This is a genomic window from Plantactinospora sp. B5E13, assembly GCF_039871775.1.
In the GTDB taxonomy this organism is placed as follows: Bacteria; Actinomycetota; Actinomycetes; order Mycobacteriales; family Micromonosporaceae; genus Plantactinospora.
On the sequence record NZ_JBDPLT010000026.1, the window covers coordinates 1 to 102243 of the forward strand.

Below are 102243 nucleotides of genomic sequence, written 5' to 3' on the forward strand. Positions count from 1 at the left end.
CCCACCCAGGACCACCGGCGAAAATTCTCGTAGCGTGGCGCCATGACCGCCTCTGCTCTCGGCGCCTACCTACGCAGCGTCCGCTCCCGGGTAACCCCGGAGCAGGTGAGCCTCCCCGCCGTCGGCCAGCGTCGGGTCAGCGGACTGCGGCGGGAGGAAATCTCCCTGCTCGCCGGGGTCAGCGTCGACTACTACATCCGGCTGGAGCAGGGGCGCGAGCGCAATCCCTCACCCCAGGTCGTCAATGCCCTCGCCACCGCGCTGGGGCTCGACGAGGACGGCCGCGGCCACCTGTTCCGGCTGGCCGGCCTGAGCCCGCAGCGTAATTCCGGTCCGGTCGAGCAGGTCGATCCCGGGCTCCTGCAACTCATGGATATGTGGCCGGACAATCCGGCACTGGTGCTGGGGCGTGCGTACGACGTTCTCGCCGGCAACAGCCTCGGGAGAGCACTCTTCGGCGGATTTCCGACGTCGCGCAACCTCGCGGAGATCGTCTTCTGCGATCCCGATGCCGTCACCTTCTACGCGGACTGGTCCACTGCTGCCGCCAACACCGTGGCTGGTCTGCGACTGGCGCTCGGTTCCTGGCCGGGCGACCCGCGCCTCACCCAGGTCTGCGAGGGACTGCTCGCGCGCAGCGCCCGCTTCCGGACCCTCTGGCGACAGAACGACGTTCGTGGCAAGCAGCTCGAAAGGAAGACGTTTCGCCACCCCGAGGTGGGCCCGATGACGCTGCGCATGCAGGCCTTCGACGTCCGGGCGACCCCGGGCCAGCAGCTGGTCGTCTACCACGCCGAGCCCGGCTCGGCGAGCGCCGAGGCGCTGCGCCTGCTGGCTACCCTTGTCGCCACCCGCGCTCGCGCCGACAGGCAGATGTGACGGCCCCGCTGCGGCAAAAGCCCGGTACACCGGCGAGGACGTCAGATCGTCGGGACGGTGAGACGAGCCGTGTTCCCCGACCGGGCGGCGCGCGCCGTGCGTCCCTCCGGGGCAGCCGTACGACAAGGTTGTCCCCGAGGCGGTAGAGCGCGTTGACGGTGCCGGCGGTCGGCACCGGTCGCAGCCGCAGCCCCGCCCACTGTGGAAACTGTCCGGCGACCAGCCGCGCGACAAGGTAGGTGTGCACCTCCGGCGATGCCAGCAGTTCGACGAACGCCGGCCGGTCCCGGGCCTCGGACCCACGGAGTACGAGCCGCTCGGTCCGGATCGGCTCCGGGGGCCAGGCAACCGGTCCGAGGTCAGTCATGTCGGTCAGCCAAGCAGCAGACTCGGCAACGATCAAGACGTACGGACCGACCGACCAACGCCGAGCCATGTCATACGGCACCGTGCCGGTATTCGGCGACGATCTCGTTGATGGTGTACCGCGCCTCGGCGGCGAACCGTGGGTTGGTGTCCCGGTAGTACGGCAGGGCGATCAGCGAGATCGCGAGCGCCCGGCCCCGGGCCCGCGCCCACGTGGCGTCGTCGACGTCGACCGCCGACCGGAAGTCGTCGCGTACCCCGTCGGGGAGCAGGTTCCAGGCGACGATCAGGTCGCAGGCGGGATCACCCACCCCTACCGTGGCGAAGTCGATGACGCCGCCGAGCCGGCCATCCACCGTGGTCAGCAGGTTGCCGGGCATCAGGTCCGCGTGGACCCAGGTGGGCGGACCGGTCCAGGCGGGTGCGGCCAGGGCCGCCTCCCACACCGCGCCGGCCGCGTACGCGTCGATCGTCCCGGCCAGCTCCGCGAGGGCCTTCCTGACGTGCGGGTCCTGGCCGGTCAACGGCCCACCCCGGTACGCCTTCGGCCCGTCCGGGATGTCCACCTCGCGGAACGCCTGGACGAACTCCGCGAGCCCGGCGGCCAGGCCGGTCGGGTCGACGAGTCGGCCGGGGACCGGGTTCGTGCCGGCCAGCCAGTCGAGGACGAGCCAGGGCCACGGGTACTCGTCGGTCGGCTGGCCGGTCGCGACCGGGGTGGGGATGGCGACCGGCAGGTGCGGGGCCAGCCGGCGCAGCCAGTCACGTTCGGTCAGGTCGGGGTCCGCGCCCCAGGCGACCCGGGGCAGCCGTACGACAAGATTGTCGCCGAGGCGGTAGAGCGCGTTGACGGTGCCGGCGGTCGGCACGGGCCACAGCGGCAGCTCCGCCCACTGCGGAAACTGCCCGGCGACCAGCCGCGCGACAAGGTCCTGACCGACGTCGATCTCGTCGGGGTGCATCGTCATGCCGGCCTCGGAGGCGGCTGGGCGCTGGCGGCCCGGAGCCGCGCGTCGAGCGCGTCAAGATCGGGTACGAACCAGACGTGGCCGCCAGAGTTCGACTCCTGCACCAGGGCACGCAGCGCCGAACTGTCGGCGAGGTGTCGGGAGATGTCGCCGACCACCACCAGCCGCAGCCGGTAGTTGACGAACTTCTGCATGACCTCGCCGGCGAACCGGGTACCGAGTGAGAAGAACTGCTCGTCGAGACGCTCGGTCGGAACCGCCACCACCTCGGCGCCGAGGAACGCCGCGCCGATCAGGTCCAGCGCGTCCTGTTCGGTGGCGACCGGCGGCCCGGCCGGGTCGCAGACCAGCACCTGGACCCCGGCCCGTTCCTGGATCACGTCAGGCACCGCCGGCCTCCCCGCCGCCGGTCTCCCCGGCGAGGTCGGACGGGCGGTTGTCGCCGGCAAGCAGCCCGTTGTCGCCGGCAAGCACCGACTCGACCAGCCGCAGCAGATCGGCGGTGTCGGCGGCACCGCCGAGTATCACGATTTTCATCCGGTTCCGTTCCTCGTCGTGCACGGTCTGGACGCGCAGCGGGTGGGCCGGGTCGGCGGCGGTGTTCGCCGTCGCCAGGACGAACGTGCCCAGCCGGTCGGCGGCGGCCCGGTCGACACCGTCGACCTGCACGATGCTCGACACCTCGACCGGTGAGCGCCCGGCGGGTGGCACCGACCCCGACCCCGGCCCGCCGGTCAGCGCGTCGAGATCCGTACGGTTGATCCGGTACTGCTTGCCGATCCGTACCGCCCGGAGCCGGCCGGTGCGGATGTAGCCGCGCACGGTGCGGACGTGCAGGCCGAGCCGCTCCGCCACCTGTTCCACCGAGTACATTTCATTACTCATCGTTCCCTAATCTACCCCCGTCGGGGGCTTATAGGGAAACATGCGGTAGCAGTGGCCGTCCACTGGATATCCGGTGGCGCGCCCCCGGGTCGGCGATCCATGATCACGTAATCGTCGGCCTGCCCCAGAGCCTGTCGCGGAATTGGTGGCGTGGGCTGGGTGGGTTGTGGGTGGGGGCCGGCGCTGGGCGCCGGCCCGCACCTGTTGGTGGTTGGTCAGGTGGTGGCGGTGCGGCTGTGGAGGCGTAGGAGGTTGGTGACGGCGGCGGCGAGGTGGAGTTCGGCGGTGGCGGCGGTTAGTCCACGGCGGGCGAGGCGGCGTAGTCCCCGGCGGTCTTTGAGGTGGGCGTTGACGGGTTCCACGGTGCTTCCGCGTTTGCGGTAGAGGTTTCTGCCTTCGGTGGTGGTGTGTCGCCAGGCCATGTGGTCGCGGGCGGGGGCGTGGGGTGGTGGTTGTTCGGGTGGGGCGGTGCCGGCGGGGCGACGGCGGGTGCTTTGGGCGATGAGCCGGTCGGGGCCGGGGGTGGTGAGGTTGGCGTCGCTGTTGTAGCCGGCGTCGAAGAGCAGGGTGCCGATGGTCAGTGTGGGCTGGTTGGTTTCGTCGCGTAGCAGGTTCACGGCGGTTTCGGTCTTGGTGATCATCGTGGTGGCCTGTGCGACGTCGTTGGTGTCCTGGGTGAGGTGCACGGCCAGGATGAGATGGTCGGCGGTCACCGCGAGTTGGGCGTTGTAGGCGGGAATGAACCCGCCGTCGTGGCGGGGCATGAGCCGACAGTCAGGATCGGTTCGGTTGACTTTCATGGTGTTGTCGGTGATCGCGGCGGTCTTCTCGTTCAGGCGTGCGGTGGCGCGTTGGACACTCGCGACGGCGGCGCGGACGTGGGCGTGTTGATCGACCGGGACGGGACGGGTGCCGGGCAACGCCCGCCCGTTGGCGGCGAGTTCCTTATCGCGGGCCTGCCGTGCCTGGTTCGTGGCGGTGATCTGGGCGGTGGTGCGGGCCAGCCGGTCCTGGGCCTTGGCCAGCCGGGCTCGGGCTTTGTCGAGCACCGGCTGCGAGGCGCTATGTTGCCGGCGGGCGAGGTCGTCGCAGAGTGCGACCGTGCGGTTCAACCGGCGGGCCGCCGACGTGCGTGCCTTCGCCCGGTCGGGGTCGGGATCAACAGCCGCGTCGGCGAGCAACCTGTTGATCGTCGCGGCCCGCTGTTGCGGATCACGCAGGTCCGGGGGCAGATCGTTCCCATTGTCCGGCCCCTGATGTTCGTCTTCGACGGTGTCATCGGCCTCCGCCTGGGCCAACAGTCGACGCACCATGCTCCGTAGTGCTTCGCCGTCGCAGGTCGCGTTCCTCGACGCGTTCGCCACGAGTTTCGTCCCGTCGATCGCGATATGGGCCAGCCCGCCCATCCCCGCTCGTCCGCACAACATCAGGACCTGCGTGAACAGGGTCTCGAACGCCGCCTCGTGGTCCTTGCGGAACCGGGCGATCGTGGCGTGGTCCGGCCGGGCCAGTCCGGAGATCACCATGAACGCGATGTCTTCCCGGCACCGACGTTCGACCTGCCGTGACGAGGTCACCCCACCCGCATACGCCCAGATCAACAACGCCAACAGCATCCGTGGGTCATACGGCGCCTGCCCTGCCCCACCCAGCCTGGCCCGGGAGGTGAACACCGTCGTGTCCATCGACGCGACCGCGTCGATCACGAACCACACCTGATGATCAGCCGGCAACCAGTCCAACAGACTCGGGGGCAGCAGAAACTGCTGCCCCCGATCCACCACCTTGAACCCCTTAGCCACCTATCAAGTATCAACAAAGATCACTTACCGGGACAGAAGCCACGCCAACCGATTCTGCGACAGGCTCCCCAGCCGGCCACGCCTTACGTGATCAACCAACCCGCAGGCCGCCCGAGCCACGGCGGCACGCCGGCAACCCGTCGTCCAGCACCCGTCGCCCAGCAGAGGAAACACATGATCGTCGTCTCGGCGGCCGCCGGCGCACTCGGCCGGCTGGTCATCGCCCAGTTCCTGACCCGTCTGCCGGCCGACCAGGTCGTCGCCGCCGTACGCGACCCGGCCCGGCACACCGATCTGGCCGCGCTCGGCGTCGACGTACGACACGGCGACTACGACAACCCGGCGAGCCTGGAATCCGCGTTCCGGGGGACGGAACGGCTACTACTGATCTCGTCACCCGAACTTGCCCCGGACCGCCGTACCCGGCAGCATCTCGCCGCGGTCGACGCCGCGGTGACAGTTGGCGTACAGGCCATCGCGTACACCAGTTTCCTCGGCGCGGATCGCGGTGGCGAGGGTCTGAACGCGCCCCACCACGCCACCGAGCGGGCGATCGTCGACAGCGGGATCGGGTACGCCATGCTGCGGCACCCGTTCTACACCGAGGGATTCGTCAACCCGGGTCTCCGCGATGCGGTCGAGTCCGGCACCCTGGTCGGCGGCACCGGCGGCCGTGGCCTCAATACCGCACTCCGGACGGATCTCGCCGAGGCCGCCGTGAACGTCCTGACCGACGACACGTACCTGGGTCGCGGCTATGACCTGACCGGGCCGCTGTGGACGTATCCGCAGCTCGCCGAGACCTTGACCGAGGTCACCGGATCACCGGTCGAACACCGGGAGGCGGCCGAAGGGATCCCGGGACCGTTGGGCTTCCTGATGGGCCTGGCCCGCTCCGGCATGCTGGAGCGGCAGACCGACGACCTGCACCGCCTGCTCGGGCGCCCACCGAGGAGCCTTCGGCAGGCCGTCGAGTACGCACTCGGTCAGGAATAGGCAGGCACCGCCTCGGGGCGGGTCAGTCGGAAACGACGGTACGAACGAAGGCACCCCAGGCCCGGGGCTCGAAGGTGAGCGCCGGACCGGTCGGGTCCTTGCTGTCCCGCACCCCGACGATCCCCGGCAGGTTGTCCGCCACCTCGACACAGTTGCCGCTCGACCCGTTGCTGCGGCTGCTCTTGCGCCAGACCGCTCCGGTCAGCTCCATCTCTCCGCCACCTCTGCTATCAGCTTGGTCGACTGGTGGTGCGGCTACGAACGCCCGTGCTCGCTCAGGCGGAAACGACGGTACGAACGAAGGCACGCCAGGCCCGAGGCTCGAAGGTGAGCGCCGGACCGGTCGGGTCCTTGCTGTCCCGCACCCCGACGATCCCCGGCAGGTTGTCCGCCACCTCGACACAGTCTCCGCTGTGCCCATTGCTACGCGTACTCTTCCGCCAGGTCGCCCCGGTCAGCTCCATCTCTCCGCCACCTCCAATATCAACTGCATCGACTGCTTGTGCGGTAGCGCCTCGGTTCGGATCAACTCCCACGCCTTGACCATCGACGTTATCTCCGTAGGGTCGTGCACCACCATGCCCTCGAGGTAGTTGTCGAGGTAGGCAAGGTTTTCGTCACCTGGCAGCGTGGCTATGACAAAAGGCCCGGTCAGGCCGGCGTAGGCGCCGACCTCGGTTGGTACGACCTGCACCCAGACGTTTGGCATCTCCGCCGCCACCGTCGCCAGGTGTAGCAGCTGGTCATGCATCACCTTCGGCCCACCGACCGGCCGGTGCAGCGCACCTTCATCCAACACCACCATCATCTGCGGCGGCTTCGCACGACTGAGGATGGACTTGCGCTCCATCCTGCCGGCAACCCGCTCGGCCACCTCGTCGGCGCTGAGCACTCTGGCGCTTGCGAAGATGGCATGGGCGTACGCCTCGGTCTGCAACAGTCCCGGGATGATGGCGTTTTCAAACCACCGAAGCGCCTCGGCCTTCTGCTCGATTTCGATCCGCTCGCGTAACCAGCCGGGGTCGCCGTCGAGTTTGAGTCGGATCACCATGCGTTCGAAGAGGCCGCCGGTCTTCAGCGCCACGTCGGCGCCCCGGACGTATTCGAGGCTCAGCGACCGGGTGCCGTTCTCCACCGCGCTGACCTGCGACGCGCAGAAGCCTATGCCCCGACCGAACGCCTCCTGGGTCATCTCCGCCAACAGTCTCGCCCGGCGAATCTCGTCGACGATAAAGGCGATCAAGGAATTCTGGGCCACGGTCACCATCTGCTCCTCCTCCACACCAAAAAGATCAACTCCACAGCCCGCCACAGATCGCCACACGACCCATTCCAGATCCGACAACTCCGCGACGAACGCACCAAACATCTATCGCAACTGATGGCGCTTGTCCAGAGTGGAAGTCAGCGGAACCGCTCGGGGTGTGAATAGGACGGGCGGAACCGCGCGGGGCCGTCCCGGAGAACCCCTTCCCCCCTTTCCCCGGGGCGGCCCCGCGTCCACCACGAAGCAGATCTCGGGCGGAAGGAGGGCGGCGACATGGCACGTCGTACCCGGGAAGGGGTGACCTGGTGGCCACGGCATCGCCGGGACTGGCGGCGCTGGTGGCGGTACTGCCGATGTGGGCTGCGGTGGCGTTGTCCGGACCTCGTCGGGACCACGCCGATGCCGTTCCCGCCCACCGCTGCGGACCAACCGGCGATCGGCCGGGTGAGAATGCCGAATGCGCTGCGCGCGTTTCCCACGCCCTGGCCGAGAAATGAACGCCCGTGGTGGAATTCTCCCTCCGGAATGCATCAGATCGGCCGTGCCGGCCGGCTGACTCCCGCACAGGCCCACCGGGCCCGGGGCACCGGATGAACAACGGCGGCAAGTCACCCGGACCGCCGCCCCCACCGCACATTCCGGTACGGCCGATCTGGCTCTGCCGGGCCTGCGCCACCGACTGGCCCTGCCTGGCCGCGCGGACCCTGCTGCCGCTCGACTACTACGCCGACCCGTTGAGTCTCTTCGTCTACCTCGGCGCCGCACTGCAGGCCGCGACCGAGGACCTCTACCGACTCAACCCTGATCCTGGCCCGGACCCGAAGCTGCTGCACGCCCGGTTCCTCGCCTGGGTCAACCCACGCCTGCTCATCACCCGCGCCCGCCTCGGGGCCGACCTCGGCGGCAACCGTCGTCGGTCCCGGGGCGGGCACCCCCCAAGGTGACCCGGTGGAACATCGACCGGAACCACGTCGACACGTCACGCCTCTACCCGGCATGACAACCCGACGTGAGCTGCTGCGACTGGTCGGCGCGACAGCCGGCGCCGGCGCGGTACTGACCATCACCGGCTGCCGACGTACGGCCGGCGAGCAGGGCACCGCCGGCACCAACTCAGCCACCGGCGACGTGCTCGTGGTCGAGACGGCCGGCGGCGCGCTGGCCGCCGTCGACGCCGCGACCGGGAAACTGCTGGTCACGCCCGCCCCGGGGGTGCTCAGCGGGGACAACCGGCGACTCGTCCGGGCCGACCGTGCGGCGGCCGGCGCGATCACCCGGCTGACCAGTCACCGGCTGCCGGACGGGGCGGTGGTCAGCGGCGGCAGCGTGACCGGTGACCTTGCCGTCCGGGTCACCTCGTCGGACGGTGGGCTGGTCGCGCTCGCCACCGACGCCGGGCCGGGACACGACCCGTACCGGCCGGGACCCCGGGAGCGGACCACGATCGTGGTCATGGACAGTGCCGGCCAACGGCACCGACTGGAGCTGCCCGGCAACCTGGAACCGGAGGCGTTCGACGACACCGGCAGCGCGCTGTTCGTTCTCGACTACCTGCCGCCGACCGCACCGGACCGCTACCGGGTCCGGCTGGTCGACCTCGCCTCGGGCGAACTCCAACCGCTGGTCACCCGGACCAAGTCGGTGATACCGCCGGGCGCCGAGGAGGAGATGCGCGGCGAGGGGCGGCAGGCCGTGTACGACCAGCGACGGCGGCGACTCTTCACCCTCTACACGCACCAGCCGGAGCACGTACACACCCGGGACCGGGTCGCCGGGGCGCGGCGGGACGGTCCGCACGTGCACGCCTTCGTGCACACGCTGAGCCTCACCGAACGGTGGGCGTACTGCGTCGACCTGCCGGCGCCGTTCGGCGAGCGGCCCGGCCCCGGGCACACGATCACCGCCGATCCGGGCAACGGCACCCTCTACGTGGTGGACGCCGGCAGCGGCACGATGGCGGTGATCAACGCGGACGAGCTTGTGGTCAGCCGGACCGTCCGGTTCGAGCCGCCGACCGGTGTCAGCGCCTCCACCACCGCCTTCGCCACCTTCGCCGGGCCGAAGATCCTGCTGGTCGCGGCCGGTCGCGAGGTGGTCGCGGTGCCGGCCCTGGCCGGCGAGGGCACGGTCGGTCGGTGGTCCGTCCCGGCCGAGGTACGCGGACTCGCCCACTCCGCCGACGGCTCCGTGGTGTACGTCGGCCAGCCCGACGCCCTGCTCGTCGCCGACCCGGACACCGGTGCGGTACGGCGGCGGATCGACGTACCCGGGTTGACGGGTCTGCGGCGGGCGGTGACCGACGGCTGACGACGGCGACCGGGGCGTGGGTGGCGGCGGGTCGCTAACCTGCCGGGCATGCCGGAGACACTGCCACTCGTCGATGTCGACCGGGCGCACTGGACCGAGCCGGGCGCACCCCGTCCGGTCCGAACCACGCTGTGGCGACCGGCCCGCACCGACCCGGCCCCGCTGGTGCTCTTCTCGCATGGCACCGGCGGGGCGGCGCAGGAGTTCGGCTGGCTCGCCGAGGCGTTGACCAGGGCCGGGTACGCCGTCGCCGGAGTCGACCACCACGGCAACACCGCGTCCGAGCCGTACGTGGCGTTGGGGTTCAGCTTCGTCTGGGAGCGGCCTCGGGACTTCACCATCGTGCTCGACGCGCTCGCCGACGACCCCGGGATCGACCTGACCCGGGTCGGCGCGGCCGGCTACTCGCTCGGTGGCTACACGGTGGCGGGACTGGTCGGTGCCCGGATCTCGCCACGTCGCTACCGCCGGCTCCTGGACGAGCCCGACCAGACAGCGCTGCCGGAGTACCCCAACCTGATCCAGGAGATCCGGCGGCACGATCCGGCCCTGGCGTACGCGGTCAGCATGTCGGCCTGCGGGGTGGACGTCGCCGACGACCGGGTCCGATGTGCGTTCCAACTGGCACCGGTGCTGGGGATGGTCTGCGACCCGGCCAGCCTCGGCCGGATCAGCGTGCCCGTGCACAGCCTCTGGGGCGAGGATGACGACCAGGCGCCCGGCGCGACGGGCGCGCTGGTCTACCGCGAGCACATCCCGGGTGCCACCGCGCGGGCGCTGCCGGCGACCGGTCACTACGACTTCGCGCTGCGGGCCGAGACCCGGGCCGAGGTGGTCCGGGAGGCGCTCGCCTTCTTCGGTCGCGTCCTGCCGGCCTGACCAACCCGATCGCCTGAGCGCCTGAGCGCCTGACCACCTGCCCTCTGGTGCGCCGGAGCGGCTGCCGGCCGGAATGCCTGCCGGCCTGCCGGAAGTCTTCCGGAACTCTCGGTTGGCACCCGGTTGCCCGTGCGCGGTCCGGGCCGTGTCGCCCGCCCGACCGTGCTGCCACCTGCCCCCGCCGCCGTCACCACGCCAGCCGGGCGACGACCGGATTCTCACGACCGTGAGCAGCCTGGACGCAGTCCTGTCCAGCACCCCAATAGATCGATCGCCATCTACTCTTGCTCGCTGATTTGTTTCAAGCGATACTACGAAATATTTCAATGCGATCACGGAGCCCGGTCATGTGTGGTCGACGAGGCGAACCGTCCGCACCACCCTCCCGACGCCGCCGCCTGCCGTGATCACCCCACCACCGCCGCCACCGGTGGCCCACCGTCCCGTCCTCTCCGAGGAGTCCAGATGTCCCAACCACCCCGATTCGTGAGACGCCTGGCCGTCACGCTCGCGACCTCTGCCCTGGCCGTCGCCAGCGGTGTCGTGGCCCTGACCGTCGGCGCTCCGGCGCAGCCCGCCGCCGCGGCCGCGTGCAACGGCTACGTGGCCCTGACCTACGACGACGGCCCGAACCCGGGCACCACCACCGCCCTGCTCAACGCGCTGCGGTCAGCCGGCGCCCGGGCCACCTTCTTCAACATGGGCCAGCGGGTGCAGCAGAACGCCGCACTGGCCCGGGCCCAGCGGGATGCCGGCATGTGGGTCGAAAACCACAGCTGGTCACACCCGCACATGACCCAGCTCAGCCAGCAGCAGATGGCCTCGGAGATCAGCCAGACCCAGCAGGCCATCCAGCAGGCCACCGGCGTCACCCCGAGACTGTTCCGGCCCCCGTACGGCGAGACCAACGCCACCCTGCGCTCGGTCCAGGCCCAGTACGGCCTCACCGAGGTGCTCTGGTCGGTGGACTCCCAGGACTGGAACGGCGCCAGCACCGCCCAGATCGTGCAGGCGGCGAACAACCTGCAGGACGGCGGCGTCATCCTGATGCACGACGGCTACCAGAGCACGATCAACGCGGTGTCGCAGATCGTGGCAAACCTGAGCAACCGGAACCTCTGCCCCGGCATGATCTCGCCGACCACCGGTCGGGCCGTGGCGCCGGACGGCGGCCCGAACAACCCGCCGACCACCCCGCCGGGCAACCCGCCCACCACGCCGCCCGGTAACCCGCCGACCACCCCGCCCGCCGGCAACGCCGGCTGCACGGCCAGCTACCGCACCATCGGCAGCTGGGGCGGCGGATTCCAGGCCGAGGTGACGATCACCAACAGCGGCAACTCCACGCTGAACGGTTGGACCGTCCGGTGGACCTGGCCCGGCGGCCAGACCATCAGCAACCTCTGGAACGGCCAACTGAGCCAGAGCGGCAGCTCGGTGACGGTCCGCAACGTCGGACACAACGGCACCGTGCAACCCCGGCAGAGCACCTCGTTCGGGTTCGTCGGCGGCGGCAGCTCGGCCACCCCGTCGGTCACCTGCAGCAGCCCCTGACCTGCCATCCGAAAACAGCGAACCAGGTACGCCAGAGGCCCGGGGCGACGTACGCCCGGGCCTCTGGCCGCAGGTGCTCGGGTCCCCGGCTCCACCCATCGAGGCAAATCTCCGCCTCGATTTGCGTTTCTCGGTTCACATACTGCCTCAAGGTATAGCTCGAGCTATAGTTACCCCATGCCTCACGTCCCCGCCCGCCGCTGGGCGATCAGGACGACCAGCGATGTCCGCGACTGGTTGCGGTCGCTCCGCCAGACTGATCCAGCAACGTACCGGTCTGTCAACGTGGCGATCGACATGCTCGCTGACACTGGTCCGGGGCTGGGGCGTCCGTTGGTCGACACGCTCAGAGGTTCGAACATCAGCAATCTCAAGGAGCTGCGGCCGAGATCCGGGCGGGACGTCGCTATCCGGATTCTGTTCGTCTTCGATCCCTGGTCGCAGGCGGTGCTGTTGGTGGCCGGCAACAAGGCCGGAGACTGGTCGCAATGGTACAAGGAGGCGGTCCCGGTCGCCGAGATCGCGTACGAAGGCTGGCTCGCCTTCGAAAGGAAGCGGAGGGAGGGCTGATGAGCGACTTCCATGATTGGGACGACATCCGTGCCGAGTTGCACGACGGGAACGACAACGCGCTCGAAATGGAGCGCGCCCGCACCGAGGCATGGATCAGCGCGTTCCACCTAGCGGAGGAGCGTAAGCGTCTCGGGCTCACTCAGCGGCAGGTGGCCGAGCTGATGGGAATCACGCCCGGCCGGGTCAGTCAGATCGAAAACGGCGATCTGGAGGCCAACGAGGTCGCGACCCTAAGCCGGTACGCACGAGCGCTGGGTGCCCGGATGCGGATCATCTTCGACTACGGCAGCGACCTCCGGCAAATCGCCTAACCCTCCGCCGGGACGGTGAGCCAAGCTCCCGATTTGCTCAACGGCAGCGACAGTGGGGCGGCGGCAGTACGGCCACCGGTCACCTGCAGCAGCCCCTGACCCCACTGCCGAAGGCAGCGAACCAGGTACGCCAGAGGCCCGGCGTTTCCCGCGCCGGGCCTCTGGCGCTGGCCCCCAACCCGGCCGATCCGACCGCCGTAGCTCGCCGAGGTGGCGACACGGCGGTCACCGGAAGAGCGGCGGACGTCCTGGCAGCGGCCGATACTCCGTCATTGGCCGATCTTGTCCAGCTCGGCGATGTCGTCCGCAGAAAGCGACAGTCCCGCGCCGGCGACGTTCTCGCGCAGGTGGTCCGTGGACGAGGTCCCGGGAATCAGCAGAATGTTCGGCGACCGCCGCAGCAGCCAGGCCAGGGCGACGGCCATCGGCGTCGCGGACAACCGGGCGGCCACCGAGGACAAGATCGAGGACTGCAGCGGGCTGAAGCCGCCGAGTGGGAAGAACGGCACGTAGGCGATGTCCTGTTCGGCGAGCGCGTCGATCAGGTTGTCGTCCCGGCGGTGCGCGAGGTTGTACATGTTCTGCACACAGACGATCGGCGCGATCGCCTGCGCCTCGACGACCTGCTCCGGCGTGGCGTTGCTCAGACCGAGGTGCCGGATCAGGCCCTGTTGCTGGAGTTCGACGAGCGTCTCGAAGGCCTCGGCGAGCGAGCCGGGCTGCGGCCCCTTGGCATTGCCGAGCCGGAGGTTGACCAGGTCGAGCACCTCAAGGCCGAGGTTCTCCAGGTTGGCGTGGACGGCGTGGCGCAGACTCTCCGGGTCACGGGCCGGAGGCCAGCCGCCCTGCTGGTCGCGGATCGCACCGACCTTGGTCGCGATGTGCAGCGAGTCGGGGTACGGGTGCAACCCCGCCCGGATCAGCCGGTTGGTGACGTGCGGCCCGTAGGCGTCGGCGGTGTCGATGTGGGTGATGCCGAGTTGGACGGCTTCGCGGAGGACGGCGAGGGCACCGTCGTGGTCGGCGGGTGGCCCCATGACCGACGGGCCGGCGAGCTGCATGGCGCCGTAACCGAACCGGGTGACCGTCAGGTCTCCCAGTGTCCAGGTGCCGCCGGGCAGGGATATGGATGACATGCGCGTACCTCTGGCTTTCGAAGGGAGGCCAGGCGGTTCTGTTGCCTGGCAGGTGCCTGTTCCCACTATGGGGAGGTAACTTCCCATCAGGAAGTAGGCACCTCAAAGTGCGTAACCCACCCGGCGGTTGGAGCAGCGGATCGATGGCGACGACAAGAGCGGCGCAGCAGATAGCCCAGGCCAAGGCGGAGTACGACGCCTTCCTGACGACATGTCCCAGTCACAAACTGGTCGAGCGGATCTCCGGAAAGTGGGTCGTGCTGATCCTGGCCGCACTGGGCAGCGGCCCCGACTGCGCCGGTGACCCCCGACCGATGCGCTACTCCGAGCTGTCGCGTCTGCTGGCCGGCGTCAGCCAGAAAATGCTCACCCAGACGCTGCGTTCCCTGGAACGCGACGGGCTGATCAGCCGCACCGTGATACCGACCGTGCCGGTCACGGTCTCCTACGAGCTGACCGATCTGGGCCTGTCGCTGTTCCGGACGATGCGCGGCCTGAAGCAGTGGGCCCAGACGCACATGGACGAGGTCTTCGCCCACCGCACCATGTCCCTCACCCGCTCGGCCAGGTCAGGGGGCCAGCAAGCTTTCCCGCGCTCTGCCTGAGGGTGATCTCCCACAGACTGATCGGGGCAAGGAAGATGTCCGGGGCGTGGCGCAGCCGATCGAGGAACTCGTCGCCGAGAGTCGCATCGCCCGTGATGGCCCACGGCACGACATGAGTGTCCAGCAGAAGGGTCATGCGCCAATGCCGAAGTCCCGGTCAGCCGGCCACGCCGCCCGGCTGGTCGCCCTTCACCACGGGGGCCCGGACCAGGTTGCCCCACTCGGTCCACGAGCCGTCGTAGTTGCGGACCCGGGGGTAGCCGAGCAGGTGGCGCAGCACGAACCAGGTGTGGCTCGACCGCTCGCCGATCCGGCAGTACGCGATCACGTCGTCGTCCGGCGAGAGGCCGAGCTGGTCGGCGTAGATCGCCTTCAGCTCCTCGGGGCTCTTGAACGTGCCGTCGTCGTTCGCCGCCGACTTCCACGGCTTGTTCACCGCACCCGGGATGTGGCCGCCGCGCAGCGCGCCCTCCTGCGGGTACGCCTCCATGTGGGTCAGCTCGCCGGTGTACTCGGCCGGAGACCGGACGTCGACCAGCGGCCGGGCCGCCGAGATGTGCGCCAGCACCTGGTCCCGGTACGCCCGGATCGGCGCGTCGTCCCGGACCGGTACCGGATAGTCGGCCGGGGCCCGCTCGGTCCGCTCCCGGGTCAGCTCCCGCCCCTCGGCGACCCACTTCTGCCGGCCGCCGTCGAGCAGCCGTACGTCGGCGTGGCCGAAAAGGGTGAAGACCCAGAGCGCGTACGCGGCCCACCAGTTGAAGTTGTCGCCGTAGAAGACGATCGTGTCGTCCCGGCCGATCCCCTTCGCCGCGCACAGCTTGGCGAACGCCGTCGCGTCGAGGTAGTCCCGGGTCACCTGGTCGTTCAGCTCCAGATGCCAGTCGACCTTGATCGCGCCCGGGATGTGTCCGGTCTCGTAGAGCAGCACGTCCTCGTCACACTCGACCACCACCAGGCCGTCCGTGCCCAGGTGCTCGGCCAGCCACTCGGTGGTGACCAGGCGCTGCGGGTCGGCGTAGCCCGAAAGGCTCGGTGCGGGATCGCTCGGCATCGGCATGATCCCCACGGTACGCCGGGCCGCGCCCGGAGAAGGTCGGCTCGGTCGGTTAGCGTCACCACATGGTGGAGCCGATCCGGGGCGAGATCTTCCGGCGCGAGGACTGGTACGGCGAGGAACTCACCGACCGGGCGTACGTCGACTGCGAGTTCCACGACGTCGACCTGACCGAGTCGGTCAGCCGGCAGGTCAGCTTCACGAACTGCACCTTCGGCAACGTCCGGTTCAACGCCTCCCGGCACACCGACTCGGCGTTCCTGCGCTGCACGTTCCGCCGCTGCAACCTCTTCGAGGCCGAGTTCACCGGCTGCAAACTGGTCGGCAGCGTCTTCGACCAGTGCGACCTGCGCCCGCTGACGGTGCTCGGCGGCGACTGGTCGTTCGTCGGGCTGTCCGGCGCCGACCTGCGCGGCGTCACCGTACGCGGGGTACGGATGCGCGAGGCGGACCTGGCCGGGGCGAACCTGACCGAGGCGGTACTGGCCGACACCGACCTCTCCGGCGCGGTCTTCCGGGGCACCCGGCTGGTCCGCTGCGACCTGCGTGGCAGTGATCTCAGCACGCTCGACCCGACCGCCGTCGACCGCGCCGGCGCGATCATCGACGCCGAGCAGGCGATGGTGCTCGCCCAGACCCTCGGCTTCGACGTCCAGGTCTGAGGAGGGGCCCACCGACACGGCTCGGCCCGCCGGTCCGGGCCGGAGCGGCGGGCCGAGTGTGCCGTCAGATCAGCTTGTCGTGGTGGCGACGAAGATGGTGTACCGCGCCGGCTGCGACTCGGTGCCGTCGGCCTGGATGCTCACCACCGAGAGCGTGAAAGGGCCGGTCCTGGTCGGAGTCCAGGTCACCGACGCCTGGCCGAGGGCGTCGGCGTCGACCGTCGTCGCGGATTGGCTGGTCACCGTGTAGCGGTACTGCACCACTCCTGGCATCCGGGGGGTGAACGTGAAGATCCCGGGAACACCCACCCCGCCGGACGGACTGCCCGACGGGTAGTCGGTCGACGTGACGAACGGCTCGTTGGGGACCCGGAAGCTCGCCGTACGGGTTACTTCCAGCCCGGTGTCGGTCCGGCTGGTGACCGTCAGGGTCCGCTGGCCGCCCCGGTTGTCGACGAGGCTGACGGTGGCGACCCCGTCCGGCCCGGCCGGCACGGTCTGTGGCTCGTCCCCGTCGAGGTGGTAGTGGTACTCCACCACGCCCGGCATCCCGGGCCGGAACGTGAACGGCGTGACCAGGCCCACCTCGGTCAGCTGACCCTCGATGACCGGCGCGTTGTCGTTGACCCGGAAGTAGTGGTTCACGCTGCCGGACCGGTTCCCGGCGGCATCCACGCTGTAGACGGTGAGCCAGTTCGGGCCGGCACTCTGCGGCGTGATGGTGACCGTGGCGGTGCCACCCGGCTCGTCCGCCGCGACGTACTCGGGAAGGGCACTCTTCAACCCGTAGTAGAAGCCGACGACGTCCGCGACTCCGTTGGCGCCGAAGGTGAACTCACCCGGGATGCCGATGCCGCCGTACCAGCCGTCGTCGTCCGGATAGTCGGCGGAGACAACCGTCGGCGGCTGCGCCGGGGCCTCGTTGTCCTTCGTGAAGTAGCAGGTCTGGCTCCAGTCGCTGGTCGCACCCGCCGCGTCCGTGGCGCGGACCGCCCAGCCGTACGTCCGGTCGTGCCCGAGTTCCGCGGCCGGGAGTGCGAGCCACTGGTTGCCGAAGCCGGCCTGCCGTTCGATCCGGGCCTGCGGCTCGTCGACCGGCCACACCGCGAACGTCGGGTCCACCCACTCGTTCGCGTCCGGGTCGCTGAACGTCGCGGAGAGCGTCACGGTCCCGGCCGGCAACGTGACGTAGGGTTCGACGCTGTCGCACGGCCCGCCCGGGAAGGTGTTCAGGTCCTTCGGTACGTCGGGTGGGCTGTTGGATTCGACGCCGATCCGGACGCTGTCGAGCCAGCGGCCCTGGGCGGGATCGCCTTCCAGTTCGGCCGGCAGTCGCAGGGCCAGGGTGAGCGTGCTGCGCCCCTCGGCGAGTGCCTGACGCAGGCCGTCCGCGACGTCCCAGCTGACGTTGTACGGCGGGCAGACCCCGCTGATCGAGCGGGTTTCGAGTCCGAGCAGCGCGATGTCGGCCGGGGGTCGCTTCCAGTTCGAGCGGGTGGAGCGGTCCTCGGTCCGCCACACCTCGATCGGCGGTCGCTGCGCGCAGTCGACCGCGCGGCCCTCGCGAGCCCACAGGGTCGCGGCACTGATGGTCGCGGACCGGTACCGCGAGATGTCGAAGGTGTAGTACGAACGGCTGGTGTGCTTCCGCCCCCGCTCGTCCAGCGAGCTACCGACCGGGCCGGCCCCGGTACCGTCCACGTAGATCTTGCTGGGCCGGTGGCTGTCGGTGTAGGCCCAGGTGATCGGCGCGTCCGCCCGGTATCCGGCCGAGGCGGTCTGACCGGCTACCGCGAGCAGGCCGGCGGAGAGCATCAGTGTCGTCGCACCGGCCAGCAGACGGCCGCCTGTTCGTCTTATGTGGACAGAGTTGGAGCGCAGCGCCATACGGTGTCGTCCTCCGCGAGTTGATCCCGGACTTGGGAGCCGAAAGCATATCGACGTAGTGCGACACCGCGCGTACATTTTGTTGACCTCTGGAAACGGACGGCCTCAGCCGCCCGTTTCCGTTAGTGGATCGAGCGGTCGTCGGTCCACGGCAGGTCGGTGAACGGGGCCAGTTCCGGACGCTTCGCGGTGATCGTGTCCCCGGACGACTTCCCGGTCAGCCGTCGCTTGATCCACGGCGCCAGGTGCTGACCGGCCCACCGCAGGTCCGCACCCCGCGCGGCCAGCCACGGCGCCGGTGCCGACTCGGGCGGTACGACCAGCCACCGTTCGTCCGCGGGTAGGCCGAGGGCGTCGAGCACCCGGGCCGCCACCCGACGGTGTCCGGCGGCGGAGAGGTGCAGCCGGTCCTCGCTCCACAGTGCCGGATGCCGGAAGACGTCGTCGGCGAAGAGGTCGACCAGCATCGCGCCGTGGCGGTGCGCGGTCTCGCCGACGGCCTGGTTGAGCACCGCCGCCCGGGGGCCGACGATGCGCTGCCCGGGGAGCCGGCCGCTCAGGTCGGCGAACCGGAACAGCAGTACGTCGGCGCCGCTGGCCCGCAGCTCGCCGACCACCCGGTCGAAGCGTTCGACCAACGGCGCCGGGTCGAAGTTGCGGCGCAGTACGTCGTTGCCCCCGGCGGCGAAACTGACCAGGTCGGGTCGCATCGCCAGGGCGGCGGGCACCTGCTCGTCGACGACGTTGCCGAACAACCGGCCCCGGATCGCCAGGTTGGCGTACCCGAAGTCCGGGCCGGCGCTCGCGGCCAGGGTGGCAGCGACCAGGTCAGCCCAGCCCCGATAGCCGTCGCCGGTCGGATACCGGTCGTCGAGTCCCTCGGTGAAGCTGTCGCCCACCGCCACGAAGCTGCGCCAGCGCATCCCGCGCCCCCCTCGCCCTACTCCCCAAAGACCGTCGGCCAGTCTGACAGTCGCACCTACCCACGGGTAGGCCCTGCGGTCGAAGGTGACCGGCGAGACATTCCGTGGGCTGCGGCTCCGATCCGACACCGCCGACAAACCTGGGTGCCCGTTGACCGGAGCGGTACTACGCTGCCCGAATGCTGCTACGGATGTCCACCCTGTTCCTGCGTACGCTGCGCGAGGATCCGGCCGACGCCGAGGTGCCGAGTCACCGGCTCCTGGTCCGGGCCGGGTACGTCCGCCGCGCCGCTCCGGGCGGATACACCTGGCTGCCGCTGGGTCGACTGGTGCTGGACCGGGTCTCCCAGGTGGTCCGGGAGGAGATGCTGGCCATCGGGAGCCAGGAGGTGCTCTTCCCGGCCCTGCTGCCCCGGGAACCGTACGAGACGACCGGCCGGTGGACCGAGTACGGCGACGACATCTTCAGGCTGCGGGACCGGCGCGGGGTGGACTACCTGCTCGCTCCCACCCACGAGGAGATGTTCACCCTGCTGGTCCGGGACACCTACTCCTCGTACCGGGACTTCCCGGTGTCGCTGTTCCAGATCCAGACGAAGTTCCGGGACGAGGCGCGGCCCCGGGCCGGGCTGCTGCGGGGACGCGAGTTCCTGATGAAGGACTCGTACTCGTTCGACGTGGACCAGGCCGGGATGCGGGCCGCGTACGACCGGCACCGCGCCGCCTACCAGCGGATCTTCGACCGGCTCGGGCTGGACTACACGATCGTGTCGGCGACCTCGGGGGCGATGGGTGGTTCCGCCTCGGAGGAGTTCCTCGCCGCGAGTCCGGCGGGCGAGGACACCTTCGTCGGCTGCACCTCCTGCGGTTACGCCGCCAACACCGAGGCGGTGACCACCCCGGCCCCGCCCGCCGGTGACGTCCACGCGCACCCGCCGGCGCAGACCCATGACACGCCGGACACCCCGACCATCGAGTCGCTGGTGGCGCTGGCGAACGCCCGCCGGCTCGGCGGCCGGAGCGACTGGACGGCGGCCGACACCCTGAAGAACGTCGTCGTCTCGGTACGCCGTCCCGGCGTCGCGGAACCGGAGCTGCTGGTCATCGGTGTGCCCGGGGACCGGGAGGTGGACCTGCGGCGGCTCGACGCGGTACTCAGCCCGGCCACCGCCACCCTCTACGACTGGAACACCCCGGCGGCCGACCCGGACTCGGACACCGACACCCGATCGGCACCGGCCGCTCCCGAGCTGGTCCGGGGTTACATCGGTCCGCAGCTGCTCCACAAGCTCGGCATCCGTTATCTCGTCGACCCCCGGGTCGTACCCGGCACCTCCTGGTTGACCGGGGCGAACGAGCCGGGCCGGCACGCCGTCAACGTGGTCTGTGGGCGTGACTTCGTCCCGGACGGCACGGTCGAGGCCGCCGAGGTCCGGGCCGGGGACCCGTGTCCGGCGTGCCGGCCGGGGGCGTTGACCATGCGGCGGGGCATCGAGATCGGGCACGTCTTCCAGCTCGGTCGCCGTTACACCGACGCGTTCCGGGTCGACGTACTCGGGTCGGACGGCAAGCCGGTCCGGTTGACCATGGGCTCGTACGGCATCGGCGTCTCCCGGGCGGTGGCGGCGATCGCCGAGCAGCACCACGACGAGCGGGGGCTGGTCTGGCCGGCGGCGGTCGCGCCGTGCGACGTACACCTGGTCGCGGCTGGCAAGGGCCCGCAGGCGGAGGCGGCGGTGGAGCTCGGCGGGCAGCTCGTCGCCCGGGGTCTGCGGGTGCTGGTCGACGACCGCGCCCAGGTCTCGGCCGGGGTCAAGTTCGCCGACGCCGAGCTGATCGGTATCCCGCGCACCGTCGTGGTCGGCCGCCGCTGGACCGACGGGTACGTCGAACTGCGCGACCGGGCCACCGGCGAACGTGTCGAGCTGACCGTGCCGGAGCTGGTGGAACGGCTCGCTGCGCCGAGCTCGCACCAGCCGGCGAGCTGAATTGCCACGAATACCATCAAGGCAGCGTAAGCGGCATTTCATCCTGATGATCGTCAATGTGAGCGGACCACGACCGGTGCCTGCGCCGGGTTATAGTCAGCGGTCCCCCTACTTGATCATCAATGAGGTGAACCATGTCCACGGACCAGATCGGCGGCCCGTCGGGGAAACCCCCGACGGGCGACGCCGCAGGTTCGACGACCAGTCCGCCGGCCGAAGCCGAAGCGGAAACACCAGCCGGAGCAGAAACACCGGCCGGCCCGGAGACCGCAGCCGGAGCGGAGACCGCAGCCGGCCCGGAGACGCCAGCCACTGAGGCGGCGACCGCAGCCGGCCCGGAGACGCCAGCCACTGAGGCGGCGACCGCAGCCGACGCCGCGCCGGACGTGGCCACCATCCCGGACGGCACCCCGGCCACCATCCCGGACGGCGTCCCGCCCGCCGATCCGGACGACCTCGCGCAGCCCGGTGGACCGGCCGACCGGCCGAAGAAGAAGTGGCCGCTGGCAGCCCGCGTCGCGATCGCCGTGCTCAGCGCACTTGTCACGCTGGCCCTGATCAACGGCGGCAAGTCCGTGCTGCGGTCCCTCGTCGACAAGGACCACATCAACAACGTGGCAGCCGGCGACTGCCTCCGGGAGTCCCGCACCGACCGGAACTCGCCGTACCGGATCGTCGGCTGTGACGACGCCGCAGCCACCCACAAGGCGCTCGCGGTCGTGGACGGCAGCGGCGACTCCTGCATCCATGTCGCCGGCGCCACCCGCTCGGTCACCAACCGCGCCGGAAACGTCTGCCTCGGGCCGAAGGACGTCGACCCGGCCAAGGCGGTCAACGTGGCGAAGGAGGGCGACTGCCTCGGCCAGAACGGCGACGAGGCGCAGCGGGTCGACTGCTCCGGGGCGGACGCCGAATACACCGTGCTGAAGCGGATCGTCGGTGTCCCGGCGGCCGATACCAAGACGGCGTGTGACGACGTACCGGGTGCGGTCGGCACCTACTCCTGGGACTGGGAGTCCGAACTGACCGCCAACATCCTGCCGGGTGTTGTCGACGTCCTGCTCTGCCTCGGCGAGCGGTAGCCAGCCACCATCGGCGGGACTACCGCCGGAGGGTCTGGTAGAAGCGCTGGCACTCGGCGTAGTCGGGCAGCAGGCCGGCGTCGCGCAGGTCCGCCAGGGTCGGGGCGTCCGCGTCCCGGGTGGAGAGGATCGGCGTGACGTCGTCCGGCCAGGTCAGCGCCAGTTCCGGATCGTGGACGCTGACCACCCGCTCCCGGGTCGGGGCGTACCGGGCCGAGCAGAGGTAGTTGACGACGCTGTCCTCCTCGATCGCGATGAACGCGTGGCCCAATCCCTCCGACAGGTAGACGGCACGGTGGTCGACGGTGTCCAGGCGGGTCACCTCGTGCCGGCCGAAGGTCGGTGAGCCGACCCGCAGGTCGACCACCACGTCCAGCACCGCGCCGCGCGGACAGGAGACGTACTTGGCCTGCCCGACCGGTACGTCTGCCCAGTGCACCCCCCGGATCACACCTCGCCGGGAGACGCTCTGGTTGACCTGCGCGACGGTCAGCTCGAAGCCGAGCGCGTCGGCGAAGACCGCCGCGTCGTAGCAGATCTGGAGACTTCCCCGCTCGTCCGGGAACGACTGTGGCAGGAACTCCCACGCACCGGGAATGGACAGCTCGGTGGCCTTCACACGCACCTCTTGAGAGTCACGGGGGTGGTCTCCGGCATGTCGGGGTAACCGCACGATACCTGCTGGACAACGCAGAGTGGCCGGTCGGAAAGCTGACTGGTGTCAGGCTGTCAACAAGCGGGTACCGGGTGGTATCGGGAAGAGCCGGGGTGGACCCCGGGTGGTTCGGAGGCGACGGTGGCTGAGGTCAAGGTCCGCGACGTGATGACCAGAGAGGTGATCTACCTGCCCGCGGCGACCCCGCTGGACGAGGCGGCCAGCGCGATGCGGGACGCCGACATCGGGGACGTGGTGGTGACCGAAGGGCCGACCCTGCTCGGCATGGTCACCGACCGGGACATCGTGGTCCGGGCGGTGGCCGAGGGACGGGATGCCCGGCAGACCACTCTCGGCTCGATCGCCACCCGGGAGATCGTGATGATCGAGCAGAGTTCCAGCGCCGCCGACGCCGCCGCCCTGATGCGGGAACGTTCCGTACGCCGGATCCTGGTCTGTGACAGCGACCGCGAACTCGTCGGCATCGTCTCCCTCGGCGACCTGGCGATGCGCCTCGACCCCGCATCGTCGCTCAGCGACATCAGCGAGGCCAGCCCCACAGCCTGACCCCGGTCACCTCGGTAGCCTGGGGGCATGTCGTCGCAGTCCACGCCCGAGTCGATGCCCCCGAAACTGGCCGAGATCGTGGCGGAGTTCGCCACCGCTCCCCGGGACGTGGTGCTGGAGATGCTGCTGGAGTTCTCCGACGCGGTGCCGCCGCTGCCCGCGCACCTGGCCGACCGGGCCGGCATGGAGCAGGTGCCGGAGTGTCAGACCGCGTTTTTCCTCCGTGCCGAGGTGGCCGTCGACCGGACCGTCACCACCTGGTTCGACTGCCCGCCGGAGGCTCCGACGACCCGGGCCTTCGCCGGCATCCTGGCCGAGGGGCTGGCCGGGGCGAGCGCCGACCAGGTACTGGCCGTACCGGACGACCTCTACCAGCGGATGGGGCTCGCCCAGGCGATCAGCCCACTGCGGGTACGCGGCGGCAACGCCATCCTGGCCCGGTTGAAGCGGCAGGTACGGGAACAGATCGACTGACCGTCGGGTTGTGCCGTTCCGTGGAGATCGAGATCTACGCGGACGTGGTCTGCCCCTGGTGTTACATCGGTACGCGTCGGTTGACCGAGGCGCTGGAGTCGTTCGACGGCGAGGTCAGTGTCCGGTACCGGCCGTTCCAGCTTGATCCGTCCCCGGTGCCCGAGCCCCGGCCGACGCTGGCGATGCTGGCCGAGAAGTTCGGCGGGCCGGACCGGGCCCGGCAGATCACCGAGCACACCGCGTCGGTGGCCGCCGGCGCCGGCCTGGAGCTGCGCTTCGACCGCGCGGTGACGGCCAACACGTTCGACGCGCACCGCCTCGTCTGGTTCGCGCAACAGCGCGCCGACTCCGCCGCCGCCCAGGGCGCCGGCTCGGTCGAACCGCAGGCCGGCCCGGCCGAGCTGCTGGAGGCGCTCTACCGGGCACACTTCGTCGACGGGGTCGACGTCGGATCGCGGGCGGCGCTGGCCGGGGTCGCCGCGGGTGTCGGGCTTGACGAGACCGAGGTACGTCGGTTCCTCGACTCGGCCGAGGGCGCCACCGAGGTGCGGGCCGCCCTGCGGGAGGCGCACGAACTGGGGGTGACCAGCGTGCCGATGTTCGTCCTCGCCGGCAGGTACGCCGTCGCCGGCGCCCAGGAGCCGGAGACCCTGCTCGCCGCCCTGCAGGAGGTACGACGCCGCGAGGCCGGCTCCTGACGTCGTCCGGGTCGCCGCCTGTCACGGGCGGCACCGGGTCCGGCGACGTTTCACGTGCAACAGTATCGACATTCATCGACACCTACGTCCGGCGGACGGTGGTCACGTCACCGCGGCGGCCGTCCGTTCGACCTCGGCGAGCATCAACCGCAGCGAGAGGCTGTGCCGGTGTGCGGGCAGCCGTTCCATCGCCTGCCGGGCGTAGCCGAGCCCGCCGGCCGCGTCCCCGGCGGCGGCCATCATCAGGCCCCGGTGCAGCTCGATGTGGGTGGCGAAGCGCGGCAGACTGGCCGGCCGGGTCCGGTCGGCGGCCTCCTGCGCGGCCAGCGCCCCCGGGTGCCCGAGCCGGGACAGCAGCATCGACTCGAAGGTGTGGAACCGCCACTGCGGCACGGCGAAGTCGGAGATCTGCTCGTCGCTGCCGACCGTGTCGAAGACCCGACGGGCGTCGTCCATCGTGGACCGGGCGGTGCCGGAGTCACCCCGGCATGCGGCGACGTGCGCCTGCGCGGTCAGCGCGTTGAGCCGGCCCAGGGTCGGCCGCTCGGAGAGCGCGACCGCCTGCCCGGCGAGCCGGGTCGCGACCGACAGGTGCGTTCCCTCGTACGCCAGGGCGAGGGCGGCCCGGCCGCGTACCCAGACCCGGGTGGCCAGGTCACCGGAGCGGTCCGCGGCGAGCGCCGCCATCTCGTACGACCGGATGGCGCCCCGGTTGCCGTCGTTGTTCGGCAGGGTCTTGCCGTGCACGGTCATCAGTCGGGCGGCCACCGCCCACAGGTGCGGGTTGTCCAGTTCCTGTTGCAGTACGACCAGGTCGGCGGCGAGTCTGCCCTGCAGTTCGGCCGCACCGAGCGACATGTAGTCCTGGCCGTAAGCCTCGGCCCGGGCCACCCAGTCGTCGACTCCGCGCCGGGGTCCCATCGCGGCGGCGAAGCCGTGCTGGACCAGCTCGGCGACGGCGGAGGGGACCACCACGGCCGCGACGAGCACCAGGGCGTTCCTACGCTGCACGCTGTCTCCCAACACGCGCTCGTAGGCCAGCACGAGATCGGGGGTGGCCGGCCGTTTACCCAGCTCGACGTTGCAGAGGTGGCTCTTGCTGTAGTTGGTCCTGGCCGCCATCTGGGTGAGCGTGACCTCGGCGTCCGTACGGGCCATCCTCAGCCTTGCCCCGACGTGATCCATCGTCTACCGCCTGTGCGCTCTGGAAAACACCTGAAAACCGCGCCTACTATCGGTAGTGCTTTGGTTACGGGAATGTGGTGATGTGGATCGCTTCCGCTCGATGTGGTGCCGGTCAATGTTCTACCGCGTCCCGATGGCAGAACGTAAGTGGACGGTCACCGTTAATCCACACCGGGCGGTCAGCTCCGCAGCTGGCGGGCACGATGTGCCACGACGTCCTCGGGCCTTCGGCGTCGGAGTGTCGTCGTGTCCGCCGCCCCTCGGGGCGCACCCCCCGACGCCCTTCCCCCGGGTCGGGTCGCGTCCCACCGGGTGCGGCGGCCGTGCCGGCGGCCGCCGCACCCCTCGTACCGTCCGACCTGGACCGCGCACACCGCCCGATGCCCCGGACCGGCCCGCCCGCTAGGTCACCGGCCGACCGCCGGGCCGCACCACCGGATCACGCACCGCCGAGCCCGCAGCCGAAATTCGCACAGCCGGATCACGCACCGCCGGACCCGCCAGCCGCACCGCCGGACCCGCCAGCCGCACGGCCCGACCCCGCAGCCGGACCGGTCTGTCCGGCCCGGCCTCCGCCGGCCCACGCGGCACCGACGGATGTGGTAGACATCGACATCCGTACCACGGACAGATCGGCGGGAGCGGTCCGGGCCCGGCCTGACGGGACGGAACGGAGAGTGGCGGATGAGCGATACGACGCTGTGCCTGCCGTGCACACTCGCCCTGCGCCCGCCGGTGACCGAGGCGCCGCACGGCTGCCCCGGTCGGCTGCAGATCGTCTCCGGCACCGGCCAGGTCAGGGTGTTGCGCTGCGGATGTCCGGTGTGCTGGCCGGAACGCTCCGCCGACCGGTCACCCGACGGGTCGGGCCAACCCCTCGACGACCTCGGCGCCGGGTAGCAGGGCCAGCGCGGGGCCGGGTAGCACGACCTTGCTGTGTCGGACCCCGGAGCCGACGACCACGTACGGAGTGTCGACCACCCGCGCGTCGACCAGGACCGGCCAGGTATCCGGCAGCCCGATCGGGGTGATCCCGCCGTACTCCATGCCGGTCAGCTCGACCGCGTCGGCCATCGGCGCGAAACTCGCCTTGCGGACGTCGAGATGCCGGCGTACCACGCCGTTGACGTCGGCCCGGGTGGTGGCGAGCACCAGACAGGCGGCGTACCGGATCGCGCCCTCCCGCTTGCCGGCCACCACCACGCAGTTCGCCGAGACGTCGAGCCCGACGTCGTACGCCGCGCAGAAGGCGGCGGTGTCGGCGAGGGTGGCGTCGATCGGCGCGACCAGCACCTGGTCGACCGGCACCGACGCGTCGGCGGGCCACCGGCCGAGGGCGGCGGTCACCGGCGCGGCGAGCAGGTCGGCCCGGCTCGCGGCCGGTTCCGTCTTCAGCGTTCCCAGCACGTCCGCCATCTTCGCACCGGCGGGGCCGACCGCCGGAAGGCGGTCAGCTGCCGGCCAGGAACGCGTTGTCCGGTACGAGGGTCCGGGCGATCAGCCGGTCCCGCTCCGGAGCCTGCTCGGCACGGATCCGCCGCAGCTCCATATCCTCGAGGGCGTGCCGGACGGCGACCCGGATCACGCCGTACAGGAAGACAAAACCGCAGACGTACATGACCGCCGCTATCGCCAGAAAGACCATGTCCGCAGGGTAGGCAGCAACCAATCAGGAAAAAGTCTCATCTCTGGTCCGGTCGCCCGGTCGGGTGCCCCGGCGACGACGTCGACCGGCAGCGTCGTACCCGGATCCGGCCGGGTCACACGGTCCGGCCGGTCACCGCGGTGGCCAACCCTCCGCCCGGCCCGCGCCGCCCTCGCGCTCCCGCAGCACCGCGGCGAAGACCTGGGCCAGCTCCGCCGCGTCCTCGCCGGCGTGATGGGTGTGCGGCAGCCCGGTCAGACCCAGCGCGTTCTTGATCTTCCCCTTGTGCGTCCTCGACCACTCGGCACCGGTCAACCCCATCCAGTACGAGCGCAGATCCACGCCCGAGCCGGTCGCCCCGAACGGGCTGTGGCCGACGAACCGGACGAAGTACCAGTGCACGAACATGCCGTCCCAGACCGCCGGGGCGGCCAGGAAAACCGGCCGACCGATCCTGCGCAGCCGGTTCACCCACCCGGCCGCGGCGGACATCGCCGCCTCGGCGGGCGGGGCCTCCCGGAGCAGCCGGTCCCGGTCCAGCCCGGAGACGGCCAGCGCGGCCGGCACGAACTCGTCGGAGATCGGCCGCAGCTCGGTGTAGAAGGTCAGCTCCGGCCGGCCGGCGACCGCCATGCCGAGCGACAGCATGCTGTACGGACCGGGGATCGGTCCGTCCGCCTCGACGTCGACCGCGACGTACAACTCGGGAAGATCAGCCATGCCGACCAGCCTGCGACGGGACACCGTCCCGGTCCACCGGGTTTCCGCCGCCGCAGCATCGAAAACCCACCGACCCGGACGTGACCGGTCGGCACGGACGTGACCGGGAGTACCTCAACATTGGTTCGGGTACTGGATAGGCTGGCCGGGTGCCCGAACTGCCGTACACCCTGACCGTCGGCCAGGTGTCCCAGCGCAGCGGGGTGGCCGTGTCGGCCCTGCACTTCTACGAGGCCAAGGGCCTGATCACCAGCACCCGGACCAGCGGGAACCAGCGCCGCTACAGCCGGGACATCCTGCGCCGGGTGGCGTTCATCCGGTTCGCCCAGCGGGTCGGGGTGCCACTGTCCGAGATCCGTACCGCCCTGGCCAGCCTGCCCGAACAGCGCACCCCGAACCGGGAGGACTGGGCGCGGCTCTCCTCGAACTGGCGCAGCCAGCTCGACGCCCGGATCACCGCCCTGCGACGGCTCCGCGACAACCTCTCCGACTGCATCGGCTGCGGCTGCCTGTCGCTGGACCGCTGCGTGCTCTCCAACCCGCAGGACATGCTGGCGGCGTCCGGGCCCGGCCCCCGCCGACTGCTCGCCGGCCTGCCGACGGGCGACGACAAGCCGACCGGGCCTGACCCCCACGCCGTCCGACCGGACCGGTTCAACCCGAGCGGTCCGGCCCGACCGGTCCAACCCGAGCGGACCGACAGCGAGCCGGACAGGCGGACCGGACGGGACCGATCGGAGGCATAACCGCCCTCCGGCCGGGTAGGCAGCGCCGACCAGAGCTCCGGGAGGGTGACTATGGGCTACCCGAGTACGGCCGGCCACCGTAGCCGCGACGCGTGGCGGAGGAGCACGCCAACCACCGGCGTCGACCGATGACACCGCCCGGGCTGCGACTGCCCGGCATCACCCTCGCCGGGGCCCTGACCCCCGGCGCCGTACCGGGCCTGGTCGCCAACGTCTCCCGTACCGCCGAGCACGTGGTGTCCCGGGCGGCCCGCGCCGCCGGGCTGACCCGCCGGGGAGTATGGTCCCGACCCGGCCGGCACCACATCGAGGTACACGGGGTCGCCCAGCCCGGTGCCGATTTGCTCGTCGCCCGGATCGAGGCGGCGTTGCAGGACCTTCCCGGGGTGCGTTGGGCCCGGGTCAACGCGCCGTCCGGCCGGGTGGTGGTGGCGGTCGGTCCGCCGGAACCCCGGCTGCGGGACCTGATCACGACGATCGCCGCCGTGGAACGCAGCGACGGGTCGGCGCTCGACCCCGACTGCCCGGAACCACATCCGCCCGAGGAGGGGCCGCGGAGCCGGCGTGCGGTGACCCGGCTCGCGGCCGACGCGGCCGGCCTCGGCCTGTCGGCGGCGGTCCGGATCATGCCGTTCACCCGGGCGCCTGCCGAACTCGCCGGCCTGGTCCGGGCGATCGACCTGCATCCGAGACTACGCTCGCTGGCCTCCCGGGGACTGCGCGGCGACCACCGGGCCGAGTCGTGGCTGCCGCTGGCCACCGTGTTCGCCCAGGGCCTGACCGGCGGCTGGGCGGGCATCGTCCTCGACGGCGCGCAGCGGATCGTCCAGTGGGGCGAGGCCCGGGCCCAGCTGGCCGCCTGGGAAAAGGCCGAACCGCTGCTCTCCGGAAGCCCCGAACGGGCCGCCGCGCCACCGCCGTACGACGAACGACCGGTGCCGAAGCCGGACGGCCCGATCGAGCGGTACCTGGCCCGGGTGCTGGAGGCGGGGACCGTCGCCGGTGCCGCCGTACTCGGACTGGCCGGCCGGAAACGGGCCGCCGCGCTGGCCCTGTCCAGCATTCCCAGCGCCGCGGTCAGCGGCCGGGAGGCGTTCGCGGCCCGACTCGGCTGGCTGCTCGCCCGGCGCGGTGTGATCGCCATGGACCGCAGCGTGCTGCGGGAACTCGAACGGCTGGACACCCTGGTCCTGGACGCGGCCGCGCTCCGCTCCGAACGGGGTGCGCTCACCGACCTCGTCCCACTCGACGGCCACGATCCGGAGGAGGTGGCGGTCCGGGCCTTCGCCCTGTTCGACCCGGAGACGCCGACGGCGCAGCGGTCCGCCGCGGGCTGGACGCTCCGCCCGCTCGACGACCTGCCACCACCCGCCGCCAACCCCGACGTCGACCGGCTGCGTGGTGACACCGACGGGACCCTGCTCGGGCTGACCCACGACGGCACGCTCGCCGCCGTGGTCCGGGTGGCCGCAGAACCCGCACCCGGCATCGACGCGCTGCCGGCCGCCGGCCGCCGGGCCGGCCTGCGGCTGCTGGTCGCCGGCACCGAAGCCGACCGGGACCGGTACGGCTTCGCCGACGGACTGCTGCCCGGCGGCCCGGAACTCGCCACCTCGATCCGGTCACTGCAACGGGACCACGCGATGGTGGCCCTGGTCTCCGCCGACCCCCGGGCACTGGCCGCCGCCGACTGCGGCCTCGGGGTGTGGCACCCCGACAATTCGCCCCCGTGGGGCGCCCACCTGCTGGTCGGCACCGACCTGACGGTCGCCGCGCTGGTGGTCGAGGCCGCCGGACTGGCGCGTACGGTGGCCCGACAGAGCATCGCGCTGGCCGGCGGCGGCTCCGCACTCGGCGCGATCGCCGCGTTCACCTCCGCCCCGGCACAGCTGCCGAACCGGTCGATGATGGCGGTCAACGCCGCCGCCGGACTCGCCCTCGGACACGGGGTCTGGCGGGCCGGCCGGCTGCCGCACCGGCGTACCAGCACCTCGGCACCACCGACCCCGTGGCACCTGATGCCGGTCGAGACGGTGCTGAACCGGCTCGACGCCGACCGGGCGGGGCTGACCACCGACCAGGTCCAGGGCCGCCGGCGCGGTACGACCACCGGTGGGACCGACACCCTGGACCTGCCCCGGGCCTTTGTCGACGAACTCGCGAACCCGCTCACCCCGGTGCTCGCCGGCGGTGCCGCCCTCTCCGCCGCGGTCGGCTCACTTGCCGACGCCGCGCTGGTCGGCGGGGTGATCGGGCTGACCGCGCTGATCGGCGCCGGGCACCGGGTCTCCACCGAACGCTCGCTGGCCGAACTCCTCTCCCGTTCGGCGGTGACCGCCCGGGTCCACCGGGACGGCACCGAACGGGTGGTCGCCGCCGACGAGCTCGTCCCCGGCGACATCGTCGCGGTCGAGCCGGGAGACGCCATCCCGGCCGACTGCCGGGTGATCGAGGCCGACGGTCTGGAGACCGACGAGTCGTCGCTGACCGGTGAATCGCTGCCGGTGTCGAAGACCAGCCAACCGGTGGTCGCCGCCGACGTCGCCGAACGACGCTCGATGATCTACGAGGGGACCACGGTGGCGGCCGGACGCGGGCTGGCCGTGGTGGTGGCCACCGGAGCCGAGACCGAGGTCGGCCGGGGCATGGCACTGGCCGGCGAGGAGGCCCCGACCAGCGGGGTCGAGGCCCGGCTCGGCCGGCTCACCAGGATGTCCGTACCGCTCGCCGCCAGCTCGGCGGTCGCGGTCGCCGGGGCGGGGCTGCTGCGCGGCGTACCGCTGGTGCAGTCGGCCGGTACCGCCGCGAACCTCGCGGTCGCCTCCGTACCGGAGGGGTTGCCGTTCCTGGTCAGCGCCGCGCAGCTGGCGGCGGCCCGGCGGCTCGCCGAGCACGGCGCGCTGGTCCGCAACCCGCGCACGATCGAGGCACTCGGCCGGGTCGACGTGCTCTGCTTCGACAAGACCGGCACCCTCACCGAGGGGCAGCTGCTGCTCGCCGGGGTCGGCGACGGCGACCGGTACGCCGAGGTCGACCAGCTCGACCGGCGACTGCGCCCGGTCCTGGCCGCGGCACTGCGCGCCACCCCGGCGGCGGACCGGCCGGAGGAGGTCAGCCAGCAGACCGACCGGGCGGTGCTGACCGGTGCCCGCAAGGCCGGGGTCGGCACCGGCACCCGGACCCACCCCTGGCACCAGACCCACGCGCTGCCGTTCGAGCCGTCCCGGGGCTACCACGCCACCGTCGGCCAGCACCGGGGCGGATACCTGCTCAGCGTGAAGGGGGCGCCGGAGACGATCCTGCCGCGCTGCACCCGTCGCCACGGCGCGCACGGCGACCGGCCGCTCGACGAGGCGGGCTGCCGGGACCTGCGGGAGACCCTGGACCGGCACGCCGGGGCCGGTCAGCGGGTGCTGGCGGTGGCCGAACGGACCCTGCCCGGCGAGACCGTCACCGAGGACGACGTCACGGAGTTGACCTTCGTCGGCTTCCTCACCCTGGCCGACGGGGTACGGGAGAGCGCGGCGCCGGCGGTCCGCCGGATCCGGCAGGCCGGGGTGCACACCATCATGATCACCGGAGACCATCCGGCGACCGCGGCGGCGATCGCCGCGACGATCAGCCCGGACGGCGGCGACCAGCGGGTGGTCACCGCAGCCGAGCTGGACCGGCTCGACGACAACGCCCTCGCCGACCGGCTGGCCCGCACGGACGTGGTCGCCCGGTGCACCCCGACCCACAAGGTACGGATCATCCGGGCGCTGCAGAAGTGCGGCCGTACGGTGGCGATGACCGGGGACGGCGCCAACGACGCACCCGCGATCCGGCTCGCCGACGTCGGGATCGCGCTCGGCCGGCGCGGCACCCCGGCCGCCCGGGCCGCCGCCGACCTGGTGGTCACCGACGACCGGCTGGAGACCATCATCGCGACCCTGGTCGAGGGGCGGGCGATGTGGTCCTCGGTCCGGCACGCGTTGAGCATCCTGGTCGGCGGCAACCTCGGCGAGATCGCCTTCAGCGTGCTCACCGCCGCACTGACCGGCCGGTCGGCGCTGAACGGCCGACAGATGCTGCTGGTCAACCTGCTCACCGACCTGGCCCCGGCGATGGCGATCGCGGTCCGGCCCCCCGAGCAGCACCGGATGTACGGGCTGTTGACGGAGGGCCCGGAGACCTCGCTCGGTGCCACCCTCAGCCGGGAGATCGCGCTGCGCGCCGGCACCACCGCGCTCGGCGCCACCACCGGCTGGACGTTGGCCCGCTACACCGGCAGCCGGCGCCGGGCCGGCACGATCGCGTTGGCTGCCCTGGTCGGCACCCAGCTCGGTCAGACCCTGTTGGACGGTGGCCTGAGTCCGAGCGTGCTGGCCTCGACCGTCGGCTCGCTGGCGGCGCTCGCGGCCGTGGTGCAGACCCCGGGGGTGAGCCAGTTCTTCGGCTGCACCCCGCTCGGGCCGGTCGGCTGGGGCATCGCCGCCGGCAGTGCGGTCAGCGCCACCCTCGCCAACACCGCGATCGGCCGGCTGGTCACCCCGTCCCCGGACGGCGGCACGGCGACCGGGGACCCGGCGGGCCAGTCCGACGACTGAGCCCACCGGGTCCGCCCACCCGCCCTGCGGTCAGACACCCCGGGGCAACACCTGGTCCACCACCACACTCCGGTCCGGCAGCTCGGTGACCCGGGCGTACGCCCCGGTCGCCTCGTAGTACCGCAGCACCAGCACCGCGCGTTGCCGCCGGGTGAGCCGGGCCAGGGCGTGCTCCAGCACGACCTGCCGGACCACGCCGTCGGCGCCGTCCCGCGTCGGCTGGCCCTCGGGTACGCCTTCGAACGGCTGCACCACCTGGCGGCGCCAGCGCCGCCAGGAGAGGATCCGCTCGTTGTACATCACCCGGCGGACGTACGCCTCCGGGTCGCCCGCCGCCGAGACCTGACGCCACCGCGCGGCGACCTTGACCAGCGCCGCCTGCAGCAGGTCCTCGGCGGCGTGGTGCCGACCGGTCAGCAGGTAGGCCACCCGGGACAGTCGGGGCAGTCTCGCCTCGACGAACTCCCGGAAGCTGACGTCGTCATCCACGTTTCCTCCCGCCGCGATTCCGTTGCCAGGTACATGCCGGGAGGGGGTCGCGGGTTGGAAGCCGGGGCGGAGAATGCCGGCGGCACGCGCCGCCGTCCCGGGTGTCCCGGTACGGCTACGCCGCATCGGCGGAGAAAGTTGCACCAGGTGACAGAGTCCACAATGACACTCCCATATCTGACTGTTTCTATTAATTGCCCTCCCAGATCAGTACTGTCATCGATGCGTGTCGGTGGCGGGGGTCACCGACGTTGCACAACGGAGGGAGACACATGCGTCGACCTGTCGCAGCCCTGGCCACCGGAATCCTGGTGGCCGCGGTACTGACACCGACCAGCGCACAGGCTCAACCGGCGACCGCTGACGAGAACGGTCCGCCCGACTGGGCGGCGGCGGCGATCGTCCGGTCCGGGGGGATCTCCACGACGAAGTCGTCCGACACCGCCCGGCGACCCGCCGGGCCCAACCCGTTCCTCGCCCTGCTGCCGGACCCCGGCGCCGCCGACCACGCCGCGTGGCGGGACTACCTGAAGGCGAAGAGCGAACAGCGCGCCACGCAGTTGGAAAAGCAGCGGGCACAGCAGCGGGCCGCGGCGGCGAATCCACTGCTCGCCGACGAGAACGAACCGGCCGGGATCCGGGGCGGCAACGACAGCCCGGCCACCGCCCAGCGGATCGCCGGCTTCGGCACCGGCAAGAAGGACAACAACCGACTCCGGATCCTCGGCCAGCTCTCCCCGGAGCAGCTCGATCCGGAGGAGATCGCACCGACGCCGGAGGACGACGGCGCGATCCCGCTGGCCGGCGAGACCGGTTTCGGCGAGACCGCCGACGCGGTCACCGTATCGGCGCAGATCGGCGACGGCCCGCACGGCAGCGCCGGCACCGGCACCGGCGACTTCGACTGGTACGAACTGACCGGCACCGCCGGCGACACCGCCACCTTCGACATCAACACGCCGACCGGTGACCTGGACTCGGTGCTGATCCTCGCCTCCGCCGACGGCGAGGCGCTGGCGTTCAACGACGACAGCGACGGGCTCGACAGCCAGCTGCGGTACACCTTCACCGAGGACGGCACCTACTACCTGCTGGTGACCGGATTCCCGGCCCTGCCCGCCGATCCGTTCGACCCGGCCAGCGGCGACGGTGCCGGCACGGAAGGGCCGTACACCCTGACCATGGACACCGCCGAGCAGGACGTGGACTTCTTCGCCGTACAGCTGCGGGTCGGCGACGTCGTCGGTGCCTCGGTCGAGGGGCAGGCCGCGCAGGTCACCGTCTACGACCCGCAGCGGCGTGAGGTACACGGCTCGGGCCAGGACGCGAGCGGCATCTACCCGCCGACCAGCCCGCTGCCCGGTGGCGGTAACGCGGTCACCGAGCATGTCGCGGACGTGGCGGGATGGCACTACGTCGGAGTCAGCGCCGGCAGCGGCAGGTACGACATCACCGTCGAGGCGTACCGGCCGGGGCTGGAGGGGCAGCGGCCGCGACAGACGATCTTCCTCGACTTCGACGGTGCCCGGCTCAACACCGCCATCTTCGGCGGTCCCGGGGTCCGCACGCTCAGCCCGCTGCAGGCCTTCCTCGGCCGGTGGGGCCTGACCAACGACGACGAGGACGCGCTGATCGACGCGATCATCGCGACGGTACGGGAGAACCTGCACCACGACATGGTCGACAGCGGGCTGAACCCGAAGTACGACCTGCGGATCCTGAACAGCCGGGACCATGCCGACCCGTTCGGCCAGGCAAACGTCAGCCGGATCATCGTCGGCGGCACGATCGAGGAGTCCGGCATTCCGACCATCGGTATCGCCCAGTACATCGACCCGGGCAACTTCGGCACCGAGGACTCGGCGCTGGTGCTGCTCGACGTGCTGAGCGAGCCGGCCGGGCCGGACACGTCGCTGAACACGTACCTGACCGGGGAGAGCGACCGGATCGCCTTCGTCGGCCGGGCGGTCGGCAACGTCACCGCCCACGAGGCCGGCCACTACCTGGGTGACTGGCACGTCGACCAGTTCAACGACCAGCCGAACATCATGGACCAGGGCGGCAACTTCCCGGTCATGTTCGCCGTCGGCCCGGACGGTGTCGGCGGCACCGCCGACGACCCGGACGTCGACTTCGGCGAGGACGTCCTCAACCCGGGTGAGGGTTTCACCGGCGTCGAGGACACCCTGAGCCGGATCGCCCTCACCGTCACGCGCTAACCACCGACCGTCATCGTCGCCCATCGGTGACCTGACCTCACGGCCGGATCTCCGGCCCTGACCCGGGAGCCCGGGCCGCCCGCCGCAGCGCGGGACGGTCCGGGCTCCCGGCGCAATCCGGCCCCCAAGGCTCACCCCGGGGTGACCGGGATCGCTGACCGGATCGGTCCGGATCCGGGCACGATGGTGCCTGACCGCAGGCGACCCGGACGGGACAGGATCGGTGACATGCAGCGAGCCCTCGTCGTCATCGACGTACAGGAATCCTTCCGGCAGCGCCCGAACTGGGCGGCCACCTCGAACCCGGAGATCGTCAAGCAGGTACGGCGGCTGACCGAAGCGTTCCGGGCCGGCGACGACTTGGTGATCTGGGTACTGCACACCGAACCCGGCACCGACGACGTCTTCGACCCGGCGCTCGGCTTCGTCCGACTGATGGACGGGCTCGACCCGGCACCCGGCGAACCGGTACTGCACAAGACCTCGCACAACGCGTTCACCACCACGAACCTGCAGCAACTGCTGACCAGCGCAGGCATCCGCGAGCTGGCGATCTGCGGGATCCGGACCGAGCAGTGCGTCGAGACCACCACCCGGCTCGCCGCCGACCTCGGCTACCAGGTGACGTTCGTGACCGATGCCACCGCGACCACCCCGATCGAGCACCGGGACGCCCCGCCCGGCCGACCGCTGGCCGAGATCCTCGCCGACCCGCGCACCCTCGGCGTCGACGAGATCATCGCCCGCACCGAGTACGCCCTCGCCGGCCGGTTCGCCACCATCCGTACCGTGGCGGAGCTGGTCGCCGGGTGACCGTCGTCGTCTTCCTGCTCGCCGCCCGGCTGCACCTGCTCGACCTGGCCGGGCCGGCGCAGACCTTCTCCACCGCGGCCGACTTCGGTGCGGACTACACGCTGCACTACGTGGGCGAGCAGGAGGAGATCGGTACGGCACAGGGCGTACCGCTGCGGGCCCGGGTCGACTGGCCCGAACTCGGCCGCGACGACCTGGTCGTGGTCCCCGGCTGTCGTACCTCCGGGCGGCCGTGGTCGCCCTCGTTCGGCACCGAGACACTGGAGCGGCTGGCCCGGCACCACGACCGGGGCGGCACGGTCGCCAGCGTCTGCTCCGGCGCGTTCGCGCTGGCCGACGCCGGACTGCTCGCCGGCCGCCGCTGCACCACCCACCACGACCTGCAGGAACGGCTGGCCCGCCGACATCCGTCCGCCACGGTCGTCCGCGACGTACTCTACGTCGAGGACCAGCGGGTGATCACGTCGGCCGGCATCGCCAGCGGCATCGACCTCAGCCTGCACCTGCTCGCGGTCCGGCACGGTCCCGGCTTCGCCGCCCGGGTGGCCCGGGAGATGGTGGTCTACGCCCGCCGCAACGGCGACGAGCGGCAGGCCAGCGCGATGCTGCGGCACCGGGGTCACCTCAGTGACGTGGTGCACCGGGTGCAGGACGTCATCGACGCCCGGTACGCCGACCGGCTCTCCCTGGCCGAACTCGCCGCCTCCGGTGGGGTCAGCCAACGGACCCTCACCCGGCTCTTCGCCGACGCGGTCGGGCTGACCCCACTGCGCTACCAGCAACTGCTCCGGGTCGAACGCGCCGAACACCTGATCGGCCACGGCACGACCGTCGAGTCGGCCGCCCGTGCGGTCGGCTTCACCGACGCCCGGATGCTGCGCCGGCTCCGCGCCCGTACCACCGCCGGGTAACCGGCGGGCGGCGGGCGACCACCGGGGTCCGGCGACGGTTACCGGAATCACCCGGCCGCACCCGCTCGGTACGCCCCGCCGAGCGGTATTTTCCGGACGAGGACGTCGATCGGGATGGGGAGTGCTGATGCGGTACGTACGGCTGGGCGGTTCGGGGCTGGAAGTGTCAGGCGTGGTCGTCGGCTGCATGAGCTTCGGCGAACCCTCCCGGGGCCCCCACCCGTGGTCGTTGCCCCTCGACGACGCCCGCCCCCTGGTCCGGCAGGCGATCGAGGCCGGGATCACCACCTTCGACACCGCGAACGTCTACTCGGACGGCACCAGCGAGGAGATCACCGGCAAACTGCTCGGCGAGTTCGCCAAGCGGGACGAGGTGGTGATCGCGACCAAGGTGCACGGGCGGATGGGGCCGGGTCCGAAGGGGGCCGGGCTGTCCCGGGCCGCGATCCTCACCCAGGTCGACGCCAGCCTGCGCCGGCTCGGCACCGACTACATCGACCTCTACCAGATCCACCGGTACGACCCGAACGTGCCGATCGAGGAGACGATGGAGGCGCTGCACGACGTGGTCCGGGCCGGCAAGGTCCGGTACATCGGCGCCTCCTCGATGTGGACCTGGCAGTTCGTCCAGGCCCAGTACGTCGCCGACCTGAACGGCTGGACCCGGTTCGTCTCGATGCAGAACCAGTACAACCTGATCATGCGCGAGGAGGAGCGGGAGATGCTCCCGTTCTGTCTCGACCAGGGCGTCGGGGTGCTGCCGTGGAGCCCGTTGGCCCGGGGCCGGCTCACCCGGGACTGGGACGCCACCACCCGGCGCAGCGAGACGGACCAGTTCGGCGGCCGGCTGTACCGGCAGGCCGAGGAGTCCGACCGGCGGATCGTCGAGACCGTCGCCACGATCGCCGCCGAACGTGGTGTCTCCCGGGCCCAGGTCGCGCTCGCCTGGCTGTTCCACCAGGCGCCGGTCACCGCCCCGATCGTCGGCGCGACGAAGCCGGAACATCTCGCCGACGCCGTCGCCGCGGTCGACCTCCGGCTCGACGAGACGGAACTGCACCGCCTCGAGGAGCACTACGTCCCGCGCAACCCCGAAGGCTTCTGAGCTGTCAGGAAGGGGCCCTTGTTATCGCTACGCCGCTGCGGCGTCGGACCACGTCCGGCGCGGACCAGCCGTCGGGCAGCGACGGGTACCGTGATCAGGTGCTGTCTCCCGGAGTCGTACTCAACGACCGTTACCTGCTGAACGACCGGGTGGCGACAGGTGGCATGGGCGAGGTCTGGTCGGCCACCGACACGCTGCTCAGACGTAGGGTCGCGGTCAAGGTCCTGCTGCCGGCGCTGATCTCCGACACCGAGTTCATCACCCGGTTCCGTACCGAGGCGCGGCTGATGGCCGCGCTGCGCCATCCCGGGATCGTCCAGGTCTACGACTACGGCGAGAACGCGCCGGTCGACGGCGGGCACGGGGTCGACTACCTGGTGATGGAGTACCTCGACGGTGTGCCGCTGTCGAAGCGAATCAAGGCGGCGGGCCGACTCGGCGTCGCGGAGACCCTCTCCGTGGTGGCACAGGCGGCCCAGGCCCTGCACGTCGCCCACCAGGCCAGCATCGTCCACCGGGACGTCAAGCCGAGCAACCTGCTGGTCCAGTCGGACGGCAGCATCGTACTGGTCGACTTCGGCGTGGCCCGGTCGGCGAACATCACCGGCATCACCGGCAGCAACGTCGTCCTCGGCACCGCCCACTACATGGCGCCGGAACAGATCTCCGGCCGCCCCGTCTCACCGGCGACCGACATCTACGCGCTCGGCGCGCTCGCGTACTGCTGCCTGACCGGTCGGCCACCGTTCATCGGCACGAACCCGCTGCACGTGGTGAGCCAGCACCTGCAGGATCCGCCGCCGGCGCTGCCGCCGGACGTCCCGGCCCCGGTCGCCGCGCTCGTCACCCACGCCCTGGCCAAGGATCCGGCCCACCGCTACCCGAGCGCCGCCGCCTTCGCCGAGGCCGCCCGTGCCCTGCTGGCCGCGCCCCCGGGTACGGTCGCCGCCTCGGTGAACGGCATGCCGGCCGGCGGCCACCCGGGATTGGCCGCCGGCGCCGCCGGGCATCACCCGACCCCGCCGCCGTACGGAGCAGCCGCCCCCTCGCCGTACGGTCCCCCGTACGACACCGGGGCGGCGCGGCCGACGAGCGCGCCGCCCACAGTGCCGGACCAGCACTGGAACGCCGCGCCGACGACCGGGGACGACACCCGACGTCGCCGCAACCGGGTCCTCGCCGCGGTGGCCGGCGCCCTGGCCGTGGTACTGGTCGGGTTGGGCGCCGTACTCGTGTTCCGGCCGACCGACGACAAGCCGTCCGCGACCGACCTGCTGGCCCGGGTCGGCGGCGGACCCTCGGCCAGCGCCACCCCGTCCGGCGAGGGCCTCGAACCGGCGGCCCGGACCACCAGCCGACCGGAACGGTCGACCGGAACGCCCGGCGGTACGACCGCCACCCCGACGCCCTCCCGCCCAGGCGGGTCCACACCGACCGGCGCCGCACGACCGACCCCGACCCGGACCACTCCGGCCGTGCAGAACCCGTACACCGCGACCGAAGCCTGCGGCAGCGGCTACCAGGTGATCGACTCGGCGACCCTGACCGGACCGGACGGCGGTGTCCGGGGACGGGTGTACCTGCTGTACAACTCCGGCAACGGCTACAACTGCGCGGTGACCCTGAAGACCACCTCGGTCGGCAGCAAGACGCCGGTGGCGACGTACCTGGAGGTCCAGGGTCGGGCCAGGAGCACCGACAGCGGCTCGTTCGACTACTACGCCGGCCCGGTACGCGCCAAGGCGTCCGGTGTCTGCGTGAGGTGGGGCGGTTCGGCCGCCGGGGTCAGCTACAACAGCCCGTTCGAACACTGCGACTGACCACCGGAGACGGCATCGACCGTCGGGTGGACCCGAGCGGCCGATGCCCCGGCCTGACGTACGGCTCTACTGTGGTCGATGCCGACGGGGGGAGCATTATGTCGACGGGGGCGTACGACGTGATCGTCGTCGGGTGCCGGGTGGCCGGCGCGGCGACCGCGCTGCTGCTCGCCCGACAGGGCGTACGGGTGCTGGCGGTGGACCGCGCCCGGTTTCCGAGCGACACCCTGTCGTCGCACCAGCTTCAGGTACCCGGCGTCGCCCGGTTGCGCCGTTGGGGGCTGCTCGACCAACTGGTGGCGGCCGGTACCCCACCGGCCCGGGACGTCCGGTTCGACCCTGGACACGTGGTGCTGACCGGTCGTTATCCGCACCTCGACGGGGTGGATGCCCTCTACAGTCCACGTCGGACACTGCTCGACCGGATCCTGGTGGACGCGGCACGGGCGGCCGGGGCAGAGGTACGGGAGAACGTCGACGTCGACGAACTGGTCTGGGAACGGGACCGGGTGGTCGGGATCCGGGGGCGGCAGCGTGGTGGTGTACCCGTGCGGGCGTCGGCCCGGCTCGTGGTCGGCGCCGACGGCAAACACTCGCGGGTCGCGGCGGCGGTCGGGGCGCCGGTCGACCGGTCGTGTCCGGCGTCGACCTTCGCCTGCTACACCTACTGGTCCGGGGTGCCGATGGCCGGCGGTGAGCTGTACCAACGGCCCGGCCGGACGGTCGCGGCGTTCCCCACCAACGACAACCTGACCGTGGTGTACGTCGCCGGGCCGGTCGCCGACTTCGCCGCGTTCCGGTCCGACGTCGAGGGCCACTACCTGCGGACCCTCGACACCTGCGGTGATCTCGGCGCCCGGGTACGCGCCGGTGTCCGGGCCGAGCGGTTCCGCAGCACACCGGACGTGCCGAGCATGATCCGGACCCCGTACGGGCCGGGTTGGGCGCTGGTCGGGGACGCCGGGCTGGTCATGGACCCGATCACCGGGCAGGGCATCGGCAACGCGTTCCGGGACGCCGAGTTCCTGGTCGAGGCGATCGTCGACGGGCTGGACGGCGGCGGTGGCCTGGACGCCGCACTGGCCGGCTACCGGGCCCGGCGGGACACCGCCGCCCGCCCGATGTACAACCTCACCGTCGAACTCGCCGCGTTCCGGCCGACCGGTACGGCGGAACGGCTCCTCTTCTCCGCACTGCAGGGCCGGCAGGCCGGCATCGACCAGTTCCTCGCGGTGCTGGCCGGAACGCTGCCGATGGACCGGTTCCGCTCACCCCGTAACCTGCTGCGTCTGCTCGGCGGCCGCGACCTGGCCAGGATCGCCGCCGCCGAACTGCGCGGCCGACTGTCGCCGCCGCGGTCAGCCGGCCGGCGTCGCGGCTCGGTTGAACCGGCGGGCGAGGTGGGCGCAGGCGTCGGTCAGTTCGTCGGGGCTGACGACCTCAACGTCGGCGTCGAACCGGTCGATCGCGGCGGCGAGGCCGAGCCATGACCATGATCCGGGCGTGAGCTGGCAGCGGTCGGAGCCGACCTGCTCGACGAGGTTGTCGCGAGTGTGGCGGCCACGGTGGCGGCGGGCAGGTCGAGGATCACGGTGCCTGGCAGGGCCAACCACCGGAGCCGCCGACGGAGCCACGGAAGGTGCCGATGACGGAGTCGGGGCCCCGTCACCTCCGGGCAGGTCCCATGGCGTGAAGCGGGGCCCGTTGCGGGTACGCGGGATGATCCGGTCGGCGCGGTAGCGCCAGGATCGCTGGTAGTCCGCTACCACTGGTCGCAGGCACGCCCTGGATCAAATCGAAACGCAGTAGTATCCGAGCGACCGCCAACGGTAATGTCGGCCGCTGGTGTTCGCTGGGACGCGATGGGAGTCGGTCTTGCCGGACTGGCGTGACTTTGTGGGCAGCGCGCTGGATTTCTGGATCAACGCCGAGGGCGGACCTGGGCGGATCGGCAAACCTCTTCGGATCGGCCGCGCGCGCCCAACAAAACCGGGGTGGTACTCGGTGGATCTGCGCGGTTCGCGGTTCACCGGCATCGACCAGGTGGAGTCGCTTCGGTTGGCCGGCCCCGCAGGTCCCGAGGCTGGGCCGTCCTACGCCGTGTTGGAGGCTGCGCAGGATGGTGAGGTGGTTCGGTTCCGGGCTCCCGAGTTCGTCGACCTGGACGAGCCACAGCTCTGGCAAAGCAGGCAGCCGCCCACGCACCTGCTTGTCAAGCTCAAGGAGGGCATCTCCGGGCTCGACGACGCCGGCCTGGCGCATGACCTCGCCGCCGGGCGGCTTGCTCCGGCGCCGGGCAACCCGCAGCACGTCAACGGCTTCACACCAGCGCAAAACGCCGCCTACTCGGCGTGTCTCGGCTGCGGCGTACACCTGGTGTGGGGGTCCGCCCGGAACCGGCAAGACCCGGGTGCTCACCGAGGCGATCGACACGCTGGTACGCGACGGGAAGCGGGTGCTGCTGGTCTCCGCGACCAACATCGCCGTCGACAACGCGCTTCTCGGCGCGGTGAAGAGTCAACGGCACCGGCGCGGCGAGCTGCTGCGGGTCGGCCCGCCCCACCATCCCGATGTGCTCGCACATCCCGACGTCTGCCTGCCAGTCCTGGTCGGTGAGCGGCTGGAGTCCGTGGCACGGGAACGTGACCGCATCGAGCAGCACCTGATGCGCATCCGCACAGAGCGCGAGGAACTGGCCCGGCTTGAGAGTGCGCTGGCCGGCTTCGACGTGGACGCCTATCACGTCGCAAGGCGTGCCATGACCACCTCCGCCTCCGTACCTCGGCTGGCAGCCGAGGCATCGCAGGCACGTGAGGCACTTCGGCACGCGCAGACCCAGATGGCGGACGCCAACAGGCATCGTGCCACTGCCGAACGGAGCTTGCAGGCGCTCGAACCAGCTCGCCAGGCGTACCAAGAGATCGATCGCCTGCACCAGGACCTGATCGAACTGCAGGCGGCCGCCGACGGACAGGCCACCCAGGCACTCCGCGCCGGTCACGCGGCGGACCTCATAGACACCGAGATCCAAAACCTCACCGGTACGCGTCGGTTCCCGCAACTCAGGAATCGCGGACGGTTGAAGAAACTGGCCGCCGATCAGAAGCAGGCCCAGGCGAGGGCTGACAAAGCCCGCCTGCGGGCGCGTGAGGCAAAGGAACTCGTCGAGCGACAACGGCGGCAGACGGAAGAACGCGTCCGGCAACTGACCGACTCAGCAGGCTGCAGTCGTTCGCACCTTCGGCAGGCGGAGATGGCGCTGCATGAGGCGCAGCAGAAGTTGGAACGGCTGGCCTCCGTCGTCGGTACGGCCGAGACCACGCTCGACGAGTCGCAGCAGCGCCTACTCGCCGCAGAGGCCGCGGCGCCGACCGAGGCACAACGCACGCTTGTCGACGACGCGGACCTGCGCGGGCTAGTCACCCTCGATACTCAGGCGCGTGTACTACGTGCCCGTGTCAGCGCCTCCGAGGGTGAATGGGGGCGGCTAGAACAGCAGTACACAAAGGTGCAGGACCAGTACACGCGGCTGAGCCGAGACGCCGAAGGAGAGATCATCGCCAGCGCCCGGCTGGTCGCCACCACGCTCGCCCGGCTACGGACCAGCAAGCCGCTCATGGACGGGCCGTACGACGTCGTGCTAGTCGACGAGGTCGGCGCCGCCAACCTCCCTGAGGTACTACTCGCCGTGTCCCGTGCCTCGCGGACCGCAGTCCTTTTCGGCGACTTCATGCAGCTCGGCGCGGTCCTCGACAATAAGGAGGTCAGTAGGACGGACCGGTTGGACGTGCAGAAGTGGTTGATCCCGGATGTGTTCGCACACTGCGGGATTGCCTCGGCAGATGATGCGGATCGGCATCCTGGTTGCACCATGCTGAACGTCCAGCATCGTTTCGGGCCAGAGATCATGGGACTGGCAAACGCGGTCGCCTACGACGGTCGTCTCGAGCCGGGCGAGTCCATCCGGCCGCATACCGAGAACGATCCAGAGATCGTGCTCATCGATGTCGACGGGCTCGGCGACATAGCGCGGGTCCGGGCCGACGGGCGATTCAAGGGGTGGTGGCCAGCCGGGGCGCTGCTCGCCCGGGTGTTGGCCGACTACCACCAAGCGCGAGGCGAACGCACCGGCATCGTCGCGCCGTACGGCCTTCAGGTCGAGGCGACCCTGGAGGCGCTACGGGATCACGAGACCGGAACATCCATGGTGACCGAGGTCGGCACCGCTCACCGATTCCAGGGACGAGAGTTCCCGATCGTCATTTTCGACATGGTCGAAGACGAGTACGACAGCCGCTGGATGGCCGAGGCCAGCCGCACCAAGGACACCTTCCGACGCGAAGGCATCCGGCTGTTCAACGTTGCCATCACCCGCACCCAGCACCGGCTCTACCTCATCGGAAGCCGGAAGAGGATCGAGTCCGCACAACCCGAGACACCGTTCGGGCACATCGCCGACCTCATCCGGCAGCAGCGGGCCCGGGTTGTCCGCGCCAACCGGCTGGTCACCCCCACAACGGCGCCCGACGACGATCTCGCCCGGCTGTCTGGAACCTTCACAGGGGAACTCGCCGAACTGCTGTCCCAGCATGTTCGCGTCGCGGACATTCACGACGAACGAACATTCTACGACGTTTTCGCCGACCATCTCGCGTCCGCACGGCGCTCCATCTGGCTGTGGGCGCCGTGGACCACCACACGCGTCAAATCTGTCCTGCCGATGCTACGCGACGCCGTCGACCGCGGTGTCCACGTCACCCTGTTCGTCCGCGATCCCGGGGACAAAGTGCAGCGCGAACCGAAGCACCAGCAGTTCCTGGCCGACCTCCGATCGGTCCTGCAAACCGTCGTCGAGGTCAACGTCATGCACCAGAAGATCGTGGTCATCGACGAGCGGACGGTACTGCTGGGCAGCCTGAATGTGCTCTCGCAGCGCTGGACGCGCGAGGTGATGGTCACGATGCACGGCGCAAACTTCGCCCGGAAGTTGCTCGAGCACGAACACGCCAAGGAGTTCTCTCGCCAGCCGCCCTGCGGCGCGTGCGGCCTCGACAGGGTCGACCTTCGCCGGCGGCAGAACGGGACGTGGTACTGGCGATGCTACGCGGACAAGTGCCCAAAGCGATCCGCGACCGGTCGCAACGGGTGGACGCAGGACATCGTCCTTGGCGCGATGCCAGGGTCCCAGAACAGTGGTTCGCGCCGGCCACAACGACCTGACAAGCCTAACAGCGCAGGCCAGGCCTGGTAAACCTAGGTCGACACGTCGCCAGCTGCGCTGCGGTTCGCCATCCTGCGCCGGGCCCGCATGCGGATCGGGTGGCCCGCATCGGCCTCCGGCGTCGCCGACCGCATCTGGGTACGCATTTCGGGTGGAGCCGAGGGGACTCGAACCCCTAACCCCTGCCTTGCAAAGGCAGTGCTCTGCCAGTTGAGCTACGGCCCCTCAGGTGGCCGAGGGCCACCGACGGCGATGGTGGTCCAGCGAAAGATTATCGCAGGTCCGGTGCGGTGGTCGCCTCGTGCCAGAGGGCGCGCTCGTCGTTCGAGTCCTTGACCTTCTTGATCACGAGCGCTGCGACGCCGACCACGCCGACCACGAGCAGAAGCTTCTTCCACATGGACTTATCCTCACGCTCGACACATGTCGGACGGTGTGAAGTGGGGCTAGATGGAATCGAACCATCGACCTCAGAGTTATCAGCTCTGCGCTCTAACCGACTGAGCTATAGCCCCCTGCGCGCCGAGCAAGGTTACCGTACCGCCGGCACGAACCCCAACTCGGGGGTCGGCGACCCGTGGACGGCGGGAAACCGCCCCTCGGCCCGACCGGCCGACCCTGACGCTACCCGAACGACAAACGCCGGGGCCACCGCATAACGGCGCCCCGGCGCTGCCGGACGATCCGCCGGCCCAACAGGTCAGTCGCGCTCGGCGAGGGTGAGCTCGATGCCGCCGACCAGATCCGCACAGACGTTGTAGATGAACGCTCCCAGGGTGGCCAACGCGGTGAAGAGCACCACGTTCACCAGACCGATCAGACCCGAGGTGAGGATGACGCCCTTGGCGGTGATCCGGAACGCGCTCTCGTTCGAGCCACCACTCGCGGCCAGCATGTCGGTGAGGGTGCCGTTCACGCTGTCGAAGACCCCCATCGCGTCGAGCGCGAGGTAGAGGACCGAGGTCGCCACGATCACCACGATGAAAAGCACCAGCGAGACCGCGAACGAGAACTTCATCACCGACCAGGGGTCGATGCGCTTCAGGTTCAGCCGGGCCCGACGGGGACCACGGGCGGCGGCGGAGCTGACCGTCGTGCGCGCGGCCCGGACGGCCTCGGTGACCCGGGCCGCACCGACCGCCCCGGCACCACCCGGCGTCGTCCCGGCCCCGGGAACCGTGCCGGGGGCCGTGCTGCCGGCGCCGGTACGCGCCGTCGAACCGCCGAGACCGAACCGCGACGTACCCGGCTGCGTCGTGCTGCCGCCCGCCCGGCCCGTCGCGAAGGTCGGCTGGGAGCCGGTGATCGGCTGGGTGGTCTCCGCGCCGGCACCGGCCGGGGCGGTCGACCTGTCCCCCCGGAGCGGGATGCGCTCGGTACGGATCTCCGAGCCCGGCTGCTCCAGCCGGGTCGTCGCCTCGTCCGTCCGGCTCGACCGGTCGGCCTTGTCGCCCCCGGCCGGAGACGACTTCGCCGACGGGGTCTTCGACGTGGTGGTCTTCCCGGCAGGGGAGGTGGTGGCACCGGTACCGGCCGTACTCAGCGGCGATGTGGCCTCGCTCTCCCCGTCGGCACGGGCCGACGGGGAGCTGGCGTCCCCCGGAAGCTGGTCGGGCGGCGGCGGCATGCCCGGCGCCCGGGTGAACTTGGGGGACGGCGCGTCAGGGGAGACGGCCGCCCGGCCGACAACGGCGCGCCCGGACGGCGCGCCGCCGCCGGAGGCGGTCTCCTCGTCGACCGGGTTGGTCGAGGCCCCCGCCGCCCCCGACTTCGCCTGTGTCTCCGTCATGAACTAGTCCTGTTCGTCAGGCTCGTCGGCATTGCGAGCAATCGCCACAATAGTCACGCCGTCTGGTAGGTCCATCAGTTTGACCCCCATTGTGTTCCGATCACGCGTTCGGCGTACAGGCTTCACTGGAGTCCGGATCACGCCGCCGTTGCTGGTGATGGCGAACAGCTCGTCGTCCGGGCTGATGACGACCGCACCGACCAACCCGCCGCGACGCTCGGTGATCTTTGCGGTCAGCACCCCTTTACCTCCCCTACCCTGCACGGGGTATTCCTCGATCGGGGTGCGTTTCGCGTACCCCCCGTCCGTCGCCACGAGGACATCCAGGTCCATGCCCTCGCGGACCACCTCCATCGCCAGCAGGACGTCGTCGTCGGTGAACCGCATCCCGATCACCCCCGACGTCGCCCGGCCCATCGGCCGGAGCGCCTCGTCCGTGGCGTTGAACCGAATCGCCTGTGCTTTCTTCGACACCAGCAGGAGGTCGTCCCCGGGCCCCGCCAGCGCCGCACCGACCAGCTCGTCCTCGTCGCGCAGGTTGATCGCGATGATGCCGCCGGAACGGTTGGAATCGAACTCCTCCAACCTGGTCTTCTTCACCAGCCCGTTCTTGGTGGCCAGTACCAGGTACGGCGCGACCTGGTAGTCCGGAATCTCGATGACCTGGGCAATCTGCTCGTCAGGCTGGAACGCGAGCAGATTGGCCACGTGCTGACCCTTCGCCACCCTACTGGCCTCCGGCAACTCGTACGCCTTGGCCCGGTAGACCCGACCCTTGTTGGTGAAGAAGAGCATCCAACTGTGGGTCGAGCAGACGAAGAAGTGGCTGACGATATCGTCCTGGCGCAGCGAGGCCCCGCTGACCCCCTTGCCGCCCCGACGCTGGGAACGATAGAGGTCGACCTTGGTCCGCTTCGCGTACCCGGTCCGGGTGATGGTGACGACCACGTCCTCGCGGGCGATGAGGTCCTCCATCGAGACCTCGCCCTCGAACGGCACGATCTTGGTACGCCGGTCGTCGCCCCACTTGGCCACGATCTCGCCGAGCTCCTCGGAAACGATCTTCCGCTGCCGCTCCGGCTTGGCCAGGATGTCCTTGAGGTCGGCGATCTCCACCTCGATCTTGGCCAGCTCGTCGATGATCTTCTGGCGCTCCAGCGCGGCGAGCCGCCGCAGCTGCATGTCCAGGATCGCGGTCGCCTGCACCTCGTCGATGTCCAGCAGCTGGATCAGACCCTGCCGGGCCTCCTCCACCGTGGGCGAACGACGGATCAGGGCGATCACCTCGTCGAGGGCGTCCAGCGCCTTGACCAGACCCCGCAGGATGTGCGCCCGCTCCTCGGCCTTGCGCAGCCGGTACGCGGTCCGCCGCCGGATCACGTCGACCTGGTGCTCGACGTAGTAGCGGATGAACTGGGCGAGGTTCAGCGTCCGCGGCACCCCGTCGACCAGCGCCAGCATGTTGGCGCCGAACGTCTCCTGCAGCTGGGTGTGCTTGTAGAGGTTGTTCAGCACCACCTTCGCGACCGCGTCGCGCTTGAGCACCAGCACGATCCGCATGCCGGTACGCCCCGACGACTCGTCCCGGATGTCGGCGATCCCGGCGAGCTTGCCCTCCTTGATCAGCTCGGCGATCCGCTCGGCGAGGTTGTCCGGGTTGACCTGGTACGGCAGCTCGGTGACGACCAGGCTGGTCCGCCCCCGGTTGTCCTCCTCGACCTCCACCACGGCACGCATCCGGATCGAACCGCGCCCGGTCCGGTACGCGTCCTGGATGGCGGCGGTCCCGACGATCAGGCCGTACGTCGGGAAGTCCGGTCCCTTGACGATCTCGATCAGCGCGTCGAGGGTGGTCGCCTCGTCCGCCTCCGGGTTCTCCAGGCACCACTGCACCGCGGCGGCGATCTCCCGCAGGTTGTGCGGCGGGATCTTGGTCGCCATCCCGACCGCGATGCCCTCGGAGCCGTTCACCAGCAGGTTCGGGATCCGGGACGGCAGGATCGTCGGCTCCTTGGCCCGGCCGTCGTAGTTGTCCTGGAAGTCGACGGTGTCCTCGTCGATGTCCCGGAGCATCTCCATCGCCAGCGGGTCGAGCTTGCACTCTGTGTTGTGGCTGACGAAGCCGTCGCTGACGAACGAGTGGTCGTCGGTGTCCACCCGCAGGCTGTAGACCGCCTGTACCCCGGCGTCGGTGACCTCAGCCACCTCGGCGTAGTAGAAACGACCGTCGACGAGCGGCTCGACGACGTCCAGCACCTCGCGCTCGGTGATCCGGGCGGCGATCTCGTCCCGGTCCCGCTCCCAACGCTCGATCCGGTCGACGTTGTGCCGGCGCAGCCAGTCCCGCTCCGACGGCCGGGTCGCACCGTGCTCGCGGACGAAGTCACCGACGTACGGGACGTGGTCGCTCGACAGGGCGGTGCTGCTGGCCGGCACGCTCGCCAGCTCGGATTCCAGCTTGGCCTGCTTACGGCCGAGGAAGCCGACCTGCTGGGCGAAGATCCGGGCGTCGCGTCGGTTGGTGACCACGACCTTGGTCTCGCCGTTGTCGTACCGGCACTGCCGGCTGATCACGCCGAACTCCAGCAGCAACTGCTGGACCTCGCGGGCCAGCCGCCCGCTGCGGGTCGAGTACGAGATCTGGATCGTGTTGCGGGGCAGCAGCGACGACGAACCGTCGCCCTCGAAGAGGGCCTGGAGGAAGGCCCGTTTCACCGCCGCCGGCCCCCGCCAGACGAACTCGGGCACGAACTTGTCCGCACTGCGCGCCCCGACCATCTCGCCCAGCAGGCTCTTCCGCAGCTCGCCGAGGTCCTGCACGTCGAGCTCGTGCAGCACGCTGCCCGACTTGATCACCCGCTCCGAGACGTACCGCCGGCCGCCGACCGCGAGGTCGTAGGCGGCGAGCACCCGGACGAAGAACTCGCGGTCGACGTTGTTGAAGCCGGCCCGGTCCGCCGAGACCCAGCCCTCGCTGACAAACGCACCGGCGAGGACGGCGGCCTCGACGTGCTCCAGCATCGGGTAGCCGATCTCGTCCGGCACGGTCCGCTGCAGCACCACCCGGTCGCCGGGACGTACCTCGGCGAGGAGCTTCCACAGCAGGGTGGGGACGCCGCCGACGTTCACCAGGCAGAGCACCGGGTGGTTGTGCGTTCCGGTCAGCTCGTAGCCCTCCCGGGTGCGCAGCCGCAGCGTCGGGTGCGCGCCGGAGTGGAAGAACTTCGAGGCCCGCACCAGGTCGCCGTTGCGGTCCCGGACCTTGAGGTCGATGTCGGTCTCGGAGCTGGGCGCCGCGTCGGGCACCACCTGGTCGATCCGGACCGTCCCGTCGGCGGTACGGACCCGGACGTCGCCGACGAGGCAGTACCGCATGGCGGCGGCCGGGTCGTTTCCGGGCGAGCCGAAGTTGCCGTTGCCGTCGACCAGCGGGTACCGCAGCGACCAGGTCTGGGCCATCCGGACCAGCGCGTCGTAGATCGCCGAGTCACCGTGCGGGTGGAACTGTCCCATCACGTCGCCGACCACCCGGGAGCACTTCACGTACCCGCGGTCGGGGCGGTAGCCGGAGTCGAACATGGCGTAGAGGATCTTGCGGTGTACGGGCTTGAGTCCGTCCCGTACGTCCGGCAGCGCGCGCCCGACGATGACGCTCATCGCGTAGTCGAGGTACGACCGCTGCATCTCCACCTCGAGCCCCACCGGCTCGATCCGGTCGTGCTGGGCTACCCCACCGCCGCCCGGCGGGGTCGGCTCCGCCGACTCGTTCTCGAAGGACTCGGGAGTATCCGTCACTGTTTACCCTTATCAGACTCAAAGCCGCATTCCGCTGTGGATAACGGCTGTGGAAACCGTGGAAGCTGTGGATAACCGTGTGGAACACCGCTGGCGCCGGGCCTCGGCGGGCCCGGCGCCGTCAGGGCGCGGTCAGATGTCGAGGAACCGGACGTCCTTGGCGTTGCGCTGGATGAACGAGCGCCGGGCCTCCACGTCCTCACCCATCAGGACGCTGAACAGCTCGTCCGCGGTCGCCGCGTCGTCGAGCGTGACCTGGCGGAGCGTCCGGGTCGCCGGGTTCATCGTGGTGTCCCACAGCTCGCCGTAGTTCATCTCGCCGAGGCCCTTGAACCGCTGGATGTCGTCGGGCCGGGCGTTCGGCTTCTTCTGCTGCCGCAACGCGATCAGCCCGTCCCGTTCCCGGTCCGAGTACGCGTACTGGGCGTCGTCGCCCTTCTTGTTCCACTTGATCTTGTAGAGCGGCGGGGCGGCCAGGTAGACGTGCCCCAGCTCGACCAGCGGACGCATGAACCGGAACAGCAGGGTGAGCAGCAGTGTCTGGATGTGCTGACCGTCGACGTCGGCGTCGGCCATCAACACGATCTTGTGGTAACGCAGCTTCTCGATGTCGAAGTCGTCGTGGATGCCGGTGCCCAGGGCGGTGATCAGCGCCTGGACCTCGTTGTTCTTCAGCACCCGGTCGATCCGGGCCTTCTCCACGTTGAGGATCTTGCCACGGATCGGCAGGATCGCCTGGGTACGCGGGTCCCGCCCCTGCTTGGCCGAGCCACCCGCCGAGTCACCCTCGACGATGAAGACCTCGGACTCGCGCGGATCGGTGGACTGGCAGTCGGCCAGCTTGCCCGGCATCGACCCGGACTCCAGCAGCGACTTGCGGCGGGCCAGCTTGCGGGCCTGCTGGGCGGCGATCCGGGCCCGGGCGGCCTGGGTCGCCTTGGTGATGATCATCTTGGCCTCGGCCGGGTTGCGGTCGAACCAGTCGACCAGCCACTCGTTGCAGACCCGCTGCACGAAGCTCTTGACCGGGGTGTTGCCGAGCTTGGTCTTGGTCTGTCCCTCGAACTGCGGGTTGGCGAGCTTGACCGAGATGATCGCGGCCAGCCCTTCCCGGATGTCCTCGCCGGAGAGCTTCTCGTCGCCCTTGAGCAGCTTCTTGTCGGTGCCGTACCGGTTGACCACGCTGGTCAGCGCGGACCGGAAGCCCTCCTCGTGGGTGCCGCCCTCGTGGGTGTTGATCGTGTTGGCGAAGGTGTAGACCGACTCGCCGTACGACTCGTTCCACTGCATGGCGATCTCGACCGACATGCCCTCCTCCTCGGCACCGAACTCGACCACCGTCTTGTGGATCGGGTTCTTCGAGGCGTTGAGGTGCCGGACGAAGTCGGAGATGCCGCCCTTGTAGCAGAAGGTCACCTCGCGCGGCTTGCCATCCTCCTCCTGCACCCGCTCGTCGCGGAGCTGGATGGTCAGCCCCCGGTTGAGGAAGGCCATCTCCTGCAGCCGGCGGTAGATCGTCTCGAACGCGAACTCGACCGTCTCGAAGACGTCCGGGTCCGGCCAGAAGGAGACCGCCGAGCCGGTCGCGTTGGTGCTCTCCCCCTTCTCCAGTGGCGACGGCTTGGAGTTGGTGTAGTGCTGGCGCCAGAAGTAGCCGTCCTTCTGGATCTCCACGAACATCCTCGTGGAGAGCGCGTTGACCACCGAGACACCGACGCCGTGCAGACCGCCGGAGACCGCGTACGCCTTGCCGTCGAACTTGCCGCCGGCGTGCAGCACGGTCAGCGCCACCTCGACACCCGGCTTCTTCAGCTTCGGGTGCAGGTCGACGGGGAAACCACGACCGTTGTCGGTGACCCGGACGCCGCCGTCGGCGAGCAGGACCACCTCGATCGTGTCGCAGTAGCCGGCCAGCGCCTCGTCGACCGCGTTGTCCACGACCTCCCAGACAAGGTGGTGCAGACCGCGCTCACCGGTTGATCCGATGTACATACCGGGCCGCTTCCGGACGGCCTCCAGGCCCTCCAGCACGGTGATCGATTCGGCGCCGTACTCCTGCTTCTTCTCCGCTGCCACCTTGGCCACTTTCTCGCGCCGACCGCGCCGGACGGCGCGGTGGACGCGGGTTTGGTGGGCGGCCACGTCGGCGGGCGCGTGGGCCGGCACCACGAAAAGATCCGGGGTACGGTCGAACGCGCCGGTCGCCGCGGCTTCCCACGGATCGCGAACGGCTCGGACCCGGCGCGGTCCGTCCAGGCTGCTGCCCCTTCTCCGGATCAGGTGCCCCCTTCTCCGGATCGTGGCTGTTCCTGATCGTGCTCCGCACCGTGTCGTCGTCTCGGTATCAATCCTACTGTGCCTGGATGACATCTTGGGTATGCGGCACCCCGCACAACGCCCTGAGACCCCCGTAGGCGGCCGCACCCCTCCTCCCACGAATCCCCCCACACGCACCGGGTCGGATCGGGGTCGCTTTCGGGCACCGGGCGGCGGTCCGCTCTCGGCGGTCGACGGCCTGTGCGGGTGCCGGTGCCGGGTTCTCGTCGGGTCGGTGGACCCGTCCCGACCTGCGGGGGTCGCGCGAAGCGCTCGGGGTGCCGTAACTTGGCGACGCCGTGAGTATGCTCCGTGGCCAGGATGCCCGGAAAGCGCACCGGACGGTCCCTCCGACCGGTTCGTCAGGTGCACAGATTCGTCAGGTGCACAGAGAGGTGACGCCCGATGGGGCTGGACAACGTCGCGGTGCGCTGGCCGCGAACCGGCCGCTTCTACGACCCGGTCGCCCCGGCCGAGTTCGTCGACTTCGGCGAACTGGCCGACGCGCCGGAGGTCGCCGCGCCGACGGCGGCCCTCGCCGGCTACATCGCCAAGAACGGTTCGGTCCGGGCGACGGCCTACATCGAACTCGTCGACCTGCTGCTGGGCCTGGACGGTGTGTTGTACGCCACCGAGGCCGCGGCCGAGGACGAGGATCCGGTGATCGACCCGGACGGCTGCGCCTGGATCGCGGGCGGGTTGGAACGGTTCGTCGACGGACACCGGACGCACGGCGAGATGGTGACCTTCGACACGGTCAGCGCCGTACTCCGGGCCGCGCTCGCCGACGGTCGGCTGGCCGAACAGCAGTTGCGCTGGCTGGACAGTCGGCTGGACGCGCTGCGCGACGAGTCCGGCGCGCCGCCGCAGTGGAGTTTCGCCCGTTCCGAACTGGCCGTGCTGGCCGGCTTCTACCGGCGCTGCGCCGAACGCGGCTACGCCGTCTACGCCGACTCCTGACCCCGGCCCGGCCCCTGGTACGGGGCCGGGTCCACCCGCCGTCCCCGGGGTGGTCCCCCGATCGGCCATGACACGGTTAGCCCGAATTGCCGATTGTGTGCCGATAACCGGTGACGGACTTCACCAGCCCCTGCACAGCTCCCCCGAGCAGCAGCCAGACTTGCGCGTCATCCCCGAGGCACCACCTCTCCGGGCACGGGAGTGACGGACAGTCGTGGCGTCGGAACGTACGGTGCGTTCGCCGCCGATCGAGCAGAGGGGCTTCCGCGGCTTGCGTACCACCTTCGGCGCACTGCGCCACCGCAACTACCGGATCTGGGCCGGCGCCGGATTCGTCTCCGTCATCGGCACCTGGATGCAGGTGCTCGGAGTCAACTGGTACGTGCTGCAGCAGACCGGTTCGGCCACCTCGATGGGGCTCGCCGTACTGCTCCAGGCCCTGCCCACCCTGCTGCTCAGCAGCTGGGGCGGCGCGCTCGCCGACCGACTGCCGGCCCGACCACTGCTGGTCGCCACCCAGGTCGGACACGCCGGCCTGGCCGCCGCGCTGGCCACGCTGGCCTGGTCCGGCACACCCCAGATGTCGATGATCTACGCGATCTCGCTGGTCAGCGGCGCGCTCTCCGCGATCGAGGGCCCGGTGATGGGCCGGTACGGCTCGACCATGGTCGACCGGGAAACCCTCGGCAACGCCCTGGCGCTCGGCTCACTGACCAACTCCGCCGGCCGGATCCTCGGCATGAGCGTCGGCGCGGTGGTGGTCGCCGTCACCGGCCCCGCCCTGCTCTTCGTGATGAACTCGGTCAGCTTCGCCGCCGTGGTCGCCGCGCTGCTCGCCGTACGCCAACGGGAGCTGCACCAGCCGGAGGCCGGCACCGGGACACGGGCCGGGCACGACCACGGCATCCGGGCCGGACTGCGCTACCTGCGCGGGCAGCCGGTCATCCTGACCGCCCTCGCGCTCGCCTTCGTCCTCGGCAGCCTCGGCCGGAACTACCAGGTGACGATGGCCGCCATGAGCGACGGCCCGCTCGGCGGCGGCGCCGGCGCCTACGGTCTGCTCTCCACCGTCTTCGCGGTCGGTACGGTGCTCGGCTCGCTCGCCGCCGCCCGCCGAGGGGAACTCAGCTACCGACTCCTGGTCGGGGCCGGGGTGGCGGCCAGCGTGCTGCAGGCGGTCGCCGGACTCACCCCCGGCGTCTGGAGCTTCGCCGCCGCGATCCTGCCGATCGCCGCCGCCGCGGTGATCATCGATACCACCGTCGGCACCCGCGCGCAGCTCGACACCGACGGCGCCATGCGGGGCCGGGTGCTGGCCGCGATCGGCGTGACCGGATCGGTCGCCGCCGCGGTCGGGGCTCCGGCGCTCGGCTGGCTCTCCGAGCACGTCGGCCCGCGCCAGACCCTGGTCCTGGCCGGCTCGGTCGGCGTGGCCGCCTCGGTCTGGGCCGGACTGCGGCTGGCCCGCCGCACCGGCGAGCCGGACACCGCCACCGTGCCCGCTCTGCCCGTACCCGCCCTGGCGGCAGCCGGGCCGACGGTCGCCGTCGCCGCCGGACCGGACCCCCGTCGGCTACGGTCGCTGCGGCTGACCCGGCTCAGCCGTACGTATCCCGGGGCCCACGTCCTCGCACCCGGCGGGGACCACGGGACCACGAGGGCGCCGTCGGCCCGTGCACATGCAGCCGACGAACCACGTTATGTCCGACCTCGGCGGCGATCCGCTGCAGCAGCGAACCGGCGAGCAGTCTCAACTGAGTCGCCCACGCCGTCGACTCCGCCTCGACCGTGAGTTCGCCGTTCTCCAGCTTGACCGGGCGGCTGTGCTGCGCCACGTCCGGCCCGACCACCCGTTCCCAGGCGCCGAAGACGGTCGCCTCGGCGGCCGGCTGCTGCCAGCCCCGGGCCTTCACCAGCCGGGCGAGGACCGTGCCGAACAGCTGCGGATCACGGGGGTCCGGTCCGGGACCGGAGTAGCCCCGTGGCCGACGCCGGGGCGCCCCGGCACGACCGCCGGCCGGGGAGCCGCCGCCACCCGGTGCGCCGTCACCGTCGGCGGCCGCCGGGTCGTCGCCGGCCCCGGTTCCCCCCGGGGTACGTCGCCGGGGGGTGTTCGCCCGCCGTCGGGCCAACGCGGCGTCGAGTACCGCCCGGGCCAGCGCCGGACCGGCCAGCTCCCCGTCACCCGCCGCACCGGGCTGCGGCCCGGCCGACGCGTCCCCGGCGCCTGACGCGTCCCGGCCGACGACGGGGTCCCTCGGCGCCGGAGGTCCGGAGTCACTCGCCGGCACGGCGCACCTCCCCGTCGCCCACCAGGTAACGCGCCCCCCGCAGCGCCGGTGGCACGTCCTCGGCCACCGCGCAGGTGACCAGCACCTGACTCGCCCCGCCGACCAGCTCGGCCAACCGGCTCCGCCGGCCGCTGTCGAGTTCGGCGAAGACGTCGTCGAGAACCAGGACCGGTTCCACCCCGTCCGCCCGGAGCAGGTCGTACGCGGCGAGCCGGAGCGCCAGCGCGTACGACCAGGACTCGCCGTGACTGGCGTAGCCGCGGGCCGGCAGCGGACCGAGACTCAACGCCAACTCGTCACGGTGCGGCCCGACCAGGGTCGTCCCGCGCTCGATCTCGGCCGACCGGGACTCGACGAGCGCGGCGGTCAGCGCCGCCTCCAGCGTCGGGCGGTCCGGCACCGGGTCGGTCAGGTTCAGCGCCGACCGGTACGTGATCGACGCGGCCCCGCGTCCCGCCGCCACCGCGTCGTACGCCTTCGCCACGTGCGGGCCGAGCGCCGCGACCAGTTCCAGCCGGCCGGCGAGCAGTTCGGCGCCGTGTCGGGCCAGATGGGTGTCCCAGACCGCGAGGGTGTGCAGGTCCGATCCGGCCTCGGCCGACTCGCCGGCCGCCGGGCGGGCCCGCCCCCGCCCGACCTTCCGGGCCAGGTACGCGGTCCGCAGCAGGGCGTTGCGCTGCTTCACCACCCGCTCGTAGTCCGCCCGGACCGCCGCGTACCGGGGCAGCCGGGTGACCAGCAGGTCATCGAGGTAGCGGCGACGTTCGGCCGGGTCGCCCCGGACCAGTTCCAGGTCCTCCGGGGCGAACAGCACCAGGCGCAGCGCGCCGAGCACGTCCCGGGCCCGGCGGGCCGGTGACCGGTTCAGCCGGGCCCGGTTGGCCCGGCCCGGCGCGATCTCCAACTCGACCAGCAGTTCCCGGCCGTCGTGCACGATCGCGCACCGGATCACGGCGGTCGCCGCCCCGGCCCGGACCAGCGGGGCGTCGGTGGCGACCCGGTGGCTGGCCAGGGTGGCGACGTATCCGAGCGCCTCGACCAGGTTGGTCTTGCCGACCCCGTTCGGGCCGACCAGCACGTTGCCGCCGGGCTCCAGGTCGACCCCGACCCGCTCGTACGAGCGGAAGTCGACCAGTTCCAGCCGGCGGACGTACACGGGCTAGTTCTTGCGTACGGCGTGTCCGCCGAACTGCTGCCGCAGCGCGGAGACCGCCTTCATCGCCGGCGAGTCCTCCTGCCGGGAGGCGAACCGGGCGAAGAGCGAGGCGGTGATGACGTTCAGCGGTACGGCGAGCCGGACCGCCTCGTCGACCGTCCACCGGCCCTCGCCGGTGTCCTCGGTGTAGCCGCTGAGCTGGGTCAGCTCCGGGTCCTCGTCGAGTGCCCGGTCGAGCAGGTCGAGCAGCCAGGACCGGACGACCGTGCCCTCCCGCCAGGACTTGACCACGCCGGGCACGTTGGTCACCAGCTCGGAGGCGCTGAGCAGCTCGAAGCCCTCGGCGTAGGCGTGCATCAGGCCGTACTCGATGCCGTTGTGCACCATCTTGGCGTAGTGGCCGGCGCCGACCGGGCCGGCGTGCACGAAGCCGAACTCGCCGGCCGGCTTGAGCGCGTCGAAGATCGGCATGAGCCGCTCGACGTGCGCCTTGTCGCCGCCGACCATCAGGCCGTAGCCGTTCTCCCGGCCCCAGATGCCGCCGGAGACGCCGGCGTCGAGGTAGCCGATGCCGTGCCGGTCGAGCTTCTCGGCCCGGGGCAGGTCGTCGCTGAACCGCGAGTTGCCGCCGTCGATGACGATGTCGCCGGCGGAGAGCACCTCGATCAGGCCGTCGACGGTGGGTTCGGTGAACTGCACCGGCACCATCACCCAGACGGCCCGGGGGGCGGTCAGCTTCTCCGCCAGCTCGGCCAGGCTGGCCACGTCGCTGACCTGCGGGTTGTTGTCGTAGCCGATCACCTCATGCCCGGCGGCACGCAGCCGCTCGCGCATGTTGCCGCCCATCCGGCCGAGGCCCACCAGGCCGATCTGCATTGACTTTCCCTTCGATGGAACCGGCGCGATCAGCGGGTGACCCGGATCGGCATGATCAGGTAGCGGTAGCCGGGGATGATCTCCCCATCTTCCGCCGAAGGCGCGATCACCGCCGGCTTGAACGCGTCGACGAAGGAGAAGACCGCCAGCGCCGAGCCGAGGTTCTGTAGCCCGTCGACAAGGTACTGCGGGTTGAAGCCGATGGTGAGCGGCTCTCCGGTGAAAGTGGCGTCCATCGCCTCGCTGGCCCGCGCCTCCTCGGTGCTGCCGGCCTCGACGACCAACCCGTCGGCGCTGAAGTTGAGCAGCACCGGCGTGCTTCGTCCGCCGACCAGCGAGACCCGCTTGACCACCTCGGTGAGGGCGGCGACCGAGACCCGGGCCTCGGCGTTGTGGCTGGCCGGGAAGAGCGACCGCACCGGCGGGTAGTTGGCACCGTCCAGCAGCCGGCTGGTGGTCCGGCGGGTGCCACCGGCGAACCCGATCAGGCCCTCTCCGGCGGCGCCCTGGGACAGCGCCAGCGTGACGTCGCCACCGAGCGGCCCGAGCGCCTTGGCGGTGTCGTGCAGGGTGCGGGCCGGAACCAGCGCGTTGACGCTGACCTCCGGGTCGTCCGGACGCCAGTCGATCTCCCGCAGCGCCAGCCGGTAGCGGTCGGTGGCGAGCATCGCCAGTGTGCTGCCGTTCAGTTCGAGGCGTACGCCGGTCATCATCGGCAGGGTCTCGTCCCGGCCGGCGGCGATCGCGACCTGGCCGACCGCGGCGGCGAAGGTGGCCGCGTCGATGGTCCCGGCGCTGCCCGGCATCTCCGGCAGGGTCGGGTAGTCCTCGACCGGCATCGTCGGCAGGGTGAACCGGGCGCTGCCGCAGACCAGCTCCAGGTGGGCACCGGCGGCGGCGATCTCCACCGGCTTCGCCGGCAGTGCCTTGGTGATCTCGGCCAGCAGCCGGCCGGAGACCAGTGCGGCGCCGTCGGCCTCGCTCTGCAGGTCCACGGTCACCTGGCTGGAGACCTCGTAGTCGAAGCCGGACACCTGTAGGCCACCGTCCCCGGCGCGGAGCAGTACTCCGGCGAGGACCGGTACGGACGGGCGGTTGGGCAGACTCTTCGCCGTCCATGCCACGGCGTCGGCGAGTGCGTCGCGCTCCACGCGGAACTTCATGCATGCCTCCGGGTCGACATCAGCGACAACTGTCTCATGCCGGCGGCCGCCTTCCGGCCCCGCCAACCGTGGGGTCTCCATCGCACCTTAGGGCCCGGGCGCATCGGCTGTGCGTCCGACCCCGGTGCTTCGGCAGTTGATCAGCCGTCGGTACGGCGGATCAAAAGGATCCACAACATGCCCAACGCCGGTGATTGGTTTTTGTTCTTTTGAAGAGATAACCCAATCGTCTTCATCGGTGCTGTGCAAACTGTGGAGATCCTGAGTTTTCCCAGGTCAGCGACTTATCCACCGGTGGGGTGGCTGTGTACAACCCCGAGCTAACCGGGGTCGGTGGTCCACAGGCGGTCCGGTCGTCGAGGTTTTCCACGGTTGTCCACCGGTTGTCCACCGGGTTACCCACCGGCTTTTCCCCACTTGTGGGGAGAGCCGAGGGAAGATCGACGATCACTGTCCCCAGAACCTTCAACACGGTGTACACAGGCAGCCGGGATCGGTGGAGAACTTTGTGACTCTGGGTAACTGTCCACATACGTTTCCCCAGGAGTTGTCCACAGCTTGTGGGTTGTACGCCGAGCGCCGTTCGGATTGTCCACCGGTGTGGACAACCGGCTGTGGACGCGCTGGGGACGGAACCCGACAGGACGACGTGCTCGGCGCAGACGGAAGAGGCCGGGTCCGGGCCACGTCGGCCCGGACCCGGCCTCGCGACCGGCGGTGGGGGTGACTCAGGTGTTCTGCTTGATCCGGTTCGTCAGCTCGGCGATCTGGTTGTAGAGCGAACGCCGTTCCGCCATCTGCTGCCGGATCTTGCGGTCGGCGTGCATCACGGTGGTGTGGTCCCGGCCGCCGAACGCCTGACCGATCCGGGGCAGCGACAGGTCGGTCAACTCCCGGCACAGGTACATCGCCACCTGCCGGGCGTTCACCAGCACCCGCGACCGGGACTGCCCGCGCAGGTCCTCCAGACTGACCCCGAAGTAGTCCGCCGTCGAGACCATGATCTGGTCGGCGGTGATCTCCGGCCCGGCGCCGTCGGGGATGAAGTCCCGCAGCACCTCCTCGGCCAGCGACAGTTCGACCGGCGAACGGGTCAACGACGCGAACGCGGTGACCCGGATCAGTGCCCCCTCCAGTTCCCGGATCGAGTTGGCGATCCGGGAGGCGATGAACTCCAGTACGTCCGGCGGGGCGAAGAGCCGCTCCTGGGCCGCCTTCTTCTGCAGAATCGCGATCCGGGTCTCCAGGTCCGGCGGCTGGATGTCGGCGAGCAGCCCCCACTCGAAGCGGGTCCGCAGCCGGTCCTCCAACGTCTCCAGGTCCTTCGGCCGCCGGTCGGACGTGATCACGATCTGCTTGTTGGCGTTGTGCAGCGTGTTGAAGGTGTGGAAGAACTCCTCCTGCGTCCGCTCCCGGTTCTGCAGGAACTGAATGTCGTCGATCAGCAGGATGTCCACGTCCCGGTAACGACGCTGGAAGGCACTGGTCTTGTCGTCCCGCAGCGAGTTGATGAAGTCGTTGGTGAACTCCTCGGTCGAGACGTACCGCACCGAGCGGGCATTGCCCAGGGTCGTGGCGTAGTGGCCGATCGCGTGCAGCAGGTGGGTCTTGCCCAGCCCGGAGCTGCCGTAGATGAACAGCGGGTTGTACGCCTTCGCCGGCGACTCGGCGACCGCCACCGAGGCGGCGTGCGCGAACCGGTTGGAGGAGCCGATGACAAACGTCTCGAACATGTACTTCGGGTTGAGCCGGTTACCGCCGACGTCGCCGGCACCGCCGACCCCACCGGGCCGGCGGTCGTCCCGGCCCCCCGACCGGTGGTCGATCGGCCCGTGGCCGCGCCCCGGACCGCTGTCGGTGCCGACGTCCCGGCCCAGGCCCGGGCGGCCGGGGTCCCGGCCGTCGTGGTGCCGGTCGGGGATCCGCTGGTCGGGACCGAACCCGGCGGGGCCGCCGGTCTCCCGGGGCTCGGCACCCCGCTCGTCGACGTTACGACGCTCCTGGTGCGGAGCGGACGGCCGGTACGGCTCCGGATAGGGCGCGGAGAAGAGCGTCTCCTGACCGTCGCGGCTGGCCGGGATCAACTTGCCACGGGGCGGTTCGGCGGCGCGACCGGGCTGCGGCGGGAAACCGGTGAACGGCTGCTGGGCCGAGCCCCCGCTGAACGGCTGTTGCGCGGACCCGCCGTACGGCTGCTGGCCCGGCCCGGGGCCGTACGGCTGCTGTGCCGACCCGCCGGGCCGGTCGGACGCCGGATCGGTACCGCCGGGCCGCGTCTCCGGCGCCTCAGGTTCGGCACGTGCCGGGTGGTGCCGCGGTTCGGCGTAACCACCGTCCGGGCCGCCGCCGACCGGGGCGGTGGGGTAGCCGGACTCCGGTTCGGGGTAACCGCCGCCGGGGTAGCCACCCGGTCCGGGATACCCGCCGGCCGGCTCCGGGTCGCCGGGGTAGCCGCCGCCGGCCGTACCGGGATAGCCCGGCGGGACTGGCGGGCCGGCCGGCTCGACGCCGGACGGGGCCGGGTAGCCGGGAACCGAGGCGCGCCCGGTCGCGGCCTCGTCCGGCGGACGTACGGTGACCGCCACCTGGATCGCCCGACCCAGCCGGCGGGAGAGCGCGTCGGTGATCGCCGGCCGCAGCCGCGACTCGATCACGTCCCGGGTGAACGCGTCCGGCACCGCCAGCAGTGCGGTGTCCTCGAGGATCGCGCGAAGCCGGGTCAGCCGGAGGTAGGCACGCTGCTGTGCTGAGATGATCTCGTCAGCCAGCTCCTCGGTCGTCGCCATCCACACTGCGGCAAGGTCGATCGTGTCGGCCACCGTCGCGCCACCCCCATCGCCTCTGCGTTGCCGGCCGCCTTGCCGTCCCGGCCGACCGTTCCGGGCCTGCTACCGTGCGCGGACAGGCACGACGGTCGACAGTTGCCGCCGTCATCCACAAGTTATCCACAACCTGTGTACCGACTGATTGTGTCGCCCGACCGGGCGTCCGTGCCGTTGCCCCCCGGCCTGATACGGCGTTGACGCGGGTTCACCTGTCGAACGATCGACGAGCTTGTCCGGTTTTGCCCGACAGCGACACCGCCACCCCCTGACGCTGACGTGCAATCGGGCACGCTAACAGCGTTGTCCACAACCCTTCAACCGGCGGCGAGGTCGGGGCCTTCTCAACATCAGCGAAAACCCCCGCCGCGACGCCGGGTACCAGGTGCCGACGCCGCTGCCGACAGGAGCTGTGGAAACCGCCCTGAACAGGGCGGCTGCCGTCGTGACCCGGGGCGCCCGGTTCGCCGCCCCGGTCCCGCCCGGTCGGGTACTGTTTGACGCCGGATGCCCGCCTGCGTAGGCTCCGACGGTTGCTCTGTCACCCTCTGCTAGGGTGATGGGTGATCGCTGGCCGTACCCGTGTCGGGCGGTGCCGAGAGGCACCGACGTCCGGGAAAGGCATCGACGCCCGGCCGCGTGAGCAGCCGATGCCAGACCACCAGATGACCCCGATGTCGCACGACCGGGGCGTACGACGACGGAGAGCCTGACGTGAGCAAGCGCACCTACCAGCCGAACACCCGCCGGCGCGCGAAGACCCACGGCTTCCGGCTGCGCATGCGCACCCGGGCTGGCCGCGGCATCATCGCGGCCCGCCGTGGCAAGGGTCGTACCCGCCTGTCGGCCTGACGGCTGGCAAGGCCGGTCCGGGGATGTAGGCAGTCGTGCTGGCAGCCGCGCAGCGACTGCGGCGCAGCACCGACTTCGCCGTGGCGATCCGGGGTGGGCGGCGCGTCAACCGTGGCGTGCTCGTGGTCCATCTCGATCCGACCGGCTCGGCCGCCCCGGACCTGTCCGCAGCAGACATCACGACCATCGCAGAGCCGGCGTCGGACGCGGGTGCGGGGCATCAGCCCCCACCGGTCCGTGCCGGCTTTGTCGTGTCGAAGGCGGTCGGCGGCGCGGTGGTCCGGAACAAGGTCCGTCGTCGGCTCCGCCACCTCGTCCGGGAACGGCTGGACGGGTGGGCCCTGCCGGCCGGCGCCACCCTCGTGGTACGCGCGCTGCCCGGCGCCGCCGACGCCTCGTACACCCGGCTCGGCGCGGACCTCGACGCCGCCGTCGCGGCCGCCCGCAGCCCCCGTAAGCCGGGGCGGCGGCCCCGATGAGCGGCGACGCCCACGGTTCGCCCGGGATGACGCTCGGTGCCCGAGTGCTGGCCGGACCCATCGTCGCGTACCGTCGTTGGATAAGCCCGGCACTGCCGGCCCGCTGTCGGTTCCACCCGTCGTGCAGTGCGTACGCCCTGGAGGCGGTCACCCGGCACGGTGCGGTTCGGGGGACCGGTCTGGCGGTCCGACGGTTGCTGCGCTGCCACCCCTTCCACCCCGGTGGATATGACCCGGTACCGGAGCCGGGCGCACGCCGCCATGCCGATGTGACTGGAGCCCCGAATTGAGTCTCGACTGGATCTACTGGGCGATCTCGTGGATCCTGCTGCTGTGGCACTCCGCCTGGGACGCCATCGGGGTCTCCGCGGGGACCGTGCTGGGCACGAACTGGTCCTGGATCCTGGCGATCATCTTCCTGGTGGTCACGCTCCGGGTGATCCTGTTCCCGATCTTCGTCAAGCAGATCAAGTCGCAGCGGGCGATGCAGGCGATCCAGCCGCAGCTGCGCGCGCTGCAGGAGAAGCACAAGGGTGACCGGGAGACGCTCCAGAAAGAGATGATGGAGCTCTACCGGAAGGAGAAGGCCAACCCGTTGATGGGCTGCCTTCCGATCTTCCTGCAGGCTCCGGTCTTCATCGGCCTATTCCACGTACTGCGCCGTCTCGACCCGATCAACGAGGGCAAGACCCGGTACGGCTGGACGGTCGACCAGTTCGAGAGCGCCACCCACGCCCGGCTCTTCGACGTGCCGATCGCCGGCAAGTTCGGTTCGAGCGCCGCCGAGCTGGCCCGGTTGAGCGCCAGCGGCACCTCGGTCAAGATCCTCGCCGGTGTCCTGGTCGCCATCATGATCGCCACCACCTACCTGACCAGCCGTCAGATGATCCTGAAGACCGGTTGGGCGGAGGACCCGCAGCAGCGGATGATCCAGCGGCTGATGCTCTACGGCATCCCGGCGTCGTTGCTGGTCTCCGGCGCGATCTTCCCGATTGGCGTGGTCATCTACTGGGTCACCAACAACCTCTTCACCCTCGCCCAGCAGCAGTGGGTGTTGCGCAAGTACCCGCCGCCGCCCACCCCCAGCCGGCTGCCCCGCCCGGGTGAGACCAGCTCGCGTCGTACCACCGACTCCCGCAACCAGCCCCAGCCGGGCCGTCCGGGACGGCAGCCGAAGCAGGAGGCCAAGCCGGCCGGCCGGTTCGGTCGCGCCAAGGCCCCGGCCGCCCAGCCGCAGAAGCCGGCGGTCGACACCAGGGCGCTCGCACCGAAGCCGGGTGCCAAGCCGGTCAAGCCCAAGAAGGGACCGGCGCCGAAGCGTAAGGGTTGCCGCGGCGAGCGACCGGCCAGCACCAGCGGCCGGTCGCTCGCGGGATTCCGGCCGTGCCGCCGCCGCGCGCTGGCGCCGGCCGGAGTCCGCCGCGCCCCGCGCGACGGGCGGTGCCGCCCGACAGACGTGCCCGTGGCACCCGGCGATCTCCCGCCGACCACGGGAAACCAGCGGGACCGGGTACGGTCCGGCCGAGAGAGTACGGAGATGACACCGTGACCGACACCAGCATTCCCCGGGCTGAGCAGCCCCTTGAGGACTCCGATCCGGTCGTGGCCGCGGGACCGACCGAGGACGCCGAGACCAGCGAGGCCGTGGCGGTAGCCGGGGACAGCGCGGACGCCGACGCGACGGGCGACGACCGGAGCGGTTCGGACGACGAGGACCTCGACGACGAGGACGACGAGGACGACGAGGACGAGACCGTCGTGGCGGCCAACGGCGGCAAGCCGGCCGCGCCGACCAGCGACGCGGACCTGTTCCGGCAGAGCGAGATCGCCGCGGACTACGTCGAGGGTCTGCTCGACATCCTCGACTACGACGGTGACATCGACGAGCTGGTTTCCGGCGGTCGACCGGTGGTCGAGGTGGTCGGCGGTCGGCTGCAGGCGCTGGTCGGCCAGCGGGGCGCCACCCTGGAGGCGCTGCAGGAGCTGACCCGGCTCGCCGTGTTCCGGCAGACCGGCTCCCCGAGCCGGCTCCTGCTCGACGTCGGCGGCTACCGCGCGACCCGTCGCAAGGAACTCTCGGCGGTGGCGAAGAACGCGGTGGAGAAGGTAAAGCAGCACGGCGAGCCGGTACGGCTGGAGCCGATGTCCGCGTTCGAGCGCAAGTGCGTGCACGACGTGGTCAACGCCATCGCCGGGGTGGAGAGCGAGTCCGAGGGTGTCGAGCCGAACCGGCGGATCGTCGTACGTCCGGTCGACTGAGCAGCGCGATGACCTACCGTACGTCCGGCCCGGGTGGCGAGCAGCCGCCCGGGCCGTTCTCTGTTCCGCAGTCCGCACCGGCGCAGGCCCCGCCTCCGCAGTCCCCGCCCGAGGGAGCGATCGTGTCCCCGTCTTCGTCTGCGTCGTCGTCCTCTTCCTCGTCCGAGCCGCACGACCCGGCTGAGCCGCAGGGGTCGCCCGGGCCGCAGGGTGCCTCGGTGGTTCCGCTTCCGGCGGAGCTGGCCGAGTCGGCCCGTACGCTCTTCGGCGACCGGCTGCCGCTCGCGCAGGCGTACGCGGACCTGCTGGCCGGGCCCGGAGTGGTGCGTGGGTTGATCGGCCCGCGCGAGACCCCGCGGATCTGGGACCGGCACCTGCTCAACTGCGCCGCGGTGGCGGAACTGATTCCGCCGGACCGCTCCGTGGTCGACGTCGGCTCCGGAGCGGGACTGCCCGGCCTCGTGTTGGCGATCGCCCGACCCGATCTGTCGATCACCCTGGTCGAGCCGCTGGCCCGACGTGCCGGGTTCCTGGCCGAGGTGGTGAACCTGCTGGACCTCGGCGGTACGGTGACCGTGCTGCGGGCCCGGGCCGAGGAGGTCGCGGCCTACCAGCGGCGGGCTGCCCGGGGCGCCGGAGGCCGCCGGGCGAGGGCCGGCCGACCGGCGTCCGTCGGCCAGGACCGTGGTCAGGGCGCGGAGTCGGCAACCGCCGAGCAGGACGTGTACGAGTTGGCCGACGTGGTGGATCTGGCAGAACTGTCGGTACCGGCGGAGATCGTGACCGCTCGCGCGGTCGCCCCGCTCGACCGCCTGGCCGCCTGGTGTCTGCCGCTCACCGTGCCGGGCGGTCGCCTCCTGGCGCTGAAGGGTGCCACCGCGGCGGACGAGGCGGCGGAGCACGCGGCCGCGGTGCGTCGACTGGGCGGCGGCACCCCCGAGGTACGGCGGTGCGGCGTGGGTGTGGTCGACCCACCGACGACGGTCGTCGAGGTTGTCCGGGAGCGTGCGGTCGGCGCGGCCGCCAGGGGTACGGCGTCGCGGGCGTCGGGGCGTCGGCGCGGGGCGGCGGGCTGACGATCCCGCCCGTCCTCTGGATCGGATGATCCGGTGCTGGGGTCGTCCGGTGTGGCGGCACTGCTGATCCGGCGGTGGGCGGGGCGGGCCGGCGGGCAGCGCCCTGCGACACGGACCGGCCGGGCTGGCCGGTGGAGAGCCACCGGGCCGGCAGTCCGGTCGGGACAACCGGCCGGCGTGAGGTTTCCAACCCCCGAACAGTCATGGCTTCGGTTGCCCAGCGGCCGTAGGCTGACCGCGCGTCGATAGTGTGTAAGACCGGACAGCGGGCTGCGCCCGGGCCCTCGCTGCTTCCAAGCCGGGCCACGCGTGGTTCAGGGGCACGGCGCCTGAGGCGGGTACGAGCACTGACGGGCCGACACCATCCGAGTTGGCGGGGATGACACGGTGCATGACAACGGTAGGTATGACGATCCAGAGATGACGGACTCCGGGGACTACTACTCCGGCGGCGCCGATGTTTCACGTGAAACCGACTACGAAGGCTGGTCGGCCGGCGGCCGGGCCAGGTCACGGTCGCGGTCCGATCAGGTTGGGCAACCAGCCGGGTACGACGTCCCGCAGACCACCCGAGGTACGGCCCGTATTCCCTCCGGTGGGCCCGACCGGACCTCGCCGGCCAACCCGGGATATCCGGAGAGCCGGCCGGAGCAGCTGTACCCGCCGGCGGTGGCAACTGGCACGTCGGGGGTTCCCGGACCGGGCCGGCGTCGCCGGGCCAGCGATGCGGAGCAGGCACCGAGCCCGATCGGTCCGTCGGTGCCGGGCCAACCGGGTCCCACCGCCGAGTACGGTCCGGGGCCGGACCAGCCCCGGTCCGTCGGAGATCGCGGCCGGGTGCCGGCGAGTCCCGATCCGGTACGGCCGGTTCCCCCACCACAGCCGAGTCCGAGGGCTGACCACGGGCAGCCGGCACCGTCGGCGGCGAACCCTCCGTCGCCGGTCGACGGCTTCGACGGAGGTGCCGTGTCCGGCTACCCCGCGATGGCCGACACGCCCGTCGCTCCACCCCCGACCCTCACCGAGGAGCCGGCGTCTGACGCGTACGTTTCACGTGAAACGTCGTCGCGCGAACAAGACGATCCCCCGTTGGCAATGGAGGCAATGCGCGCTGTGCACATCCTTAACCCGAGCGGCGAGGTCACCATGCCACGTCCGGACCGGCCCCGGATCATGTGTGTCGCGAACCAGAAGGGCGGGGTCGGCAAGACCACCACCACCGTCAACCTGGCGGTGGCCCTCGCCCTGCACGGCAACCGTGTGCTGGTGGTGGACCTTGATCCTCAGGGCAACGCCTCGACCGGTCTGAACGTGCCGCACCACGCCGGCGTACCCGACGTCTACGACTGCCTGATCGACAACGTGCCGCTCGCCGAGGTGGCCCAGGGCGTGGAGGGCATCCCCGACCTGTGGTGCGTACCGGCGACCATCGACCTGGCGGGCGCGGAGATCGAGCTCGTCTCCGTTGTCGCGCGTGAGTCGCGCCTCGCCCGGGCCATCGCGGCGCACCCGGAGACCTTCGACTACGTCTTCATCGACTGCCCGCCCTCGCTCGGCCTGCTCACCGTCAACGCGTTGGTCGCCGCGCAGGAGGTGCTGATCCCGATCCAGTGCGAGTACTACGCGCTGGAGGGGCTCAACCAGCTGATCAACAACATCAACCTGGTACGTCAGCACCTCAATCCCACGCTGGAGGTCTCGACGATCCTGCTCACCATGTACGACCGGCGGACCCGGCTGGCGGACGCGGTGGAACAGGACGTCCGGAACCACTTCGGTGACAAGGTCCTGCAGTCGGTGATCCCGCGGAATGTGCGGGTCTCGGAGGCACCCAGTTATGGTCAGTCCGTCATGACCTACGATCCCGGTTCCCGGGGTGCCACGAGCTACTTCGAGGCGGCCCAGGAGATTGCGATGCGTGGCGTCAAGCAGGCGGTCGGCCGCAATGCGTAGGTCGTCGAGGGGTTCGCTGGGAGGCGTGGCATGAAGAACCGTCCGCGAGGTGGACTGGGTCGCGGGTTGGGCGCGTTGATCCCCACCGGGCCGGCGCCGGCCGCCGGGGTGGTCACCGCCGAGCCTCCGGTCAACCTGCCGGACTCTGCCGTACCGGTGAGCGGCGAGGACGTCCCGGCGCCCCCGGCCCCGGCCCCGGTCCAGGTCCCGGCCGCCGCTCCGCCGCCTCCGGCCGAGCCTGAGCTGGCGCCGGTTCCCGGAGCCCGGTTCGCCGAGATCCCGTTGGACTCGATCGTCCCCAACCCCAAGCAGCCCCGTCAGATCTTTGACGAGGAGGCGTTGGAGGAGCTCAAGCACTCGATCGAGGAGGTCGGCTTCCTCCAGCCGATCGTGGTACGCCAACTTCCGGACGACCGCTACGAACTCGTGATGGGTGAACGGCGGTGGCGGGCGGCGCAGGCCGTCGGCCGTACCTCGATCCCGGCGATCATCCGAGACACCCGGGACGACGCGATGCTCCGGGACGCGCTGCTGGAGAACATCCACCGGGCCAACCTCAACCCGCTGGAAGAGGCGGCGGCGTACCAGCAGCTCCTGGAGGAGTTCGGGGCGACGCACGAGGAGTTGGCCCGGCGGATCGGCCGGAGCCGTCCGCAGATCTCGAACACGATCCGTCTGCTGAACCTTCCACCGGAGGTCCAGAAGCGGGTCGCCGCAGGGGTGCTCTCCGCGGGGCATGCCCGCGCGTTGCTCGGCCTGGAGGATCCGGCCGCGCAGGAGGAGCTGGCCCTGAGAATCGTCCGCGAGGGGCTTTCGGTTCGGGCCACCGAGGAGGTGGTCAAGCTTGCCGAGATTTCGCCGAAGCGGCCGACGCCGGCGAAGCGACGGCCCAAGGTGCACGCTCCGGGCCTGACCGACCTGGCGGACCGGCTCTCCGATCGGTTCGACACCCGGGTCAAGGTCGACATCAACCGCAACAAGGGCAAGATCACGATCGAGTTCGCCACGGTCGACGACCTGGAACGGATCGTCGGCATCATCGGCATGGATCAGGAGTCGGAGACCGACTCGGAGGACTGACCCCCTGGCTCACCGCCCTTCGCCACAGCGGCCGCGTCTCCCCCAGAGGGGAACGCGGCCGCTGGCTTCTGGGGCATTGCGGCGATTGCGCGCCAAGACGCGCCCCGAAGCAGCATCGCGGTCGCCGTGCCACGGGCACCCAAGAGCGCCATCGCGGCCACCGGGCCGCAACGTCCCGGGGGAGCACCATCGGGGTCGCCCTGCCACTGGCATCCGGGAGCGCCCTAGCCGCACGTGCCGCGGGAGCGCCTGCCGGTCACCACCGCCTGTCGCAAGCGCCCGGGGACGCCGGGCACGTTCGCCGCTCGAGTCGTTTGTCCACCGGCACCGGCACCGGCACCGGCATCCGGGCCACCGCCACCGGCACCGGGTGGCCCGGTTTGGTCTGCGGCCGAGGGTGCCTGAGGTCCTTCCCCGACGCCGCGGGCCGGCCGAACCGCCATCCCGGATGCCAACCGCATGGCCGCGCTCCGTGACCGCAGGCGGTGTGGCTTCGTTGTGGATTCCGGGGATGCGGACCGACTGCGGAGTCCCCGTTTCACGTGAAACGGGGAGGCGCCGGATGAGGGATAGTGCTGCGGATGTCAGGTGCGGTTTCACGTGAAACGGGGCCCGGTGGTGGGCCGCGTCGGGCCGGGGCGAGGAGACCGTGGGTGCGCGACATCAGCGAACGCTTCGATGTCTGCGGATGAAGGCGGGGCGACGAGAGAGCGCTGTGGAAGATCGCGGCGGACTCGGGCGTAATCCACAGGTGTTTTCCACAGGTACCCCTGGTTTCACGTGAAACGGCGCGTAGACCGGGGTGCCAGCCTGTGGATGACGGAGTGAAAATAGCCGTCCACGACCCCCGTGCCGGGATGCGACGAGTGTCGGGAGCGGTGACGGCGAGCGGGTGACGGGCGCCACGTCGGGTGTTCGGCGGGGTGAAACGAGGACGGCGGGTAGCCCGGCCGTCGACTGCGCGACGGGGCGCGATCGGCCGGTACGGGATCCGGACGCCGGCCGTCGAATCAGGTAGGGACAGCGGTCCCGAACTCGGTTAGGGTCAGCGTCGTGCCCCACACCCCTGCCCCTGTTCCAGACTTCACCAGGTGGCCTTCCTTCCCCTTCGAGGGCGAGTTCCGGGTCAAGCAACTCGACGAGCCGGTGGCCGTCGAGCCGCCGCGTAAAGGCGAAGGTTCCAGTGAATGCCACTCCTGCAACGCTCCGGACGACGCCTACATCTGGGTCAGTGAGCGTTGGCGGGTACGTGCCATGGACCGGCCGACCGGCCTGCCGATGGTGCTGATCCTCGAATCCCGGTCCCATCTCGATCTGGGGGATCTGCCGAACCTGCTCGCCGCCGAACTCGGTGTGATGACCGTACGGCTGGAGCGGGCGATCCGCTCCCTGGACGGCGTCGCCCGGGTCCACGTCAACCGGTGGGGAGACGGCGCCGCGCACCTGCACCTGTGGTTCCTTGCCCGACCGTACGGGCGGCTGCAGCTGCGCGGCACCTTCCTGTCCCTGTGGGACGACATCCTGCCGCCGATTCCCGAGCCGCAGTGGCGGGAGAATCTCGCCCTTGTCGCGGCCTGGCTCGCCGAGTTCGGTGGGCGTCCACTGGCGGAGCCGCCACGGATTCAGTGGCAGGCGCCGTCGAGCCTGAACCAGTTGCCCCCGGAGTCGAGGTCGGCGCCGCCGGTGGATCCGTTGTCCGTCGGCGGGCCGGTCGCCGAGTCGTCGCCGGAGACAGCCGTCGTGGCCGACCCTGCCGTCGGGTCAGCGCCGACCGCCGACGGGACGACAGCGGAGAGGGCCGTGTCGGAGAGAGTCGCGTCGGAGAACGTCGGGCCGGAGAACGCCACGGCACAGAGCACGGCAACAGCGGAGACGACGGACGAGCGCACGGACGCTTCGGCGACCGGGTACCGGCCATCCGAGGGCGACCGGGCGACCCGGGAATTCTGAGCCACTCTCGGAATCCGTTCGGAAGCTCAGTTGGTATCGGGCCCCGTACTCCGGCTCCGATCAGGGCCGGGTCGGTACGGGCGCCCGTACCGGGCCATCGCCCGCGTCCTGACGCCGGACGCGGGGTGGCTCGGATCAGGCCCGGCCGGCGGTCCGGCGCAGGGCGGCCCGGCTGACCATAATGCGGAGCAGCTCGCCGAAGTCGAGGCCGGCGGCGGCGACCGCGAGCGGCAGCAGCGAGGTCTCGGTCATCCCCGGCGAGACGTTGACCTCCAGCACGTGCGGCTGGTCGTGCTGGTCGACGATCAGATCCACCCGGGACAGGTCGCGCAGGCCGAGCGCGGTGTGTGCGGCGAGGGCGGTCTCCGCCACCCGGGCCGCGGCGGACGCCGACAGCCGGGCCGGCGCGTGCCACGTGGTCAGACCGGCCGTGTACCGGGCGGCGTAGTCGTAGACGCCGTTGCGGGGCACGATCTCGACGGCCGGCAGGGCGCGCGGACCGTCGCCCAGGTCGACGACGGAGACCGCCACGTCCATTCCGGGTACGTAACGTTCGACCAACGCGGTCGAGTCGTACCCGAAACAGCCGACCATCGCGGCCGGCAGCGCGGCGAGTTCCCGGACCACGGCGGCGCCGAGCCCCGAACCACCCTGTGCCGGCTTGATCATCAGTGGCAGACCGAGCCGTTCGACGATCCGGTCCAGGACGGCGACCGCGCCGAGTTCGGAGAAGCGGTCGTGCGGCAGCGCCACCCAGTCGGGCGTCGGGATGCCGTCCTCGCGCAGCACCGCCTTTGCCGACGGCTTGTCCCAGGCGAGCCGGGACGCCCGGGCGTCACAGCCGACGTACGGCACGTCGCAGAGGTCGAGTACGCCGCGCAGCGAGCCGTCCTCGCCGGTCGCCCCGTGCAGGGCGATCACCACCGCGTCCGGTGGGTCGTCCCGCAGCGTCGGCAGCAGGGTGGCGTCGGCGTCCCGGAGTTCCGCCTCCACCCCGACCGACCGCAGCGCGTCGAGTACCCGCCGCCCGGACTTCAGCGACACGTCGCGCTCGTACGACAGTCCGCCGGCCAGGACCAGCACCCGCAGGTCCGCAGTGGCCTCGCGGGGCAGCGGCGCCGGCCACCGTACGGTGCCGTCGACGGTCTCGTCGAGCGAGTGGCCTGGGGAGTTCGTACCCATGCCGGAGATCATGCCAAGTCGGGACCCGGCACGTCGGCACCGGCCTGGCCCCGGCGTCGGGCCGGCCCGGTGACCGCGCCGAAGACCTCCCGCATCGCGGCCTCCTGCTCCATCACGGTGGCCAGCCGGCGTACGCCCTCGCGGATCCGCTCCGGCGGCGGGAACGAGAAGTTGAGTCGCATGTGGCCGCCGCCGGTGCCGTCGGCGTAGAAGCCGGTCCCGGGTACGTAGGCGACCCGGGCGGCGATCGCCCGCGGCATCATCGCCTTGGCGTCGAGCCCGTCCGGCAGGTTGGCCCAGACGAAGAGCCCGCCGCCCGGTTCGGTCCAGGTGGTGCCGGCCGGCATGTAGTCGGCGAGCGCGTCGAGCAGCGCGTCCCGGCGTTCCCGGTACACCTCACGGTAGATCTTGATCTGCTGTCGCCACGGCATCGTGGAGAGGTAGGTGGTGACGGCGGACTGGGCGAAGGCGCTCGGGCAGAGGATCTGCGCCTCGGTGGCGATCACCAGCTTGTCCCGTACCGCGTGCGGGGCCAGGATCCAGCCGACCCGCAGCCCGGGCGCGAAGGTCTTGGAGAAGGTGCCGAGGTAGAAGACGCCGTCCCGACGGCGGGCCCGCAGCGGCGCCGGAGCCTCCTGGTCGAACCAGAGCTGGCCGTACGGGTCGTCCTCGACCACCAGCAGGCCGGCCCGTTCACAGATGTCGAGCACCCGTTCCCGGCGCTCCTCGCTCAGCGTCACGCCGGCCGGGTTCTGGAACGTCGGGATGGTGTAGAGGAACTTCGCCCGGCGACCGGTGCGGGCCACGTCGGCGATGGCCAGTTCCAGCGCCTCCGGGATCAGCCCGTCGGCGTCCATCGGTACGTGCACCACCTGGGCCTGCGCGCTCTGGAAGACACCGAGCGCGCCGACGTAGGTGGGCCCTTCGGCGAGTACGACGTCGCCCGGGTCGAGGAAGAGCCGGGCGACGAGGTCGAGCGCCTGCTGGCCGCCCACGGTCACCACCACGTCCTCCGGGGAGGCGCCGCAGCCGACGTCGATGCCGGAGAGCGCCATCACCTCGCAGATCCGTTCGCGCAGCTCGAGCGTGCCCTGGCCGATGCCGTACTGGAGGGTTGTCGTGCCCTGGTTGGTGGCGAGCCGGTTCAGCATCTCGCCGACCGCGTCCAGCGGCAACGCGGCGATGTAGGGGGCGCCACCGGCGAGCGAGACGACCTCCGGCCGGCTGGCCACGGCGAACAGGGCCCGGATCTCCGAAGCCGTCATGCCGCGGACCCGTCGGGCGTACCGGTCCGTGTAGTCGTCGTGCGTCGTGCCGGTCATCTCGTCTCCTCGCTGCGCTCGTCACCGCCACGACCCGGACGAGCGGGTCGGCCGGCGGCCCCCGCCCCGCTGGGTCATGTCGTCTCCCCTGCTGCGTTGGTCACCGTCACCGCTGGTGGAACGCCGCCGACAGGGCCCGGTGGGGCGCGTCCGCATCGACGTCTCTCGGCCCCGTCGGGGGTCGACCGGCAGTCTCGCCGATCGGCGCTCGTCGGTCGATCGTAATCCCGCTCACCACCTCCGGTCCTCACCTCGGCGGACCGTCCACATGCCGGACCGGCTGAGTCACCCCGGGTGGTGCCGGAATCACCCGGGCGTGTTCCGATCGTCCGGGCGAGAGTCCGGTCGGTACGGTCCTCTCCCGGGCGGCGGACTTCCGGCGTACCATCGCTCGTTGGGGATAGTGACCCGGGGATGGCGATATTTGCGGTCTTTGGACCCTCCGAGATGATTTTTTGGGGATACGCCGATGTCGCGACGTCTGGTGAGTCTGACCCTCGACACGCTCGAGGACCTGCCCCGGCCCTGTCGCCAGTGTGTCTACTGGGAACTGGACCCGGTTTCGGCCGAGCGGGCCTGCGAGGCGGGTGATCCCGGCCTGGAGAAGGAGGCATGGGTCTCCCAGACGCTGCTCGAGTGGGGCTCCTGCGGCAAGCTGGTCTACGTCGACGGTATGCCCGCCGGATTCGTGATGTATGCGCCGCCGGCCTATGTTCCCCGCTCGATGGCGTTCCCGACCTCGCCGGTCTCCGCCGACGCCGCGCTGCTCACCACGGCGTACATCGTCACCGCCTTTGCCGGCGGCGGGCTGGGCCGGATGCTGGTCCAGGGGGTCGCCCGGGATCTGACCAAACGCGGGATAAAGGCGATCGAGGCGTTCGGTGACGCCAAGTTCGGTGACGCCAAGTTCGGCGATGCCGGGGAGGGTGCCGGCCGCTGCGTCGCGCCGGCCGACTACTTCCTCTCGGTGGGTTTCAAAACGGTACGTCCCCACCCGCGCTATCCCCGGCTGCGTCTGGAACTGCGGACCGCGCTGTCCTGGAAGTCGGACGTCGAGTACGCCCTGGAGAAGCTGCTCGGCTCGATGAGCCCGGAGGGACTGCTCCGGCCGGTCCGACCGGCGACCCGGTCCACCGCCGGCTGAACCGTCATCGACGTCGACGCAGCGCCGGGTCCGCCAGCGGCTGGACCGTCGACGGCGGACGGCCCGGTGCACCACGGCTCACCTGCCGGTCGGGAGGGCCGTACCCGAGCCCGGGTCAGTCGCGGGCGGCCGAGCCGGCGGCGACCATCGCCCGCAGCTCGCCCACGTCGATCGAGCCGGTCGGGACGTCCTGCTCGACCGGGTAGTACATCCGCTGCACGGCGGCGACGATCGCGTCCACCACCCGGTCCCGGAACCGCGGATCGGTCAGCCGGGCACGATCGTCCGGCGAGGTGAGATAACCGACGTCGACCCGGACCGCAGGCATCCGGGTCATCCGCAGCAGCTCCCACGACTTCGCGTGGGTGTGACAGTCCCGCAGCCCGGTCCGGACCACGATCTCGCGCTGGACCAGGCCGGCCAGCCGCTCGCCGACCGTCGAGGTCACCCCGTTCGAGGTGCCGTAGTGGTACGTCGCCACCCCGTCCGCCTCCGGATTGACGTGACCGTCGACGTGTAACGAGATCAGCAGGTCGCCGCCGAGTTCGTTGGCGAGTTCGGCGCGGTGGAGATCGGAGAGCGGGGCGGCCGGCGCGGGGCCCCGGGTGAGGTGGACCCGTACGCCGACGGCGGCGAGCCGGCCCTCCAACCGGGCGGCGAGGTCGTACGCGAGATCGGCCTCGGTCCAGTTCAGCCGGCCGTCGGTAACCACGAAACCCGGATCGAACGGATCGTGCCCCGGGTCGATCACGATGACCTTGCCGACCAGGTTCGGGCCGGACTGCCGGAACGCGTCGGACTCCCGGAGCCACTGCGGGCGCCCACCGACCACCTTCCGGCCCAGTCGACGGAGCGCGTTCATCGTCTGTGGTCCACAGGCGCCGTCCGGGCCGAGTCCGACCTCGCGCTGGAACTGGGCGACCGCGCGGGCGGTCCGGGCGCCGTACACCCCGTCGGCGCGACCGACGTCGTAGCCCATCTCCAGCAGGCGTTCCTGGAGGGTCCGGACGTCCTCTCCGACGAGCGGGTCCGGAAGCGCCTGGTAGAGCGTTCGGGCGCCGAGCCGCCAGCGGGCCGCGTCCAGGGCCCGCCAGGTTTCCGGACCGACCTGTCCGTCGACGCTCAGGCCCCGGTCCTGCTGGAAGGTACGCACCGCGCGTTCCGTCTCGGCGTCGAAGTTGTCGACGCCCGGTGGCCCGCCGGCGGGCAGCAGGTTCAGGCTGACCAGGACGGAGCGGATCTCCGTCACCGCGGGTCCTCGATCATCACGTCGGATCGGACGCACGGACGACCTCCTCTGCGTGCCAGCGAGCTGTTGTGCCCACCCCGTCGGGGCGGGGCCGGAGCGAGGACCGCTCCGGCCGGTTCACGGCGTTGTTCCTGTGCCCCGGACCCCGGCCAGGGTCGTGCCGGTACACCACACGGGGGTAGAACGCTCCCGGAGCGTACCGTGACCTTTCCACCGCCGTCCGCTGTTGCCCGGAGCCGGGACGGGTCAAACAACCGGCCGGACCAGGTCGTCGCGCGGTGGCCCGCTCTGGAGTCCGCTCAGGCCGTCTGAGCTGGGCAGAGACGACCGCGCCCGCATCCGGTTGTCGCGGATGCGGGCGCGGAACGGATCGGCCGGCGTCGGCTCAGAGCGCCGTCTCGATGAGCTTGACCAGGTCGCCCTTGGGCCGGGCGCCGACGATCGACTGGACCGGTTCGCCACCCTTGAACATGGTGAGGGTCGGTGCCGACATCACCCGGTACGCCCGGGTCGTCTCCGGGTTCTCGTCGATGTTGAGCTTGACGATGCGGACCGCGTCACCCATCTCGCCGGCGATCTCCTCCAGCAGCATGTCGACCTTGCGGCACGGTGCGCACCACTCGGCCCAGAAGTCCACCAGCACCGGCTTGTCGGACTGCAGTACGTCACTGACGAAGTTGGCGTCGGTGACGACGCTTGTTGCTCCCACTTGACCCTCCTCGGGGGGTTGTTCAGTCTTCTTCCAGAGTCGCCAGGAACCGTTCGGCGTCCAGGGCGGCGGCGCAGCCGGTACCCGCCGCGGTGATCGCCTGCCGGTAGGTGTGGTCGACGAGGTCCCCGGCGGCGAAGACGCCGGGGATGTTGGTACGGGTGCCCGGGGCGTCGACCTTGACGTAGCCGTTCTCGTCCAGTTCGACCTGGCCCCGGAAGAGTTCGCTGCGCGGGTCGTGCCCGATCGCCACGAACACGCCGCCGACCGCCAGCGTCTTGGTTTCGCCGGTGTGCGTGTTGCGCAGCCGGACGCCGGTGACCTTGCCGTCGTCGCCGAGTACCTCCTCGACCACGCTGTTCCACTCGACCTGGATCTTGTCGTTCGCCAGGGCACGGTCGGCCATGATCTTGCTGGCCCGGAACTCGTCGCGACGGTGGATGATCGTGACCTTGCTGGCGAACCGGGTGAGGAAGGTCGCCTCCTCCATCGCCGAGTCGCCGCCACCGACCACGACGATCTCCTGCTGCCGGAAGAAGAAGCCGTCACAGGTGGCGCAGGAGGAGACACCGTGGCCGAGGTACTCCTGCTCGCCCGGTACGCCCAGCGGGCGCCAGGCCGAGCCGGTGCTCAGGATGACCGCCCTGGCCCGGTACGTCGTCTCGCCGACGTACACCGTGTGAGCCGCGCCGGAGCCCGGCACACCGGTGTCGACCAGCTCGACCCGGGTCACGTCGTCGGTGACGAACTCGGCGCCGAACCGTTCGGCCTGCTTGCGCATCGAGTCCATCAGCTCCGGACCCATGATCCCGTCGGCGAAGCCGGGGAAGTTCTCCACCTCGGTGGTGGTCATCAGGGCACCGCCGGACTGCACACCCTCGATGACCAGCGGTTTGAGATTGGCCCGGGCGGCGTAGACCGCGGCCGTGTACCCGGCCGGCCCTGAGCCGATAATGATCAGGTTGCGGACCTCATCCACTGCCGTCTCCCGATGTGTGTCTATGCGCCCCAGCGCAGCGCGCCGATGGCGGTCCGGGCGCCGACCGCGTACGGCATCGGCGCTTGCAAGCCAGAACGTCATCGTACGAAGCGGGGATTCCCTAGCCGGTCATCCGGTGGGTCATGTCACTGCCTCGCCGAAAGGGCCGCTGAGGCGTTGTTTCACCCTACCCGGGTCTGATAGGTGACGTCGGCCTCCGTCGGAGACGTTCCGCACTCCGGCCCGGTGGCCCAGGCCCACCGGGCTCCGGACTGGTCGGTGAAGACGACAACCAGGGCGGCCCTGCCCTCGAACAGGGCGTAGTCCACCAGGTCGACGGTGACCGGTCCCCGGGCGTGGGTCGCGGCGACCGCGTCGAGGCACCGGGCGAGGACGGACGGGTCGGCCAGCCGCTCCAGTCCCGGTACCGGGACTGGAGCGGCGACGGTCGCGCGGGACTCCTGTTCCACCGGCCCGCCGGTGGAACCGTCGGTCGTGTCCTGCTGGGTGCCCCGGCTGGTCGCCGGAGCCTTGGTGGCAGCCCGGCTGAACGGGTCCCGGGCGAGGTCTTCGACGTTCCCGGCGAGGGTGTTCGAGGTGTAGTTGCTGCCGGTCGCCAGTACCCGTTCGGCGCCGGGGCCCGGCATCGTCGGAGGCGACCCGGAGCCGAGCAGCGGGGCGGCCTCGGCGTTGTCGCGGGTGGTGCTGTACGCCGTACCGGTGGCCTGCTCGTCGCTGCCGGAGACCGTACCCAGGCGACTGATCGCGAAGCCGGCGAATCCCACCACCACGGCGGCGAGCACCACCGGCCCGGCGGCCCGGCGGACCCAGCGTCGGCGACGGCCCGGTCCCCGGGTGGCCGGCGACGGCCCGGTCCGGGTCTGCACGGGTACGCCGGAGAGCCGGCGTCCGGCCCGACCCGGAACCGACGTGTCGTCCCGTTTCCGGTCCGCCGCCAGGGTGGACGGCGACGGCTCGTCAGATTCGGCGTCCCCGGCCGTCCCCGCGGCCGTCCCGTCGTCGGCCCCGACGGTGCCCGCGTCGGCCCCGGCGTCCTCAGCGTCCCCGGGCTGTGTGACAGCGTCCCCGGGCTGTGCGGCGTCGTCCGCCCAGCCAGCGTCGATCGTCTGCGCGGCGGGGTGATCCAGAGCCGCTCGGTCGAGTGCCGCCTCGATGTGGTCGACCACCACCGCCGGCATCGGCTCCGGTGGCGAGGCGAGGCTCGCCAGGTCCAGCCGGACGGCGTCGAGCCCGCCGGTCAGCGCCGCGTACGCCGCCGCCCAGTCCGGCGCCTGCGTGACCAACCGGGCGACCTCGGCCTCGTCGGGGGTGCCGTCGAGCGCGCCGCCGACATAGTCGGCCAGCAGGTCGAGATCGACCTCCCTGAACTGGCCGCCGGTCACGGTTCCTCCTGCTCCGGGCCGGGTGCCCCCCGGCTCCGATCCTGTCTCCCCGGAATCCGACCACCTGTGGACCGGACCGACGGGCCACGTCCGGACCGGGTTGATGTAGGTCGGACGTCGGGGTCGGGGCCGGGGTTCCCGCTGGTGACCGACGGCACGTCGGTGCCCAGCTCGCCAGCGCCCTGTTCCTTGGTGTCCCGTTCACCGGTGTTCCGCCCACCGGCCGTGACCTTCGCCCCGGCCGTCGACGGTCGGAGATGGCCGAGCAGCACGGCGAGTCGGGCCCGCCCCCGGGCACACCGGCTCTTCACGGTGCCCTCGGCGACCCCGAGGATCACCGCGACCTCGCTGACCGGGTAGCCCTGCAGGTCCACCAGAACGAGGGCGGCCCGCTGTTCGACCGGCAGTTCGGCGAGGGCCTGCCGGACGACCAGCGTGGTGTCGTGGTCGACGGCGGGTGCCGCCGGTTCCACCCCACCGACCCACCGGGGACTGTCGGCCGCTCGGCTGCTGTCCGGCAGGGGAACCGTGGGATGGGCCTGCCGGCGGCGGATCCGGTCGAGGCAGGCGTTCACCACGATCCGGTGCAGCCAGGTGGTGACGGCCGCGTCGCCGCGGAACCCCGACGCGGCCCGGTGGGCGGAGAGCAGCGCGTCCTGGAGCGCGTCCGCCGCCTCCTCCCGGTCGTTGAGAGTGCGCATCGCGACCGCCCAGAGCCGGTCCCGGTGTCGGTGGAAGAGGGCGGTGAAGGCGGTCCGGTCGCCGTCGACGTGGGCCCGCAGCAGCTCGGCGTCGGTCCGCTCCACAGGTTCGGCCCGCAGCAGCTCAGCGTCGGTTGTCCGCTCCGCCGGTTCGGCCCGCGCCGCCGGGACGGTGACGTCTGCCGCGGGTGCCGGCACGGCACCGTCCGGCGGGACCGGTCCCGTCTGCGGCCACGGGGGTGTGGCCGCCGGGCTGGTCCGGCCGGCGGCGTCCGAGCCCCGTGCGCCGGTCATGGCCGCACGATAACCGAATGTCGCTTTTTCCGGGGAGACCGGCGACTCACCGGGCCTGGACCGTTATCTCCTGGACACCGATCTTGTACCGGTACGGTTCGCTCTGCGGCAGCTCGGTGATCCAGAGCATGAGGTATTGGTACTTCTGCCCCGGGGTGAAGTCGCTGAAGTTGACGGTGAGACCCTCGGTCTTCTCGTACGGGTTGCCGATCCGGTTCTTGTACGCCCTCAGCAGCGCCTTGTCGCCGGCGTTGGTGGACGGGAAGTCGGCGGTGCCCCAGCGCAGCTCGGCGGAGACCCCCGGAGCGGAGAACTCGACCTGCACGCTGGTGACCTCCTTCGGCTCACGGAGGTTGATCAGGATCCCCATCCCGGGCTTGGCGCGGCCGAAGTTGGGGTGGTCGTGGTAGCTCTCGGTCTCCCAACTCGTGTTGGAATCACCGTCCACCACCTTCTCCACGCCGTCCAGCTCGCTCCGGGTGCCGTCCGGGTCGATCACCCGTACCTGGTTGGGCCGGAGGTCGAGCTTCACCGGCTTGCGGACCGGCTCGGGCTCGCCCGCCGCGCCGGCCTGGGCGGTCCCGGTCGGTGCCGGCGGCTGGGCGGTCCCGGTCCCGGTGTTGTCGTCGGAGAGCACGTTGATGCCGATCAGCAGGCCGACCAGGGCCACGACCAGCAGCGCGCCGACTCCGATCAGGGTTTTCCGGCCGCCGGTCGCGGGCAGGTCCGGGGTGGCCTCGGCGCTGGTGAAGCGGAGCGGACCGCTGTCGAAGTCCTGTTCCTCGGCGGCCGCGGCCAACCGGCCGAGTTCGCCGGAGATCACGTCGGAGGAGGGGACCCCGAGCTGGGCGTCCAGCAGGTCCATGGTGAGGTCGTCGAGGTACGCGGGCACCCCGGCCCGGACCTGCCGGGGCGCGGCGATGGCACCACTGGCGTCTCGGACCGCGTCCGGTACGGCGGCCCGGGCCCGCCGGACGTTGCCGCCGGTGAGCGGCGCCTCGGCGTGCGGCCAGTGCCCGGTCAGCGAGTAGTAGAGGATGCCGCCGACCGCCCGTACGTCGGTTTCCGGGCTGTCCGCGCCGTCGGTACGCGCGTCGGCGAGCACCACCCGCCCGTCGTCGGCGATCATCACGGTGCCGGGGTGCACGTTGCCGTGCACCATGCCGGTGGCGTGGATCGCGGCGATCGCCCCGGCGACGGCGTGTGCGACGGCGGTGGCCCGGGTCGGGTCGAGGGTTCCCTCGGCGACGACCTCGCGCAGCGACTGCCCGTCGACCCACTCACGGACGACGTACGCCCGGTCCTCCTCGTCGATGGCGTCGTAGACGCCGACCAGGTTGGGGTGGATCACCCGGCTGGCCACGACGGCGGCCTGGAGCATCTCCTTCGCGGAGTCGCCGCCGGGGTGGCGCAGCACCACGGCGACCGGCCGGCGCAGTACGACGTCGACACCGCGCCAGACCTGCCGGCCGGCGCTGTCGTCGTTGATGTGTGCCGTGAGCTGGTACCGCTCGGCCAGGATCTCACCGACGGCGGGCGCACCGAAGGTCATCACGGAGGGAGTGCCCTCGTCCGCCTCCTGACCTTCGCCGACCTGGGTCACCCGTCCTCCCTCGGTGATCGTGTCGATCGCTGGACCCGTGCTGCTGGGCATGTGGCTTCCGTTCCGCCTTCGAAGGAGTTCGGACGGCCATCGGCCCTTTCTAGCCTAGGCGTTCGCCGCATCCGTCGAGAGCGACCTTACCTGGGTCTGACTGATCCCCGACACGTCATCTTGCGGCCGTAGGTGACCAGCTGCCGGAGATGTCGCGAACCGCACCTGAACTCCCGACGCCGTCCGCGCTACCGACACGTGCGGTTAGCAATCTATAGGTTGATTTCAACTGTCTTACGCCGGGTGGCGTCCGTGCCCGGGACCCGTCCGGCGATCCCTTCTGTCGGCCTCGGTGTCACCGGCGGCCCCGGTCACGTCGGCGGGCCGGGGTGACCGGCGGACCGGTGGCTGCGGGACCGGGTGGACCGTGGACCGGGGTGGGCCCCGCCCGCCTTCCCCGGCGCGCGGCGATTATGCCGCCGGCGAGTCAACTGAGGACAGCGGGCCCGCCGGTGACCACACCGTCCGGTACGCCGCTTGTCGCAGGGTCCGTCCTGACGGCCAGTCAGTTGATCCTGACGTCGTGTTATCCACAGCTGCCACCTGGGCTTTTTCAGCGGATCGACGGGTTATCCACAGCGATATCCCCAGCCCTCCTTTCGGCTGGGGAGGACGGCTTGGTCCAGGGGCCGAGCCGGATGAGCGGCGGCGGGAAGGACGGCTTGGTCCAGGGGGCCGGAGCCGGATGATTCAGCGGCGGGGAAGGGGCGGGACCGGTCAGCGGCCGAGCCGGCGGCGCAGCATGCCGACCACGTCGGTGATCTCACGGATCCGCAGCAGCATCGCGAGACCGAGGTACGTGCCGCCGATGGCCAGGCCACCGATCACCACCTCGACGAAGCCGAGCAACTGGTTGCCCAGGGCGTCGCCGGGGAGCAACACCATGACCAGGATGCCGACCAGGGTCGCGCCGAGGGCGGCGACCAGCACCCGACCGAAGGTGCCGACCATCTCACCGATCCCGATCCGGCCGATCCGGGGCCGCAGCATCCGCGCGGAGATCACCGCCGCCGCGACGTACGAGACGGCGTTGCCGATCATCATTCCGGGAGCCAGGAACGACAGCGAGAAGGCCGCGAAGACCAGCACCTGTACCAGGATCCGGAGCACCACCACCGGGATGTTGATCAGCGCGGGCATCCGGGTGTCGGGCAGGGCCCAGAAGGCGAAGGTGAAGATCTGGCTGACCGAGAACGGGATCAGCGCCAGCGCGGCGACCAGCAGCACCGGCGCGATGGCTCCGGCGTCGCCCTGGGCGGCACCGTAGTCGAAGAGGACCACCGCGATCGGGTCGGCGAGCACGGCGTAACAGACCGCGATCGGGGCGAGGACGGCGGTGACGGTCCGGACGGTCCGGGACAGGTCGGCCGCCATGTCGGTGAACCGCCCGTCGGCGGCGGCCGAACTCATCCGGGGCATCAGCGCGGTGATGATCGAGACGGCGATGATGCCGTGCGCCATCATCAGCAGCAGGAAGACGTTGTTGTAGATGGCCGGCCCGGCGGACTCCTCGTCGACCTGGTTGAGCAGGTTGAACAGCACGATCAGACCGATCGAGTTGACCACCACGTAGCAGAGCATCCAGCCACCGAGCCGGCCCAACTCCCGCAGGCCGAGGGCCCGGAAGTCGAACCGCCACCGCCAGCGGAAGCCGACCTTGCGCAGTGCGGGCACCAGCGCGGCGACCTGGACCACGATGCCGAGCAGGGTGCCGCCGCCGAGCAGCAGGATCTGCCCGCGACCCAGGTCGCCGGGCTCGACGCGCTTCGCGCCGAAGACCACGATGTAGATGGCACAGGCGCCGATGATCACCAGGTTGTTCAGGATCGGTGCCCACATCGGTGCCGCGAAGTGCCCCCGGGTGTTCAGCACCGCGGCGACCAGGGCACTCAGCCCGGAGAAGAAGATGATCGGCAGCATCAGCTGGGCGAGGTCGGTGACCAGCTTGTGGTAGTCCGCACCCCGGTTGCCGGCGTAGATCGCGGTCAGCAGTGGGGCCGCGAGGATCGCCAGCACCGTCGCCACGCCGAGGGCGAGCACCGCCAGGGTGAGCAGCCGCTGGGCGTACGCCTGGCCGCCGTCCCGGTCGACCTTGCGGCGGCGGACCAGCACCGGCACGACGACGCTGGTCAGCACGCCGCCGAGCAGGAACTCGTAGACCATCTGCGGAATGATCAGCGCGGTGGAGTACGCGTCGTTGACGGCGAGCACGCCGATCGCCGCGGCGACCATCAGGGTACGGAGGAAGCCGGTACCCCGACTGACCAGGCTGCCGATCGCCATGATCGCGCTGTTGCCGGCCGCGCTGCCCTCGGCGGTCTCCGGCGGCGGGTTGGTGCTCTCGATGATCGGACTGGTGCCGATCAGGGTGGCGCCGTCCTGCGGCGGCGGTACCCCGTCGGGCATGGCGTTCGCGCTGCGGTACAGCCCGCTTGCCATGTCAGCCTCCCAAGGGGTACGGCGGACCGGGTGCCCGCCCGCACTGCTGCAGACCTTAGTCAACCGGGCCGGTGAACGTCGGGGCGCGTCACTGCCGACCGGTGTGCCCGCCACCACCGTGCCCTGGTCGGCCCGCTAGGCTGGCGATCCCATGTCCGAAGCATCTGTCCCGCAGGCAGCCCGTTCCGCGCCGTCCACCAGCAGGTCGGCCGGTGCCGCGCAGGCGAAGGCCGGCGCTGACCCGTCGACCGCCGACCCGTCCACCGGTGGTCCGGGCCCCGAGGCTACCGACCCGGCGACGGCCGGCCGGCTCTCCGCCGCCCAGCGCAACGCGGTCGCGGAACTGCTCCGGGTCTCCCCGGTCGCCGACGAACTCGGACGCCGGTTCGCCCGCGCCGGACACGAACTGCACCTGGTCGGCGGCTCGGTCCGGGACGCGCTGCTCGGCCGGCTCGGTGACGACCTCGACTTCGCCACCGACGCGCACCCGGACGAGACGCTGCGGCTGCTCAAGGGCTGGGCCGAGGCGACCTGGGAGACCGGGCGCGAGTTCGGCACGATCGGCGCCCAGCGGGACGGGTTGCGCCTGGAGATCACCACCTTCCGCGCCGAGTCGTACGACCAGGTGAGCCGGAACCCGGTGGTCGAGTACGGCACCAACCTGGTCGACGACCTGCGGCGCCGCGACTTCACCGTCAACGCGATGGCGGTCAGCCTGCCCGGACACGAGTTCACCGACCCGTACGGCGGGCTTGCCGACCTCGCCGACCGGATCATCCGTACCCCGGGCACCCCGCAGGAGTCGTTCGGCGACGACCCGCTGCGGATGCTCCGGGCCGCCCGGTTCGCGGCGCAGCTGCGGTTCGCCGTACACCCGGCGGTGCGGGACGCGATGCGGGCGATGGCCGTCGACCTGGACCGGATCACCGCCGAGCGGATCCGTGACGAGTTCACCAAGCTGCTCTGCGGCGCCGACCCGGTGACCGGGCTGCGGCTGCTGGTCGACACCGGGCTGGCCGACCGGTTCCTGCCGGAGCTGTCCGGGCTGAAGCTGGAGATCGACGAGCACGCCCAGCACAAGGACGTCTACGAGCACACCCTGATCGTGGTCAGCAACGCGATCCGGCTGGAGGGCGAGGCCGGCTGCGACTTCGTACTCCGGATGGCGGCGCTGATGCACGACGTCGGCAAGCCGGCGACGAAGGCGGTCGGGTCGGACGGCCGGGTCAGCTTCCACCACCACGAGCTGGTCGGGGCGCGGCTGACCAAGCAGCGGATGAAGGCGCTGCGCTATCCCAAGGACGTGACCGCCCAGGTGACCACGCTGGTCGGCCTGCACCTGCGGTTCTACGGCTACGGCCGCGGCGAGTGGACCGACTCCGCGGTACGCCGGTACGTCACCGACGCCGGCGACCTGCTGCCCCGGCTGCACAAGCTGACCCGCTCCGACTGCACCACCCGCAACCGGCGCAAGGCGGCACAGCTCGCCGCCGACTACGACGCGCTGGAGGAGCGGATCGCCCGACTGCAGGACGAGGAGGACCTGGCCCGGGTCCGTCCCGACCTGGACGGCAACGCGATCATGGAGCTGCTCGGCGTACCGCCGGGGCCCATCGTCGGGCGGGCCTGGCGGCACCTCAAGGAGGTACGCCTGGAGCGCGGCCCCCTGGACCGGGACGAGGCCGAGGCGGAACTCTGGCGTTGGGCCCGCGACCAGGGGATTCTCGGCGGCTAGCCGGGTCAGCGCAGTGCCGACCGGGCGGTCGGGACGAGGCGCAGCCGTTCCGGGGCGCCGTCGAGCGTCGCGGCCAGTTCGGGCAGTACCTCGGTCTGCCACCTGACCGACCGGTCCAGCCGGCGCAGGTGTGTTTCGACCTGCTCGACGTCGGCGAACCGGGAGAACCAGACGACGACGTGCTCGCCGGTACGGACGGGCAGGGCCGGGAAGGTGTTCTCGGCGTACTCGGTTCGCAGGCAGGCGAGCGGTGCGCCGCCGGCCTCGGCCAGCGCCGGTGCCACCAGGTGACGGAACAGGTCGGCGAACCCGGCGTCGACCGGTGCGGTCCGACGGCAGATCGTCGCGACGACAACCGGGGACGGCGGCCGGGCCGGTCCGGTGGCCGGAGGTACGTCCGCCGGTGGGCGTACCCCGGTCGGTGCGGGGAAGCCGGAGCGGTCGTCCAGCGGGCGCAGCAGCAGTACGTCGTCCGAGTCGACCATGGTGGCGTTGGCCCGGTCCCGATGCCGTTGCCAGATCGGCCCGCCGTAGAAGTCGTGCAGTGCCACCGACCGCCGGGCCATGTCGGGAAAGCCGCGGAGCCAGACGAACCGGTTCGGGTCGTCCAGGTCGCGGAACTGGCCGATCAGGGTCATCCCGGTCGCCTCCTGCGTTTCGACGAACTCGCGCTCGAAGAGCGTGATCAGCTCGTCGCGTCGACCGTCGTGCAGGGTGTAACGCCGTAGTTCGACAACCGGGCAGCGCAGGGTCACGGGGTCAGCTCCAGGGTCCGGTGCAGTACGTCGGCGATCGACGTACCGGCGAGTTCGCGGCGCAGGGCCTGTTCCACGCCGTCGTAGACTCCGGTCAGCGCGGGGCGGATGCCCCGGCCGACCGGGCATTCCAGGTTGGGTTCGGTGTGGTGCATCGCGAAGAGCGGGTCCCGCTCGACCGCCTCGTAGACGTCGAGCAGGGTGATCTGCTCCGGTGGTCGGGCCAGACGCCATCCCGCACCGGCACCCCGTCGTACCTCCACCAGTCCGGCGCGGTGGAGTTCGCCGAGGCCGCGTCGGATCACCACCGGGTTGGTGAGCACGCTCGCGGCGACCTCGTCCGAGGTCAGTACGGCCTGCCCGCGTCGGTGTGCCAACGCCAGCCAGGCGAGGGCGTGCACCGCGATGGTGAGTCTGCTGTTCGCCGCCATCGTTCCTCCGTGGACGATCGACTGACGCTGACTGTAACAGTAATGGTTACAGCTGGGCTCCCCTGATCCGGCGGCTCCCGCCGGTCGGCGGCATTCCGGCGGCTCACCGCCGGTCGGCCCGCTCCGCTACCGTCGCAGTCGACATCGGAGTTGTCGTCGGCGGGCGTCGAGGAGGCGGGCGTGGCGGTCTCTGGGCGGCCAGCCGGCCGTTCCTACCTGGTACCGATCGTGGCCTTGGGGTCGACGCTCGTTGCCCTGGTCGTCGCCATCGGGGTGGTCCTGGTCCTCCGGGGCGACGCGACGTCGTCCCACGACGGTTTTCCGGCGCCCGACGGCAGCCCGACGAGCGGCCCGGCCGCCGGTGACCGCACGTCCGCCGGTGACACCAGCTCCACCGGCCCGCCCACCGGTCCGGCCGCCGAGGGGGCGGAGTGCCTGGTCGGCACCTGGCGGGTCACCGAGCACCGGGAACAGGTGGACGTGCCGGACGTGGGCCGGCTCAGCTTCACCGGCGGCGCCGGCACCCGGCTGTCGCTGAGCGCCGGAGGCACGGCGATCACCGACTACGGCACCGGCACCAGCTACCGTGCCGGCTACGCGGGGCAGGACGTGATCCTGGAACTGCGCGGCCGGGTCAACTTCCGGTACGCGGCGACCGGCGACCGGTTCGAGTTGCTCGACCTGCGCTCCGACGCCGAGTTCCGGCTCTCGGTCGGCGACCGTCCCGCCAGCGGCTGGCAGCCGTTCACCGCCTCGACCGCGCCGTCCGGCTACACCTGTGTCGGGGACTCGCTGACCCAGCGGTCGCTGGTCGCCACCACCCTCTACACCCGGACGGACTGACCACCCGATGACCCGACTGACCACCCCACCGCCGCCGGCTGGGCTGCTGCACAGGTTTCCCAACTCGAGGATCCGCTTGTGTCCGCAGTCTGATGACCTGCGGTTTTAGGTTCTTTTGTCTGCGTATGCCGGTCGCTTCGGGGCCTTGCTGTGATCGCTTGCTCGAGGTCAGCGAGCAGGGTGGCTTGCCCGAGATCGTCGGCGAAGATGCGGCGGTCGAAACCACGGTCGGCGCGCTGGGCGAGGGTGATGAGGGCTTCGCGGGTGTAGCGGCCGGATCGGAGTGTGGCGTGGTTGGGATAGGCCGCGGCCGTGCTCGTGGCCCAAATGATCATTGAGCGAGTGCGACGGGCATTGGTTTCAGTGGGCGAGTGCGGCCAGGGCGCGGAGTCCTTCGAGGATCTCGTCGGCGGTAGGCGCGGTCGTGGGGTCGCTGAGGTGCTGGATCATTACGCCTGACATGAGGGCGAGTTGGACACTGCCGAGTGTGCGTACCGACTCGTCTGCAACCTGGTCCTCGGGCACGTTGGTGAGGATTGCCGCCATGCCCCGGCGGCCCTCCGCGATGCCGCCCGTTAGGGCCTGGCGCAGCTCGGGCTGGCGCTGGGCTTGCATGAACAGCTCTATCGAGGCGAGCCACAGGTCGGGCTGAGCGGTGAGGTCGTCGATGAGGCTCTGCCAAATCCGCGCGAAGTGCGCCCGGGTGCAGTCGTCGGCGTCGGGGCGCAGCGCCCGGCCAACAGAGTCGCCCCATTCGTCGAGGATCTCGAACAGGGCCTGGTTGAGCAGGGCTTCGCGGGAGCCGTAGTGGTAGCCGATGGCGGCCATGCTCACGCCGGCAGCGGTGGCGATGTCGCGGACGCTGCTGTGGTCGTACCCCTTCTTCCGCAGGCAGGCCTTGGCGCCGACGAGCAGGGCTTCGCGATTTCCCATGCGGCAGACCGTAGCACCACTTTGCGCGCTCGCCTAGTGCGATCGTTTTGCGCGAACGCCTTGCGCGATCGCCCAAATCTGCTTACTGTCCGTCCCATGACAAAATTCATGACGGCTTCCAGGGCGTCCGCCCTCGCCGTGTCGGTGGGTCTCGGGCTCGCCCTGGCCACCCCGGTGCTCGCCCAGGCCGCGGGACTCGACGGTGTTGCCGACCGGACGGTGCTCCACACGACCAACGGCACGGTGCGCGGCACCGCCGACGGCCCGATCCGCAGCTTCCAAGGCATCCCGTACGCCGCCGCACCGGTCGGCGACCTGCGCTGGAAGGCACCACAGCCCGCCGCGACCTGGACCGGGACGCGGGAGGCGACCAGCCCCGGCGCCCCCTGCCCCCAGCCGGAAGGGCTACCCGTCGGAGTCCCCAGCGAAAACGAGGACTGTCTCTACCTGAACGTCACGACGCCCGCCGCGACGGCGACCGAGAGGCGGCCGGTGCTCGTCTGGATCCACGGCGGCAGCCTGATGTACGGCAGCGGTGACATGTACGGCCCCACAAGCCTCGCCACGAACGGCGCGGTCGTGGTGTCGATGAACTACCGGCTCGGCATCATGGGCCACTTCAGCGACCCCTCCCAGCCCGGCGCCGACGGCCTGAGTCTGCAAGACCAGCAGGCCGCCCTGCGCTGGGTCCGCGCCAACGCCGCCGCCTTCGGCGGTGACCCCGGCAACGTGACGATCATGGGCCAGTCCGGCGGTGGCTTCAGCGTCTGCGGCCACCTCGCCTCCCCCGCCTCCGCCGGCCTGTTCCACCGGGCCATCGTGCAGAGCGCCCCCTGCGCCACCGACGGCTCCCGCACGCGCGCCGAAGCCGAAGCCGACACCAGGAGGGTCATCACCGCAGTCCACTGCGAGCTGGACACCGCAGCATGCATGCGAGGCAAGCCCGTCGCTGAACTCCTTGCGGCCTACGGCCCGTTCAACGAGCCTCGCCCGGTGGCCGGAACGGCGCTGATGCCGCTGCCGCCGGCCGAGGCCCTGCGCACCGGCAGGTTCAACCGGGTCCCTGTCCTCATCGGCGTCAACCACGACGAGGAGCGCGGCATGGTGCTGGGCGAGGAACTCGCCGCGGGCACCCCGATGAAACCCGAGGACTACGAACCCGCCATCCGCGCACAGTTCGGCGAAAACGCCGACGCCGTGCTCGCACGGTATCCGCTGCGCGACTTCGGCTCGGCAGGCGAGGCCCTGGCCACCGTCCGCACCGACGCGCTCTGGTCGACGCCCACCGTGGACACCGCGCGGATGCTGTCGAAGTGGACCCCGACGCGGATGTACGAGTTCAGCGAGCGCGACACCCCCTGGTTCACCGGCTACCCGGCACCCAGCTTCGCGCACCGCGCCGGCCACATGACCGAACTGCCCTACCTGTTCGACGACATCGCCCTGTTCGAGGCCATCGCGCCGGAGCAGGACGCCTTCCGCGACCGCATGCTGCGTACCTGGACCGGCTTCGCCGCGACCGGCAGGACCACCTGGCCCAGCTTCCGCAGCGACCACGGATACGTGCAGACACTGTCCTCGCACGCCTGGCAGCGCGCGGACTTCACCACCGACCACAACTACGGCTTCTGGGGGAACCTCCGCTAACACCGGCCCACCAAGCGCGGGGGTCACCGGCTCGACCAGCAGTAGCCCCTGCCGCCGACAGCGGTGCGGCCCGGCACCGGAGAACCTCCGGTGCCGGGCCGCGACTGGTGGTAGGGGTGTCAGTCCTTCTCGACCGCGGGCGCCGACTTGCCACCGTTGGCCAGGATGCCGTCCAGGATCTGGTCACCGCCGCCGCGGGAGGCCCCGAGCCGGGCGAGCAGTCCGGCCAGGTCGACACCGGTCAGGTCACTGCCGAGCTGCAGCCCCTGGGCGACGTTGGCGGCGACCGACTTGGTCAGCGAGCTGGCGCCGTCGGTGGAGATGACGGTCAGCTTGTCGATCGCGCCGACCGGGGCGCTCGCCGCCTCGACGACCTGCGGCAGCATCTTCACCAGCAGGTCGAGCACGGCCGCCTCGCCGTACGCGGAGAAGGCCTCGGCCTTGCGGGACATCGCCTCGGCCTCGGCCTGGCCCTTGGCCAGGATCGCCGCGGCCTCCGCCTGGCCCTCGCGCTCGATCGCCTCCGCGATCGCGGTACGACGGCGCTGCTCCGCCTCACCTTCCTTGGCACCCTCGATGGCATTCGCCTCGGCGAGTGCCGCCCGGCGGGCCCGCTCGCCCTCACCGGTCAACCGGGCCTGCTCGGCGGCGGCCTGGGCGGCGGCGATGGTGGCCTGCCGCTCGGCGTCGGCGGCGAGCACCTTCGCGTTGCGGGCCGCCTCGGCCTCCTGCTCCACCTTGTAGCGGGCCGCGTCGGCCGGCTTGCGGACCTCGGTGTCGAGCTGGCGCTGCTTGAGTTCGGCGTTGCGCTCGGCAACCTTCTGCTGTTCGGAGAGGATCGCCTGGTCCCGCTCGGCCTGGGCCAACGGACCGGCGGCCGCCGACTTCGCCTTGGCCGCGTCGATCTCGGCCTGGATCCCGGCCTGCTTCAGCGCCAGGTTCCGGTTCGCCTCGGCGATCACCTCCTCGGCGAGCAGTCGCTCCTGCTCGGCCTGCTGCCGGGCCCGGGCCTCGGCGATCGCCGCGTCCTTGAGTACCCGGGCGGCCTCCGGCCGGCCCAGGTCCTGGAGGTACGACCCCTCGGCCAGGATGTCCTGGAGCTGGAAGGTGTCGAGCACCAGACCCTGGTTGGTCATCGAGTGCTCGGCCTCCTCGGCGACCGCGCTGGCGAACGCCGCCCGGTCCCGGATGACCTCCTCGACGGTGAGCCGGCCGACGATCGACCGCAGCGCACCGGCGAGCACCTCACGGGTGAAGCTGTCGATCTCGTCCTGCTGGTGCAGAAACCGCTGCGCGGCGGCCCGGATCGCGTCCTCGGTGCCGCCGACCTTGACGATCGCGACACCGTGCAGCTCGGCCCGGATGCCCTGCTTGCTGACCGCGCCCTTGATGCTGACGTCGATCCGCCGGCTGGACAGGTCGAGGGACTGGAGTTTCTGCACCACCGGCAGGACAAAGACCGACGCACCGAGGACAACCTTCTGCCCGGACATGTCGGTCGACCGGGTGCCGTCGGCGCCCTGGGTCGTACGTCCCTTGCGGCCGGTGACGATGAACGCCTCGTTCGGTCCGGCGACCTTGATCCGGGAGAGCACGAAGAGGATGAGGATGAAGGCGAGCAGTACCGCTCCGCCGATGGCGACGAGGATCAGCATGACACCGTCCGTTTCGGAGTGAGGGTTGGCGACGACACGAGGGCACGGTCGAGCTGAGCTGGGGTGAAGGAGAGTTGACGAGTGGGGTCTAGTACGTCGCGACGAGGACGCTCGTCTCGCTCAGCGCCTCGACGACAAAGATCTGGGCGCCGGTCGCGATCGGGCGTTCGGACTTGGCGTTGAGCTTCACCGGCTGGCCGGCGATCCGGACGCGTACCTCGCCGTAGCCGGCGGTAGGGATCGGGGTGACCACCACACCGAGCGCGCCGACCAGGTCGTTGCGGGTCGGGGTGGCGTCGGTGCGCATGTTACGGGCGGCCCGGGAGATCCGGGAGGCGAGCCAACCGGCCGGGACGGCCGCCAGCGTGCCGAGCGTACCGGCCGCCACGATCTGGCCGACGCCACCACCGCCGAGTAGTTCGTTGGCGATCGCACCGCCGAAGCCGAGGACGCCGGCGAAGGCGGCGACCGCCTCCAGGCTGATCGGACCGTCGATGTCCGGGTTGCCGATGTGTGCGAGTTCGGTGCCGAGCAGCGCCAGCGCGAGCACCGCGACGCCGGCACCGCCGATGATGAGGAAGATCAGGGTCCCCGCTGCCACGACCTGAAAGGTAGCTGACAGTGGCAAACGCGCTCGGTGGTCGGACCGACACGGCTCGGCCCCGGTCGCGATGACCGGGGCCGAACGGAGCGCAGGGGTTTCGAAAGCGCCGGTGCGTGACTACTTCAGCGCGGCGATCTGGATCAGGTTTCCGCAGGTGTCGTCGAGGACGGCGGTGACCACCGGGCCCAGGTCGGTCGCCTCCTGGGTGAACTCGACGCCCAGCGCCTTGAGCCGCTCGACCTCGGCGTACACGTCCTCGACGGCGAACTGGGTGAACGGGATGCCGTCGGCGACCAGGGCCGCCTTGAACGGTCCGGCCGCAGGGTGCCCGTCCGGCTCCAGCACCAGTTCGACACCGTCCGGGTCGGCCGGGGAGACCACGGTGAGCCAGCGGGCCTCGCCGGCGGGTAGGTCGGTCTTCTTGATGAAGCCGAGCTTCTCGGTGTAGAACGCCAGCGCCTTGGCCTGGTCGTCGACCAGCACGCTTGTGACGTTTATCCGGATCACGATTGTGGTTCCTCTCGGTTGACGAGCCACCGGTCGACGATCGAGCGCAGCGGGCTCGGGTTGATGTGGTGGAACTTGAACCGGCCCTGCCGCCGGGTGTGCACCAGACCGGCCTGTTCGAGGACGGCGAGGTGTTGCGAGATGGCCTGACGGGTGGAGGCCAGGCCGTGTTTCATGGTCAGCCGGCTGCAGATCTCGAACAGCGTCTGGCCATCCCGTTCGGTCAGTTCGTCCAGGATGATGCGTCGGGTCGCGTCACCGATCGCCTTGAACAGGTCGGCGTCTGCGTCCATGCCCACCATTTATAGGCAAGTTGTCACTTGCCTGTCAACGGTCAGGAGTATTTCGTCAGCGCGTTTCCGCGACCGCGGCCTCGTACGCCGCCTGCAGTTCGGCGAAGACCGACGGGGTGCCCGGCGGCCGGGGGATGCCGAGGTGCTGTTCGCGCAGCTCGTCCATGAACCGGTCCCACAGGTCGGGGCCGCCCCGTTCGAGGAGTTCGGCGCGGACGGAGAGTTCGTGGCTGGCGGGCATGTGTCGGCGGCCCCAGGAGCCGAGTGCCGCCATCACCGGTACGAGCTGTACGCCCGCCTCGGTGAGGCTGTAGCGGATCTTCTGGCGGTGGGTCTGGTCGTCGGTGCGCGAGAGCAGGCCGTGCGCGACCAGCCGGCGGAGCCGGTCGGCCAGGATGTTGGAGGCGATCCCCTCCTGGGAGCCGGTCAGCAGTTCGCGGAAGTAGTGCCGGTTGCCGAACATCATGTCGCGCAGCACGACCAGCGACCACCGGTCGCCCAGCACCTCGACCGCCAGGTTGATCGGACATCCCGACCGGTGCGGCTCTTCCACGTCAGCCATCCGTTCCGATTGTACTTTGCAATCGCTGGTGTTAGCGTCGCGTCGACCACTTGCGATCTGCAATCAGCCCCGGAGGTGTGATGGAGGCGGCGAGCGCGACCATCGACCGGCGCTACAGCGACGAGAAGGCCGAGGCGGTGCCGTGGGCGGCGGCCGAGGCGAGGCTGGCCGGGGCGGAGGTCGCCTGGATCGTGACCGTACGGCCCGACGGCCGTCCGCACGCGACCCCGATGGTCCCGGTGGTGCTCGACGGGAAGGTCTACTTCCACACCGGCGACACCGAGGTGAAATACGCCAACATCCAGGCCAACCCCCAGGTGATGGTCCTGGCCGGCGACACGGCCTGGGACTGCGGCCTCGACGTGGCGATCGAGGGGACCGCCGCCGCGGTGACCGACGAGGCACTGCTGCGACGGGTCGCCGCCCGCTACCGCAGCCGCTGGGACGGCCGTTGGCAGCTCGACATCCAGAACGGTGCCCTGGTGTCCAAGAATCCCGGCACCCAGGCCGTCGTCTTCGAGGTGACACCGAGGGCGGGGCACGGCAACGCCAAGGGCGACCCGTTCGGGCACACCACCTACCGCTACTGAAACCGGCACGACACAGCGCAGGAAGAGGCGAGACAGATGAGTAAGGGTGGCTTCTCGGCGAGGCGCCTGGCTCGGGTACGACGGCAGCTCCAGCGTCACGTCGACTCGGGCTTCGTGCCGGGTGCGATGGCCGTCCTCGCCCGCCATGGCGAGGTGCACGTCGAGGCAGTGGGCAACCTCGCGTTCGAGGGGGCGGGAGCGAAGACGCCGATGGCGGCCGACACCATCTGGCGTACCGGCTCGATGACCAAACCGATCATCGCCGCGTGTGCCATGACGCTCGTGGAGGACGGCACGCTGCGCCTCGACGATCCGGTCGACGACCTCCTTCCGGAGCTGGCGGACATGACGGTGCTCGCCGACCCGGACGGGCCACTCGACAACACCGTCCCGGCGAACCGTCCGATCACGCTGCGGGACCTGCTGGCCAACACCGCCGGCACCGGAATGGTCCCGGCCATGCCGGGAACGGTCCCGATCGCCGACGCGCTGGACGCGCTGCGCTACCCGTCGCCGGACGAGTGGCTGAAACAGCTCGGCGCGCTTCCGCTCGTCCACCAGCCGGGTGAGCGCTGGATGTACGACGTCGCCTCAAACGTGACCGGCGTACTCGTCGCCCGGGCCACCGGCATGTCGTTCGGGGAGGCCGTGCGTGAGCGGATCTGCGATCCGCTCGGGATGAAGGACACCGCGTTCCACGTGGGCGCCGAGAGCGTCGACCGGTTGGCGACGGCGTACGAGCGGGACAACGGCCCGACCGGTGCGGCGGTGGTCGAGGACGCTCCCGACGGGCGGTTCAGCCGGCCCCGGGCGTTCGAGTCAGGTGGTGGCGGGCTGGTCTCGACCGCCGACGACTACCTCGCCTTCGCCTCGGCCCTGCTGGCCGGCGGTTCCCACCACGGCGAACGGGTGCTGTCGCGGCCGTCGGTGACGCTGATGACGAGCGACCAGCTGAACCCGGAGCAGAAGGCGGTCTCCGGGTTCTGGCCTGGGTACTTCGACAACATGGGCTGGGGCTTCGGGATGTCGGTCCGGACCCGTCGTACGCAGCTCGGCCCCTCGGTCGGCAGTTACGGATGGTCCGGCTTCTACGGCAGCGCATGGTACAACGACCCCGCCGAGGACCTGACGACGATCGCCATCATGCAGCGGGCACACGCGGGCGACCAGACCATGCCGATGTGGACCGACTTCTGGACCGCCGTCTACCAGTCGATCGACGACTGACAGAGCAGGCCGGCGGGCCGCCACGGGGGCGGCCCGCCGGCCGGTACCCGACAGAACCGGCCGCCAGCCCACCCGACAGTCCACACTGGTCTGATGGTCGCTGGTGAGGGGCGCAGTCAGATCGTCGAGGTACGCGACGATCCGGCCGCCGAGTCGGTGCCGCGCTGTCGGGCGTACCGGCTGCCGGACGCCCTGGTCGAGCCACCCTTCGAGGCGTTCCAACCGTTCTGATCCGACGTCCGCAGATGACCTACGGCACCATGACGGCGTGCCCGATCAGCCTGTCTTCAGCGATCCGTGGTGGGACCTGCGCCGGGATGGTCCGGCTGAGCAGGCGCAGCGGCGGGCGCTGCACGCCCAGCTTTTTTCCGAGATCGCTCCTGGTCACCCTCTCCACGGACAGCCCGTGGAGGTGGTCGCCCGATCGAAGGCGTCGGACGACATCGTTGTCCAGACCGCCGGGCGGTGGGCGATCGTGCACCTCACCTGGGAGAACGCGATCCAGACACCGCCCTGGCCCGTGACATGCCTTTACGAAAGCGCCAGTGATTTCGTACGAAAGCTGCCCGAGCCAGGCTGACCGCTTTGGGTCGCCGGCACACTGGTCTGGTGGCGGGAGATGACATGAGGCCGGCTGGGAACGGTGTCGACCCTGTTCTCTACCCGGACATCGTCCGGGCAGGAAGCCTGCAGCGCGCCCTACAGGCCGAGTGCGACGCGGCCGGCCACCAGCTTCGGGCGTTTCTGCCGTCTGCACCAGGCTGGCGTCAGGTGGGCGCGAGGGTCGAGGACAACCAGTGGTGCACCAACGTGCTGATGGCTCGCCTCGAACGGTCGTTCAGCGTGAACTTCTGGGCTCGGGGGGTCCTGATGGCCCGGGGCTCCACAGGCGACCTGTCCGAGGTCGCCGGCGCGGCCGCCACCTGGCGGTCCGGCGTACGGGTCCGCGACCTGGGCGCCGCCTGGGCGTACGTCAGGTTCGGCCCGCTCGCCGAGGCGCACGAGCGTGGTGAGGCGGCGGAGTTCACCTGGCGCAGGTACGCCGAGAATGCTCACCAGGCGCCGCAGCTGACCCGGTTGGCCTCGTTCGTCAACCTGGCCATCCAGGAGCCGAGGATGCGGGCGCTGATGCCGTTCACCAGCCACTGGCGGCTCGGGTTCAGCCGTACCGTCGGTTATCCGTACAGCGGAGACTGCCCCTGGGTGATTCCGCTGGACGACGGGCGTTACCAGGTGCGGGCCGCAGACGGACGTGAGTGGGGCATCGGCGACGCGACCGCCAGCCTCAACCTTGTCCTGGCCGCGCTGGACGATCCCACACCGAGTTGAGCCACCGGTCGGCGGGCACTTCCGCCGCGTCGTCCGTGATCACGTAAACGACGGCCGGCCATGGCAGGCCACGGTTTACGTGATCACGACGCTCAGGCGCTGAGGGTGTTCTCCTTGAGGGCGGTGAGGAAGCTGGTCCAGCGGTCGTCGGGGGTAGCGGAGTACGGGTCCGGTCCGGTCCTTGCTGTGGCGGACGGCGACCCGGCCCGGCGGCTCACTCGAAGGCGGTGGTCCAGTTCCGGACCTTGTAGAACTCGGCACCGGAGCGGGTCTTCGTCTCGGTGGCGGTGCCGGCGGAGTCGAAGAACTGCACGGTCGGGCTGCCCCAGGTACGGGAACCGGTGTTGTCGCCGCGTACCCAGGCCCGCTCGCCGCCGGGTGTCTGGTTGACGTACGCCTTCACCCGGGTCGTGCTGGAGATCCTGGTCAGGGTACGGCTGCTGGTGTTGACCGAGAAGACCCCGGTGGTGTGGGTGATCAGCAGGGTGTTCGGGTCGGTGTACGAGGGCTGCAGGTCGTGTCCGAGGTTCGGCCTCACCACCCCGTCGGCGTTGGTGTACGTGCCGAGGCTGATCGCGGTGCCGGTCGCCGCGAGCCGGGTGCTCCGGTACGTCCCGTTGATCTTGTATGACACCAGCTTTCCCTCGCCGATCGCCCAGACGTACTTGTGGGTCGGGTCGTAGAGCACGCCGTGCGCGCCCGGGAACGAGATGGTCTGCACCAGCGCCAGGGTGCCGGGGTCGCTGATCGCGGTCGGCGAGTAGAGCTTGAGGGTGCCGCCCGAGCTGGCCACGACGATCGAACCGTTGTCCGGGATCCGTTCGATGGCGTGCGGGTTGCCGCCGGGGGTCGCCTGCCACAGGATGTCGGCGGTGGTGGCCCGGGGTTGGCCGCTTTTCACGTCGACGATCGCCGCCCGTCCGCCGGAGGCGGTGACCAGGGCGACGGTGCCGAACGCTGCGGTGGCGCGGATCCGCACGTCGGAGATGTTCTGCCAGGCGCCGGAGGTGGTGCCCGGGGTGAACTGCCAGTGGAGGTTGGCGTCGGTCCACGCCACGTTCCGGTTCCAGACCAGTACCCGGTTGCTGACCTGTTCGGTGGTGGCCAGGTAGTAGTTGTCCGCGGCTGCGGCGGGACCGGTGGTGCCGACGGCCGTGGTGGCCGCCACCGCCGTCGTGACGAGGGCGGCCAGGATCGCGTTGCGCATGGAGTCCTCCCCGGGGATCGACACGACTGACAATAGTCTTTGTCGATGCCTGTGGGGAAGAAACTTTTCTTCAGGTTGCGTCAGTTCGGCGCGACGAGGACCTCGGCCTTGATGAACTCCCTCGGCAGTGGGAGGCGTTGCAGTTCCGTACCCTTCAGGTCGATCAGCACCGCGGCCGGCCCCTTGGCGCCGGCTGAGTCCAGGTAGAGCAGCCAGTCGTCCCGGATCCAGGTGACGTCGGCGCTGGGCAGTCTGTTGATCGACTTTCCCGTCCCGACGTCCACGAGCTGCGCCGACTCGACACCCTGGAGCGCGACGTACCGTCCGTTCGGCGACCAGGCGGTCGTGCCGGAGACGTTGCCGGGCAGCGGTACGACCCGGACCGGTTCGGCGCCGTCGACGGCGAAGATCTCCATCTGGAAGTGGGGCCGTTTTGTCTTGTCGTCCGGAGTGGCCGCGATGGCCAGCTGCGGCAGGGCGATCTCCCGACCGTTCGGCAGCCAGCTGAACCGACAGATCTCGGGGCAGATCTGCCGGTTGGAGACCGGGAACTGCCGGAACGAGCTGTTCGCGGGGTCCAGGATCCCGAAGCGTGCCCCGGCCGGATTCTTGTCGAAGATCGTGACCAACAACTGACCGCCGTCCGGAGACCACCGTGGACTGAGGATCGTCCCGACCGCACTGGTCCACCGCACCTCGCGGGTGGTGAGGTCGAGCAGGCCGATCTCGTTCGAGCCGACGGTGCGCTGCACCGCCACCAGCGAACCGCGCGGAGCGGGCAGGACCTGCTGGTACTCCTTGCCGAGGTTGACGTACCGCCCGGCGGCACGGTCGTACACCCAGGAAGCGGAGATGACCGGCTGGGCGACCGCGAGGGCGATCCAGCCACCGGGCAGCACCAGCGGCCTGTCCTGCCAGTCCTTGCCCACCGACGACACCGGGGACGGCTCGGCGGGCGGCGGCAGGAGAGCGGCGGTCGGCTCGGCGGTCGGCTCGGCCGACCCGGACTCCTCGGGCGCCCCGGCGACCGTCGAGGGCGGCGGCTCCGTGTCGGGGCGCAGCCAGACGTACGGTGCGGCGATCGTCGCCACCGCGACGACCATCGCCGCCGTGGCGCCGACCCGGCGCCGGCGCCGGATCCGTCGACCCTGCCTGACCACCCCGGCCAGGAAGTCCGGCGACTGGTGCGGGTCACCCGCCAGTTCGTGTACGGCCTCCCGCAGCATCCGTTCCGTGTTGCCGTTCACCCGTACACCTCCGTCCGTTCTGTCGCCGCCGTCCGATCGTTGCGCCGGCCCACCAACTCCGGTTGCCGTAGCAGGGCGGATCCGCCCCCGGTGGCCGGGTCGTCGCGATTGCCCCCGCCGGGCGTGCCGTCCCCGCCGGGCGTGCCGCGCCGGTCCGTCCCGGGCGCCAGCTCGGCGAACTCGGGTACGAGGTCACGGAGCTTGGCGAGGGCCCGGGACGCCTGACTGGCCACGGTGCCCGGCCGGCAGCCGAGCATGGCCGCGGTCTGCTCGACCGTCTGGTCCTCCAGGTAGCGGAGCACCAGGACCGCCCGTTGCCGGGGCGGCAGTTTCCGCAGCGCGTCCCGGAGCAGCATCCGTACCGCGGTGTCGTGGTCGAGTTGTCCGGCGGCGACCGCCTGCCGTTCCGGCACCTCGGCGACGGTCACCTCGGAGCGTCGGCCCCGCCGCCGCCAGAGCGACACCTGGTCGTGGTAGAGGATCTGCCGGACGTACGGCTCGGCGTCGCCCCGGATCCGCGGCCAGCGGGCGTACGCCTTGGCCAGCGCGTTCTGCAGCAGATCCTCGGCGGCGTACCGGTCGCCGGCGAGAGCCTGGGCGACCCGGAGCAGCACGTCACCCCGTTCATGCACGAACCGGGTGAATTCCTCCTCGGACGTCCGTCCCACGCTCACCTCCCCCGTGCAGAGACGCTCCGCACCGGGCAAAAGTTTGCCTCGCCCCGGGAAAAAACCGCGCGCCGGCGTGGCTGCCCGAACCGGTGGTGACCTGCGCCGGGACGCGGGTCGGGGGGGGGGCGCG

88 protein-coding genes, 2 tRNA genes and 3 pseudogenes are annotated in these 102243 nt (G+C 70.9%); 45 read left to right on the forward strand and 48 right to left on the reverse strand.

Features of this window, described 5'->3' with window-relative positions; all coding sequences use genetic code 11:
• Window positions 1–42: 42 nt before the first annotated feature.
• The gene (locus tag ABGB05_RS22455) at window positions 43–879 is read left to right on the forward strand and encodes a helix-turn-helix transcriptional regulator (protein WP_347655433.1); all 837 of its coding nucleotides are present in this window, start codon (window positions 43–45) and stop codon (window positions 877–879) included.
• 437 nt (window positions 880–1316) lie between these two features.
• On the opposite strand, the gene ABGB05_RS22460 is transcribed toward ABGB05_RS22455, so the two are convergent.
• The 4 genes from ABGB05_RS22460 to ABGB05_RS22475 all read right to left on the reverse strand — a co-directional run bounded on the left by ABGB05_RS22460 (window position 1317) and on the right by ABGB05_RS22475 (window position 4900).
• Complete coding sequence (locus ABGB05_RS22460) at window positions 1317–2213, reverse strand: aminoglycoside phosphotransferase family protein (RefSeq protein WP_347655434.1); 897 nt, start codon at window positions 2211–2213, stop codon at window positions 1317–1319.
• A complete protein-coding gene (locus tag ABGB05_RS22465) occupies window positions 2210–2602 on the reverse strand; it encodes a DUF4180 domain-containing protein (RefSeq protein WP_347655435.1) in 393 nt (130 codons plus the stop codon). Before ABGB05_RS22465 ends, ABGB05_RS22460 begins: the two co-directional genes overlap by 4 nt.
• Window positions 2595–3098 (reverse strand): helix-turn-helix domain-containing protein, encoded by a 504-nt coding sequence (locus ABGB05_RS22470; protein WP_347655436.1) that lies wholly within the window; start codon window positions 3096–3098, stop codon window positions 2595–2597. Before ABGB05_RS22470 ends, ABGB05_RS22465 begins: the two co-directional genes overlap by 8 nt.
• 215 nt (window positions 3099–3313) lie before the next feature.
• On the reverse strand, window positions 3314–4900 hold the full coding sequence (locus ABGB05_RS22475) for a transposase (RefSeq protein ID WP_347655437.1): 1587 nt from the start codon (window positions 4898–4900) through the stop codon (window positions 3314–3316).
• A gap of 174 nt (window positions 4901–5074) precedes the next feature.
• Between ABGB05_RS22475 and ABGB05_RS22480 the strand changes: the two genes are divergently transcribed.
• Entirely contained in the window at window positions 5075–5896 is an 822-nt protein-coding gene (locus ABGB05_RS22480; RefSeq protein WP_347655438.1) for an NAD(P)H-binding protein, read from the forward strand.
• A gap of 22 nt (window positions 5897–5918) precedes the next feature.
• Here ABGB05_RS22480 and ABGB05_RS22485 read toward each other — a convergent pair whose 3' ends face one another.
• The 3 genes from ABGB05_RS22485 to ABGB05_RS22495 all read right to left on the reverse strand — a co-directional run bounded on the left by ABGB05_RS22485 (window position 5919) and on the right by ABGB05_RS22495 (window position 7265).
• Window positions 5919–6107 carry a DUF397 domain-containing protein gene (locus ABGB05_RS22485; RefSeq protein WP_347655439.1) on the reverse strand — a complete coding sequence of 63 codons (189 nt, stop codon included), beginning with the start codon at window positions 6105–6107 and terminating at the stop codon, window positions 5919–5921.
• A gap of 64 nt (window positions 6108–6171) precedes the next feature.
• Entirely contained in the window at window positions 6172–6360 is a 189-nt protein-coding gene (locus ABGB05_RS22490; protein WP_347655440.1) for a DUF397 domain-containing protein, read from the reverse strand.
• Window positions 6351–7265 (reverse strand): helix-turn-helix transcriptional regulator, encoded by a 915-nt coding sequence (locus tag ABGB05_RS22495; protein WP_347655441.1) that lies wholly within the window; start codon window positions 7263–7265, stop codon window positions 6351–6353. Before ABGB05_RS22495 ends, ABGB05_RS22490 begins: the two co-directional genes overlap by 10 nt.
• 488 nt (window positions 7266–7753) lie before the next feature.
• Here ABGB05_RS22495 and ABGB05_RS22500 point away from each other — a divergent pair, with 488 nt between their 5' ends.
• The 6 genes from ABGB05_RS22500 (at window position 7754) to ABGB05_RS22525 (ending at window position 12787) form a co-directional block, all read left to right on the forward strand.
• A complete protein-coding gene (locus tag ABGB05_RS22500) occupies window positions 7754–8107 on the forward strand; it encodes a hypothetical protein (RefSeq protein ID WP_347655442.1) in 354 nt (117 codons plus the stop codon).
• A 52-nt stretch (window positions 8108–8159) separates the two neighbouring features.
• A complete protein-coding gene (locus ABGB05_RS22505; RefSeq protein WP_347655443.1) occupies window positions 8160–9470 on the forward strand; it encodes a hypothetical protein in 1311 nt (436 codons plus the stop codon).
• A gap of 48 nt (window positions 9471–9518) precedes the next feature.
• The gene (locus tag ABGB05_RS22510; RefSeq protein ID WP_347655444.1) at window positions 9519–10349 is read left to right on the forward strand and encodes an alpha/beta hydrolase; all 831 of its coding nucleotides are present in this window, start codon (window positions 9519–9521) and stop codon (window positions 10347–10349) included.
• Window positions 10350–10835: 486 nt separating this feature from the next.
• Window positions 10836–11903: a polysaccharide deacetylase family protein gene (locus tag ABGB05_RS22515; RefSeq protein ID WP_347655445.1), complete on the forward strand. Its 1068-nt coding sequence runs from the start codon at window positions 10836–10838 to the stop codon at window positions 11901–11903.
• Between the two features lie 177 nt (window positions 11904–12080).
• Complete coding sequence (locus ABGB05_RS22520) at window positions 12081–12473, forward strand: type II toxin-antitoxin system RelE/ParE family toxin (protein ID WP_347655446.1); 393 nt, start codon at window positions 12081–12083, stop codon at window positions 12471–12473.
• Entirely contained in the window at window positions 12473–12787 is a 315-nt protein-coding gene (locus tag ABGB05_RS22525) for a helix-turn-helix transcriptional regulator (RefSeq protein WP_347655447.1), read from the forward strand. The genes ABGB05_RS22520 and ABGB05_RS22525 overlap by 1 nt, the downstream gene beginning before the upstream one ends.
• Window positions 12788–13056: 269 nt before the next feature.
• On the opposite strand, the gene ABGB05_RS22530 is transcribed toward ABGB05_RS22525, so the two are convergent.
• On the reverse strand, window positions 13057–13923 hold the full coding sequence (locus ABGB05_RS22530) for an aldo/keto reductase family oxidoreductase (RefSeq protein WP_347655448.1): 867 nt from the start codon (window positions 13921–13923) through the stop codon (window positions 13057–13059).
• Between the two features lie 143 nt (window positions 13924–14066).
• Between ABGB05_RS22530 and ABGB05_RS22535 the strand changes: the two genes are divergently transcribed.
• A complete protein-coding gene (locus ABGB05_RS22535; RefSeq protein WP_347655449.1) occupies window positions 14067–14528 on the forward strand; it encodes a helix-turn-helix domain-containing protein in 462 nt (153 codons plus the stop codon).
• A gap of 157 nt (window positions 14529–14685) precedes the next feature.
• Here the strand turns inward: ABGB05_RS22535 and ABGB05_RS22540 are convergent, their stop codons facing one another.
• On the reverse strand, window positions 14686–15588 hold the full coding sequence (locus tag ABGB05_RS22540) for a sulfurtransferase (RefSeq protein ID WP_347655450.1): 903 nt from the start codon (window positions 15586–15588) through the stop codon (window positions 14686–14688).
• 62 nt (window positions 15589–15650) lie between these two features.
• Here ABGB05_RS22540 and ABGB05_RS22545 point away from each other — a divergent pair, with 62 nt between their 5' ends.
• The gene (locus ABGB05_RS22545; protein WP_347655451.1) at window positions 15651–16247 is read left to right on the forward strand and encodes a pentapeptide repeat-containing protein; all 597 of its coding nucleotides are present in this window, start codon (window positions 15651–15653) and stop codon (window positions 16245–16247) included.
• A gap of 69 nt (window positions 16248–16316) precedes the next feature.
• On the opposite strand, the gene ABGB05_RS22550 is transcribed toward ABGB05_RS22545, so the two are convergent.
• Window positions 16317–18134, reverse strand: coding sequence for a hypothetical protein (locus tag ABGB05_RS22550; protein WP_347655452.1), 1818 nt, complete (start codon window positions 18132–18134; stop codon window positions 16317–16319).
• Between the two features lie 122 nt (window positions 18135–18256).
• Window positions 18257–19057: an SGNH/GDSL hydrolase family protein gene (locus ABGB05_RS22555; RefSeq protein ID WP_347655453.1), complete on the reverse strand. Its 801-nt coding sequence runs from the start codon at window positions 19055–19057 to the stop codon at window positions 18257–18259.
• Between the two features lie 179 nt (window positions 19058–19236).
• Between ABGB05_RS22555 and ABGB05_RS22560 the strand changes: the two genes are divergently transcribed.
• Window positions 19237–21045, forward strand: coding sequence for a proline--tRNA ligase (locus ABGB05_RS22560; protein ID WP_347655454.1), 1809 nt, complete (start codon window positions 19237–19239; stop codon window positions 21043–21045).
• A gap of 134 nt (window positions 21046–21179) precedes the next feature.
• Entirely contained in the window at window positions 21180–22127 is a 948-nt protein-coding gene (locus ABGB05_RS22565; protein WP_347655455.1) for a hypothetical protein, read from the forward strand.
• Window positions 22128–22146: 19 nt separating this feature from the next.
• Here ABGB05_RS22565 and rfbC read toward each other — a convergent pair whose 3' ends face one another.
• Window positions 22147–22752 (reverse strand): dTDP-4-dehydrorhamnose 3,5-epimerase, encoded by a 606-nt coding sequence (gene rfbC, locus ABGB05_RS22570; protein ID WP_347655456.1) that lies wholly within the window; start codon window positions 22750–22752, stop codon window positions 22147–22149.
• A 171-nt stretch (window positions 22753–22923) separates the two neighbouring features.
• Between rfbC and ABGB05_RS22575 the strand changes: the two genes are divergently transcribed.
• The 3 genes from ABGB05_RS22575 to ABGB05_RS22585 are packed head-to-tail and all read left to right on the forward strand — an operon-like array spanning window position 22924 to window position 24521.
• The gene (locus ABGB05_RS22575; protein ID WP_347655457.1) at window positions 22924–23349 is read left to right on the forward strand and encodes a CBS domain-containing protein; all 426 of its coding nucleotides are present in this window, start codon (window positions 22924–22926) and stop codon (window positions 23347–23349) included.
• A gap of 27 nt (window positions 23350–23376) precedes the next feature.
• Window positions 23377–23823, forward strand: coding sequence for a SufE family protein (locus tag ABGB05_RS22580; protein ID WP_347655458.1), 447 nt, complete (start codon window positions 23377–23379; stop codon window positions 23821–23823).
• A 20-nt stretch (window positions 23824–23843) separates the two neighbouring features.
• Window positions 23844–24521, forward strand: a complete 678-nt coding sequence (locus tag ABGB05_RS22585; protein WP_347655459.1) for a DsbA family oxidoreductase — start codon at window positions 23844–23846, stop codon at window positions 24519–24521.
• Window positions 24522–24623: 102 nt separating this feature from the next.
• On the opposite strand, the gene ABGB05_RS22590 is transcribed toward ABGB05_RS22585, so the two are convergent.
• The gene (locus ABGB05_RS22590; RefSeq protein WP_347655460.1) at window positions 24624–25706 is read right to left on the reverse strand and encodes a helix-turn-helix transcriptional regulator; all 1083 of its coding nucleotides are present in this window, start codon (window positions 25704–25706) and stop codon (window positions 24624–24626) included.
• Window positions 25707–26390: 684 nt separating this feature from the next.
• On the opposite strand from ABGB05_RS22590, the gene ABGB05_RS22595 reads away from it, so the two are divergent.
• Complete coding sequence (locus tag ABGB05_RS22595; RefSeq protein ID WP_347655461.1) at window positions 26391–26606, forward strand: hypothetical protein; 216 nt, start codon at window positions 26391–26393, stop codon at window positions 26604–26606.
• Here ABGB05_RS22595 and ABGB05_RS22600 read toward each other — a convergent pair.
• The 3 genes from ABGB05_RS22600 to ABGB05_RS22610 all read right to left on the reverse strand — a co-directional run bounded on the left by ABGB05_RS22600 (window position 26559) and on the right by ABGB05_RS22610 (window position 28071).
• The gene (locus ABGB05_RS22600) at window positions 26559–27122 is read right to left on the reverse strand and encodes a YbaK/EbsC family protein (protein ID WP_347655462.1); all 564 of its coding nucleotides are present in this window, start codon (window positions 27120–27122) and stop codon (window positions 26559–26561) included. The genes ABGB05_RS22595 and ABGB05_RS22600 overlap by 48 nt on opposite strands.
• A 34-nt stretch (window positions 27123–27156) precedes the next feature.
• On the reverse strand, window positions 27157–27351 hold the full coding sequence (locus ABGB05_RS22605) for a hypothetical protein (RefSeq protein WP_347655463.1): 195 nt from the start codon (window positions 27349–27351) through the stop codon (window positions 27157–27159).
• 132 nt (window positions 27352–27483) lie between these two features.
• The gene (locus tag ABGB05_RS22610) at window positions 27484–28071 is read right to left on the reverse strand and encodes an exonuclease (protein WP_347655464.1); all 588 of its coding nucleotides are present in this window, start codon (window positions 28069–28071) and stop codon (window positions 27484–27486) included.
• A gap of 149 nt (window positions 28072–28220) precedes the next feature.
• On the opposite strand from ABGB05_RS22610, the pseudogene soxR reads away from it, so the two are divergent.
• Both soxR and ABGB05_RS22620 read left to right on the forward strand, forming a co-directional pair.
• Window positions 28221–28655 (forward strand): annotated as a pseudogene (gene soxR / locus ABGB05_RS22615) (redox-sensitive transcriptional activator SoxR); the annotation flags it as partial.
• Window positions 28656–28945: 290 nt separating this feature from the next.
• Entirely contained in the window at window positions 28946–33406 is a 4461-nt protein-coding gene (locus tag ABGB05_RS22620; RefSeq protein ID WP_347655515.1) for a cation-translocating P-type ATPase, read from the forward strand.
• Between the two features lie 30 nt (window positions 33407–33436).
• Here ABGB05_RS22620 and ABGB05_RS22625 read toward each other — a convergent pair whose 3' ends face one another.
• The gene (locus ABGB05_RS22625) at window positions 33437–33895 is read right to left on the reverse strand and encodes a sigma-70 family RNA polymerase sigma factor (protein WP_347655465.1); all 459 of its coding nucleotides are present in this window, start codon (window positions 33893–33895) and stop codon (window positions 33437–33439) included.
• 272 nt (window positions 33896–34167) lie between these two features.
• On the opposite strand from ABGB05_RS22625, the gene ABGB05_RS22630 reads away from it, so the two are divergent.
• The 7 genes from ABGB05_RS22630 to ABGB05_RS22660 all read left to right on the forward strand — a co-directional run bounded on the left by ABGB05_RS22630 (window position 34168) and on the right by ABGB05_RS22660 (window position 46014).
• Window positions 34168–36114, forward strand: coding sequence for a PPC domain-containing protein (locus ABGB05_RS22630; RefSeq protein WP_347655466.1), 1947 nt, complete (start codon window positions 34168–34170; stop codon window positions 36112–36114).
• A 228-nt stretch (window positions 36115–36342) separates the two neighbouring features.
• The gene (locus ABGB05_RS22635) at window positions 36343–36927 is read left to right on the forward strand and encodes an isochorismatase family protein (protein ID WP_347655467.1); all 585 of its coding nucleotides are present in this window, start codon (window positions 36343–36345) and stop codon (window positions 36925–36927) included.
• Window positions 36924–37838, forward strand: coding sequence for a DJ-1/PfpI family protein (locus ABGB05_RS22640; RefSeq protein WP_347655468.1), 915 nt, complete (start codon window positions 36924–36926; stop codon window positions 37836–37838). Before ABGB05_RS22635 ends, ABGB05_RS22640 begins: the two co-directional genes overlap by 4 nt.
• Window positions 37839–37965: 127 nt before the next feature.
• Window positions 37966–38943 carry an aldo/keto reductase gene (locus tag ABGB05_RS22645; RefSeq protein WP_347655469.1) on the forward strand — a complete coding sequence of 326 codons (978 nt, stop codon included), beginning with the start codon at window positions 37966–37968 and terminating at the stop codon, window positions 38941–38943.
• Window positions 38944–39041: 98 nt separating this feature from the next.
• The gene (locus ABGB05_RS22650) at window positions 39042–40763 is read left to right on the forward strand and encodes a protein kinase (RefSeq protein WP_347655470.1); all 1722 of its coding nucleotides are present in this window, start codon (window positions 39042–39044) and stop codon (window positions 40761–40763) included.
• 98 nt (window positions 40764–40861) lie between these two features.
• On the forward strand, window positions 40862–42253 hold the full coding sequence (locus ABGB05_RS22655) for an FAD-dependent monooxygenase (protein ID WP_347655471.1): 1392 nt from the start codon (window positions 40862–40864) through the stop codon (window positions 42251–42253).
• A 770-nt stretch (window positions 42254–43023) separates the two neighbouring features.
• Window positions 43024–46014: an AAA domain-containing protein gene (locus ABGB05_RS22660; RefSeq protein ID WP_347655472.1), complete on the forward strand. Its 2991-nt coding sequence runs from the start codon at window positions 43024–43026 to the stop codon at window positions 46012–46014.
• A gap of 122 nt (window positions 46015–46136) precedes the next feature.
• Here ABGB05_RS22660 and ABGB05_RS22665 read toward each other — a convergent pair.
• From ABGB05_RS22665 to gyrB, 6 genes are all read right to left on the reverse strand, one after another.
• Window positions 46137–46209: transfer RNA gene (locus tag ABGB05_RS22665), tRNA-Ala, on the reverse strand.
• A 46-nt stretch (window positions 46210–46255) separates the two neighbouring features.
• Window positions 46256–46384: a DLW-39 family protein gene (locus tag ABGB05_RS22670; RefSeq protein WP_347655473.1), complete on the reverse strand. Its 129-nt coding sequence runs from the start codon at window positions 46382–46384 to the stop codon at window positions 46256–46258.
• Between the two features lie 41 nt (window positions 46385–46425).
• Window positions 46426–46499 (reverse strand) — tRNA-Ile (locus ABGB05_RS22675).
• Window positions 46500–46684: 185 nt separating this feature from the next.
• Window positions 46685–47773, reverse strand: coding sequence for a DUF3566 domain-containing protein (locus ABGB05_RS22680; protein ID WP_347655474.1), 1089 nt, complete (start codon window positions 47771–47773; stop codon window positions 46685–46687).
• A 3-nt stretch (window positions 47774–47776) separates the two neighbouring features.
• Complete coding sequence (gyrA, locus tag ABGB05_RS22685) at window positions 47777–51568, reverse strand: intein-containing DNA gyrase subunit A (RefSeq protein WP_347655475.1); 3792 nt, start codon at window positions 51566–51568, stop codon at window positions 47777–47779.
• A gap of 132 nt (window positions 51569–51700) precedes the next feature.
• On the reverse strand, window positions 51701–53644 hold the full coding sequence (gene gyrB, locus ABGB05_RS22690) for a DNA topoisomerase (ATP-hydrolyzing) subunit B (protein ID WP_347655476.1): 1944 nt from the start codon (window positions 53642–53644) through the stop codon (window positions 51701–51703).
• A gap of 645 nt (window positions 53645–54289) precedes the next feature.
• Between gyrB and ABGB05_RS22695 the strand changes: the two genes are divergently transcribed.
• Window positions 54290–54844: a hypothetical protein gene (locus ABGB05_RS22695; protein WP_347655477.1), complete on the forward strand. Its 555-nt coding sequence runs from the start codon at window positions 54290–54292 to the stop codon at window positions 54842–54844.
• A 232-nt stretch (window positions 54845–55076) separates the two neighbouring features.
• Window positions 55077–56357 (forward strand): annotated as a pseudogene (locus ABGB05_RS22700) (MFS transporter); the annotation flags it as partial.
• Between the two features lie 85 nt (window positions 56358–56442).
• Here the strand turns inward: ABGB05_RS22700 and ABGB05_RS22705 are convergent.
• From ABGB05_RS22705 to dnaA, 5 genes are all read right to left on the reverse strand, one after another.
• Complete coding sequence (locus ABGB05_RS22705) at window positions 56443–57018, reverse strand: DciA family protein (protein WP_347655516.1); 576 nt, start codon at window positions 57016–57018, stop codon at window positions 56443–56445.
• Between the two features lie 103 nt (window positions 57019–57121).
• On the reverse strand, window positions 57122–58291 hold the full coding sequence (recF, locus tag ABGB05_RS22710) for a DNA replication/repair protein RecF (RefSeq protein WP_347655478.1): 1170 nt from the start codon (window positions 58289–58291) through the stop codon (window positions 57122–57124).
• Window positions 58292–58294: 3 nt separating this feature from the next.
• Window positions 58295–59167 carry a phosphogluconate dehydrogenase (NAD(+)-dependent, decarboxylating) gene (gene gnd, locus ABGB05_RS22715; RefSeq protein ID WP_347655479.1) on the reverse strand — a complete coding sequence of 291 codons (873 nt, stop codon included), beginning with the start codon at window positions 59165–59167 and terminating at the stop codon, window positions 58295–58297.
• 29 nt (window positions 59168–59196) lie between these two features.
• Window positions 59197–60330 carry a DNA polymerase III subunit beta gene (gene dnaN / locus ABGB05_RS22720; protein WP_347655480.1) on the reverse strand — a complete coding sequence of 378 codons (1134 nt, stop codon included), beginning with the start codon at window positions 60328–60330 and terminating at the stop codon, window positions 59197–59199.
• A 728-nt stretch (window positions 60331–61058) separates the two neighbouring features.
• A complete protein-coding gene (gene dnaA, locus ABGB05_RS22725; RefSeq protein WP_347655481.1) occupies window positions 61059–63149 on the reverse strand; it encodes a chromosomal replication initiator protein DnaA in 2091 nt (696 codons plus the stop codon).
• A 717-nt stretch (window positions 63150–63866) separates the two neighbouring features.
• On the opposite strand from dnaA, the gene rpmH reads away from it, so the two are divergent.
• From rpmH to ABGB05_RS22770, 9 genes are all read left to right on the forward strand, one after another.
• Entirely contained in the window at window positions 63867–64004 is a 138-nt protein-coding gene (gene rpmH, locus ABGB05_RS22730) for a 50S ribosomal protein L34 (RefSeq protein ID WP_347655482.1), read from the forward strand.
• Window positions 64005–64039: 35 nt separating this feature from the next.
• Entirely contained in the window at window positions 64040–64483 is a 444-nt protein-coding gene (gene rnpA / locus ABGB05_RS22735; RefSeq protein WP_347655483.1) for a ribonuclease P protein component, read from the forward strand.
• Window positions 64484–64509: 26 nt separating this feature from the next.
• Entirely contained in the window at window positions 64510–64773 is a 264-nt protein-coding gene (gene yidD, locus ABGB05_RS22740) for a membrane protein insertion efficiency factor YidD (RefSeq protein ID WP_347655517.1), read from the forward strand.
• Window positions 64770–66032 (forward strand): membrane protein insertase YidC, encoded by a 1263-nt coding sequence (yidC, locus tag ABGB05_RS22745; RefSeq protein WP_347655484.1) that lies wholly within the window; start codon window positions 64770–64772, stop codon window positions 66030–66032. The genes yidD and yidC overlap by 4 nt, the downstream gene beginning before the upstream one ends.
• A complete protein-coding gene (locus ABGB05_RS22750; protein WP_347655485.1) occupies window positions 66029–66742 on the forward strand; it encodes a R3H domain-containing nucleic acid-binding protein in 714 nt (237 codons plus the stop codon). Before yidC ends, ABGB05_RS22750 begins: the two co-directional genes overlap by 4 nt.
• 218 nt (window positions 66743–66960) lie before the next feature.
• Complete coding sequence (locus ABGB05_RS22755) at window positions 66961–67818, forward strand: 16S rRNA (guanine(527)-N(7))-methyltransferase RsmG (protein WP_347655486.1); 858 nt, start codon at window positions 66961–66963, stop codon at window positions 67816–67818.
• Window positions 67819–68802: 984 nt separating this feature from the next.
• Window positions 68803–69771: a ParA family protein gene (locus tag ABGB05_RS22760; RefSeq protein WP_347655518.1), complete on the forward strand. Its 969-nt coding sequence runs from the start codon at window positions 68803–68805 to the stop codon at window positions 69769–69771.
• A 30-nt stretch (window positions 69772–69801) separates the two neighbouring features.
• A complete protein-coding gene (locus tag ABGB05_RS22765) occupies window positions 69802–70851 on the forward strand; it encodes a ParB/RepB/Spo0J family partition protein (RefSeq protein ID WP_347655487.1) in 1050 nt (349 codons plus the stop codon).
• 1053 nt (window positions 70852–71904) lie between these two features.
• Window positions 71905–72801, forward strand: a complete 897-nt coding sequence (locus ABGB05_RS22770) for a hypothetical protein (protein WP_347655488.1) — start codon at window positions 71905–71907, stop codon at window positions 72799–72801.
• Between the two features lie 135 nt (window positions 72802–72936).
• On the opposite strand, the gene ABGB05_RS22775 is transcribed toward ABGB05_RS22770, so the two are convergent.
• Window positions 72937–73983 (reverse strand): D-alanine--D-alanine ligase, encoded by a 1047-nt coding sequence (locus ABGB05_RS22775; RefSeq protein WP_347655489.1) that lies wholly within the window; start codon window positions 73981–73983, stop codon window positions 72937–72939.
• An 8-nt stretch (window positions 73984–73991) separates the two neighbouring features.
• Window positions 73992–75305, reverse strand: a complete 1314-nt coding sequence (locus ABGB05_RS22780) for a PLP-dependent aminotransferase family protein (protein ID WP_347655490.1) — start codon at window positions 75303–75305, stop codon at window positions 73992–73994.
• Window positions 75306–75774: 469 nt separating this feature from the next.
• On the opposite strand from ABGB05_RS22780, the gene ABGB05_RS22785 reads away from it, so the two are divergent.
• Window positions 75775–76449 (forward strand): GNAT family N-acetyltransferase, encoded by a 675-nt coding sequence (locus tag ABGB05_RS22785; protein ID WP_347655491.1) that lies wholly within the window; start codon window positions 75775–75777, stop codon window positions 76447–76449.
• Window positions 76450–76564: 115 nt separating this feature from the next.
• Here the strand turns inward: ABGB05_RS22785 and ABGB05_RS22790 are convergent, their stop codons facing one another.
• From ABGB05_RS22790 to murJ, 7 genes are all read right to left on the reverse strand, one after another.
• Entirely contained in the window at window positions 76565–77734 is a 1170-nt protein-coding gene (locus tag ABGB05_RS22790; RefSeq protein WP_347655492.1) for a peptidoglycan-binding protein, read from the reverse strand.
• Between the two features lie 349 nt (window positions 77735–78083).
• Window positions 78084–78407: a thioredoxin gene (gene trxA, locus ABGB05_RS22795; RefSeq protein ID WP_347655493.1), complete on the reverse strand. Its 324-nt coding sequence runs from the start codon at window positions 78405–78407 to the stop codon at window positions 78084–78086.
• A gap of 22 nt (window positions 78408–78429) precedes the next feature.
• Window positions 78430–79386 carry a thioredoxin-disulfide reductase gene (gene trxB / locus ABGB05_RS22800; RefSeq protein ID WP_347655494.1) on the reverse strand — a complete coding sequence of 319 codons (957 nt, stop codon included), beginning with the start codon at window positions 79384–79386 and terminating at the stop codon, window positions 78430–78432.
• A gap of 182 nt (window positions 79387–79568) precedes the next feature.
• Window positions 79569–80789 carry a hypothetical protein gene (locus tag ABGB05_RS22805; protein ID WP_347655495.1) on the reverse strand — a complete coding sequence of 407 codons (1221 nt, stop codon included), beginning with the start codon at window positions 80787–80789 and terminating at the stop codon, window positions 79569–79571.
• Window positions 80786–81613 (reverse strand): RNA polymerase sigma factor SigM, encoded by an 828-nt coding sequence (gene sigM / locus ABGB05_RS22810; protein WP_347655519.1) that lies wholly within the window; start codon window positions 81611–81613, stop codon window positions 80786–80788. The genes ABGB05_RS22805 and sigM overlap by 4 nt, the downstream gene beginning before the upstream one ends.
• 217 nt (window positions 81614–81830) lie before the next feature.
• Window positions 81831–83438, reverse strand: a complete 1608-nt coding sequence (locus ABGB05_RS22815) for a protein kinase family protein (protein ID WP_347655496.1) — start codon at window positions 83436–83438, stop codon at window positions 81831–81833.
• Between the two features lie 717 nt (window positions 83439–84155).
• A complete protein-coding gene (gene murJ, locus ABGB05_RS22820; protein ID WP_347655497.1) occupies window positions 84156–85877 on the reverse strand; it encodes a murein biosynthesis integral membrane protein MurJ in 1722 nt (573 codons plus the stop codon).
• A 151-nt stretch (window positions 85878–86028) separates the two neighbouring features.
• Between murJ and ABGB05_RS22825 the strand changes: the two genes are divergently transcribed.
• Window positions 86029–87612 carry a CCA tRNA nucleotidyltransferase gene (locus ABGB05_RS22825; protein ID WP_347655498.1) on the forward strand — a complete coding sequence of 528 codons (1584 nt, stop codon included), beginning with the start codon at window positions 86029–86031 and terminating at the stop codon, window positions 87610–87612.
• Between the two features lie 5 nt (window positions 87613–87617).
• Here the strand turns inward: ABGB05_RS22825 and ABGB05_RS22830 are convergent, their stop codons facing one another.
• Both ABGB05_RS22830 and ABGB05_RS22835 read right to left on the reverse strand, forming a co-directional pair.
• The gene (locus ABGB05_RS22830; protein ID WP_347655499.1) at window positions 87618–88367 is read right to left on the reverse strand and encodes an NIPSNAP family protein; all 750 of its coding nucleotides are present in this window, start codon (window positions 88365–88367) and stop codon (window positions 87618–87620) included.
• The gene (locus ABGB05_RS22835) at window positions 88364–88798 is read right to left on the reverse strand and encodes an Rrf2 family transcriptional regulator (RefSeq protein WP_347655500.1); all 435 of its coding nucleotides are present in this window, start codon (window positions 88796–88798) and stop codon (window positions 88364–88366) included. Before ABGB05_RS22835 ends, ABGB05_RS22830 begins: the two co-directional genes overlap by 4 nt.
• A 180-nt stretch (window positions 88799–88978) precedes the next feature.
• Here ABGB05_RS22835 and ABGB05_RS22840 point away from each other — a divergent pair, with 180 nt between their 5' ends.
• A complete protein-coding gene (locus tag ABGB05_RS22840; RefSeq protein ID WP_347655501.1) occupies window positions 88979–89641 on the forward strand; it encodes a hypothetical protein in 663 nt (220 codons plus the stop codon).
• 360 nt (window positions 89642–90001) lie between these two features.
• Here ABGB05_RS22840 and ABGB05_RS22845 read toward each other — a convergent pair whose 3' ends face one another.
• Window positions 90002–90574 carry a TetR/AcrR family transcriptional regulator gene (locus ABGB05_RS22845; RefSeq protein ID WP_347655502.1) on the reverse strand — a complete coding sequence of 191 codons (573 nt, stop codon included), beginning with the start codon at window positions 90572–90574 and terminating at the stop codon, window positions 90002–90004.
• 96 nt (window positions 90575–90670) lie between these two features.
• On the opposite strand from ABGB05_RS22845, the gene ABGB05_RS22850 reads away from it, so the two are divergent.
• Entirely contained in the window at window positions 90671–92221 is a 1551-nt protein-coding gene (locus ABGB05_RS22850; protein WP_347655503.1) for a carboxylesterase family protein, read from the forward strand.
• A 119-nt stretch (window positions 92222–92340) separates the two neighbouring features.
• On the opposite strand, the gene ABGB05_RS22855 is transcribed toward ABGB05_RS22850, so the two are convergent.
• The 5 genes from ABGB05_RS22855 to ABGB05_RS22875 all read right to left on the reverse strand — a co-directional run bounded on the left by ABGB05_RS22855 (window position 92341) and on the right by ABGB05_RS22875 (window position 95842).
• Window positions 92341–93876 (reverse strand): SPFH domain-containing protein, encoded by a 1536-nt coding sequence (locus ABGB05_RS22855; protein ID WP_347655504.1) that lies wholly within the window; start codon window positions 93874–93876, stop codon window positions 92341–92343.
• Between the two features lie 88 nt (window positions 93877–93964).
• On the reverse strand, window positions 93965–94477 hold the full coding sequence (locus tag ABGB05_RS22860; RefSeq protein WP_347655505.1) for a hypothetical protein: 513 nt from the start codon (window positions 94475–94477) through the stop codon (window positions 93965–93967).
• A gap of 120 nt (window positions 94478–94597) precedes the next feature.
• Window positions 94598–94984, reverse strand: coding sequence for a VOC family protein (locus ABGB05_RS22865; RefSeq protein ID WP_347655520.1), 387 nt, complete (start codon window positions 94982–94984; stop codon window positions 94598–94600).
• A complete protein-coding gene (locus ABGB05_RS22870) occupies window positions 94984–95289 on the reverse strand; it encodes a metalloregulator ArsR/SmtB family transcription factor (protein ID WP_347655506.1) in 306 nt (101 codons plus the stop codon). The genes ABGB05_RS22865 and ABGB05_RS22870 overlap by 1 nt, the downstream gene beginning before the upstream one ends.
• Before the next feature lie 46 nt (window positions 95290–95335).
• Window positions 95336–95842 (reverse strand): helix-turn-helix domain-containing protein, encoded by a 507-nt coding sequence (locus ABGB05_RS22875; protein ID WP_347655507.1) that lies wholly within the window; start codon window positions 95840–95842, stop codon window positions 95336–95338.
• Between the two features lie 80 nt (window positions 95843–95922).
• On the opposite strand from ABGB05_RS22875, the gene ABGB05_RS22880 reads away from it, so the two are divergent.
• The 5 genes from ABGB05_RS22880 to ABGB05_RS22900 all read left to right on the forward strand — a co-directional run bounded on the left by ABGB05_RS22880 (window position 95923) and on the right by ABGB05_RS22900 (window position 98988).
• Entirely contained in the window at window positions 95923–96432 is a 510-nt protein-coding gene (locus ABGB05_RS22880; RefSeq protein WP_347655508.1) for a pyridoxamine 5'-phosphate oxidase family protein, read from the forward strand.
• A 36-nt stretch (window positions 96433–96468) separates the two neighbouring features.
• The gene (locus ABGB05_RS22885) at window positions 96469–97659 is read left to right on the forward strand and encodes a serine hydrolase domain-containing protein (RefSeq protein WP_347655509.1); all 1191 of its coding nucleotides are present in this window, start codon (window positions 96469–96471) and stop codon (window positions 97657–97659) included.
• A 93-nt stretch (window positions 97660–97752) separates the two neighbouring features.
• Window positions 97753–97890, forward strand: a complete 138-nt coding sequence (locus tag ABGB05_RS22890; RefSeq protein ID WP_347655510.1) for a hypothetical protein — start codon at window positions 97753–97755, stop codon at window positions 97888–97890.
• A gap of 37 nt (window positions 97891–97927) precedes the next feature.
• A complete protein-coding gene (locus ABGB05_RS22895) occupies window positions 97928–98239 on the forward strand; it encodes a hypothetical protein (RefSeq protein ID WP_347655511.1) in 312 nt (103 codons plus the stop codon).
• A 191-nt stretch (window positions 98240–98430) separates the two neighbouring features.
• Entirely contained in the window at window positions 98431–98988 is a 558-nt protein-coding gene (locus tag ABGB05_RS22900; protein WP_347655512.1) for a DUF6193 family natural product biosynthesis protein, read from the forward strand.
• A gap of 214 nt (window positions 98989–99202) precedes the next feature.
• Here the strand turns inward: ABGB05_RS22900 and ABGB05_RS22905 are convergent, their stop codons facing one another.
• From ABGB05_RS22905 to ABGB05_RS22915, 3 genes and pseudogenes are all read right to left on the reverse strand, one after another.
• Window positions 99203–100195: a DUF6528 family protein gene (locus ABGB05_RS22905; RefSeq protein WP_347655513.1), complete on the reverse strand. Its 993-nt coding sequence runs from the start codon at window positions 100193–100195 to the stop codon at window positions 99203–99205.
• An 80-nt stretch (window positions 100196–100275) separates the two neighbouring features.
• A complete protein-coding gene (locus ABGB05_RS22910; protein WP_347655514.1) occupies window positions 100276–101442 on the reverse strand; it encodes a hypothetical protein in 1167 nt (388 codons plus the stop codon).
• A gap of 182 nt (window positions 101443–101624) precedes the next feature.
• Window positions 101625–102110 (reverse strand): annotated as a pseudogene (locus ABGB05_RS22915) (SigE family RNA polymerase sigma factor); the annotation flags it as partial.
• Window positions 102111–102243 lie beyond the last annotated feature (133 nt).

Bases quoted from the DNA above. Each gene is read 5' to 3' on its own strand.
- ABGB05_RS22885 (WP_347655509.1), top strand. From the start codon at position 96,469: ATGAGTAAGGGTGGCTTCTCGGCGAGGCGCCTGGCTCGGGTACGACGG.
- ABGB05_RS22600 (WP_347655462.1), bottom strand. From the start codon at position 27,122: ATGGCGGACGTGCTGGGAACGCTGAAGACGGAACCGGCCGCGAGCCGG.
- ABGB05_RS22540 (WP_347655450.1), bottom strand. From the start codon at position 15,588: ATGCCGATGCCGAGCGATCCCGCACCGAGCCTTTCGGGCTACGCCGAC.
- ABGB05_RS22850 (WP_347655503.1), top strand. From the start codon at position 90,671: ATGACAAAATTCATGACGGCTTCCAGGGCGTCCGCCCTCGCCGTGTCG.
- ABGB05_RS22555 (WP_347655453.1), bottom strand. From the start codon at position 19,057: ATGCGCTGGCGCAGCTTCGTGGCGGTGGGCGACAGCTTCACCGAGGGA.
- ABGB05_RS22765 (WP_347655487.1), top strand. From the start codon at position 69,802: ATGAAGAACCGTCCGCGAGGTGGACTGGGTCGCGGGTTGGGCGCGTTG.
- ABGB05_RS22695 (WP_347655477.1), top strand. From the start codon at position 54,290: ATGGGGCTGGACAACGTCGCGGTGCGCTGGCCGCGAACCGGCCGCTTC.
- ABGB05_RS22605 (WP_347655463.1), bottom strand. From the start codon at position 27,351: ATGGTCTTTCTGGCGATAGCGGCGGTCATGTACGTCTGCGGTTTTGTC.
- ABGB05_RS22785 (WP_347655491.1), top strand. From the start codon at position 75,775: ATGTCGCGACGTCTGGTGAGTCTGACCCTCGACACGCTCGAGGACCTG.
- ABGB05_RS22825 (WP_347655498.1), top strand. From the start codon at position 86,029: ATGTCCGAAGCATCTGTCCCGCAGGCAGCCCGTTCCGCGCCGTCCACC.
- ABGB05_RS22610 (WP_347655464.1), bottom strand. From the start codon at position 28,071: ATGGCTGATCTTCCCGAGTTGTACGTCGCGGTCGACGTCGAGGCGGAC.
- ABGB05_RS22635 (WP_347655467.1), top strand. From the start codon at position 36,343: ATGCAGCGAGCCCTCGTCGTCATCGACGTACAGGAATCCTTCCGGCAG.
- ABGB05_RS22855 (WP_347655504.1), bottom strand. From the start codon at position 93,876: ATGCTGATCCTCGTCGCCATCGGCGGAGCGGTACTGCTCGCCTTCATC.
- ABGB05_RS22535 (WP_347655449.1), top strand. From the start codon at position 14,067: ATGGCGACGACAAGAGCGGCGCAGCAGATAGCCCAGGCCAAGGCGGAG.
- ABGB05_RS22490 (WP_347655440.1), bottom strand. From the start codon at position 6,360: ATGGAGCTGACCGGGGCGACCTGGCGGAAGAGTACGCGTAGCAATGGG.
- ABGB05_RS22495 (WP_347655441.1), bottom strand. From the start codon at position 7,265: ATGTTTGGTGCGTTCGTCGCGGAGTTGTCGGATCTGGAATGGGTCGTG.
- ABGB05_RS22550 (WP_347655452.1), bottom strand. From the start codon at position 18,134: ATGGCGCTGCGCTCCAACTCTGTCCACATAAGACGAACAGGCGGCCGT.
- ABGB05_RS22595 (WP_347655461.1), top strand. From the start codon at position 26,391: ATGAGCGATACGACGCTGTGCCTGCCGTGCACACTCGCCCTGCGCCCG.
- ABGB05_RS22875 (WP_347655507.1), bottom strand. From the start codon at position 95,842: ATGGCTGACGTGGAAGAGCCGCACCGGTCGGGATGTCCGATCAACCTG.
- ABGB05_RS22520 (WP_347655446.1), top strand. From the start codon at position 12,081: ATGCCTCACGTCCCCGCCCGCCGCTGGGCGATCAGGACGACCAGCGAT.
- ABGB05_RS22500 (WP_347655442.1), top strand. From the start codon at position 7,754: ATGAACAACGGCGGCAAGTCACCCGGACCGCCGCCCCCACCGCACATT.
- ABGB05_RS22835 (WP_347655500.1), bottom strand. From the start codon at position 88,798: ATGGCGGCGAACAGCAGACTCACCATCGCGGTGCACGCCCTCGCCTGG.
- ABGB05_RS22680 (WP_347655474.1), bottom strand. From the start codon at position 47,773: ATGACGGAGACACAGGCGAAGTCGGGGGCGGCGGGGGCCTCGACCAAC.
- ABGB05_RS22775 (WP_347655489.1), bottom strand. From the start codon at position 73,983: ATGGGTACGAACTCCCCAGGCCACTCGCTCGACGAGACCGTCGACGGC.
- gnd (WP_347655479.1), bottom strand. From the start codon at position 59,167: ATGCAGATCGGCCTGGTGGGCCTCGGCCGGATGGGCGGCAACATGCGC.
- ABGB05_RS22565 (WP_347655455.1), top strand. From the start codon at position 21,180: ATGTCCACGGACCAGATCGGCGGCCCGTCGGGGAAACCCCCGACGGGC.
- ABGB05_RS22670 (WP_347655473.1), bottom strand. From the start codon at position 46,384: ATGTGGAAGAAGCTTCTGCTCGTGGTCGGCGTGGTCGGCGTCGCAGCG.
- yidD (WP_347655517.1), top strand. From the start codon at position 64,510: ATGACGCTCGGTGCCCGAGTGCTGGCCGGACCCATCGTCGCGTACCGT.
- ABGB05_RS22815 (WP_347655496.1), bottom strand. From the start codon at position 83,438: ATGCCCAGCAGCACGGGTCCAGCGATCGACACGATCACCGAGGGAGGA.
- ABGB05_RS22455 (WP_347655433.1), top strand. From the start codon at position 43: ATGACCGCCTCTGCTCTCGGCGCCTACCTACGCAGCGTCCGCTCCCGG.
- ABGB05_RS22460 (WP_347655434.1), bottom strand. From the start codon at position 2,213: ATGACGATGCACCCCGACGAGATCGACGTCGGTCAGGACCTTGTCGCG.
- ABGB05_RS22890 (WP_347655510.1), top strand. From the start codon at position 97,753: ATGGTCGCTGGTGAGGGGCGCAGTCAGATCGTCGAGGTACGCGACGAT.
- ABGB05_RS22590 (WP_347655460.1), bottom strand. From the start codon at position 25,706: ATGGATCACGTCGGGGCAAGGCTGAGGATGGCCCGTACGGACGCCGAG.
- ABGB05_RS22870 (WP_347655506.1), bottom strand. From the start codon at position 95,289: ATGGTGGGCATGGACGCAGACGCCGACCTGTTCAAGGCGATCGGTGAC.
- ABGB05_RS22510 (WP_347655444.1), top strand. From the start codon at position 9,519: ATGCCGGAGACACTGCCACTCGTCGATGTCGACCGGGCGCACTGGACC.
- murJ (WP_347655497.1), bottom strand. From the start codon at position 85,877: ATGGCAAGCGGGCTGTACCGCAGCGCGAACGCCATGCCCGACGGGGTA.
- ABGB05_RS22645 (WP_347655469.1), top strand. From the start codon at position 37,966: ATGCGGTACGTACGGCTGGGCGGTTCGGGGCTGGAAGTGTCAGGCGTG.
- ABGB05_RS22485 (WP_347655439.1), bottom strand. From the start codon at position 6,107: ATGGAGCTGACCGGAGCGGTCTGGCGCAAGAGCAGCCGCAGCAACGGG.
- ABGB05_RS22560 (WP_347655454.1), top strand. From the start codon at position 19,237: ATGCTGCTACGGATGTCCACCCTGTTCCTGCGTACGCTGCGCGAGGAT.
- ABGB05_RS22480 (WP_347655438.1), top strand. From the start codon at position 5,075: ATGATCGTCGTCTCGGCGGCCGCCGGCGCACTCGGCCGGCTGGTCATC.
- ABGB05_RS22470 (WP_347655436.1), bottom strand. From the start codon at position 3,098: ATGAGTAATGAAATGTACTCGGTGGAACAGGTGGCGGAGCGGCTCGGC.
- ABGB05_RS22760 (WP_347655518.1), top strand. From the start codon at position 68,803: ATGGCCGACACGCCCGTCGCTCCACCCCCGACCCTCACCGAGGAGCCG.
- ABGB05_RS22545 (WP_347655451.1), top strand. From the start codon at position 15,651: ATGGTGGAGCCGATCCGGGGCGAGATCTTCCGGCGCGAGGACTGGTAC.
- ABGB05_RS22880 (WP_347655508.1), top strand. From the start codon at position 95,923: ATGGAGGCGGCGAGCGCGACCATCGACCGGCGCTACAGCGACGAGAAG.
- ABGB05_RS22630 (WP_347655466.1), top strand. From the start codon at position 34,168: ATGCGTCGACCTGTCGCAGCCCTGGCCACCGGAATCCTGGTGGCCGCG.
- dnaN (WP_347655480.1), bottom strand. From the start codon at position 60,330: ATGAAGTTCCGCGTGGAGCGCGACGCACTCGCCGACGCCGTGGCATGG.
- ABGB05_RS22655 (WP_347655471.1), top strand. From the start codon at position 40,862: ATGTCGACGGGGGCGTACGACGTGATCGTCGTCGGGTGCCGGGTGGCC.
- ABGB05_RS22530 (WP_347655448.1), bottom strand. From the start codon at position 13,923: ATGTCATCCATATCCCTGCCCGGCGGCACCTGGACACTGGGAGACCTG.
- ABGB05_RS22845 (WP_347655502.1), bottom strand. From the start codon at position 90,574: ATGGGAAATCGCGAAGCCCTGCTCGTCGGCGCCAAGGCCTGCCTGCGG.
- ABGB05_RS22580 (WP_347655458.1), top strand. From the start codon at position 23,377: ATGTCGTCGCAGTCCACGCCCGAGTCGATGCCCCCGAAACTGGCCGAG.
- ABGB05_RS22660 (WP_347655472.1), top strand. From the start codon at position 43,024: ATGACCTCGCCGCCGGGCGGCTTGCTCCGGCGCCGGGCAACCCGCAGC.
- ABGB05_RS22780 (WP_347655490.1), bottom strand. From the start codon at position 75,305: ATGACCGGCACGACGCACGACGACTACACGGACCGGTACGCCCGACGG.
- ABGB05_RS22905 (WP_347655513.1), bottom strand. From the start codon at position 100,195: ATGCGCAACGCGATCCTGGCCGCCCTCGTCACGACGGCGGTGGCGGCC.
- ABGB05_RS22505 (WP_347655443.1), top strand. From the start codon at position 8,160: ATGACAACCCGACGTGAGCTGCTGCGACTGGTCGGCGCGACAGCCGGC.
- ABGB05_RS22620 (WP_347655515.1), top strand. From the start codon at position 28,946: ATGACACCGCCCGGGCTGCGACTGCCCGGCATCACCCTCGCCGGGGCC.
- ABGB05_RS22525 (WP_347655447.1), top strand. From the start codon at position 12,473: ATGAGCGACTTCCATGATTGGGACGACATCCGTGCCGAGTTGCACGAC.